Origin of the sequence: Citrobacter sp. RHB35-C21 (assembly GCF_013816515.1) — a bacterium.
Classification (GTDB): Bacteria; Pseudomonadota; Gammaproteobacteria; order Enterobacterales; family Enterobacteriaceae; genus Citrobacter; species Citrobacter braakii.
Genome location: NZ_CP057148.1, coordinates 57,672 through 168,627, shown reverse-complemented (window position 1 = coordinate 168,627; position 110,956 = coordinate 57,672). Strand labels below are relative to the sequence as shown.

General features: G+C 50.6%; 118 protein-coding genes and 12 pseudogenes (1 of these 130 running past the window's edge). 86 read left to right on the top strand and 44 right to left on the bottom strand.

Annotated features, from left to right (window positions below):
• Window positions 1-157 carry the start of an IS5-like element ISKpn26 family transposase gene (locus HVZ39_RS25830; RefSeq protein WP_000019450.1) on the bottom strand. The gene continues 824 nt to the left of window position 1, outside the view, so 157 of the gene's 981 nt are visible here — the first part of the coding sequence; the start codon lies at window positions 155-157; its stop codon lies beyond the left edge, outside the window.
• Between the two features lie 232 nt (window positions 158-389).
• Between HVZ39_RS25830 and HVZ39_RS25825 the strand changes: the two genes are divergently transcribed.
• From HVZ39_RS25825 to HVZ39_RS25775, 11 genes are all read left to right on the top strand, one after another.
• Entirely contained in the window at window positions 390-959 is a 570-nt protein-coding gene (locus HVZ39_RS25825) for a recombinase family protein (protein ID WP_001749988.1), read from the top strand.
• Window positions 960-1,616: 657 nt separating this feature from the next.
• The gene (locus HVZ39_RS25820) at window positions 1,617-1,982 is read left to right on the top strand and encodes a hypothetical protein (RefSeq protein WP_029602878.1); all 366 of its coding nucleotides are present in this window, start codon (window positions 1,617-1,619) and stop codon (window positions 1,980-1,982) included.
• Window positions 1,983-2,026: 44 nt separating this feature from the next.
• Entirely contained in the window at window positions 2,027-2,764 is a 738-nt protein-coding gene (locus tag HVZ39_RS25815) for a HupE/UreJ family protein (RefSeq protein WP_009654087.1), read from the top strand.
• Between the two features lie 13 nt (window positions 2,765-2,777).
• On the top strand, window positions 2,778-3,467 hold the full coding sequence (locus HVZ39_RS25810) for a hypothetical protein (RefSeq protein ID WP_029602877.1): 690 nt from the start codon (window positions 2,778-2,780) through the stop codon (window positions 3,465-3,467).
• A gap of 149 nt (window positions 3,468-3,616) precedes the next feature.
• On the top strand, window positions 3,617-3,979 hold the full coding sequence (locus HVZ39_RS25805) for a hypothetical protein (protein ID WP_223610883.1): 363 nt from the start codon (window positions 3,617-3,619) through the stop codon (window positions 3,977-3,979).
• 63 nt (window positions 3,980-4,042) lie between these two features.
• Window positions 4,043-4,963: a hypothetical protein gene (locus HVZ39_RS25800; RefSeq protein ID WP_029602875.1), complete on the top strand. Its 921-nt coding sequence runs from the start codon at window positions 4,043-4,045 to the stop codon at window positions 4,961-4,963.
• 53 nt (window positions 4,964-5,016) lie between these two features.
• Complete coding sequence (locus HVZ39_RS25795) at window positions 5,017-5,775, top strand: hypothetical protein (protein WP_029602874.1); 759 nt, start codon at window positions 5,017-5,019, stop codon at window positions 5,773-5,775.
• Window positions 5,776-6,010: 235 nt separating this feature from the next.
• Entirely contained in the window at window positions 6,011-7,309 is a 1,299-nt protein-coding gene (nirA, locus tag HVZ39_RS25790; RefSeq protein ID WP_029602873.1) for an MFS transporter, read from the top strand.
• A gap of 103 nt (window positions 7,310-7,412) precedes the next feature.
• Complete coding sequence (locus HVZ39_RS25785; RefSeq protein ID WP_009653703.1) at window positions 7,413-7,682, top strand: metal-sensing transcriptional repressor; 270 nt, start codon at window positions 7,413-7,415, stop codon at window positions 7,680-7,682.
• A 12-nt stretch (window positions 7,683-7,694) separates the two neighbouring features.
• Window positions 7,695-8,837 (top strand): nickel/cobalt efflux protein RcnA, encoded by a 1,143-nt coding sequence (locus tag HVZ39_RS25780; protein ID WP_029602872.1) that lies wholly within the window; start codon window positions 7,695-7,697, stop codon window positions 8,835-8,837.
• A gap of 160 nt (window positions 8,838-8,997) precedes the next feature.
• Window positions 8,998-9,438, top strand: coding sequence for a NirD/YgiW/YdeI family stress tolerance protein (locus HVZ39_RS25775; RefSeq protein WP_135695985.1), 441 nt, complete (start codon window positions 8,998-9,000; stop codon window positions 9,436-9,438).
• 994 nt (window positions 9,439-10,432) lie between these two features.
• Here the strand turns inward: HVZ39_RS25775 and HVZ39_RS25770 are convergent.
• Window positions 10,433-10,963, bottom strand: a complete 531-nt coding sequence (locus HVZ39_RS25770) for a replication initiation protein (RefSeq protein WP_020326994.1) — start codon at window positions 10,961-10,963, stop codon at window positions 10,433-10,435.
• Between the two features lie 287 nt (window positions 10,964-11,250).
• Between HVZ39_RS25770 and HVZ39_RS25765 the strand changes: the two are divergent.
• Window positions 11,251-12,231 (top strand): annotated as a pseudogene (locus tag HVZ39_RS25765) (IS5-like element IS5 family transposase).
• A 316-nt stretch (window positions 12,232-12,547) separates the two neighbouring features.
• Here the strand turns inward: HVZ39_RS25765 and HVZ39_RS25760 are convergent.
• From HVZ39_RS25760 to merT, 8 genes are all read right to left on the bottom strand, one after another.
• The gene (locus HVZ39_RS25760; RefSeq protein ID WP_001752509.1) at window positions 12,548-13,048 is read right to left on the bottom strand and encodes a non-heme ferritin-like protein; all 501 of its coding nucleotides are present in this window, start codon (window positions 13,046-13,048) and stop codon (window positions 12,548-12,550) included.
• Window positions 13,049-13,374: 326 nt separating this feature from the next.
• Window positions 13,375-14,079: an IS6-like element IS26 family transposase gene (locus HVZ39_RS25755; protein ID WP_001067855.1), complete on the bottom strand. Its 705-nt coding sequence runs from the start codon at window positions 14,077-14,079 to the stop codon at window positions 13,375-13,377.
• 36 nt (window positions 14,080-14,115) lie between these two features.
• On the bottom strand, window positions 14,116-14,931 hold the full coding sequence (locus HVZ39_RS25750) for a cyclic diguanylate phosphodiesterase (protein ID WP_162648835.1): 816 nt from the start codon (window positions 14,929-14,931) through the stop codon (window positions 14,116-14,118).
• Window positions 14,928-15,164: a broad-spectrum mercury transporter MerE gene (gene merE, locus HVZ39_RS25745; RefSeq protein WP_003132004.1), complete on the bottom strand. Its 237-nt coding sequence runs from the start codon at window positions 15,162-15,164 to the stop codon at window positions 14,928-14,930. The genes HVZ39_RS25750 and merE overlap by 4 nt, the downstream gene beginning before the upstream one ends.
• Window positions 15,161-15,526, bottom strand: a complete 366-nt coding sequence (gene merD / locus HVZ39_RS25740; protein WP_000995360.1) for a mercury resistance co-regulator MerD — start codon at window positions 15,524-15,526, stop codon at window positions 15,161-15,163. Before merD ends, merE begins: the two co-directional genes overlap by 4 nt.
• A gap of 17 nt (window positions 15,527-15,543) precedes the next feature.
• On the bottom strand, window positions 15,544-17,229 hold the full coding sequence (gene merA, locus HVZ39_RS25735; RefSeq protein WP_181633725.1) for a mercury(II) reductase: 1,686 nt from the start codon (window positions 17,227-17,229) through the stop codon (window positions 15,544-15,546).
• Between the two features lie 71 nt (window positions 17,230-17,300).
• Entirely contained in the window at window positions 17,301-17,576 is a 276-nt protein-coding gene (gene merP / locus HVZ39_RS25730) for a mercury resistance system periplasmic binding protein MerP (RefSeq protein ID WP_003131987.1), read from the bottom strand.
• A gap of 12 nt (window positions 17,577-17,588) precedes the next feature.
• Window positions 17,589-17,939 carry a mercuric ion transporter MerT gene (gene merT, locus HVZ39_RS25725; RefSeq protein ID WP_003131974.1) on the bottom strand — a complete coding sequence of 117 codons (351 nt, stop codon included), beginning with the start codon at window positions 17,937-17,939 and terminating at the stop codon, window positions 17,589-17,591.
• A 71-nt stretch (window positions 17,940-18,010) separates the two neighbouring features.
• On the opposite strand from merT, the gene HVZ39_RS25720 reads away from it, so the two are divergent.
• Both HVZ39_RS25720 and HVZ39_RS25715 read left to right on the top strand, forming a co-directional pair.
• Window positions 18,011-18,445: a mercury resistance transcriptional regulator MerR gene (locus tag HVZ39_RS25720; protein WP_003131969.1), complete on the top strand. Its 435-nt coding sequence runs from the start codon at window positions 18,011-18,013 to the stop codon at window positions 18,443-18,445.
• A 32-nt stretch (window positions 18,446-18,477) separates the two neighbouring features.
• Window positions 18,478-19,257: pseudogene (locus HVZ39_RS25715) on the top strand (Rpn family recombination-promoting nuclease/putative transposase); the annotation flags it as partial.
• 11 nt (window positions 19,258-19,268) lie between these two features.
• Here the strand turns inward: HVZ39_RS25715 and HVZ39_RS25710 are convergent.
• From HVZ39_RS25710 to HVZ39_RS25685, 6 genes are all read right to left on the bottom strand, one after another.
• Window positions 19,269-19,865, bottom strand: coding sequence for a DUF2913 family protein (locus HVZ39_RS25710; RefSeq protein WP_048227261.1), 597 nt, complete (start codon window positions 19,863-19,865; stop codon window positions 19,269-19,271).
• 50 nt (window positions 19,866-19,915) lie between these two features.
• Window positions 19,916-20,149, bottom strand: coding sequence for a hypothetical protein (locus tag HVZ39_RS25705; RefSeq protein ID WP_048227260.1), 234 nt, complete (start codon window positions 20,147-20,149; stop codon window positions 19,916-19,918).
• The gene (locus HVZ39_RS25700) at window positions 20,146-20,922 is read right to left on the bottom strand and encodes a site-specific integrase (RefSeq protein WP_048227271.1); all 777 of its coding nucleotides are present in this window, start codon (window positions 20,920-20,922) and stop codon (window positions 20,146-20,148) included. The genes HVZ39_RS25705 and HVZ39_RS25700 overlap by 4 nt, the downstream gene beginning before the upstream one ends.
• 4 nt (window positions 20,923-20,926) lie before the next feature.
• The gene (locus tag HVZ39_RS25695; protein ID WP_048227259.1) at window positions 20,927-21,871 is read right to left on the bottom strand and encodes a hypothetical protein; all 945 of its coding nucleotides are present in this window, start codon (window positions 21,869-21,871) and stop codon (window positions 20,927-20,929) included.
• Window positions 21,872-22,430: 559 nt separating this feature from the next.
• The gene (locus tag HVZ39_RS25690; RefSeq protein WP_106671844.1) at window positions 22,431-25,550 is read right to left on the bottom strand and encodes a hypothetical protein; all 3,120 of its coding nucleotides are present in this window, start codon (window positions 25,548-25,550) and stop codon (window positions 22,431-22,433) included.
• Window positions 25,551-25,864: 314 nt separating this feature from the next.
• The gene (locus HVZ39_RS25685) at window positions 25,865-26,839 is read right to left on the bottom strand and encodes a sensor domain-containing diguanylate cyclase (protein ID WP_004213565.1); all 975 of its coding nucleotides are present in this window, start codon (window positions 26,837-26,839) and stop codon (window positions 25,865-25,867) included.
• Between the two features lie 636 nt (window positions 26,840-27,475).
• Here HVZ39_RS25685 and HVZ39_RS25680 point away from each other — a divergent pair.
• Entirely contained in the window at window positions 27,476-28,384 is a 909-nt protein-coding gene (locus HVZ39_RS25680; protein ID WP_106671866.1) for an HNH endonuclease, read from the top strand.
• Window positions 28,385-28,771: 387 nt separating this feature from the next.
• Here HVZ39_RS25680 and HVZ39_RS25675 read toward each other — a convergent pair.
• The 4 genes and pseudogenes from HVZ39_RS25675 to silR all read right to left on the bottom strand — a co-directional run bounded on the left by HVZ39_RS25675 (window position 28,772) and on the right by silR (window position 32,083).
• Window positions 28,772-29,109, bottom strand: a pseudogene (locus tag HVZ39_RS25675) (DUF305 domain-containing protein).
• Between the two features lie 143 nt (window positions 29,110-29,252).
• Window positions 29,253-29,684: a silver-binding protein SilE gene (silE, locus tag HVZ39_RS25670; RefSeq protein WP_000790483.1), complete on the bottom strand. Its 432-nt coding sequence runs from the start codon at window positions 29,682-29,684 to the stop codon at window positions 29,253-29,255.
• Between the two features lie 250 nt (window positions 29,685-29,934).
• On the bottom strand, window positions 29,935-31,410 hold the full coding sequence (silS, locus tag HVZ39_RS25665; RefSeq protein ID WP_106671846.1) for a copper/silver sensor histidine kinase SilS: 1,476 nt from the start codon (window positions 31,408-31,410) through the stop codon (window positions 29,935-29,937).
• The gene (gene silR / locus HVZ39_RS25660) at window positions 31,403-32,083 is read right to left on the bottom strand and encodes a copper/silver response regulator transcription factor SilR (RefSeq protein WP_001572351.1); all 681 of its coding nucleotides are present in this window, start codon (window positions 32,081-32,083) and stop codon (window positions 31,403-31,405) included. Before silR ends, silS begins: the two co-directional genes overlap by 8 nt.
• A 189-nt stretch (window positions 32,084-32,272) precedes the next feature.
• Here silR and silC point away from each other — a divergent pair, with 189 nt between their 5' ends.
• The 7 genes from silC to HVZ39_RS25625 all read left to right on the top strand — a co-directional run bounded on the left by silC (window position 32,273) and on the right by HVZ39_RS25625 (window position 41,933).
• On the top strand, window positions 32,273-33,658 hold the full coding sequence (gene silC, locus HVZ39_RS25655) for a Cu(+)/Ag(+) efflux RND transporter outer membrane channel SilC (RefSeq protein WP_106671850.1): 1,386 nt from the start codon (window positions 32,273-32,275) through the stop codon (window positions 33,656-33,658).
• Between the two features lie 28 nt (window positions 33,659-33,686).
• A complete protein-coding gene (cusF, locus tag HVZ39_RS25650) occupies window positions 33,687-34,040 on the top strand; it encodes a cation efflux system protein CusF (RefSeq protein ID WP_001246153.1) in 354 nt (117 codons plus the stop codon).
• A 113-nt stretch (window positions 34,041-34,153) separates the two neighbouring features.
• Window positions 34,154-35,446: a Cu(+)/Ag(+) efflux RND transporter periplasmic adaptor subunit SilB gene (silB, locus tag HVZ39_RS25645; RefSeq protein WP_001485328.1), complete on the top strand. Its 1,293-nt coding sequence runs from the start codon at window positions 34,154-34,156 to the stop codon at window positions 35,444-35,446.
• A gap of 10 nt (window positions 35,447-35,456) precedes the next feature.
• The gene (gene silA, locus HVZ39_RS25640) at window positions 35,457-38,603 is read left to right on the top strand and encodes a Cu(+)/Ag(+) efflux RND transporter permease subunit SilA (RefSeq protein ID WP_110246277.1); all 3,147 of its coding nucleotides are present in this window, start codon (window positions 35,457-35,459) and stop codon (window positions 38,601-38,603) included.
• An 85-nt stretch (window positions 38,604-38,688) separates the two neighbouring features.
• Window positions 38,689-39,129, top strand: coding sequence for a DUF411 domain-containing protein (locus tag HVZ39_RS25635; RefSeq protein WP_106671853.1), 441 nt, complete (start codon window positions 38,689-38,691; stop codon window positions 39,127-39,129).
• A 97-nt stretch (window positions 39,130-39,226) separates the two neighbouring features.
• Window positions 39,227-41,695 (top strand): Ag(+)-translocating P-type ATPase SilP, encoded by a 2,469-nt coding sequence (silP, locus tag HVZ39_RS25630; RefSeq protein ID WP_143194471.1) that lies wholly within the window; start codon window positions 39,227-39,229, stop codon window positions 41,693-41,695.
• Window positions 41,696-41,735: 40 nt separating this feature from the next.
• Window positions 41,736-41,933, top strand: coding sequence for a DUF2933 domain-containing protein (locus tag HVZ39_RS25625; RefSeq protein WP_000843494.1), 198 nt, complete (start codon window positions 41,736-41,738; stop codon window positions 41,931-41,933).
• 33 nt (window positions 41,934-41,966) lie between these two features.
• On the opposite strand, the gene HVZ39_RS25620 is transcribed toward HVZ39_RS25625, so the two are convergent.
• Complete coding sequence (locus HVZ39_RS25620; RefSeq protein ID WP_106671857.1) at window positions 41,967-42,704, bottom strand: peptidoglycan DD-metalloendopeptidase family protein; 738 nt, start codon at window positions 42,702-42,704, stop codon at window positions 41,967-41,969.
• Between the two features lie 268 nt (window positions 42,705-42,972).
• Window positions 42,973-43,422 (bottom strand): hypothetical protein, encoded by a 450-nt coding sequence (locus tag HVZ39_RS25615; protein WP_008786776.1) that lies wholly within the window; start codon window positions 43,420-43,422, stop codon window positions 42,973-42,975.
• Window positions 43,423-43,649: 227 nt separating this feature from the next.
• On the opposite strand from HVZ39_RS25615, the gene pcoA reads away from it, so the two are divergent.
• The 11 genes and pseudogenes from pcoA to HVZ39_RS25560 all read left to right on the top strand — a co-directional run.
• A complete protein-coding gene (gene pcoA / locus HVZ39_RS25610; RefSeq protein WP_008786777.1) occupies window positions 43,650-45,467 on the top strand; it encodes a multicopper oxidase PcoA in 1,818 nt (605 codons plus the stop codon).
• A gap of 5 nt (window positions 45,468-45,472) precedes the next feature.
• Window positions 45,473-46,363: a copper resistance outer membrane transporter PcoB gene (gene pcoB / locus HVZ39_RS25605; RefSeq protein WP_181633735.1), complete on the top strand. Its 891-nt coding sequence runs from the start codon at window positions 45,473-45,475 to the stop codon at window positions 46,361-46,363.
• Between the two features lie 39 nt (window positions 46,364-46,402).
• Window positions 46,403-46,783 carry a copper resistance system metallochaperone PcoC gene (gene pcoC, locus HVZ39_RS25600; RefSeq protein ID WP_000025662.1) on the top strand — a complete coding sequence of 127 codons (381 nt, stop codon included), beginning with the start codon at window positions 46,403-46,405 and terminating at the stop codon, window positions 46,781-46,783.
• Between the two features lie 55 nt (window positions 46,784-46,838).
• A complete protein-coding gene (pcoD, locus tag HVZ39_RS25595; RefSeq protein ID WP_234608836.1) occupies window positions 46,839-47,717 on the top strand; it encodes a copper resistance inner membrane protein PcoD in 879 nt (292 codons plus the stop codon).
• Between the two features lie 40 nt (window positions 47,718-47,757).
• Complete coding sequence (pcoR, locus tag HVZ39_RS25590) at window positions 47,758-48,438, top strand: copper response regulator transcription factor PcoR (protein ID WP_008786781.1); 681 nt, start codon at window positions 47,758-47,760, stop codon at window positions 48,436-48,438.
• Window positions 48,435-49,835 (top strand): copper resistance membrane spanning protein PcoS, encoded by a 1,401-nt coding sequence (gene pcoS / locus HVZ39_RS25585; RefSeq protein WP_008786782.1) that lies wholly within the window; start codon window positions 48,435-48,437, stop codon window positions 49,833-49,835. Before pcoR ends, pcoS begins: the two co-directional genes overlap by 4 nt.
• A 206-nt stretch (window positions 49,836-50,041) precedes the next feature.
• Window positions 50,042-50,476, top strand: a complete 435-nt coding sequence (locus HVZ39_RS25580; RefSeq protein WP_008786783.1) for a hypothetical protein — start codon at window positions 50,042-50,044, stop codon at window positions 50,474-50,476.
• 254 nt (window positions 50,477-50,730) lie between these two features.
• The gene (arsR, locus tag HVZ39_RS25575) at window positions 50,731-51,084 is read left to right on the top strand and encodes an As(III)-sensing metalloregulatory transcriptional repressor ArsR (protein WP_008786784.1); all 354 of its coding nucleotides are present in this window, start codon (window positions 50,731-50,733) and stop codon (window positions 51,082-51,084) included.
• A gap of 47 nt (window positions 51,085-51,131) precedes the next feature.
• The gene (gene arsD, locus HVZ39_RS25570; RefSeq protein WP_008786785.1) at window positions 51,132-51,494 is read left to right on the top strand and encodes an arsenite efflux transporter metallochaperone ArsD; all 363 of its coding nucleotides are present in this window, start codon (window positions 51,132-51,134) and stop codon (window positions 51,492-51,494) included.
• 17 nt (window positions 51,495-51,511) lie between these two features.
• Window positions 51,512-53,263, top strand: coding sequence for an arsenite efflux transporter ATPase subunit ArsA (gene arsA / locus HVZ39_RS25565; RefSeq protein WP_057066686.1), 1,752 nt, complete (start codon window positions 51,512-51,514; stop codon window positions 53,261-53,263).
• Between the two features lie 47 nt (window positions 53,264-53,310).
• Window positions 53,311-53,508, top strand: a pseudogene (locus HVZ39_RS25560) (ArsB/NhaD family transporter); the annotation flags it as partial.
• Between the two features lie 81 nt (window positions 53,509-53,589).
• Here the strand turns inward: HVZ39_RS25560 and HVZ39_RS25555 are convergent.
• The 5 genes and pseudogenes from HVZ39_RS25555 to HVZ39_RS25535 all read right to left on the bottom strand — a co-directional run bounded on the left by HVZ39_RS25555 (window position 53,590) and on the right by HVZ39_RS25535 (window position 57,245).
• Window positions 53,590-54,294: an IS6-like element IS26 family transposase gene (locus HVZ39_RS25555; protein WP_001067855.1), complete on the bottom strand. Its 705-nt coding sequence runs from the start codon at window positions 54,292-54,294 to the stop codon at window positions 53,590-53,592.
• A 75-nt stretch (window positions 54,295-54,369) separates the two neighbouring features.
• On the bottom strand, window positions 54,370-54,723 hold the full coding sequence (locus tag HVZ39_RS25550; protein ID WP_086801900.1) for a glycerol dehydratase reactivase beta/small subunit family protein: 354 nt from the start codon (window positions 54,721-54,723) through the stop codon (window positions 54,370-54,372).
• Window positions 54,724-54,743: 20 nt separating this feature from the next.
• Window positions 54,744-55,907, bottom strand: a complete 1,164-nt coding sequence (dhaT, locus tag HVZ39_RS25545; protein ID WP_023336801.1) for a 1,3-propanediol dehydrogenase — start codon at window positions 55,905-55,907, stop codon at window positions 54,744-54,746.
• 16 nt (window positions 55,908-55,923) lie between these two features.
• Window positions 55,924-56,127 (bottom strand): annotated as a pseudogene (locus HVZ39_RS25540) (IS3 family transposase); the annotation flags it as partial.
• A 137-nt stretch (window positions 56,128-56,264) separates the two neighbouring features.
• Window positions 56,265-57,245, bottom strand: coding sequence for an IS5-like element ISKpn26 family transposase (locus tag HVZ39_RS25535; RefSeq protein ID WP_181633734.1), 981 nt, complete (start codon window positions 57,243-57,245; stop codon window positions 56,265-56,267).
• 31 nt (window positions 57,246-57,276) lie between these two features.
• Here HVZ39_RS25535 and HVZ39_RS26505 point away from each other — a divergent pair, with 31 nt between their 5' ends.
• A complete protein-coding gene (locus HVZ39_RS26505; RefSeq protein ID WP_166488550.1) occupies window positions 57,277-57,450 on the top strand; it encodes a hypothetical protein in 174 nt (57 codons plus the stop codon).
• Here HVZ39_RS26505 and HVZ39_RS25530 read toward each other — a convergent pair.
• Both HVZ39_RS25530 and HVZ39_RS25525 read right to left on the bottom strand, forming a co-directional pair.
• Window positions 57,418-57,708, bottom strand: coding sequence for an antibiotic biosynthesis monooxygenase family protein (locus tag HVZ39_RS25530; RefSeq protein WP_016241603.1), 291 nt, complete (start codon window positions 57,706-57,708; stop codon window positions 57,418-57,420). The genes HVZ39_RS26505 and HVZ39_RS25530 overlap by 33 nt on opposite strands.
• A gap of 119 nt (window positions 57,709-57,827) precedes the next feature.
• Window positions 57,828-58,040, bottom strand: a pseudogene (locus HVZ39_RS25525) (helix-turn-helix domain-containing protein); the annotation flags it as partial.
• Between the two features lie 67 nt (window positions 58,041-58,107).
• On the opposite strand from HVZ39_RS25525, the pseudogene HVZ39_RS25520 reads away from it, so the two are divergent.
• The 4 genes and pseudogenes from HVZ39_RS25520 to HVZ39_RS25505 form a co-directional block, all read left to right on the top strand.
• Window positions 58,108-58,230 (top strand): annotated as a pseudogene (locus tag HVZ39_RS25520) (IS5/IS1182 family transposase); the annotation flags it as partial.
• A gap of 64 nt (window positions 58,231-58,294) precedes the next feature.
• Window positions 58,295-58,999: an IS6-like element IS26 family transposase gene (locus HVZ39_RS25515; RefSeq protein WP_001067855.1), complete on the top strand. Its 705-nt coding sequence runs from the start codon at window positions 58,295-58,297 to the stop codon at window positions 58,997-58,999.
• Between the two features lie 53 nt (window positions 59,000-59,052).
• Window positions 59,053-61,917 (top strand): annotated as a pseudogene (locus tag HVZ39_RS25510) (Tn3 family transposase); the annotation flags it as partial.
• Window positions 61,914-62,935, top strand: a pseudogene (locus HVZ39_RS25505) (IS110 family transposase). The pseudogenes HVZ39_RS25510 and HVZ39_RS25505, both read left to right, overlap by 4 nt.
• Window positions 62,936-63,291: 356 nt before the next feature.
• Here the strand turns inward: HVZ39_RS25505 and HVZ39_RS25500 are convergent.
• A complete protein-coding gene (locus HVZ39_RS25500) occupies window positions 63,292-63,795 on the bottom strand; it encodes a hypothetical protein (protein ID WP_007372141.1) in 504 nt (167 codons plus the stop codon).
• 253 nt (window positions 63,796-64,048) lie between these two features.
• On the opposite strand from HVZ39_RS25500, the gene umuD reads away from it, so the two are divergent.
• From umuD to HVZ39_RS25470, 6 genes are all read left to right on the top strand, one after another.
• On the top strand, window positions 64,049-64,465 hold the full coding sequence (gene umuD, locus HVZ39_RS25495) for a translesion error-prone DNA polymerase V autoproteolytic subunit (RefSeq protein ID WP_008786793.1): 417 nt from the start codon (window positions 64,049-64,051) through the stop codon (window positions 64,463-64,465).
• A complete protein-coding gene (umuC, locus tag HVZ39_RS25490; RefSeq protein ID WP_009652912.1) occupies window positions 64,465-65,730 on the top strand; it encodes a translesion error-prone DNA polymerase V subunit UmuC in 1,266 nt (421 codons plus the stop codon). The genes umuD and umuC overlap by 1 nt, the downstream gene beginning before the upstream one ends.
• 149 nt (window positions 65,731-65,879) lie before the next feature.
• Entirely contained in the window at window positions 65,880-66,770 is an 891-nt protein-coding gene (locus HVZ39_RS25485; protein ID WP_007372144.1) for a DNA replication terminus site-binding protein, read from the top strand.
• Window positions 66,771-67,082: 312 nt separating this feature from the next.
• Window positions 67,083-67,463, top strand: a complete 381-nt coding sequence (locus HVZ39_RS25480) for a type I-E CRISPR-associated protein Cas6/Cse3/CasE (protein ID WP_181633737.1) — start codon at window positions 67,083-67,085, stop codon at window positions 67,461-67,463.
• A gap of 288 nt (window positions 67,464-67,751) precedes the next feature.
• A complete protein-coding gene (locus tag HVZ39_RS25475; protein ID WP_001333498.1) occupies window positions 67,752-68,009 on the top strand; it encodes a helix-turn-helix transcriptional regulator in 258 nt (85 codons plus the stop codon).
• Window positions 68,010-68,179: 170 nt separating this feature from the next.
• The gene (locus HVZ39_RS25470) at window positions 68,180-68,671 is read left to right on the top strand and encodes a GNAT family protein (protein ID WP_000217395.1); all 492 of its coding nucleotides are present in this window, start codon (window positions 68,180-68,182) and stop codon (window positions 68,669-68,671) included.
• Window positions 68,672-68,756: 85 nt separating this feature from the next.
• Here HVZ39_RS25470 and HVZ39_RS26770 read toward each other — a convergent pair whose 3' ends face one another.
• Window positions 68,757-69,440, bottom strand: coding sequence for a hypothetical protein (locus tag HVZ39_RS26770; protein ID WP_008786796.1), 684 nt, complete (start codon window positions 69,438-69,440; stop codon window positions 68,757-68,759).
• Window positions 69,441-69,796: 356 nt separating this feature from the next.
• On the opposite strand from HVZ39_RS26770, the gene HVZ39_RS25460 reads away from it, so the two are divergent.
• The 5 genes from HVZ39_RS25460 (at window position 69,797) to HVZ39_RS25440 (ending at window position 72,300) form a co-directional block, all read left to right on the top strand.
• Window positions 69,797-70,198 (top strand): hypothetical protein, encoded by a 402-nt coding sequence (locus HVZ39_RS25460; RefSeq protein ID WP_008786797.1) that lies wholly within the window; start codon window positions 69,797-69,799, stop codon window positions 70,196-70,198.
• A 185-nt stretch (window positions 70,199-70,383) separates the two neighbouring features.
• Window positions 70,384-70,674 (top strand): hypothetical protein, encoded by a 291-nt coding sequence (locus HVZ39_RS25455; RefSeq protein WP_007372147.1) that lies wholly within the window; start codon window positions 70,384-70,386, stop codon window positions 70,672-70,674.
• Window positions 70,675-70,751: 77 nt separating this feature from the next.
• Entirely contained in the window at window positions 70,752-70,988 is a 237-nt protein-coding gene (locus tag HVZ39_RS25450) for a hypothetical protein (protein ID WP_007372148.1), read from the top strand.
• 29 nt (window positions 70,989-71,017) lie between these two features.
• A complete protein-coding gene (locus tag HVZ39_RS25445; protein WP_007372149.1) occupies window positions 71,018-71,569 on the top strand; it encodes a hypothetical protein in 552 nt (183 codons plus the stop codon).
• Between the two features lie 326 nt (window positions 71,570-71,895).
• Window positions 71,896-72,300: a hypothetical protein gene (locus tag HVZ39_RS25440; RefSeq protein WP_008786799.1), complete on the top strand. Its 405-nt coding sequence runs from the start codon at window positions 71,896-71,898 to the stop codon at window positions 72,298-72,300.
• A 26-nt stretch (window positions 72,301-72,326) separates the two neighbouring features.
• On the opposite strand, the gene HVZ39_RS25435 is transcribed toward HVZ39_RS25440, so the two are convergent.
• On the bottom strand, window positions 72,327-73,316 hold the full coding sequence (locus HVZ39_RS25435; RefSeq protein ID WP_007372150.1) for a hypothetical protein: 990 nt from the start codon (window positions 73,314-73,316) through the stop codon (window positions 72,327-72,329).
• Window positions 73,317-73,438: 122 nt separating this feature from the next.
• Between HVZ39_RS25435 and HVZ39_RS25430 the strand changes: the two genes are divergently transcribed.
• The 15 genes from HVZ39_RS25430 (at window position 73,439) to HVZ39_RS25360 (ending at window position 82,602) form a co-directional block, all read left to right on the top strand.
• The gene (locus tag HVZ39_RS25430; protein WP_020996132.1) at window positions 73,439-73,762 is read left to right on the top strand and encodes a hypothetical protein; all 324 of its coding nucleotides are present in this window, start codon (window positions 73,439-73,441) and stop codon (window positions 73,760-73,762) included.
• Window positions 73,755-74,825, top strand: a complete 1,071-nt coding sequence (locus HVZ39_RS25425; RefSeq protein WP_007372151.1) for a phosphoadenosine phosphosulfate reductase family protein — start codon at window positions 73,755-73,757, stop codon at window positions 74,823-74,825. The genes HVZ39_RS25430 and HVZ39_RS25425 overlap by 8 nt, the downstream gene beginning before the upstream one ends.
• 109 nt (window positions 74,826-74,934) lie before the next feature.
• On the top strand, window positions 74,935-75,252 hold the full coding sequence (locus tag HVZ39_RS25420) for a hypothetical protein (RefSeq protein ID WP_020996134.1): 318 nt from the start codon (window positions 74,935-74,937) through the stop codon (window positions 75,250-75,252).
• 8 nt (window positions 75,253-75,260) lie between these two features.
• Window positions 75,261-75,596: a PerC family transcriptional regulator gene (locus HVZ39_RS25415; protein WP_008786801.1), complete on the top strand. Its 336-nt coding sequence runs from the start codon at window positions 75,261-75,263 to the stop codon at window positions 75,594-75,596.
• A gap of 383 nt (window positions 75,597-75,979) precedes the next feature.
• The gene (locus HVZ39_RS25410) at window positions 75,980-76,441 is read left to right on the top strand and encodes a hypothetical protein (protein WP_009653863.1); all 462 of its coding nucleotides are present in this window, start codon (window positions 75,980-75,982) and stop codon (window positions 76,439-76,441) included.
• Between the two features lie 90 nt (window positions 76,442-76,531).
• Window positions 76,532-76,933 (top strand): hypothetical protein, encoded by a 402-nt coding sequence (locus HVZ39_RS25405; protein WP_181633733.1) that lies wholly within the window; start codon window positions 76,532-76,534, stop codon window positions 76,931-76,933.
• Window positions 76,934-77,132: 199 nt separating this feature from the next.
• Window positions 77,133-78,017, top strand: coding sequence for a hypothetical protein (locus tag HVZ39_RS25400; protein WP_007372154.1), 885 nt, complete (start codon window positions 77,133-77,135; stop codon window positions 78,015-78,017).
• Between the two features lie 79 nt (window positions 78,018-78,096).
• Complete coding sequence (locus tag HVZ39_RS25395; protein WP_007372155.1) at window positions 78,097-78,624, top strand: hypothetical protein; 528 nt, start codon at window positions 78,097-78,099, stop codon at window positions 78,622-78,624.
• Window positions 78,625-78,629: 5 nt separating this feature from the next.
• The gene (locus HVZ39_RS25390) at window positions 78,630-78,935 is read left to right on the top strand and encodes a hypothetical protein (RefSeq protein ID WP_032941601.1); all 306 of its coding nucleotides are present in this window, start codon (window positions 78,630-78,632) and stop codon (window positions 78,933-78,935) included.
• A 12-nt stretch (window positions 78,936-78,947) separates the two neighbouring features.
• The gene (locus HVZ39_RS25385; protein ID WP_007372157.1) at window positions 78,948-79,400 is read left to right on the top strand and encodes a hypothetical protein; all 453 of its coding nucleotides are present in this window, start codon (window positions 78,948-78,950) and stop codon (window positions 79,398-79,400) included.
• A gap of 82 nt (window positions 79,401-79,482) precedes the next feature.
• On the top strand, window positions 79,483-80,013 hold the full coding sequence (locus HVZ39_RS25380; RefSeq protein ID WP_007372158.1) for a hypothetical protein: 531 nt from the start codon (window positions 79,483-79,485) through the stop codon (window positions 80,011-80,013).
• A 322-nt stretch (window positions 80,014-80,335) separates the two neighbouring features.
• Window positions 80,336-80,893: a single-stranded DNA-binding protein gene (gene ssb / locus HVZ39_RS25375; RefSeq protein ID WP_008786804.1), complete on the top strand. Its 558-nt coding sequence runs from the start codon at window positions 80,336-80,338 to the stop codon at window positions 80,891-80,893.
• 55 nt (window positions 80,894-80,948) lie between these two features.
• Entirely contained in the window at window positions 80,949-81,302 is a 354-nt protein-coding gene (locus HVZ39_RS25370; protein ID WP_154050669.1) for a hypothetical protein, read from the top strand.
• A gap of 277 nt (window positions 81,303-81,579) precedes the next feature.
• A complete protein-coding gene (locus HVZ39_RS25365) occupies window positions 81,580-82,260 on the top strand; it encodes a hypothetical protein (protein ID WP_007372161.1) in 681 nt (226 codons plus the stop codon).
• A 27-nt stretch (window positions 82,261-82,287) separates the two neighbouring features.
• Entirely contained in the window at window positions 82,288-82,602 is a 315-nt protein-coding gene (locus HVZ39_RS25360; protein ID WP_127649449.1) for a hypothetical protein, read from the top strand.
• A 17-nt stretch (window positions 82,603-82,619) separates the two neighbouring features.
• Here HVZ39_RS25360 and HVZ39_RS25355 read toward each other — a convergent pair whose 3' ends face one another.
• On the bottom strand, window positions 82,620-82,967 hold the full coding sequence (locus HVZ39_RS25355) for a hypothetical protein (protein ID WP_127649446.1): 348 nt from the start codon (window positions 82,965-82,967) through the stop codon (window positions 82,620-82,622).
• 133 nt (window positions 82,968-83,100) lie between these two features.
• On the opposite strand from HVZ39_RS25355, the gene HVZ39_RS25350 reads away from it, so the two are divergent.
• The 18 genes from HVZ39_RS25350 (at window position 83,101) to HVZ39_RS25265 (ending at window position 95,900) form a co-directional block, all read left to right on the top strand.
• On the top strand, window positions 83,101-83,514 hold the full coding sequence (locus HVZ39_RS25350) for a hypothetical protein (protein WP_007372162.1): 414 nt from the start codon (window positions 83,101-83,103) through the stop codon (window positions 83,512-83,514).
• Window positions 83,515-83,576: 62 nt separating this feature from the next.
• The gene (locus HVZ39_RS26765; RefSeq protein WP_223227020.1) at window positions 83,577-83,903 is read left to right on the top strand and encodes a hypothetical protein; all 327 of its coding nucleotides are present in this window, start codon (window positions 83,577-83,579) and stop codon (window positions 83,901-83,903) included.
• Window positions 83,893-84,237, top strand: a complete 345-nt coding sequence (locus HVZ39_RS25340; protein ID WP_181633732.1) for a hypothetical protein — start codon at window positions 83,893-83,895, stop codon at window positions 84,235-84,237. Before HVZ39_RS26765 ends, HVZ39_RS25340 begins: the two co-directional genes overlap by 11 nt.
• A 13-nt stretch (window positions 84,238-84,250) precedes the next feature.
• Window positions 84,251-84,550, top strand: a complete 300-nt coding sequence (locus HVZ39_RS25335) for a hypothetical protein (protein ID WP_009653866.1) — start codon at window positions 84,251-84,253, stop codon at window positions 84,548-84,550.
• 72 nt (window positions 84,551-84,622) lie between these two features.
• The gene (gene dnaN, locus HVZ39_RS25330) at window positions 84,623-85,906 is read left to right on the top strand and encodes a DNA polymerase III subunit beta (protein ID WP_223226826.1); all 1,284 of its coding nucleotides are present in this window, start codon (window positions 84,623-84,625) and stop codon (window positions 85,904-85,906) included.
• A gap of 150 nt (window positions 85,907-86,056) precedes the next feature.
• Entirely contained in the window at window positions 86,057-86,878 is an 822-nt protein-coding gene (locus tag HVZ39_RS25325) for a Dam family site-specific DNA-(adenine-N6)-methyltransferase (RefSeq protein WP_007372165.1), read from the top strand.
• Window positions 86,875-87,105 carry a hypothetical protein gene (locus tag HVZ39_RS25320; protein WP_007372166.1) on the top strand — a complete coding sequence of 77 codons (231 nt, stop codon included), beginning with the start codon at window positions 86,875-86,877 and terminating at the stop codon, window positions 87,103-87,105. The genes HVZ39_RS25325 and HVZ39_RS25320 overlap by 4 nt, the downstream gene beginning before the upstream one ends.
• Window positions 87,092-88,075, top strand: a complete 984-nt coding sequence (gene rdgC, locus HVZ39_RS25315) for a recombination-associated protein RdgC (RefSeq protein WP_007372167.1) — start codon at window positions 87,092-87,094, stop codon at window positions 88,073-88,075. Before HVZ39_RS25320 ends, rdgC begins: the two co-directional genes overlap by 14 nt.
• Window positions 88,076-88,086: 11 nt before the next feature.
• Entirely contained in the window at window positions 88,087-88,965 is an 879-nt protein-coding gene (locus tag HVZ39_RS25310; RefSeq protein ID WP_009654998.1) for a hypothetical protein, read from the top strand.
• Window positions 88,962-89,564 carry a hypothetical protein gene (locus HVZ39_RS25305; protein WP_223226832.1) on the top strand — a complete coding sequence of 201 codons (603 nt, stop codon included), beginning with the start codon at window positions 88,962-88,964 and terminating at the stop codon, window positions 89,562-89,564. Before HVZ39_RS25310 ends, HVZ39_RS25305 begins: the two co-directional genes overlap by 4 nt.
• An 18-nt stretch (window positions 89,565-89,582) precedes the next feature.
• Window positions 89,583-90,011 carry an HNH endonuclease signature motif containing protein gene (locus tag HVZ39_RS25300; RefSeq protein WP_032951321.1) on the top strand — a complete coding sequence of 143 codons (429 nt, stop codon included), beginning with the start codon at window positions 89,583-89,585 and terminating at the stop codon, window positions 90,009-90,011.
• 97 nt (window positions 90,012-90,108) lie between these two features.
• On the top strand, window positions 90,109-90,591 hold the full coding sequence (locus HVZ39_RS25295; protein WP_032951323.1) for a hypothetical protein: 483 nt from the start codon (window positions 90,109-90,111) through the stop codon (window positions 90,589-90,591).
• The gene (locus HVZ39_RS25290; protein ID WP_223226831.1) at window positions 90,581-91,021 is read left to right on the top strand and encodes a hypothetical protein; all 441 of its coding nucleotides are present in this window, start codon (window positions 90,581-90,583) and stop codon (window positions 91,019-91,021) included. Before HVZ39_RS25295 ends, HVZ39_RS25290 begins: the two co-directional genes overlap by 11 nt.
• A 51-nt stretch (window positions 91,022-91,072) precedes the next feature.
• Window positions 91,073-91,657 (top strand): hypothetical protein, encoded by a 585-nt coding sequence (locus HVZ39_RS25285; RefSeq protein WP_032951326.1) that lies wholly within the window; start codon window positions 91,073-91,075, stop codon window positions 91,655-91,657.
• A gap of 191 nt (window positions 91,658-91,848) precedes the next feature.
• Window positions 91,849-93,558 (top strand): DUF4942 domain-containing protein, encoded by a 1,710-nt coding sequence (locus HVZ39_RS25280; RefSeq protein WP_007372173.1) that lies wholly within the window; start codon window positions 91,849-91,851, stop codon window positions 93,556-93,558.
• Between the two features lie 153 nt (window positions 93,559-93,711).
• A complete protein-coding gene (locus tag HVZ39_RS25275; RefSeq protein WP_009654999.1) occupies window positions 93,712-94,467 on the top strand; it encodes a hypothetical protein in 756 nt (251 codons plus the stop codon).
• A gap of 14 nt (window positions 94,468-94,481) precedes the next feature.
• Window positions 94,482-94,874 carry a hypothetical protein gene (locus HVZ39_RS25270; protein WP_032951328.1) on the top strand — a complete coding sequence of 131 codons (393 nt, stop codon included), beginning with the start codon at window positions 94,482-94,484 and terminating at the stop codon, window positions 94,872-94,874.
• Between the two features lie 45 nt (window positions 94,875-94,919).
• Window positions 94,920-95,900, top strand: coding sequence for an IS5-like element ISKpn26 family transposase (locus HVZ39_RS25265; RefSeq protein ID WP_000019450.1), 981 nt, complete (start codon window positions 94,920-94,922; stop codon window positions 95,898-95,900).
• 148 nt (window positions 95,901-96,048) lie between these two features.
• Here the strand turns inward: HVZ39_RS25265 and HVZ39_RS25260 are convergent.
• Window positions 96,049-96,459, bottom strand: a pseudogene (locus HVZ39_RS25260) (site-specific DNA-methyltransferase); the annotation flags it as partial.
• A pseudogene (locus HVZ39_RS26760) lies at window positions 96,445-96,662 on the bottom strand (PadR family transcriptional regulator); the annotation flags it as partial. The pseudogenes HVZ39_RS25260 and HVZ39_RS26760, both read right to left, overlap by 15 nt.
• Before the next feature lie 239 nt (window positions 96,663-96,901).
• Between HVZ39_RS26760 and HVZ39_RS25250 the strand changes: the two are divergent.
• On the top strand, window positions 96,902-97,672 hold the full coding sequence (locus HVZ39_RS25250; RefSeq protein WP_007372176.1) for a siderophore-interacting protein: 771 nt from the start codon (window positions 96,902-96,904) through the stop codon (window positions 97,670-97,672).
• A gap of 103 nt (window positions 97,673-97,775) precedes the next feature.
• Here HVZ39_RS25250 and HVZ39_RS25245 read toward each other — a convergent pair whose 3' ends face one another.
• From HVZ39_RS25245 to dhaK, 4 genes are all read right to left on the bottom strand, one after another.
• Window positions 97,776-99,425 carry a glycerone kinase gene (locus HVZ39_RS25245; RefSeq protein WP_007372177.1) on the bottom strand — a complete coding sequence of 550 codons (1,650 nt, stop codon included), beginning with the start codon at window positions 99,423-99,425 and terminating at the stop codon, window positions 97,776-97,778.
• Window positions 99,426-99,499: 74 nt separating this feature from the next.
• A complete protein-coding gene (gene dhaM / locus HVZ39_RS25240; protein WP_007372178.1) occupies window positions 99,500-100,918 on the bottom strand; it encodes a dihydroxyacetone kinase phosphoryl donor subunit DhaM in 1,419 nt (472 codons plus the stop codon).
• Between the two features lie 10 nt (window positions 100,919-100,928).
• On the bottom strand, window positions 100,929-101,561 hold the full coding sequence (gene dhaL / locus HVZ39_RS25235; RefSeq protein WP_007372179.1) for a dihydroxyacetone kinase subunit DhaL: 633 nt from the start codon (window positions 101,559-101,561) through the stop codon (window positions 100,929-100,931).
• Between the two features lie 10 nt (window positions 101,562-101,571).
• Complete coding sequence (gene dhaK, locus HVZ39_RS25230) at window positions 101,572-102,642, bottom strand: dihydroxyacetone kinase subunit DhaK (protein WP_007372180.1); 1,071 nt, start codon at window positions 102,640-102,642, stop codon at window positions 101,572-101,574.
• A 556-nt stretch (window positions 102,643-103,198) separates the two neighbouring features.
• Here dhaK and HVZ39_RS25225 point away from each other — a divergent pair.
• Window positions 103,199-104,296 carry a glycerol dehydrogenase gene (locus HVZ39_RS25225; protein WP_007372182.1) on the top strand — a complete coding sequence of 366 codons (1,098 nt, stop codon included), beginning with the start codon at window positions 103,199-103,201 and terminating at the stop codon, window positions 104,294-104,296.
• Window positions 104,297-104,557: 261 nt separating this feature from the next.
• Here HVZ39_RS25225 and HVZ39_RS25220 read toward each other — a convergent pair.
• A pseudogene (locus tag HVZ39_RS25220) lies at window positions 104,558-104,764 on the bottom strand (dihydroxyacetone kinase subunit DhaK); the annotation flags it as partial.
• A 560-nt stretch (window positions 104,765-105,324) separates the two neighbouring features.
• Here HVZ39_RS25220 and HVZ39_RS25215 point away from each other — a divergent pair.
• Together HVZ39_RS25215 and dhaR are read left to right on the top strand one after the other, a co-directional pair.
• A complete protein-coding gene (locus tag HVZ39_RS25215) occupies window positions 105,325-106,422 on the top strand; it encodes a glycerol dehydrogenase (protein ID WP_007372185.1) in 1,098 nt (365 codons plus the stop codon).
• A gap of 89 nt (window positions 106,423-106,511) precedes the next feature.
• Window positions 106,512-108,437: a dihydroxyacetone kinase operon transcriptional regulator DhaR gene (gene dhaR / locus HVZ39_RS25210; RefSeq protein ID WP_009653098.1), complete on the top strand. Its 1,926-nt coding sequence runs from the start codon at window positions 106,512-106,514 to the stop codon at window positions 108,435-108,437.
• Here the strand turns inward: dhaR and HVZ39_RS25205 are convergent.
• From HVZ39_RS25205 to HVZ39_RS25190, 4 genes are read right to left on the bottom strand one after another with little or no spacing between them, the layout of a single operon-like run.
• Window positions 108,415-108,945, bottom strand: coding sequence for a cob(I)yrinic acid a,c-diamide adenosyltransferase (locus tag HVZ39_RS25205; protein WP_007372187.1), 531 nt, complete (start codon window positions 108,943-108,945; stop codon window positions 108,415-108,417). The genes dhaR and HVZ39_RS25205 overlap by 23 nt on opposite strands.
• Complete coding sequence (locus HVZ39_RS25200; protein ID WP_007372188.1) at window positions 108,946-109,299, bottom strand: glycerol dehydratase reactivase beta/small subunit family protein; 354 nt, start codon at window positions 109,297-109,299, stop codon at window positions 108,946-108,948. It lies immediately after the preceding gene.
• Between the two features lie 16 nt (window positions 109,300-109,315).
• On the bottom strand, window positions 109,316-110,479 hold the full coding sequence (gene dhaT / locus HVZ39_RS25195; protein ID WP_007372189.1) for a 1,3-propanediol dehydrogenase: 1,164 nt from the start codon (window positions 110,477-110,479) through the stop codon (window positions 109,316-109,318).
• Window positions 110,480-110,501: 22 nt separating this feature from the next.
• Window positions 110,502-110,930 (bottom strand): heme-binding protein, encoded by a 429-nt coding sequence (locus HVZ39_RS25190; RefSeq protein ID WP_007372190.1) that lies wholly within the window; start codon window positions 110,928-110,930, stop codon window positions 110,502-110,504.
• Window positions 110,931-110,956 lie beyond the last annotated feature (26 nt).

Here is a 110,956-nt window from a genome sequence, read left to right as displayed (position 1 = left end):
GTCGGCCATTGCCCGCCTTGGGATAAAACGGCTCGATGACAGCGGTCATATTCTGCCATGGCAGAATCTGCTCCATGCGGGAGAGGAAAATCTCTTTTCGGGTCTGACGGCGCTTAGTGCTGAATTCACTATCGGCGAAGGTGAGTTGATGGCTCATGATGTCCCTCTGGGATGCGCTCCGGATGAATATGATGATCTCATATCAGGAACTTGTTCGCACCTTCCCTAATGTATCAACAATGTTGACACAATTAATGTATCAAAAACGATGGTTTTTGTGACAGTCTTGAAAAGTCCTGACTTCTCCCGAAAAATGACTCCCCTCATGTAACAAAACTCGTTACTGTATCAACATAACAATAACCCCATAACTAATTAGCGAGAAAAGAATGAAAATCGGCTATGCACGTAAATCTACGCATCTTCAGGATGTGGCGCACCAGGTTGACGAACTAACAAAAGCTGGATGTGAGCAAATCTATCAGGATCAGACCTCACGTAGCGGCCCCAAGCGCGACAAAAAAGGTGCGCCGGAACTGGAGAACTGCCTGAAAGCATTGCGCGAGGGAGATACCCTAGTAGTTTGGGCACTAGATCGGCTCGGCGGTTCATTGGGTCAAGTCATTACTTTACTCGACGACCTGAAGAAACGCGGAATAACTTTCATAGCCATCAAGGACAGAATAGACACAAATGCGCCAGTTATAGGGGAAATCTATACTCATCTGATGGCGATATTCTCTAGCTTTGAACGCAACCGCAATATTGAAAGAACGCGCTCAGGCCTTGCAGCTGCACGCGCAAGGGGCCGTGTGGGAGGGAGAAAACCGTCACTTTCTGAAGAAGATGTTAAACAAATTAGAATCTTACTTGCTGATCCTGAAATGACAGTTGGTGCAGTTGCTAAGCGCTTCAACGTTTCTCGCATGACTATTTATCGCTACACCACAAAATCATGAATGACCGCAGCATGGCGGTTTTATTTTCTTATGCCCGTCAGGGCATGGAAGGCGACCACGCCGGACTTAAACGGGCACCGGCCGCAAATCGCCGGAAACCGCAACGCTGACCGTATCGCCCGGCCCAGCCCCTCCCTGCAAAGCCATAACCCAGCCCGCCGCCACGCAGCTGCCGCACGTCCCCCACGGTGGTGCGCAGTGGGCGCCGCGCGCCTGCGCGCGGGAACGGCGGCCCGCCTTCGGGTCGCGGCGCCGTACTGCGCGTTAGCGGCCGCACGCGGCCGGTTACGGGGGACACTACGCCATACGACCAGCGACCCGCTGAGCTGCACAATCCACGGATAACACAAGCTACATACATGTCGATATGGGAATCGGCCCACCTTGCCGGGCTGCGTAATTGCATCGGACTTGACTACCCATTTGCATTTTACTTGGTGACCGTTTGCAGATTACTTGACCATCACCAACTAAATCTGTCCCATTAGATTTAGTTGGCGTAAGGCCTTACATCTTAACGGCTGCTGTGTGCCAAAAGCGGACGCTACGATTCCGCAGTGATTAAACCCCCAACCCCAAAAGACCTGTTGAAATGGGGTCAGCAAAACAGATACATTACGCACGTTGTTACCTTGTATCATCAGGATGCCGTTGACTGTGTTTTTTAGCCGTGAAGTCATTTCCAGAATCGTGCTTATCATCATGGCTGTTGCCGTGCTGAGCAGTTCGCTTATGGCAAAACCACAGGCTGTCTACAACGTCCAGGATACAACGACCATCAGTGACCATCAGCACGATAGCGATGAACCGCTGAATGAGCACGATCCGCTGCTGTTCCACTCGCACGGTAATGTGCACCACCTCAATGCCGATCATTCCCACGATCTGAACAAACTCTTCACCCTGACTGCTTTGCAGGCCTGGAACGCGGGCATACGGGCGACCTTTGCGCTGAGTTCAGAACAAATTCTGCGAATGCCACAGGCCACCCCCGAACGCCCTCCGAGATCCCTGTTTGCGTAATAACTGCTGTTAATTCGTTATTATTCAAACTGTAAGGATTTTGTATGAACACCTGCCTTAATTTACAAGGCCGGTTGAGCGGTGGCCTGTTTTCGACTCAGGCGCGTTCGGCTTGTCTGTTTTTCATATTGTTATTGCTTTTCTACAGCCAGGGTGCGGCCGCACATGGCGTAGCCGAAGGCGACAAAGGGTACATCCAGGAAATCACCGGGATTAACATCATCCCGTTTATCTACCTTGGCGCGAAGCATATGGTGACCGGCTACGATCACCTGCTGTTTCTGTTCGGCGTGATTTTCTTTCTCTACAAAATGCGCGATATCGGGCTGTACGTCAGCCTGTTTGCTATCGGACACTCCACAACGCTGCTCATTGGGACGTTCTTTGACATCAGCGTAAGCGCTTATCTCATTGATGCCATTATCGGACTGTCTGTGGTCTACAAAGCCCTTGATAACCTTGGCGCGTTCCAGCGCTGGTTTGGCTTTCAGCCTAATACGAAGATGGCGACGCTTATCTTTGGTTTCTTCCACGGCTTTGGCCTGGCGACCAAAATCAAGGAGTTCGAAATTTCCCCCGATGGCCTGTTCGTCAACCTGATTGCCTTCAATGTCGGGGTCGAGATAGGTCAGCTTCTGGCGCTGAGCGCCATCCTTATCATCATGAGTTACTGGCGGCAGACGGCGAGCTTTTTCCGCCATGCCTACACCGCCAATGTGGTGATGATGAGCGCCGGTTTCCTGTTAATGAGTTACCAGATTTGTGGCTACGTTTTAGCCTGAGGGAGAAAAGAGAATGTATAACACCGATTTACCGACCCGCGCAGAGCTGCCATCTGCGATGAAGCTGATGCAGTCCACTATCCTGGCGGCTATTGTTGCTTTAACGCTGCTGATAACCATCGTGATGCCTTCAGAATATGGTATCGATCCAACGGGCGTTGGCCGCCTGCTGGGCCTTAAACAGATGGGCGAAATCAAAACGCAGCTGGCGGAGGAAGCCGCCACGGACAAACAGGCGAGTACGAGCCAGTGGGGGCAGTCAACCACTCCGACGAATGAGCGCCCGGTGGCGGATAACCCGCCGACAATCACGCAAAACAACTACCCGGAGCTGAGCGTTCCGGCGACAACTCGTGCGCCAGAAGCCCCAACTGCCGGTTCTCAGCGCAATCAGCTGTTAATTACTCTGAAACCGAATGAAGCGGCTGAAGTTAAGATGGAAATGCGTAAGGATGCCCGGGTGACTTACCAGTGGACAAGCTCTGGACCTGTCAACGTGGATGCACACGGCGATCCGGTTAACGCACCGAAAGGGTTTTACCACGGCTATGGTAAGGGCCGCCAGATAACCTCAAAGGATGGTGTGTTGCAGGCGGCCTTTGACGGTAAGCATGGCTGGTTCTGGCGAAATCGTGGTTCAAAGACGATTACTATCCAGCTTGATACCAATGGCGAATACCAGAGCATTAAGCGCGTAATCTGATTAATCGGGCCCGTATAATGCGGGCCCATCTTATTCATTCCGGCAATACAAGACTTTACACTTTCGCCTCTTACATCCTCCCCGGGGGGATGCTAATCTTTTCTCTATGTTATGAAGACTGCCTGAGAGAAACGCCAGCGATGTATCTGATGTTTAAACGTTCACCCCGTTATATTCTGATGATTGTCATCATGGCCGTTGGCATGATGATGTCGTCGATGGGCACGTTTGCGTCACACGGTACCAACGGCCTGACTGGTTACGAGATGAATCTGCATGATGCAGAAGTCACCATGACAGTGCAGGATCACTCCCACGACTCGGATATCCCTCAGTCTGGTCACGCAGGCCATCATCAGACAGACCATTTCCATGAAACCCCTCAGCAGCCGCCCTCTGTGGAGATCTCCCTCTCTCCTGTAGCAGACAGATGGTTGCCGCTTGCCGATCTTCGCAGCCCGGTTAAGGCCACGGACATCATTTACCGCCCTCCAAGCACCCGCCAGATCTGATGGCTGTTGCCGGTAGCAGTTTGCTTCCTGGCGTTTACCAACTTCAGATTTAGCGGAGAGGCTATGTACACAGACTCCATACAGGCGCGTCGCGAGATTGCGCGTAATTTTACTGAACTTAATTATCGAATTACCCCTCTGCACTGGCAGACACTGTGCATGGGCGTTAATCGCGATCTCCAGGCCAAAAAACTGCGTCCGAACGTCCCTGTTCCTTCACGACGTAAGGTCATTCCGTTCCTGAAAATGATGCACAAAGAAACGGGCTCGATGTTGAAAGCCATTCTTGCCTTTGGTTTCGATGGCCCCTGGACCTCCAGCGGTGGTTCGTTTCGTCTGGCGCGAGAAATTGGGTTCGATATTGCCCACCATGCAAAAAACATTCATCACAAAAACGGTACCGTCACCTTCCTTGAAATTGGTGCTGCCTGGGCAGGTTTTCGTGCTGAAGAAGCGACCAGCCATCAGGCGGCAATTTCCGGACTTGCCCAGAGCTTCAGGGAGCAGCTCGGGGAGAGCGCATTCCTGCATTTCACCAATCTCACGCCATGGCACGAATCGCTGCCAAAGGGGGTGACTGAGCATCCCTACGTGACGGCTGCCGGGCTGTGCGTACTGGAGAAGCAGGGAGTTCGGGCCGGTGAGGTCGATATTATCTACTCTCAGGCCGCAGCCTATTTCGAACAGGATTACACGGCATTCCTTCGCAGCGCAGCCCGTCTGCTGAAAGGGGATGGCGTCTTAATCTTCAATCATGATCCTGTTCTGGCGAGCGCGATGGATGAAGTCGCGTGGGAGCAAGGACTCCGGCTGGTTCGACGTAAGCAAATGGGCGGAATGAATGGCGCGATTGCCCGTTATCACCGGCTTCGTTCATCCCCGGTGAGTCAAATGGTTTTCCCTGGGGTAAACCGTGAACAGGACGATGAAGTGGTCTGTGAATCACTGGTTATGTCGGCACTTCGTCGCAGCGTGGAGGTGTAACGCCCGATATGTTGACGCGCAGACATTTTCTCACCACCACAGGAGCGTTGCTGATGACAACATTACTGCCGGGGGAAACCCTGGCAGCCTCTCTGGCCGAAAAAGTCAGTGATACATGGCAAAGAATTATCGCTCGCCGCACTGCTAAGGAGACGATAACGCCGGGCTGGATTTTACAGTCGCTCGGGCTTCAACCGGGCTCAACGGAACTGCGGAGAGCCATTTTTGAACTGGTCAGGCGAATGCCCTATCAGCTTGGGTCATGGAATAACCAAAGCATGAGCCTGTTTGAGCAGGGTTTTGGCGACTGTCGTCATAAAGCCGCCGCGGCCGAACGATTGCTGGTTGCCGGTGGGATTACAGCAAGGCGAAAACTGGTGCAGTTTGACTGGGCTGACTTGCCCGTTCCTCCGGAAATACTGGCTATTTTGCCGCAAACCCAGGGATTTCATGACACCGTGACTTTTGAGTTAAACGGGAAAACATGCCTGTTTGATGCCACCTGGGATATAGCCCTGCGCGGCGCGGGCTTCCCGGTGATGCCTTCCTGGGATGGCAACTCTGATACCTGGTCGGTGACTTCCCGGATGTCGACGCAGCAAACCGTACAGATGCCACAGCCCGGGCAGGATATTTACAGCGCTAACCAGATGAGCTGGCCTCAGCGCGAGAAAACCATGGCCTTCAATCAGGCGCTGAATAGCTGGCTGGACGACGTTCGGGCTAACCGTGATGACTGGTGCACCATCGTCCATAGCGATGTTGAAGCCACACGGCTGAGTCTGAAAACCTGCCTGGGACTTCTGAGTTAACACCTTTCTCGTCAGAAGGGGCTTCGCAAGGAAGCGGTGATAACACCTTCGACACTTTTTATGCTGCTTCAGGTATAACGCTGGGATACCTGAAGCTTTTTTTATTCAACATATCAGATGGTTGGTAAATCACTCATCCTCCCCACCAGGATAATGCTTGTCATTTTTTCCAGGTCCCTCTATGCTTTCATCATCCCCCCGGGGGGGATGTAAATTTAAGCCAAGAGAATTCCTGATGCTCAATATTCTTTCTAATCGTACCTATCGCCACCTGTTTATGGCACAGGTTATCGCCCTTATCGGCACCGGTCTGGCGACCGTCGCGCTGGGGTTGCTAGCTTATGATCTGGCCGGAGACAGGGCTGGTGCTGTGCTGGGTACCGCGCTGGCTATCAAGATGAGCGCCTACATTCTGGTTGCGCCGGTAGCGGCGGCCTTTGCCGATAAATTCCCGCGTCGCACCATGCTGGTGACGCTGGACTTAGTCCGCGCTCTGGTGGCGATCGCGCTGCCTTTTGTCACTCAGATCTGGGAAATCTACATCTTGATCTTCTTCCTGCAGTCTGCTTCGGCAGCGTTTACACCGACTTTCCAGGCGACGATCCCGGACATTCTCCCTGACGAACGTGAATATACCCGGGCGCTGTCTCTGTCACGCCTGGCCTACGATCTTGAAAGCGTTATCAGCCCGATGCTGGCGGCGGCGCTGCTGACAGTCATGAGTTTCCATAATTTGTTTGCCGGTACGGCAGTCGGATTCCTCGCCTCTGCGGCTCTGGTTGTTTCCGTGTCGTTGCCAAAAATGAAAGCGTTAACCGTCAAACGCAGCGTCTATGACAAAACGACGCGAGGCATGCGCATCTTCCTGAAAACACCAAGGCTGCGTGGTCTGCTGGCACTCAATATGGCCGTGGCAGCGGCAAGCGCGATGGTTATCGTCAATACCGTTGTTCTGGTACAGGCTGACTTTGGTTTATCACAGCGCTCGACTGCCATTGCGCTGGCCTTCTTCGGTGTCGGGTCGATGGTGTCTGCACTGGTTCTCCCGAGACTCCTCGACAAAATGCGCGACCGCATGCCGATGCTTGTGGGGGCCGCGCTTTTGGTGATTGGCCTGGGGCTGGGTATTTTCCTGATGGATTACTTCACTCTGGTTGTGCTTTGGGCATTGCTGGGCGTCGGATATTCACTTTCTCAAACCCCCAGTGGCCGCCTGCTGCGCCGCTCATCAACGGCGGAAGACAGACCCGCGCTATTTGCCGCTCAATTTGCATTGTCGCATTCATGCTGGCTGGTGACTTATCCGCTGGCCGGATGGGTCGGCGCGACATGGGGCACACAGGCTTCGTTCATCGCGTTGACCATCGTAGCGGCGCTGTCGTTGCTCACCGCCGTGCTTATCTGGCGTCCTGAGCATGAAGAATATGTTCAGCTGCACAGCCATACCGACGCCGAAACGAATAATGCATCCACTCATGAACATGATTTCGTCATCGACGATGAACATCCGTCATGGCCGAAGAAAGAGAAGTAATTTCCCTGAAAGACAACCAGGCAGGAGAGGATAAGCCGATAAAAAATGTGACCATAGCGATGATACACATTATCTTATCCCCTCCACCTGGAGAGGATAAGATATGACTGTTCACGCATCACACCCTGACATTATTAAAAGACTTAAGCGTGCCGCCGGGCACCTGAAAAGTACCATCCAGATGCTCGAAGATGAAAAAGCGTGTCTGGATATCGCCCAACAGCTGCATGCGGTTGAAAAAGCGATAACGAATGCAAAGCGTACCTTAATTCATGACCATCTTGATCACTGCCTGGAGGATGCGCTTCATGCCGATCATGCCGGAACTGAAACAACGCTAAGCGAATTTAAAGAGATCACCAAATATCTTTAAGGCAAGCGAAACATGACTGATTTTTCTGCTCTTCTGCAGCAAGGCGTAGCCAATGCCTGGCTGTTTATTCCCAGCGCTATCCTGCTGGGTGCGCTGCACGGACTGGAGCCAGGACACTCCAAAACGATGATGGCGGCGTTTATTGTGGCTATTCGTGGAACGGTGAAACAAGCGGTTCTGCTGGGACTGGCGGCGACCATTTCGCACACCTCTGTGGTCTGGCTCATTGCCATGGGTGGGATGTATGTCAGTCAGAAATTCACCGCTGAATCTGCGGAGCCCTGGTTCCAGTTAATTTCGGCCATCATCATTCTTGCCACGGCAGCATGGATGTTCTGGCGTACCTGGCGCGGTGAGAAGCTATGGAAAATGGAGCAGGAAGAGGAGCATTCCCACGGTCATCACGAACATGATGAAACCCGGATTATAGATACCGGCCACGGCAGCGTTGAACTCTCTATTTTCGAGGAAGGACAGCCACCTCACTGGCGTTTACGTACGCTCAGCGGCAGAAAGTGGGAAGCCAGCAACATTTCTGTAGCCACAAGGCGGGGCAATGGAACCTATTCTCAGGTTTTCGACTTCGTTGAAAAAGACGGGTTTATGGAATCAGCCCTGGCGATCCCTGAGCCACACAGTTTTGATGTGCGCCTGTCTTTAGGCCATCGTGGGCATGTACACGATTATGATGTGGAGTTTCGCGAGCATGAGCACGGTCACGACCATGACCACGATCACTCCGCACTGGAGGGGCTGGATGTTAATTCCCGCGAATACCAGGACGCTCACGAAAAAGCCCATGCGAACGACATCAAGAAACGTTTTGCCAATCGCAGCGTAACCACCGGGCAGATTATCCTGTTTGGGCTGACCGGCGGACTTATTCCTTGCCCGGCGGCCATCACCGTTCTGCTGCTCTGCATCCAGGTGAAGGAATTTACGCTCGGTGCCGCGCTGGTACTGTGTTTCAGCATCGGCTTAGCAATTACGCTGGTTTCTGTGGGTGCAGCTGCGGCGTTTAGCGTTCGCCAGGCAACCAAACGCTGGAGTGGCCTGGATACTCTGGCACGCCGTGCCCCATACTTCTCAAGCGTACTGATAGCCCTGGTCGGCATTTACATGGGCTACCATGGCTGGATCGGCGTTACCCGCTGATTTTCTCTTGTAAAAGCCACATGCCTGAACCCACCAATTGGTGGGTTTTTTATCTCTGAAGCCTGTCACATTTTCATCCCCCACAGGGGATTGCAATTGAGCTTTTATAGCCGCTCATTTATTATAAAGGCATCCCCCCTGGGAGGATGTGAAATCATAAATGGAACCTGCTATGCAAAAACAATACTTCAGTCAGATTCGTCGCCAGCTCGTCAACGTCACCGGCGTGTTGCTCGCTTCATTCATCGTCATTCCAGCCCTGGCAGCGCAAGGCGGTTTCTCCGCAGAGAAAGAGCCAGTCGCCACTGAACGCATGTATGCCGGTCATAAGGTTCAGCAGGAAAACAGTCAAAGCCGCATTCAGGCCGTGCCGTCGATGCACGAAGGGGCGTGGATCACACTGGAAGGCAATGTCATCAGCCAGCAGCAGGAAGAGTGGTATACGTTCCGCGATCCAACCGGAACCATCAAAGTTCGTATTCCACAGAAAGTCTGGAACGGGCAGCACTTCGATGCGCAGGATTTGGTGCGTGTGAGCGGGCAGATAAGCCGTGAGAATGGCACTACGAGCCTGAACGTTGAGGTGATCAAAAAGCCTTAAATTTGAAGGATCATGAGTATGACGAACTACATTGTCCAGTTCATATGTAGTTCGTCATTTGAATGTCCGTTGATCGCTCATAGCTGCCGGTCAACTCGGAAGGAAACTGTCTCTATTTTCTGTTGGAGATGACCAAGAGAAGTGCAAACAGGCAGTCAAGTAAAATGCAAATGGGGAGTCAAGTGAATGCAAATACCCACCGGGCGCCGCTGCCGCGTGGGAATCGGCCCACCTTGCCAGGCGCTGCTGCCGTGTGGAAATCCGCCCATCTTGCCGGGCGCCGCTGCCGTGTGGAAATCCGCCCATCTTGCCGGGCGCCGCTGCCGCGTGGAAATCCGCCCATCTTGCCGGGCGCCGCTGCCGCGTGGGAATCGGCCCACCTTGCCAGGCGCCGCTGCCACGTGGGAATCGGCCCATCTTGCCGGGCGCTGCTGCCGCGTGGGAATCGGCCCACCTTGCCGGGCGCCGCTGCCGTGTGGAAATCGGCCCACCTTGCCAGGCGCCGCTGCCACGTGGGAATCGGCCCATCTTGCCGGGCGCTGCTGCCGCGTGGGAATCGGCCCACCTTGCCGGGCGCCGCTGCCGTGTGGAAATCCGCCTATCTTGCCGGGCGCCGCTGCCACGTGGGAATCGGCCCACCTTGCCGGGCGCCGCTGCCGTGTGGAAATCCGCCCATCTTGCCGGGCGCCGCTGCCGCGTGGGAATCGGCCCACCTTGCCGGGCGCCGCTGCCGTGTGGAAATCCGCCCACCTTGCCAGGCGCCGCTGCCACGTGGGAATCGGCCCACCTTGCCGGGCGCCGCTGCCGTGTGGAAATCCGCCCATCTTGCCGGGCGCCGCTGCCGCGTGGGAATCGGCCCACCTTGCCAGGCGCCGCTGCCACGTGGGAATCGGCCCACCTTGCCGGGCGCCGCTGCCGTGTGGGAATGCACCCACCTTCCTGACGGAAATTAAAAAAACCTGTCAAATGACAGGCTCAAAGGTGCTGGTTTATGTCAGACGGGATTTTGCTTATCGAGTATTGAGAACAAAAACTTCCCTGAATCATCAATACGGTACTTAGCAAACAAGGGGGTTTTCTCGTTTATCTGCTTTAATGCAGGATCAAGAAAAGATCGTTTCAATTCTGCCAGATTCTTCTGTTGGGATTCCGGCAAAAGGAAACGGTCATTTAACCAAGCATGAGTAGTAACCCATAAGCCTGAAGATTTGAATTGAGCAAGACTTTCATAAAGGCGGATCGTCCGGGGATTTCGAAGACTGCCACAATCGCGGAGCGAGTAGGTGGTGAACTGGTTCGTCAGGCCGTAAATGTACGGCAGGAGTTTATGGTTAAATTCGATTTCCCAGATACCACGAGCTGATCGGCTGCCAGCCTCTGTTAGCCAGGGGCGCGCGACGCAGTCAAAACGCCCTTCTTTCGGGTAAAAGATTACCGCAGAACGGCTTAACTCAAACACGCCTTCTTTAACATCCTTGATAGCCTGGTTACGGCTTACCTGAAAAATTTGCTGATAGTCAGCCACCTTTACTTTGAAAGTGGGGTCTGACGCTCAGTGGAACGAAAACTCACGTTAAGCGATTGTGGCTGAGAAAAACCAAAGGATCCGGCGAGGATCCTTTGGTGTGCTGACATGACCAGTTTCTTTTGGGATATTTTTTCCCTGCATGAAGTCCTTTATGTCCTGATCATAATGCCATTAAAAATTCTATGCTATGGCTTCGCTATTTTAGACATTCCCTAAGGAAGGTGCGAACAAGTCCCTGATATGAGATCATGTTTGTCATCTGGAGCCATGGAACAGGGTTCATTATGAGTCATCAACTTACCTTCGCCGACAGTGAATTCAGCAGTAAGCGCCGTCAGACCAGAAAAGAGATTTTCTTGTCCCGCATGGAGCAGATTCTGCCATGGCAAAACATGGTGGAAGTCATCGAGCCGTTTTAACCCAAGGCGGGCAATGGCCGACGGCCCTATCCGCTGGAAACCATGCTACGCATTCACTGCATGCAGCATTGGTACAACCTGAGCGATGGCGCGATGGAAGATGCTCTGTACGAAATCGCCTCCATGCGCCTGTTTGCCCGGTTATCCCTGGATAGCGCCTTGCCGGACCGCACCACCATCATGAATTTCCGCCACCTGCTGGAGCAGCATCAACTGGCCCGCCAATTGTTCAAGACCATCAATCGCTGGCTGGCCGAAGCAGGCGTCATGATGACTCGAGGCACCTTGGTCGATGCCACCATCATTGAGGCACCCAGCTCGACCAAGAACAAAGAGCAGCAACGCGATCCGGAGATGCATCAGACCAAGAAAGGCAATCAGTGGCACTTTGGCATGAAGGCCCACATTGGTGTCGATGCCAAGAGTGGCCTGACCCACAGCCTGGTCACCACCGCGGCCAACGAGCATGACCTCAATCAGCCGGGTAATCTGCTTCATGGAGAGGAGCAATTTGTCTCAGCCGATGCCGGCTACCAAGGAGCGCCACAGCGCGAGGAGCTGGCCGAGGTGGATGTGGACTGGCTGATCGCCGAGCGTCCCGGCAGGGTAAAAACCTTGAAGCAGCATCCGCGCAAGAACAAAACGGCCATCAACATCGAATACATGAAAGCCAGCATCCGTGCCAGGGTGGAGCACCCGTTTCGCATCATCAAGCGGCAGTTCGGCTTCGTGAAAGCCAGATACAAGGGGCTGCTGAAAAACGATAACCAACTGGCGATGTTATTCACCCTGGCCAACCTGTTTCGGGTGGACCAAATGATACGTCAGTGGGAGAGATCTCAGTAAAAACCGGAAATAACGCCAGAAATGGTGGAAAAAATAGCCTAAATAGGCTGATTCGATGTGTTTGCGGGAAAAAAATCGGCCCAGATCCGCGAAATTTTAATCAGCGAGTCAGCTTGGGAAGAAATGACCTGCTTATTCGCACCTTCCTTAATATAAAGACACAAGCAGAGACATTTTTGGCACGATATAAAAACGCTAAGTTAAAAAATCACTATGACGTGTTGGGTATCAAATGTTCACTGGCATAAACCTCTGTTTCTGATGTAAAACAGATTTTCTGAGGAGGCGTAAAACCTCCTCGTACTGCGAAATTGATTTAGTGATAGCGATCGATCACGCCAACCAGATAGTGGTCGGTTTGCTGCATGTTGATGCCCGCTTTTTTAGCGCTGCGGACTTCATCCAGAATGATTTGCAACAGCGTCCCGTCCACGATTTCCTCTTTTCTGTATCGCTTCAGGAAGTTAATCGCTGACTTATCGTTTGCTGCCTGGGCGTCTTCCGTCAAAGAGGTCAGCGCATTAATGCGCTTCTGGTAATCGCTTACCGTCTGCTCAAACAGATCTTCCAGCGTGGAAAATTCACCGCACCGGGCGTGTTGCTCCTGTAACACCGGCGTGGCGCCGCTCTGTTTGATGTATTCGTACATGCGCATCATTTGCGTCACCGTATTTTGCGCCTGATGACGCAAAAATAGTGCGGTGCCATTAAGGCTATTCTCGCTGCACCTCTGGCTGAGCTGAAGATACAAATTTGAGGTATAAAACTCCTGATTCATTTGCGCATTCAGTTTTTGAACTATTCCGCTAGCGATCATAGGACTTCCTTATTTCTTGTCATCTCAGAAAACGGTCACTCTTCGAAAAAACAACCAGAATAAAAGCGATTCTTTCGCTTTTTTTATTGCGCCTGGTTACGCAGTCATATTCATTTTAAGTCGGGATGCTCCTTATTTAAATATCCAACCCTACTATCGCATTTCTATCTGGCATTATTCTGTGATGGTGTTTCGATATTCACACTCCCTGTGCCAATCCTTTCTTATCGACAGTAGGAAACTTCCTCCGGCTATTCTGCTGAACACGATTAGGGGCACTGTTGCAAAGTTAGCGATGAGGCAGCGTTTTGTCTTATTCAAAGGCCTTACATTTCAAAAACTCTGCTTACCAGGCGCATTTCGCCCAGGGGATCACCATAATAAAATGCTGAGGCCTGGCCTTTGCGTAGTGCACGCATCACCTCAATACCTTTGATGGTGGCGTAAGCCGTCTTCATGGATTTAAATCCCAGCGTGGCGCCGATTATCCGTTTCAGTTTGCCATGATCGCATTCAATCACGTTGTTCCGGTACTTAATCTGTCGGTGTTCAACGTCAGACGGGCACCGGCCTTCGCGTTTGAGCAGAGCAAGCGCGCGACCATAGGCGGGCGCTTTATCCGTGTTGATGAATCGCGGGATCTGCCACTTCTTCACGTTGTTGAGGATTTTACCCAGAAACCGGTATGCAGCTTTGCTGTTACGACGGGAGGAGAGATAAAAATCGACAGTGCGGCCCCGGCTGTCGACGGCCCGGTACAGATACGCCCAGCGGCCATTGACCTTCACGTAGGTTTCATCCATGTGCCACGGGCAAAGATCGGAAGGGTTACGCCAGTACCAGCGCAGCCGTTTTTCCATTTCAGGCGCATAACGCTGAACCCAGCGGTAAATCGTGGAGTGATCGACATTCACTCCGCGTTCAGCCAGCATCTCCTGCAGCTCACGGTAACTGATGCCGTATTTGCAGTACCAGCGTACGGCCCACAGAATGATGTCACGCTGAAAATGCCGGCCTTTGAATGGGTTCATGTGCAGCTCCATCAGCAAAAGGGGATGATAAGTTTATCACCACCGACTATTTGCAACAGTGCCCATGGTGGCACCCCTCCATTGACTGACGAAGACGGCGAATGCCGCCGCCGGCATTGGCTTCGCGAACAGGAAGCCTTGTCCTGTGTCGCAGTCCGCTTGTCGCAATAGATCAAGACTCGCCGATGTTTCCACGCCTTCAGCCACCACATCCATGCCCAGCCCGTGCGCAAGCTGAATCACGGTGTGCACGATGGTTTGGTCGCGGCGGTCGTTGGCGAGCCCGGCGACAAACGATTGGTCGATCTTGAGCGTGCTGATTGGGCAGCACTTCAGATGTTGCAGACAGGAATACCCCGTCCCGAAGTCATCGGCGGCGAAGCGCACACCGATCTGCCGCAAGGCGTCCAGGGCGGGGAAGATCGCCGGATCACCAAACGCGACCGATTCGGTCAGCTCGATTTCGAGATACTCGGCGGGCAACTCGGCATCAGCCAGCACGCCCTTTACCCACCCGTCGAAGTCCGGTCCCACTTGGCTCGCCGAAACATTGACGGCCAGCCGGAACGGTCGCCATGCCAGCATTCGCCAGTCACGCATCTGGCGGCAGGCTTCGCCCAGCACCCAAGCGCCGATTTCAGGCATCAGGCCGGACGATTCGACCACGGGCAGGAACTGGCCCGGTGGCAATAGTCCAAGCGTCGGATGACGCCAGCGCAACAGGGCTTCCGCGCCGACAATCCCACCACTGCGCAGATCGACGACGGGCTGGTAGTGCAGTTCAAGCTGCCCGCGCTCGACCGCTTGGGCCAGTTCCGGCGTCGTCCATCCATCCGGCCGGAAAGCGCTCATTCTCTTTCCCTGAATGCCCGCAACGCCCGCGACAGGGACAGAAGGAACAGGCCGGTCAAACCGAGCGCCGCGATGACCCAATGCTCGCCGAGGAAAGCACCGGCGGTTGTGCCGGCCAGCACGACAGCGAGGATGGGCAGGTGGCAGGGGCAAGTCAGCACAGCCAGTCCGCCCCACAGGTAGCCGGTGATCGGTTTGTGCGTCTCGGACGGCAAGCGCTCGGGGTTGTTCATGGCAGACTCTCCGCGTGCTGTGCCGGCTCGGTCGGCAGGGTGGCCAACTGCACTTCCAGATCGGCCAACGCTTCGCGCCGACGCTCGACGAACTGACGCAGCAGGGCAAGCTGCGCGGCCGCTTCGTCGCCGTCCGCCGCATCCAGCGCCCGGCACAGCCGCGCCAGCGCGTCGAGGCCGATGCCCGCCTCGAAGGCCGCCCGCACGAAGCACAGCCGTTGCAAGGCGGCGTCATCGAACAAGCCGTAGCCGCCTGGTGTGCACGCCACCGGGCGCAGCAATCCGCGCAGCAGGTAGTCGCGCACGATATGCACGCTCACCCCGGCATCAAGAGCCAGCCGGGACACCGTGTAGGCGTTCATTGAACACCTCCTTTTTCTCACCCGGCGCAGCAGGAAAGCTGCTTCACATCCTTGTTGAAGGTCTGCGCCGCGAGCTTCAACCCCTCGACCATCGTCAGGTAGGGGAACAACTGGTCGGCCAGTTCCTGCACCGTCATGCGGTTGCGAATGGTCAGAGCCGCCGTCTGGATCAGTTCACCCGCTTCCGGCGCGACCGCCTGTACGCCGATCAGCCGATGGCTGCCTTCCTCGATAACCAACTTGATGAAGCCGCGTGTGTCGAAGTTGGCGAGCGCACGCGGCACGTTGTCCAAGGTCAAGGTGCGGCTGTCGGTCTCGATCCCGTCGTGGTGGGCTTCCGCCTCGCTGTAGCCCACGGTCGCCACTTGCGGATCGGTGAACACCACGGCCGGCATTGCGGTCAGGTCGAGCGCCGCATCGCCGCCGGTCATGTTGATCGCGGCACGGGTGCCGGCCGCTGCCGCCACATAGACGAACTGCGGCTGGTCGGTGCAGTCGCCGGCCGCGTAGATGTTCGGGTTGCTCGTGCGCATGCCTTGGTCGATGACGATGGCACCTTGCGCATTGACAGTGACCCCCGCTGCGTCCAGCGCGAGGCTGCGCGTGTTCGGTGTCCGACCGGTGGCAACCAGCAGTTTGTCGGCGCGCAATTCACCGTGCGTGGTGGTCAGCACGAATTCACCGTCCATATGGGCGACCTGGCTGGCTTGCGTGTGCTCCAGCACCTCGATGCCCTCGGCACGGAAAGCGGCTGTCACCGCCTCGCCGATGGCCGGGTCTTCACGGAAGAACAAGGTATTGCGCGCCAGGACCGTGACCTTGCTGCCCAGCCGGGCAAAGGCTTGCGCCAGCTCCAGCGCCACCACCGACGAGCCGATTACGGCAAGGCGTTCGGGAATGGTGTCGCTCGCCAGGGCCTCGGTGGAAGTCCAGTAGGGTGACTCTTTCAAGCCCGGAATCGGCGGGACCGCCGGGCTGGCACCCGTGGCGACCAGGCAGCGGTCGAACATCACGACGCGCTCGCCACCCTCGTTCAAACGGACGGTAAGGCTCTGGTCGTCCTTGAAGCGCGCCTCACCGTGCACAACGGTGATGGCCGGATTACCGCCCAGGATGCCTTCGTACTTGGCGTGCCGCAGTTCGTCGACGCGGGCCTGCTGCTGGGCCAGCAGCTTACTGCGGTCAATCGTAGGCACAGTTGCCGCAATACCGCCATCGAACGGGCTTTCCCGGCGCAGATGGGCGATGTGGGCGGCGCGGATCATGATCTTGGACGGCACACAGCCGACATTGACGCAGGTGCCGCCGATGGTGCCGCGCTCGATCAGCGTGACCTGCGCGCCTTGCTCGACGGCCTTCAGCGCCGCCGCCATCGCGGCTCCACCGCTGCCAATGACCGCTACCTGCACCGGGGGCTCGTTGCCACTGTGCTTTTCGGCGGCGGCCATCCATCCCCGCACCTTGTCGAGCAGTCCGACGCGGTTGTCCGCCAGTGGCGCATCGGCTAGCGTTGCCTTGTAGCCCAGTCCGGCCACGGCGGCAGTCAGCGCGTCCGGCGATGTGCCCGGCACGATGGCGAGTTGCGCTGTGCCCTTCGGATAGGACACCAGCGCCGACTGCACGCCTGGCACTTTTTCCAGCGCTTCCTTGACGTGCGCCGCGCACGAGTCGCAAGTCATGCCGGTGATTTTTAGATGGGTCATGCAACAGATCCTTTATCGTTTGTGGCGCCAGACAATGACGTCCGTTGTGCTGCGGTGCCGTTTTCAGTGACTCACTGCTTGACGCTGGACGGATAGCCCGCGTCTGCGGTTGCCTTGGTCAGCTTCTGCACGCTGGTCTTGGCATCGTCGAAGGTGACGACCGCTTGGCGTGTCTCGAAAGTCACGTCAACTTTGCTGACGCCTTCGACCTTGGAAATCGCCTTCTTGACAGTGATCGGGCAGGCGGAGCAGGTCATGCCCGGTACGGACAGCGTGACGGTCTGGGTGGCGGCCCAGACGGGGGCAACAACGGCGGCGAGGGCGAGGGAGGCAAACAGTTTCTTCATGGTGAACTCCGATCAGTAGAAAAATGGCATGACGTAGGGAAATCCGAGCGCGACCAGAACCAGCGCGGCCACGATCCAGAAAATGAGCTTGTAAGTAGCTCGCACTTGGGGAATCGCGCAGACCTCACCCGGTTTGCAGGCCGCTGCCTGCCGGTAGATGCGCCGCCAGGCGAAGAACAACGCCACCAGCGCCACGCCGATAAAGATGGGGCGATAGGGTTCCAACACCGCCAAGTTGCCGATCCAAGCGCCGCTGAACCCCAAGGCGATCAGAACCAACGGCCCGAGGCAGCAAGCCGAGGCGAGGATGGCGGCAAGCCCTCCAGTGAAGAGCGCGCCGCGCCCGGTTTTTGGTTCAGACATGCGCTTGTCCTTTCGAATTGAAATTGGATAGCGTAACCTTACTTCCGTACTCATGTACGGAGTCAAGCGATATGGAAAACAATTTGGAGAACCTGACCATTGGCGTTTTCGCCAAGGCGGCCGGGGTCAATGTGGAGACCATCCGTTTCTATCAGCGCAAGGGCTTGTTGCTGGAGCCTGACAAGCCCTATGGCAGCATCCGCCGCTATGGCGAGGCGGATGTAACGCGGGTGCGCTTCGTGAAATCAGCCCAGCGGCTGGGCTTCAGCCTGGATGAGATCGCCGAGCTGCTGCGGCTGGAGGATGGCACCCATTGCGAGGAAGCCAGCAGTCTGGCCGAGCACAAGCTCAAGGACGTGCGCGAGAAAATGGCTGACCTGGCGCGCATGGAGGCCGTGCTGTCTGAGTTGGTGTGCGCCTGCCATGCGCGAAGGGGGAACGTTTCCTGCCCGCTGATCGCGTCACTACAGGGTGGAGCAAGCTTGGCAGGTTCGGCTATGCCTTAGCGTGCTTTATTTTCCGTTTTCTGAGGCGACCCCAAGATGATCTCCGGCAGTATTTCAGCGACGTCCTCTACAGCCTGAAAACCACTGCCGGCGACGGATATATTCATGTCCTGGTCGAGCACCAGTCAACGCCGGACAAACATATGGCTTTCCGCCTGATACGCTATGCGGTGGCCGCCATGCAGAGACACCTGGAGGCAGGGCATAAAAAGTTACCACTGGTGATACCGGTGCTGTTCTATACGGGTAAGCGCAGCCCTTATCCGTACTCCACCCACTGGCTGGATGAATTTGACGATCCGGCGCTGGCTGGCAAACTCTACAGCAGCGCTTTCCCGCTGGTTGACGTTACCGTCATTCCTGATGAGGAAATCGCTGGCCACCGCAGCATGGCCGCTCTGACCCTGCTGCAGAAACACATTCATCAGCGGGACCTGGCAGAACTGGTTGACCGGCTGGTGCCCATTTTGCTGGCCGGATATCTGTCTTCATCGCTGGTAATATCGCTGGTACACTATATAGTGCAGGCAGGCGAAACATCCGACGCCGAAGCCTTTGTACGCGAACTGGCACAGCGTGTGCCGCAACACGGAGACGCACTTATGACCATCGCACAGCAGCTTGAACAGAAGGGCATCGAGAAGGGCATTCAGCTCGGTGAACAGCGCGGTATTGAAAAAGGCCGTTCAGAAGGGGAACGCCAGGCTACATTGAAAATAGCACGTACCATGCTGCAGAACGGCATCGACCGCAATACCGTCATAAAAATGACCGGTCTGACTGAACACGACCTAGCGCAAATCCGCCACTAATCATCCTTTTCTTATCCTCCCTGTCTGGCCATCAGCGTAAACTGGTGGGGCAGGGAGGCGTCATGCGCTGACACCGCCTGCCAGCCACATCGGTTAAGCAGCTTGATCACGCCTGCAACATTCCCCGTCAGCTGGGCCATCAGTGGGTTAACCTGATGACCATCATCATCAAAAGCGACATCAAGATTAGACCGGGAGAGATAAACGCTGTTTACTCCAGCGTTCAGTGCAACGGCATACCGGCCGGACCATTCCCGATCGCTTAGCAGGTGGTAGTTCCAGCGCATGTCTTTTACGGTTTCCAGGGCATATGTCAGCCGGAATAGATCGTTCTGCCCAGACAGCTCGCCGATGCAGGAGCACCAGAGGTAATTCAGTTTGCTGGACAGCTTCGCACCGACACCCAACTGGCGCCCCTGTTTCAGAAGCCACTCGATGTCGGGAGCGACATCACGCGAAAAACGACGTTGCTTCAGCGCAGTCGCCAGCCAGCGGGTGAGAAAGAGGTTTTCCTGTGCCGGTGACAGCACATTGCCGTTTTGTCTGGCCAGCGCAAGCGCCACCAGGGCACACCATGCCAGATGGCCCGATTTTTCTGTCAGCGTCACTCAGCTCCCTTATCCTTATATTCAGCCTGCAAAATGCTGGCGTTTTCCTGTTAACGTTCATGCTGAGTGTAGTTTAAGCGAAACAGTGGCGGAGTTGCATCCGGAAACACCTGCACCTGCATCCGCACAACAGATGGCCCGGCAATGATACATTTCTGCATAATGGTAAAACCAACCCAAGCACAGCCATCACCGAAAACCCCTCGTCGGTTCAGAACTGGCTTCTGAACCGACGAGGGGTTGGACAAGCCCGTCGGGCGCGGCAGGCCGTTATCAGGACTCATAGAGCGCCTTTCAGCATAGCCACCGCCTCGGTCTCCGGCATCTGAAATTGCACCCGGTGGCGCGCCGCGACATCAAGCGCAAACACCTTCGTATACACCTCTGTCGAGCTGACCGACTTGTGTCCCATTAAACTCTGCAGCACCTTCAGCGGGATACCAGCGTACAGCATATGCATGGCGTAGGAATGGCGGAACGTATGCGGGGTCACCGGCACCGAGAACGTTACTCCGTCGGCAGCAGCAGCATCAACGGCTTCGCCGATCCAGGTTCGCACGGTCCGGTCGGTGATGTCCCAGATGCGGGCCTTCTCGGTTCTGCCGGTGCGTTTATTGCGTCGCTCAAGCGGTATCTTCAGCGTAGCCACCATCATCTGCAGCTGGCTGATGTACTGGCTGTCTGAAAGCGGAACCAGGCGATGCGCCTGGATGCCGGCTGGCGCGCGGCCTGCCGTTCTGGCCGCTTTCTCGGCCCGTTGTTTGAGGGTAGCCAGCTGCACAAACGGCCAGGGCGGCGCCAGGGAAAAATCGCTTCGGGTCAGAGCCAGCGCCTCATTAATACGCGCGCCGGTATTCCAGAGCGTCGCCAGCAGCATCTTACGGTGCAGATCCGGGACATAATGGAGCAGGGCGCTGATCTCCGGTGCCAGCAGGTATTTCGGGAGCTCATCCTGGACAATCGCCATCTGGCGCAGGGCCAGCGCCGCCGGGTAATCGATGGCCACCGGTAGCTGCGCCGTGGACAATACAGAGACGCCGGGCAGGGCCGGAAGCATGGGATTACTCATTATGTTCAGCCGCACGCGCATCAGCAACATCCTGAGTCCGGGCTTCCGCCACGTCCTTCAGTACCAGTGACCAGCCGCCTTTAAACCATCCCCCCGGATCTTCGCCACTGAGTACCTGCTGCAGCCAGCAGGAAGGGGAACGACGCTTTGCTTCACGGAACCAGACCGGATGGTGCTGTCCCATCACGGACCAGAAATCAAAATCCGGCTCCGGGGGGGAGAACACATACGTATTCATGACTAGATTTCCGCAGTGTTGTCTGAGGAACAACAAAAATTCTTTCAGGTTTCCGTACCCCCCCGACCCCATACCGGCACCGAGGAAAAACGCCTCTGTGACCACTCCGGCAGTGATACGACCGTTCTGCTCATGCTGGCGCAGGACCATCAGGGTGCCATCATGGCGCCCACCATCGATGCGGATGAATTCAAAGACATACCGTTCATCATCGTCCGGGAAGAAAAATCCCTCCCAGCTGACACCGGAATACGTCCCCAGTATCACCAGCGGGAACATCATCCCGTCACCGGTGGTCAGCCAGTCTGCACTGGTGCCGAACCGGCTTTCAATCCGTTCAGCCAGAGCAAGGGTTAACTCGCCGGCGCCATCGATACAGTCCAGGAGCAGTCCCGGGGATACATTTAACCAGTGTGCTATCCGTACCTGGTCGGCGATGCGTGTCGGCCCGACATGCCCTGAACCGGGGAAAAAACCGTCAGCGGACAGGCGATCAAACAGGGCTCGCAGACGCCCGCCACATTCCTTCTGCCACTGTTGCCGGCTGGAGAGGATTGCGGGTGAGATGGTCCCGACAGGATACTGTCTGGCCAGCGCCAGGCGGATCTCCCCTTCGAGGGAACGTTCATTTTTCATTGCTGACTGCTCAATGCGTGCAAACAGCGCATCATCCACATTTCTGGCCTGGATCTTCGCCATGACTTCCTCCTTATACAAAATGTATTCAGTGGCGGTAAAAATATGCAGGAGCGAACATGAGGCTTTATTTACCATTAATGAATAATATGTATACATTATGATTCTTTTTGCATACAAGTAAAGAAAAGTGCATTTGATAAGCAATAAAACAGTCACGTCGTTAAATTACCGGACGGCGGTTATCGGATGATCCGATTTTCCTGAATATAAGAGGTTTCCGGAAGTGTACCACGGTCACTGAATAAGCGAAGCGGTCTTTTCTGTCACTATATGCCGGGTCACGGGAAAGAGTTAAACACTATATATAGAAGAAAAGGCAGCTGCTGACGTGGCACATGTTGTGTTTCTCTGCCGCCACGCCCCGGTAGTGTTCTGAAAGATCCGGAACAACCAGAAATCGGATCTGCGGAGAAGATAAGAAAGATTATTGCCGGACAGTCACAAAAAACGACAGATTGTTGTAATTAGTAGATTATTGCTTGTCGTGGCATAAAAATTGGTATTTTTTGATTTACTGGCAATTAAACAGCGACCCGTTACAGGGTCGCCAGATTTCGGTTCAGATATGTTCAAAACGAGCCACAAGAGGACCTGTAACCTGCATGTCCATTTCCCACAGCGTTTTCATCACTCCCTCTAGAGGATCATCGCTGCTGCGGTAGAATGTATTGAAAAGAGTGCCATCAGGATACCTGAACAGTTTGAGCTCACCAAATGATTCACTACTGATGAGGAGTGAATAATCCAGCCTGCGGTTATGCACCTGGTAAATCTGACAATTATTGATCCTGAACGGCAGGGAATTGACGCCTCTGGCAGACACATCAACATGTATGTCTAAGGCGGCATGTCTTTCTCGCTGATATATTAACTCCCTAAGCTCCTCACTGAAGCGGGTTCCATATATCACAAGAATATAATTATTCTGATCTGCTGAGGCTTTAGCAACTTTTTTAATTATGTCTTCAAGGCTGTTAATCTTCATGACTAATCTGGCTTGTGATCTCCCCAGCAAATAATGCAGCCCGTGAAGAATATTTCTCTTCACTTCTGATACAGATGGGAAGTTACCATAAATATTATGATTAAGGCCTTTAGCTACGTAATCTTTTGTAACTCCGACAGGAATATACCTCATTTTCCAGTTATGATGATACTTTGAATCTTCTGTAAATCTGAAATGTGTTAATAGAATATCCTCATGCAAAGCACCTGGGAACTCCTCCGTAAGACGGATATCTGTATTCCTGAGACGCTCTGTGTCAACTTCAGCGGCAATAATATCTGCTGCAATACTGCGATTGAATACTTCAATGTATTTATCCACTATATCATTAAATAAAATAACATTCGCGGCATAATCCTCCTCTGGAATAATATAACCTGAATATGGAACAAGGGGGTCTCGCTTCATTCCTTTCAGAATGGTGACTGCTCTGGATTTGCTGAAATAAGAAAACAACCCTCCAGCCAGGGCCTCATTAACCCGCTGCGTAACCTGTTCTCCAGGTCTGGCAAGTTTTATAGCCAGTAAAGAAAACGCCCCGTAGAGGCTCCCTAAATCGTCTCTTACTCCAGTGTAAGTCCGCCCGGGAATGAGACGCTTGTCATTGAATGAGTTCATCGCCTCAATTGTTTCTGATAAACCGCTGTACCAGCTCGCATCTGTATGATGATTGCAATGTTCAATTCTTAATATCATATCAATGATATCGACAGCGTTTCTGAACTCCGGAGTTAATGTGTCATAAGTATCTCTCTCTTCGAATAATTTCGAGGTAATAAGGTGATTTACAAGGTCGGCTATATCTATGTTTTGTTGTGGTTCAAAATGCGCGATAAGATAACCTGAGATCAGCAAGCGCATATCAGACAACGCATTTGCAAACATGATGGACAGTGCAGCCTTCTCTTTATACAAATTGCCCCTGAGTAAGGTTTTCCATTGTGAGTTTGTCTCCTCCAGAGACAGATAATCCGGGGTCAGAAAGAAACTGTGCCAGCGATACTCCTCCTCCCAGTGCCGTGTAAATCGGCTCTGACTGTGCCAGAGACAGAGAACATCATGAGCATATTTCGTGGACGACGTATTATCAGCAACCAATGGCGGGATAAGCAGACAAACGGTGTTATGCAGGTGGTACATCAGGCGGCCGGCAAAATCTTTACTTTCGGATTTGCCAATGATTAATCCCATACTCCAGCCTTCCCACAGACCTATAAAGCTGCGAATAAGTTCCTGGTGCGTCTGCTCCTGACTGGCCGAAAGGGAGACTCCGAGGCCGGCTTTCCATTCGTTAAGTACATGCCATACTCTAAAGAGCGACAATGTAAATTGTTTGAAGTCTGTAAAACTGGTGCTGTCAGATTTTTTGTAAACCTGCAATGGAATATACATGGCTTCATGAAAATATTCGCCTGACGTTTCGGTTGATTTTACCGTTTCACGAATAAATTTTCTCAAGTCATAGTGGAATGAATCACTGAATGAAGGACCGAATCCAGATTCTTTTACTTCATCAAGAAGGTTTCCTCCATCCTCATGGGCAAAGCTTCGTTTAATAGAGGTGTAGGTATCTGTTAACCGGTTAACTCCAGTTCTGAAAACACCAATATTTTTGTCGTTGAGTGCATCGTATGCTTCACCAAAAAAATCAAAGGTTATATCATCCAGGCTCCTGCTTTTCTCTGGCTGGCCTGTCACAATACAACGCTTGTATAAACTGCACCAGAGAGTTGAAAGGGGCTTGATACCTGTCGAGGATAATATCGTCAATTCACCAGGTTGGTCACCAAACGATGGTAAAATGATTATCTTTGCATCCTTCCCGCCAACAGTTTTTAGCCTTTTAAGAAGAAACAAAAGTGGTCTGATATGTATATCTAAAACAACATCATTCTTGTTTACATCGCATTGAATGTGCTCCATTTCTTCCTTACCTGATACAGAGTAAGGAAGTATTTTGATTTCACCAAGATAGTTCTCACCGATATGATAACCAGGATAGCGTATCCAGGCCTGAGCATATGCTTTGTAAATGTAGCCATTCACTATCTGTGCCAGAAAATATTTATTCATCAGACGATCGCGCTTATCTTCATCCAACACGTTCAGACTGGTGATGAAGAACCAGATAGATAAAACGATATTGAACAACATCCATAGAAACGCAGTGGCGGCGAAAGCGGTATTGAGATATTTATCTCCTAAGGAGGAAGTCATACCACTGAGCAGAATAAAAGCCGCAAGCGATAAACCACTCAGCCCGGAAAACATATACCCTGAATACAGTTGATAAGCAGACTGAATATGGATCCTGGCAGACTTTTTCTGAAACAGAACGCTGATCAAGCCAACAACCAACGGAAATACAATCCCTATAATAGTCAGCTGGCTGCCCAGTAAATTTGACATCCATCCAGGAAGTTCGGTTATTTTTTCAAAATGCTGGAGCGCAAACGGATGTAAAACAGGACGTAAACATATAACCACTCCGAGAGCGACAGCAGCAATAGCCCAGAGAAAAAGCATAGCCCGAATGTAATGGGTGGACGAGGCAACAAGTATCCGTTCCACCAGGTTCCAACTGAGGTTTTTGCGGTCCCGATTGGATTTCAGACGCCGGTGTAGCTCGGTCCGGACCTGCCATGAGACACTTTTGAGAAATTTACCAAGCATAGATGCCCTGAATTATCCGTAAAAATTCTATGAATAATAAGTGGTAAGCAACTTTTTTTCTCTGGAAAAATGTTGCTCGATTCCCACTTATCCCAGATACGTCCTCCAGTCCTCCGGGTTTACCTTTTTTCGGATCTCAGAAGTGGAGAAGAGGAATTATTGCAGCATGGACACAAAAAACGAGTAATTGTTGCGATGAGTGGACTATTGCACCATGAGCAAATATAAATGACTTTATGCGTCCTGCGGTTAAATATATTGTTCATGCCGTCCGGCTGAACCCCGGGTCAGGGGATCAGCCGGGAAGGAGAACGTCACGGTTCTGTTTTCCGCGACAGGGTCTTTCTTTTTTTCTTCAGGTACATCACTTCGTCACATTTACCGATCATCTCCGCCAGTGTCGTATAATGGTCTGCGTTATTGATCAGTTCGCCAAAGGAATAATTGATGTTGTAGGGCTTGCCCGAGGTGTCATTGTAATGATCGAGACTGGCACTCAGCGCGTGCAGATAAGACTGAGTGTTACCGTTTCGCCGGATCAGGGCGGCAAACTCATCCCCGCCGAGGCGGCCTGCTATTTCACCCGGTTCAAGGTGCTGATGTAAAAAGCCGGCAAAGATCTTCAGCACCTCGTCACCTTCCGCGTGTCCCCAGAGATCGTTAACCGGTTTGAACCTGTCCAGATCGAAATAGATGAGGCTGAACGACGCATCCTGCCGGTTCATTGCGCGGAAGAGTTTTTCGCCGGCGCGGTAAAACCCGCGCCGGTTGGGAATGCCCGTCAGGCTGTCCGTCATGGCCATGCTGATGGCCTCGAATTCGTCCTCCACGATACAGGCCAGGTCCCGGAGGGACGCAATGTCCTCATCCGTGAAGGCGCGGGGAACGGTGTGGATCAGGCACAGCGTGCCGGCCACCGTGCCGTCCGGCAGGCTCACCGGCTGGCCGGCGTAGAACCGGATGTGTGGCTCACCGGTAACCAGGGGATTATCGTGAAATCGCGCATCGGCAGCCGCATCGTGAATGATAAAAGGCCCTTCCTGCAGAATGGCGTGCCCGCAGAACGAAATATCACGTGGAGTTTCGCGCACGCCGACGCCCTGGCAGGCGAGGAGCCACTGGCGCTCGCGATCCAGCAGGCTTATCAGGGCCACCGGGACCTGAAAGGCTTTGCGGGCCAGCCGCGTCAGGCGTTCAAAACGCTCATCGTCACGGGTATCAAGAAGGCCGGTAATATACAGGGACTTCAGCCTCTGTTCTTCATTCTCCGGTATACCGGGTGCCTGCATGTAATCTCCTGGTATGTACAAAGTATATATGCAGATGAAAAGGTGTTTGGATCTGACTGAGTGTAATTATAGTTCACGACTTATCTGCCAGCGGCTGAACTTCAGGTACAGGAATTCACGTTTATCACTCGTACTAGACTCTCCGGAGGACCAGGGGAATGACCGGGTCTGTTACGGTGAGGGAATCTGTAAACCTCAGGATTTTTGCCGGGAAAGTACGTACAACTGCTATCTTGATTAGTAAATGTTAAAATTTGTAGGTATCCACCCGTTAAACAAAATGATTAATATTTAAAAATACTCGTTGAACACCCGTGCCGTAATAATGAAGTACATTAAAAACGTTATCCGGTCATGTGAAGCTGAGACCGTCTCTTCGTCATGTAAAATGCCGTACTTTCTTTGTCGTGAAGAATGACCGGGTTAAGTCCATAAGGTTGAGAGGAAGTCTGCTGATGTGATACGCTCAAGGCGAGATTTATCTCAGTGAGAACTCACGGCAACAAAAAGTTTTTGGACAACAAAACACAAAGTTGTTTTGGACTGTAGGAGTCCAAGAGACAATGACATTACATACAACGCCGTGTAACGGATTTTACATTATTACAAAGCCTGTGTTACAAGAGAGTTATGGACATGATTGAAAAAATATGTGAAGTAATTGATGGTGAATACGTCTGTGATATAGATATTAGCATTGAAGAATGGAAGATTTTATTAAGGGATAAAAAAGTTTTTGATGACAAAAGTATTGCAGCGTTAAAAAAATGGTTCATTGAGCCAGACCATTCCTGTACATGTTTCGATATCGGCAAGAAGTACGACCTGCACAGTATGAGTGCTAATGGTGTAATCAATGGGTTGGGTGGAAGAGTTCAGAAGCAGCTTGGCCGATTCGAGGTTAAAGGAGTCGGAAAGATTGCTTCCGGGACAAAATTCATTACAGTCATGAAAAGTAGAGAAATTAAAGGAAACCCAAAGCGAAATTTATGGACTATCCGTGAAGAACTTGTTCAGGCAATAAAAGAACTAGATTTTTTTAGTACGAACGAAAGCTCAAGCATTGATTTTTACTCAGATAATGATTTGATCACTGCTCTAGAAGAAAGTAATCACTTTGACGTTACTCAGACATTTGAGTATAGCGAAAAAGCGAAACCTAAGAAAGCTGCAATAGAAGTCAAAAATGGACTCTCATACCCAAGAAGTAAATCTGTTTCAAAAAATGCGCTTAACAAAGCTGATTATAAATGTGAAATTAATTGCGACCATCCAACGTTCAGAAGGCGAAACTCTCCTCTAAATTACACAGAACCTCATCACATTGTCCCGATGTCAAAGCAAGACTATTTTGAGAATTCACTGGATGTGGAAGAGAATATCATATCACTATGTTGCAACTGCCATAAACAAATTCATCTTGGCAAGGGGTTTGAAGATATGTTGAGGAAAATATATGCCGAGCGGAAAGATGTATTAAAAAAAGCGGGAATCGAGATATTATTAGAGGATTTGATTCTTTTTTACAAGATGGAAGGTAATTGATCTTCGAGAAGATGCATGCTTATTTTTATTTTTTTAGCAATGAATGTGAAATACTGCCTGGCTATCAATCCTGTCATGTGGTTCAGATTTATGGGGGAGGATTTTAATATTTTACCAGCATGGCATGTCGATCAATCGGTTAAGTATAGCGCCAGGTAACCAGACGGATTTTCCCTCTCAGGCGGGAGTCGTTATCCATCGTCCAGTACCTGATTAAAAGTAGGAGTAATTACAAGAAAATTAAATTGTATGACTATTATTTCCGTTCAGAAAAGAAAGTTACATTAAAAACCCGAAATTATTAGGGTTATTAATTAGTTAAGTGCTATATATTTTCGTGTCCGGGGGTACCCTAAGAGGGGGCGCAAGACAACACTCCAGTGTTCATTATTTATGACTGTCAAGCCATTTATTCATCTGCTCAATTTCACCTTTTTGAGCTTTAATGATGTCCTGCGCAAGCTTTCTCATTTCGGGATCTTTTCCGTATTTGAGCTCGGTCTCAGCCATTGCGATTGCCCCTTCATGGTGTGCGATCATACCTTTTGCAAAGGCCTTATCGGGATTGGATTCATTAACGGCGGCCATCATTTTTTCATGCCAGCCATATATTCCTGTGATGATGCCGATGAGTGCATATCTGACATTTTCATTTCCGAATGTTCAGCAGAAATGGCTGGCAGGGATAACATTAATATTACAAAAAGGGTGTTTTTGATTTTCATATAATAATTCCTTTCAGACAGGTACCGGTTAAGTGTAGCTGAGTCAGACAAAAAAGCCCCCTGACGGGGGGCAAAAATGTAGCAACGTTGTTTCAGGAAAATCTATCAGGGAAAAGGTAACAGCACGGATACTACCGTCGCATTCAGCCTGCATTGATCATGCGGCGGTGCGCTTCGGCCATGGCCTGATGTGGGCCGGATTGCCCGTTATTCATGAATTCATGGGCAACCGCTGCTCTTTCATGCTCATTCATCGCCGCGTAAGACGTTGACGGGACGGTCGTGGATACCGTGTTATTTCCCATCATCTTCTGATGACTTTCCACCATTTTCTGGTGCGCATCCGCCGAGCCGTTCGTCATGGTTTCATGAGCAATAATGGCCTGTTCATGCTGGTCCATACCGGTCATACGAGGAGCAGTCCCCTGGATCCCGACAGGAGCCGCAGCAGACTGCATCTGGTGAGCAGGAGCCTGTGCATTGTTGACGCGATCATGGATATTCACGGTTTCAGTGGCCCAGGCCGATGAAATTAAACCAAAGCCCAGCAAAGATGCTAATACGATATTTTTCATGATAACTCTCCATTTCTGAATTAGTGATGTCCGGGGAAGTACAACCGGTGTTTTCAGTTCCATAACTGAAACAAGTTCGGCAGCGTTTATTTCTCCGGAAGAGGGCTGGATATTCATTTCCTGGCGTACTCTGACGCCGGGTATTGATGAAGCAATCCAGCCTTCCTGATAAGTTGCACTAATTATATCGAATGGCTTCTGTTTGCTGCATGACAGGCTAATGACATCTTTGTCATTTACATCTTTATTTTCAGCATTGGGTTTCCGGGATCATTTTCTCCAGTCTGGGCACGGATAAGATAAAACGCGTGGAGCGTACGTCTGATTCCACCTGCACTCTTCCGTGATGTGCTTCCACGATTGACTTCACAATCGCAAGGCCGATGCCGCTGCCTTCTCCTTTTCGTTGTCTGGATGGATCCACCCGATAAAAACGGTCAAACAGCCTTGATAAATGTTCTTCAGGGATCGGTTTCCCCGGATTTTCAATCACAAGGTCAAAAAAGCTCTCCTGCTCTCTTATTGAGACGGTGATTGCCTGTCCCTCCGGGGTATAACGCAGGGCATTGGATAACAGATTATTGATCGCCCTTCTGAACATTTGTGGATCTCCCTCAACCAGGCAGGGCATCCCGTCAAATTTGAGCATAATATTGCGTTCTTCGGCCCAGGCTTCGAAAAACTCGAAGACTTTCATGACTTCCGCTCTGAGGTCAAACATGACCCTGTCAGGTATCAGCTGATTATTGTCTGCCTGCGCCAGGAACAGCATGTCGCTGACCATTTTGGTCATCCGGTTATACTCTTCCAGGCTGGAGTAGAGGACATCCTCAAGTTCCTTCTGGGTTCGATCCTGACTCAGCGCGATTTCAGTCTGTGTCACCAGATTGGTGATGGGCGTTCTGATCTCGTGCGCGATATCGGCAGAGAAATTGGCCTGGCGGGTAAAAACATCCTCAATCTTTCCAATCATATGATTGAACGAGATAACCAGCTGCTCCAGCTCAATGGGAACGCGTGTCGGTTCCAGCCGCGCATCAAGATTCTCGGAGGTGATGTTTTTAATGGCATTGCTGACATTACGAAGGGGCAGGTGCCCCTGACGGACAGCAATGCGAATGATCAGAACAATCAGCAGGCTTATCACGACGGCAATCGCAATCAGATTTTTTTTCAGCGCATCGAGGTAATGGAGATGGAAATTAATGGAGAGGCCAGTCAGCATGACATAGTTCTGCTGTTTGCCCTGAAATGTCGCCTGGCCAGAGGAGGCGATAATCCGGTACGTTTCCATCTTCATTCCGGACCCGGTATCCATCGGTCCCGCAGGATCCTCCACCGTCCAGAGAAAGACATCCCGTGCGCGGCTGTGCTCGCTAAAATCGGCTGAATTCACGGCCGGGCGTAGTGCTGCCCCCTGCGCAGAGCTGTACAGCACCTCACCCCGGGGATTGAGGAGCAAAAGGGCAACGTTGCGGTAGCTGGCGATCGATTCCTTTATTTTGCTTACTTTTTTTTCATCCGGATCTGCCGGGGACTGGAGTATACGGCTCAGTGTGGTGCTGATTTGTTGCAGATCGCTGACATCCTGCTCGGCAAAATGCTTTTCAACAGAATGCAGCATAAACCAGGTGAAGGCGATAAACGCCAGTATTGTGGACAGGCTGATAAAAAAGGTCAGCCGCAGAGCGAGTGAGAAAGGTCGTCTGGACGGTTTGCTATGCATCCGGGATCTCCAGCATGTAGCCCACGCCCCGCACTGTCTGGATCAGTTTTGTCCCGTAATCGTTGTCTATTTTAGCGCGGAGTCGCTTTACTGCGACATCAATCGCGTTAGTGTCGCTGTCAAAATTCATGTCCCAGACCTGAGAGGCAATCAGGGAGCGGGGAAGAACTTCTCCCTGATGGCGAATGAAGAATTCCAGCAAGCTGAACTCTTTACTGGTGAGCACAATGCGGTTCCCGGCGCGGCTGACTTTTCTGGATACGAGATCAACCGAGAGGTCAGCCACTTTAAGCTGGCTTTCCGTGATCATCGTGTTTCCCCGCCTGAGGAGGGTTCTTACCCGGGCGAGCAGTTCAGCAAACGCAAAGGGCTTCACCAGATAATCGTCCGCACCCAGCTCAAGTCCTTTGACCCTGTGTTCAATCGTGCCAAGGGCCGTCAGCAGTAATACCGGCATCCCCTTTCCGGCACTGCGCAGCATACGGATGATATCCCAGCCGTTTACATCAGGCAGCATGATATCCAGGATGACTAAATCATACTCGGCTGTCATGGCAAGATGATATCCGGTCAGACCATTATCAGCGTGATCCACGACGAACCCCGCCTCTGTCAGCCCCTTGCTGAGATATTCACCTGTTTTAATTTCGTCTTCAACGATTAATATTTTCATCATGCTCCCCGGCTGGCTGCTAATGTCATTTTATTGCGCCCACGATCGTTATCAACGGATTACAGCAAAAATGACAACATTGTCATTATCCTGTCACCCGGCAAACAGAGAGCGTTCGGTAAAGTATCCCTATCAATACTCTGGACTTCGTTTGAACCATTTACCAGGTCTGCCTGTACGAGAAGCGTTATGTTCAAATTAAAATTACTCAGCATCAGTACCATATTCATCCTGGCTGGTTGTGTTTCTCTGGCACCTGAATATCAGCGTCCGCCAGCTCCGGTTCCCCAGCAGTTTTCATTGTCTAAAAACAGTCTGACGCCTGCGGTAAACAGCTATCAGGATACGGGCTGGCGAAACTTTTTTGTCGATCCCCAGGTCAGCAGGCTGATCAGTGAAGCCCTGAATAATAACCGTGATTTGAGAATGGCTGCCCTGAAGGTTGAAGAGGCCCGGGCCCAGTTCAACGTCACGGATGCAGATCGTTATCCCCAACTGAATGCCTCATCCGGGATCACATACAACGGTGGTCTGAAAGGTGACAAGCCGACCACACAGGAGTACGACGCGGGTCTGGAGCTCAGCTATGAGCTCGATTTTTTTGGCAAACTTAAGAACATGAGTGAGGCTGATCGCCAGAACTACTTTGCCAGCGAAGAAGCCCGTCGTGCCGTACACATCCTGCTGGTCTCCAACGTTTCACAGAGCTATTTCAGCCAGCAACTGGCGTACGAACAACTCCGTATTGCGCGGGAAACGCTGAAAAATTATGAACAGTCCTATGCTTTCGTTGAGCAACAGCTCGTGACCGGGAGTACGAACGTTCTGGCACTTGAACAGGCGAGAGGACAAATCGAAAGTACCCGCGCCGAAATAGCCAAACGAGAAGGCGATCTGGCTCAGGCAAACAATGCCCTGCAACTGGTGCTGGGAACGTACCGCGCACTTCCGTCAGAAAAAGGGATGAAAGGCGGGGAGATCGCACCAGTAAAATTGCCACCAAATCTGTCTTCACAAATTTTGCTGCAGCGACCGGATATTATGGAAGCGGAATATCAGCTGAAAGCGGCTGATGCCAATATTGGCGCAGCGCGAGCGGCCTTTTTCCCCTCCATTACCCTGACCAGTGGTCTTTCCGCAAGCAGTACGGAGCTGTCAAGCCTGTTTACGTCAGGAAGTGGAATGTGGAATTTTATCCCTAAAATTGAAATTCCTATTTTTAATGCTGGCAGGAATAAAGCCAATCTGAAGCTGGCTGAAATTCGCCAGCAACAATCGGTGGTTAATTACGAACAAAAAATTCAGTCAGCCTTTAAGGATGTTTCCGACACGCTTGCGCTGCGCGACAGCCTTAGCCAGCAACTTGAGTCACAGCAGCGTTATCTTGATTCACTTCAGATAACTCTCCAGCGTGCCAGAGGATTATATGCAAGTGGTGCTGTCAGTTACATCGAAGTGCTGGATGCAGAACGTTCCCTCTTCGCTACGCAGCAAACCATTCTCGATCTTACCTATTCCCGACAGGTTAACGAAATTAATCTGTTTACCGCGCTGGGTGGCGGTTGGGTAGAGTAAATTTATTTAATTAATCAGGAAATTAAAAATGCGTAATTCACTTAAAGCCGTTTTATTTGGTGCCTTCTCTGTCATGTTTTCTGCCGGTCTTCATGCTGAAACACATCAGCATGGCGATATGAATGCTGCCAGTGATGCTTCGGTACAGCAGGTTATCAAGGGCACCGGTGTCGTTAAAGACATTGATATGAATAGTAAAAAGATTACCATTTCGCACGAAGCAATCCCTGCTGTGGGCTGGCCTGCAATGACCATGCGCTTCACTTTTGTTAATGCAGACGACGCTATCAATGCCCTGAAAACCGGCAACCATGTCGATTTCTCGTTTATTCAGCAGGGCAATATCTCCTTACTCAAAAGCATTAACGTTACGCAATCCTGATTATCAGTCCGGAGCGAATACATCCAGTGCGCCTGAACATTCATTAAGGGATTACTGTGAATGAATGATCGGGCGCATATGCCAGGTGTTTTGATTTTTCAGCGAGAAATTGTATGGCTTCTTTAAAGATAAAATATGCTGCAATAATTATCAGCAGCCTCATAGCAGGGGGGCTGATATCGGTTACTGCCTGGCAGTATGTAAACTCATCACAAAAAACAGTACAAACCGAACAAAAGGCACCGGAGCGAAAGGTACTTTTCTGGTATGACCCGATGAAACCGGATACCAAATTTGATAAACCCGGAAAATCTCCCTTTATGGATATGGACCTGGTGCCGAAATATGCTGATGAAAGTGGCGATAAAAGCAGTGGCGGGATCCGTATCGATCCAACCCAGGTTCAGAATCTGGGATTAAAAACGCAAAAAGTTACGCGAGGAATGCTGAATTATTCCCAGACAATCCCGGCTAATGTCAGTTACAACGAGTATCAGTTTGTCATTGTGCAGGCGCGTTCTGACGGTTTCGTCGAAAAAGTGTATCCCCTGACGATTGGCGATCATGTGAAGAAAGGCACTCCGCTTATCGATATCACCATTCCTGAATGGGTTGAGGCACAAAGTGAGTTCCTGCTGTTATCCGGTACAGGCGGTACGTCAACCCAGATAAAAGGGGTTCTGGAGCGACTTCGTCTGGCTGGTATGCCGGAAGAGGATATTCAAAGGCTGCGTTCAACCCGCACAATCCAGACCCGTTTTACCATTAAAGCACCTATTGATGGTGTCATTACTGCATTTGACCTGCGCACCGGCATGAATATTTCGAAAGATAAAGTAGTGGCTCAGATTCAGGGGATGGACCCGGTCTGGATCAGCGCTGCAGTGCCAGAATCTATCGCCTATCTGCTGAAAGATACGTCGCAGTTTGAAATTTCGGTACCGGCTTATCCGGATAAAACATTCCATGTCGAAAAATGGAACATTCTTCCCAGCGTGGATCAGACAACCCGTACGCTTCAGGTCCGTCTCCAGGTTTCTAATAAGGATGAGTTTCTCAAGCCGGGCATGAATGCCTATCTGAAACTGAATACCAAGAGCCAGGAGATGCTGCTGATACCAAGCCAGGCCGTTATCGATACCGGCAAAGAACAGCGCGTGATTACTGTTGATGATGAAGGCAAGTTTGTGCCGAAACAGATCCACGTTCTGCATGAATCACAGCAACAGTCCGGCATTGGCTCCGGCCTGAATGAAGGCGATACCGTGGTGGTCAGTGGCCTGTTCCTCATTGACTCCGAAGCCAATATTACGGGCGCGCTGGAACGTATGCGCCACCCTGAAAAAACAGAAAACAGTATGCCAGCAATGTCTGAGCAGCCTGTAAATATGCATTCAGGGCACTGAGGAGACGACGATGATTGAATGGATTATCCGGCGCTCTGTCGCCAACCGTTTCCTGGTCATGATGGGCGCACTGTTTCTCAGCATCTGGGGCACATGGACGATAATTAACACGCCGGTCGATGCGCTGCCTGACCTGTCAGATGTGCAGGTCATTATTAAAACCAGCTATCCCGGACAGGCCCCGCAGATTGTAGAAAACCAGGTCACCTATCCGCTTACCACCACCATGCTGTCCGTACCTGGCGCAAAAACCGTGCGTGGCTTTTCACAGTTCGGTGATTCGTATGTGTATGTCATTTTTGAAGACGGCACCGATCTGTACTGGGCCCGTTCGCGCGTGCTGGAATACCTGAATCAGGTTCAGGGCAAACTGCCTGCGGGTGTGAGCTCTGAAATCGGCCCGGACGCCACGGGAGTGGGCTGGATATTTGAATATGCCCTTGTCGATCGCAACGGAAAACACGACCTTTCAGAACTGCGCTCTCTGCAGGACTGGTTCCTGAAATTTGAGCTGAAAACCATCCCGAACGTGGCTGAGGTCGCTTCGGTTGGCGGCGTGGTGAAACAGTACCAGATTCAGGTCAATCCGGTAAAACTGTCCCAGTACGGTATCAGCCTGCCCGAAGTGAAACAGGCACTTGAATCGTCTAACCAGGAGGCCGGTGGCTCATCCGTTGAAATGGCCGAAGCGGAGTATATGGTCCGTGCCAGCGGTTATCTTCAGAGCATTGATGATTTTAATAACATCGTCCTGAAAACAGGTGAGAACGGCGTGCCGGTTTATCTGCGGGATGTTGCCCGCGTGCAGACCGGGCCCGAAATGAGGCGTGGTATTGCCGAGCTGAACGGCCAGGGAGAAGTCGCTGGCGGCGTGGTGATCCTGCGGTCGGGTAAAAATGCGCGCGACGTTATCACGGCAGTGAGGGATAAACTGGAGACGCTGAAGGCCAGCCTGCCGGAAGGCGTTGAAATCGTGACCACCTACGATCGCAGCCAGTTAATCGACCGGGCGATTGATAACCTCAGTTACAAGCTTCTTGAAGAGTTTATCGTGGTGGCCATCGTCTGTGCTCTGTTCCTGTGGCACGTACGTTCTGCCCTGGTGGCGATTATCTCTCTGCCGCTTGGCCTGTGTATCGCCTTTATCGTCATGCACTTCCAGGGACTGAACGCCAATATCATGTCGCTGGGAGGGATAGCGATTGCCGTCGGTGCGATGGTGGATGCCGCCATTGTGATGATTGAAAATGCGCACAAACGGCTTGAGGAGTGGGATCATCAGCATCCGGGTGAGCAGATTGACAACGCCACCCGCTGGAAGGTGATTACCGACGCCTCCGTGGAAGTGGGACCCGCGTTGTTCATTAGCCTGCTGATCATCACCCTGTCCTTTATTCCTATCTTTACCCTGGAAGGGCAGGAAGGTCGTCTGTTTGGCCCGCTGGCATTCACGAAAACGTACTCCATGGCGGGAGCGGCCGCACTGGCCATCATCGTCATTCCTATTCTGATGGGATTCTGGATCCGGGGGAAAATTCCTGCCGAGACAAGTAACCCCCTGAACCGGGTGCTGATCAAAGCGTATCATCCTTTGCTGCTGCGGGTCCTCCACTGGCCAAAAACAACCCTGCTGGTTGCGGCCTTGTCCATTTTCACGGTTATCTGGCCACTGAGTCAGGTGGGCGGTGAATTTCTGCCGAAGATTAACGAGGGCGATCTGCTGTATATGCCGTCGACCTTGCCTGGCGTCTCTCCGGCAGAAGCTGCAGCGCTCCTGCAGACAACAGACAAGTTAATCAAAAGCGTTCCTGAAGTGGCTTCTGTATTTGGCAAGACCGGTAAAGCAGAGACCGCAACGGATTCCGCGCCGCTCGAAATGGTGGAAACCACGATCCAGCTCAAACCTGAGGATCAGTGGCGTCCCGGCATGACAATTGACAAGATTATTGATGAACTCGACAGGACAGTCCGTTTACCGGGTCTGGCAAACCTCTGGGTGCCGCCTATCCGTAACCGTATTGATATGCTCTCAACCGGGATCAAAAGCCCGATAGGTATCAAAGTGTCCGGGACTGTTCTGTCCGATATCGACGCGACGGCGCAGAGTATCGAGGCGGTAGCCAAAACCGTGCCTGGCGTGGTGTCTGTCCTGGCTGAGCGACTTGAGGGCGGGCGCTACATCGATATCGATATCAACCGGGAGAAAGCTTCCCGCTACGGGATGACTGTGGGCGACGTCCAGCTGTTCGTCTCTTCAGCAATCGGTGGGGCTATGGTGGGTGAGACGGTTGAAGGCGTGGCCCGGTACCCTATTAACATTCGCTATCCGCAGGATTACCGTAACAGTCCGCAGGCGTTGAGAGAGATGCCAATCCTGACCCCAATGAAGCAGCAAATTACGCTGGGCGATGTTGCCGATATTAAGGTCGTTTCCGGACCAACCATGCTGAAAACCGAAAATGCCCGGCCAGCCAGCTGGATTTATGTTGATGCCCGCGGCAGGGACATGGTGTCGGTGGTGAACGATATTAAGACGGCCATCAGTGAGAAAGTGAAACTGAGACCGGGGACCAGTGTGGCATTCTCAGGACAGTTTGAATTACTCGAGCACGCCAATAAGAAATTAAAACTGATGGTACCGATGACGGTGATGATCATCTTCATCCTGTTATATCTGGCATTCCGCCGGGCTGATGAGGCCTTACTTATTCTGATGAGCCTGCCGTTTGCCCTGGTTGGCGGGATATGGTTCCTGTACTGGCAGGGCTTCCATATGTCAGTGGCGACCGGAACCGGGTTTATCGCCCTGGCCGGGGTGGCAGCAGAGTTTGGCGTGGTCATGCTGATGTATCTGCGTCATGCCATTGAAGCGCACCCGGAATTGTCCCGTAAAGAGACGTTCACACCGGAAGGCCTTGATGAAGCCCTCTATCATGGTGCCGTACTGCGTGTCCGGCCGAAAGCCATGACCGTGGCGGTGATCATCGCGGGTCTGCTGCCGATACTCTGGGGAACCGGCGCAGGTTCAGAAGTCATGAGCCGTATTGCGGCCCCCATGATTGGCGGGATGATCACAGCTCCGCTGCTGTCCCTGTTCATTATTCCTGCCGCCTATAAACTCATCTGGCTGCGCAGACATAAAAAGAGCGTGTCATAACCCTGAAAGGACACCCCTGCGGGTGTCCTTTTGCATAAATTCACCCTGACGTCAGGGTTTACATCGATAACATACAGAGGTGAGTATGAAAAAAATAATTTTAATGGCCCTGGCTTTTGGCCTTTCACTTCCGGCAATGGCAGGTGAAAAAGTAATAGACATGTACAAGTCTGAAAACTGTGGTTGCTGTTCCCTGTGGGGCAAGGCGATGGAAAAGGACGGGTTTGAGGTACGGACCCACGTCATGAATGATCAGGCTCTGTCAGCCCTGAAAGAAAAATATGCTGTTCCTGCAGGACTACGAAGTTGTCATACCGCGGTTGCCGGTAATTTGATCATTGAAGGCCATGTGCCTGCGACAACGATACATAAAGCAATGCAGTCTGGTTCGGGTATACACGGTCTCGCCACCCCCGGTATGCCTGCAGGAAGTCCGGGAATGGAGATGGGAGCCCGGAAAGAGGCTTACGATGTTATCGCATTCTCACCGGATGGAAGTAAAATAGTCTTCCAGCGAATCGAATAGTCAGCGGAACGGCTGATAACGGGACGCCGGCAGCAAGCACTCCTGTGCCGGCGACATTCGTGGTAATCGCATCCATGACATACCCTGAAGACAGAAGATGCTTCAGGTATGCATAAGGAGAGTTACTGTGAAAAATGACAATGCAGTGCAACACAACAACCAGAGTGCTTCTGAACAGACATTATCCCCGGACGAGAGTCACGTATTGCATAAGGTGAGAGATCCCGTGTGCGGGATGGAAATCCTGCCCGATAAGGCGCACAGCAGCATTCGATACCAGGACTATCAGCTTTATTTCTGCTCCGCCAGCTGTGAGAGCAAATTTAAAGCCCATCCCGATCGTTATCTTACCGAAGATGCCAGTGAACGTTCCCATCACCATCACCACGAAGTCAACCCTGATCAGATAAAACAGCCTCACCACCAGGCGGAGAAAGATACTTCTGGAGGTGTGTGGACATGTCCGATGCACCCGGAGATACGCCGTAGTGGTCCCGGAAGCTGTCCTGTCTGTGGAATGGCACTGGAACCGCTCGTAGCCACGGCATCCACGGGGCCGAGTGATGAACTTCGCGACATGACAAGACGCTTCTGGCTGGGGTTGTTGCTGGCGTTTCCGGTTCTGATACTCGAAATGGGATCTCATCTGTTTCCCGCTTTGAGGAATACAGTACCGCCACAGTACAACACGTGGCTGCAGTTACTTCTGGCCTCTCCTGTCGTGTTGTGGTGTGGCTGGCCATTCTTCGCCCGGGCCGGAATGTCGTTGCGTAACCGCTCCCTGAATATGTTTACTCTCGTTGCAATGGGGACCGGTGTAGCCTGGGTGTACAGCGTCATTGCAACCGTCTTCCCTTCCTGGTTTCCTGCATCGTTCAGAAACATGGATGGCCTGGTGGCCGTTTATTTTGAAGCCGCCGCTGTTATCACGGTGCTTGTTCTGCTGGGACAGGTCCTTGAATTACGCGCAAGGGAACAAACGTCGGGCGCCATTACCGCACTTCTGAACCTTGCTCCCAAAACCGCCAGACGACTGGATGATGATGGTCATGAAACGGACATTAATGCTGAAGATGTCCTGCCTGGCGATAAGCTCCGCATCAGGCCTGGAGAGAGTGTTCCGGTCGACGGTATCGTGATCAAAGGCAAAACGGCCATTGATGAATCGATGGTAACCGGGGAGTCAATGCCGGTTACCAAAACGGAGGGTGACCCTGTCATCGGCGGGACCATTAATCAGACAGGTAGTCTTATCATCCGTGCAGAGAAAGTCGGTGATGAAACGATGCTCTCACGAATTGTTCAGATGGTCGCTGATGCACAGCGTTCGCGTGCCCCCATCCAGAGAATGGCTGACAGCGTCTCAGGCTGGTTTGTTCCTCTGGTGATACTTATCGCGGTTGTTGCTTTCGTGATCTGGTCTGTCTGGGGGCCCGAGCCCAGGATGGCGCACGGTCTCATTGCGGCTGTGTCGGTCCTGATTATTGCCTGTCCCTGCGCGCTGGGGCTGGCCACGCCGATGTCGATAATGGTGGGGGTGGGCAAAGGAGCCCAGGCCGGGGTGTTAATCAGGAATGCCGAAGCCCTTGAGCGCCTTGAAAAAGTGGACACGCTGGTTGTCGATAAAACAGGCACGCTCACGGAAGGTGCGCCGACGGTGACAGGGATTATCAGTCTCAGTCCGGGTGGTGAAACATCTCTTTTACGTGTAACGGCCGCAGTGGAAAAAGGCTCGCAGCATCCGCTGGGTATGGCAGTAGTTAAAGCAGCACAGGAAAAGGGGATCGCGATACCCGCAGTCACTCATTTCAATGCCCCGTCGGGTAAAGGTGTCTCAGGCGATGTTGAAGGTCAACGGGTTGTTATCGGTAATGAGCTGGTTATGCAGGAAAACAGGATCGTTATTGATAATCAAAAGGCCGTTGCAGATACGTTGCGGATGGAAGGCGCTACCGTTATCTATGTGGCCACAGACGGGGACCTTGCAGGCCTGATAGCTATCTCGGATCCCGTGAAAACAACCACGCCGGATGCGCTTAAAGCTTTGCGTCAGGCGGGGATCCGCATTGTTATGCTCACCGGGGATAACCAGCTTACTGCTGAAGCAGTCGCACGGAAACTGGGAATAGATGAGGTTGAAGCCGGAATTCTGCCGGATGGCAAAAAAGCAGTGATAACCCGACTGAAAGAGTCTGGCCATGTGGTTGCGATGGCCGGAGACGGTGTGAATGATGCCCCGGCGCTGGCAGCGGCTGACGTGGGTATAGCCATGGGAACGGGTACAGATGTGGCAATTGAAAGTGCCGGAGTCACCCTTCTCAAAGGCGACTTGATGATACTGAACAGGGCCCGTCATCTGTCAGAGATCACCATGAAAAATATCCGTCAGAATCTGTTTTTTGCATTTATCTACAACGCACTTGGCGTGCCTGTGGCTGCAGGTCTGCTTTATCCTGTGTATGGAATACTGCTGTCGCCAGTTATTGCGGCGGCGGCCATGGCTCTTTCCTCCGTCAGCGTCATTGTGAATGCGTTGCGTCTGAAAAGTGTCAGGCTCGGGAAATAACACTGAGTGAAGGGTCAGTTACGAACAGAAGGAGTCCAGTATGAAAAGTACCACCTATGCGCTTATTGCTGTCGCCGCGATCGCGGCATTTGCCCTCCTGCGCGAACACTGGTCACATGTGGCAGGTTACTGGCCATATCTGTTATTGCTGGTCTGCCCGCTAATGCATCTTTTCCACGGCCACGGAGGGCATGGAGATCATCAACATCACGGAAGTGAAAACGATAAAAAAAATTAATCCGGCAGACGGGGCCGCGTCGCGGTCCCGTTATCAGTCCAGGTATCGTTCGTAGTCTCTGGCATGCGCAAAGGCATGCTGTTCGAGTTTGTTATCAGCGGGTACCGCTGCCCGGAACGCCAGCGAGTTAACAGGATTGTTATTGATGACCAGCTCGTAATGCAGATGAGGACCGGATGAACGTCCGCTGTTACCGGATAACGCAATAGCGCCTCCCCGGGTAACCCTGGCCCCTTTAGTAACGAGTATTTTATTGAGGTGGAGATAGCGAGTTTTAACACCGGCTTTTCCCGTTACTTCAACAAAATATCCCATAGTACTGTTGTATTCGGCCCGGGTGATTTTTCCGTCGATGACGCTAACTATTTTCGTGTTCATGGGCATGGAATAATCAATGCCATTATGGGGACTCACTTTTCCCGATACCGGGTTAAGTCTTGCAGGATTGAAAGGCGAACTGAGTCTTGCTGTGGCCGGTAACGGATAATCGAGACTGCCTTTCCCGGAAGTATCGGAAAGGTTATAGAACTTTTTATCTGATATACGATACGCCGTGTAATTAAATGAACCGGACGTAAATTTATAGGCCACGACACGTGATTTTCCCGCTTTCTTTTGCAGTACGAGTTTTAATGATTCATTTTTTTTCAAATGCCGCAGATTAAACCGGGAAGGCAAGGAGCGCTGAAGAGTAGCGATCTCGTTCGATTCCAGCCCCGAGCGGGTGGCTGAAAGGTAGGCATTTTCTTTTACGACATCGGTAGAATACATTTACTGGAATTCGCCGTTAGCATGAACACTGCGGCGTATGCTAGGGGTTTTCTGGAGGCGTGTCATCTGTCAGTTAATCGGGAGCACCGTTGATGGTCATCATTTTTGTAACATATCTTGTTTCCCGTTTGCTCCTGAAGCTCTGGGAACTGTATGACAGGCCCGATAGTGATGAGTAGCGTTAATTATGCAGGTCACTATGCCGTAACCCCGCATAGTGACCTGCCAGTAAAATCGTCACCTCATCCCAGGGGGGAGCAGAAGTCGCTTACTGCTTGCCGCTTTCATACAATTCTCGAAGTTTTTTTGCCTGTATTTGATGAGCTTCGGCACCTGCATTATTGACACTCTCATGTATAAGTGCAGCTTTCTCACCGGCATTCAGTTCGCTAAAGGATAAGTTTTTTGTGTTTGCTTCACTTTCGTTCAGCATTTTTTTATGTTCCTCAATCATTTTTTGATGTGGATAAGAAGCGCTATTATTCATAAATGAATGAGCAATAATAGCTCTTTCATGTTCATTCATTTCAGAAAACGGAGTCGCTATATCTTTATTTTTTTCATCAGTATTCTGTTCATGCGTAGCCGCGTTCACATGGGAAATTGCAGAGGCATTATTGACGAAACGATGTGCGTCGTGCGCAATGTTACTGGACTGGGCAAAAACCGCCCCGGATAATAAAGAGGTTAACGCAGTGACAGCAATTAATGTTTTCATAATAAAATACCTTTCCTGACAAATAAAAAGAGGCTCACATAATCATATATAAAAATAACAGACACGTGGGAAAGATGACATAAATGTAATATAGCCAGTTACATTACACAATTGTAATGAATTTGTTTTGTAAGGTGTGCTAGCTTCATTTCATTGCAGGAGAATGAATCTAATTCAAATCGGTTCTCTATCTCTGCCATTAACCATATTTTAATTAAGGGATCGCCATGCAACTCAAAACGTCTCGACGAACTTTCCTGAAGGGGTTGACCCTCTCTGGTGTAGCCGGAAGTCTTGGCGTATGGAGCTTCAATGCACGTTCCAGTCTGAGCCTGCCACCTGCAGCATCCCTGGAGGGTACTCAGTTTGACCTGACCATTGGTGAAACGACCGTCAATATCACCGGCAGTCAGCGCCAGGCCAAAACCATCAATGGCGGCCTGCCGGGGCCCGTCCTTCGCTGGAAAGAAGGTGAAACTATTACCCTGAAGGTCAAAAACCGGCTCAATGAGCAGACATCCATTCACTGGCACGGCATTATTCTTCCGGCCAATATGGATGGTGTACCGGGACTGAGTTTTATGGGCATCGAGCCTGATGACACCTACGTCTACACCTTCAAGGTTAAGCAGAACGGGACTTACTGGTACCACAGCCATTCCGGTCTTCAGGAACAGGAAGGGGTATACGGTGCCATTATTATCGATGCCCAGGAGCCTGAACCTTTTGCTTACGATCGTGAGCATGTGATCATGTTGTCTGACTGGACCGATGAAAATCCTCAGCATCTGCTGAAAAAATTAAAAAAACAGTCGGATTACTACAATTTCAATAAACCAACCGTTGGCTCTTTTTTCCGTGATGTGAATACCAGGGGGCTGTCAGCCACCATTGCCGATCGGAAAATGTGGGCTGAAATGAAAATGAATCCAACTGACCTCGCGGATGTCAGCGGTTACACCTACACCTATCTCATGAACGGACAGGCCCCGCTGAAAAACTGGACCGGACTGTTCCGTCCGGGTGAAAAAATACGCTTACGGTTTATCAACGGCTCGGCAATGACCTATTTCGATATCCGCATTCCCGGGCTCAAAATGTCGGTTGTGGCTGCAGATGGTCAGTATGTCAATCCGGTCACCGTTGACGAATTCAGGATTGCAGTTGCCGAAACCTATGATGTCATCGTGGAGCCGCAGGGTGAGGCCTATACCATCTTCGCACAATCCATGGACAGAACCGGTTACGCTCGCGGGACTCTGGCCACAAGAGAGGGGTTAAGTGCTGCCGTTCCCGCTCTCGATCCTCGTCCTCTTCTGACCATGGAAGATATGGGTATGGGAGGAATGGGACATGATATGGCAGGAATGGATCACAGCCAGATGGGAGGCATGGATAACAGCGGACAGATGATGTCTATGGATGGCGCTGACCTGCCGGAAAGCGGGACATCCTCCGCGCCAGTGGACCACAGCAACATGGCCGGTATGGATCATTCCCAGATGGCCGGAATGCCGGGAATGCAAAGTCATCCTGCGTCAGAAACGGATAACCCGCTGGTTGATATGCAGGCGATGAGCGTCTCTCCGAAATTAAACGATCCGGGTATTGGTCTTCGAAATAACGGAAGAAAGGTTCTCACGTACGCGGATTTGAAAAGCCGCTTTGAGGATCCTGACGGACGTGAACCCGGACGAACGATAGAACTGCATTTAACCGGGCACATGGAAAAGTTTGCCTGGTCATTTAATGGCATTAAGTTTTCCGATGCCGCACCTGTGCTGCTGAAATACGGTGAGCGACTCAGAATCACGCTGGTCAACGATACCATGATGACTCACCCCATTCACCTGCATGGTATGTGGAGCGATCTGGAAGATGAAAACGGTAATTTCATGGTGCGTAAACATACAATAGATGTTCCTCCTGGTACCAAACGCAGTTACAGAGTGACAGCAGATGCGCTTGGCCGCTGGGCATATCACTGCCATTTGCTCTATCACATGGAAATGGGAATGTTTCGTGAAGTTCGGGTGGAGGAATGATGCGAATGAAGAGAAATTTTAAGGCCATACCGGTTTTGTTCGCCGGTTTGTTTACCTCACAGGTTTCGATCGCAGCGGGCTCAGTGTCTGCAGACCCCCACGCCGGGCACGACATGTCAGCTATGCAGATGTCAGCGGATGAGAACTTCACTGAGATGACGTCCATGGAGCCCGTTGTGACAGAGAGCAGAACGCCAATTCCGCCAGTTACCAATGCCGACCGAAAGGCTGCATTCGGCAATTTACAGGGGCATGCAATTCACGACAGTGCAATTAATTATCTGGTTCTGCTGGATCAGCTTGAATGGCAACGGTCGGATAACAGCAACAATTTCAGCTGGAGTGTTAACAGCTGGATTGGAGGCGACACTGACCGGCTCTGGCTAAAGAGTGAAGGCGAACGAAGCGGGGGGAAAACGGAGACGGCAGAAGCCCAGCTACTCTGGGGGCATGCGGTTGGCCCATGGTGGGATTTGGTTGCGGGTGTCAGGCAGGATTTCAGACCTGCTTCTGCCCGGACCTGGGCTGCTGTCGGTTTTCAGGGGCTGGCACTCTATAATTTTGAGTCTGAAATTACGGGTTTTGTCAGTAATGGCGGAAAAGCAGCCCTTCGTCTGGGAGGAGAATACGACGTTTTACTGACTAACCGGCTCATACTCCAGCCATCCTATGAGGTGAATTTCTACAGTCAGGATGATGAATCGCGGGGTCGCGGCAGGGGACTGACTGACACAGAGCTGGGGCTCCGGCTGCGCTATGAAATACGCCGTGAGTTTGCACCCTATATAGGCGTTTCCTGGAATCAACTTTACGGGAAAACATCCGATATGGCGAAAAGAGAAGGTGAGAAAGACCATCAGGTAGTATTCCTGGCGGGAGCCAGAATCTGGTTTTAACGCACTGATATAAAACACTCAACTAAACAGGTAAATAAAATGTCGATTTTAAATAAAGCCATTCTTACAGGTGGCCTCGTTATGGGCGTTGCTTTCTCTGCTATGGCCCATCCGGAATTAAAAAGCTCTGTGCCACAGGCTGATTCAGCCGTAGCGGCCCCGGAAAAGATTCAGCTTAATTTCTCGGAAAATCTGACCGTGAAATTCTCAGGTGCAAAATTAACGATGACGGGTATGAAAGGCATGTCATCACATTCTCCGATGCCGGTCGCGGCAAAAGTGGCGCCAGGCGCTGACCCTAAATCGATGGTCATTATTCCGCGAGAGCCTTTACCCGCTGGCACTTATCGTGTTGACTGGCGCGCGGTTTCTTCAGATACGCACCCTATTACCGGTAATTACACCTTTACAGTGAAGTAATATTATGAACGACCTGATTATGATTGTTATTCGTTTTCTTCTTTATCTGGATTTGATGGTAATATTTGGATTGCCATTTTTTCAGATATATGGAATAAGTGGTGTCAGACATGAAACCTATAACCTGACTAATTTCAGGTCGTTTATAACCTTTGCTGTTGTTACAGGCATCATTCTTACTGGCATTAATATGCTCCTGGTATCTAATGCCATGAGTGGAGTAACTGACCTCAGAGAATTATCCATCCATGTTATCGAGATGGTGATAGAAGAAACTGATGTGGGTATTAGCTGGATTGTCAGGCTCTGTGCCCTGTTTACCACACTCGGTGCTTTGTTCCTTTACACTAATAAGAGAGTATTGTCCTGCCTGCTGATGACGATGAGTGGGGGCGTGGCGCTGGCTACACTTGCCTGGGGAGGACACGCCGTTATGCATGACGGTCTGCATTACTATCTCCATTTACTGAGCGATCTGACCCATCTCGGCGCTGCAGGTGCCTGGACAGGTGCTCTGGTTGCATTTGCTATCCTGCTGATGCGCAGAAACGAGCATAATGCACAGAGCGTCATTGTGATATCTGACTCCCTGGCAAAATTTGCAACCGCAGGAACGGTGATTGTTGTGGCTCTGATCCTGAGTGCGCTGGTCAACTATCTGTATATTGCTGAAGGTAACTTAACCCCCTTGTTCAACAGTGCCTGGGGGGGCATATTGCTTGCTAAAACGGCTCTGTTTGTTCTGATGCTTCTGCTGGCTGCAGCAAACCGGTTTCACCTTGGCCCCCGCCTTGAAGTTATGGTCAGGGAAGGGAATTATGTTCGCAGCGTTGCCATGATGCGAAACAGCATCCTGACAGAATTCTTCGTTGCGGTCGCCATTCTGGGGGCTGTATCTTGGCTAGGAACGCTTGCTCCGTCTCAGGCAAGCTAGTGATCCGTAATATTTTTACCATCATATCATCGAGTTAACCATGCAGCGTATTTTAATCGTTGAAGACGAACATAAAACAGGTAGTTACCTGCAGCAGGGACTGGTTGAGGAGGGCTATCAGGCCGATCTCTTTGATAATGGCCGCGATGGTCTCGGGGCCGCGTCGAAAGGACAGTATGATTTGATAATACTGGACGTGATGCTGCCTTTCCTCGACGGGTGGCAAATCATCAGCGCACTGAGGGAGTCCGGGCACGAAGAACCGGTCCTGTTTTTAACCGCAAAGGACAACGTACGGGACAAAGTGAAAGGGCTGGAGCTTGGCGCAGATGACTATCTTATCAAGCCCTTCGATTTTACAGAGCTGGTTGCACGGGTAAGAACCTTATTGCGCCGGGCCCGTTCACAGACTGCCACGGTTTGCACCATAGCTGACATGACCGTCGATATGGTGCGGCGGACAGTGACACGCTCAGGTAAAAAGATCCATCTCACCGGCAAAGAATACGTTCTGCTTGAACTGCTGCTGCAACGCACCGGAGAAGTGTTACCCAGAAGTCTTATCTCGTCACTGGTCTGGAATATAAATTTTGACAGTGATACGAATGTGATAGATGTTGCCGTGAGACGGCTCAGAAGCAAAATTGACGATGACTATGAGCCAAAACTGATCCATACCGTGCGCGGTGCCGGATATATTCTGGAGATCAGAGAAGAGTGAGATTCAAAATTTCCCTGACCACGCGCCTGAGTCTGATTTTTTCTGCAGTTATGCTGACTGTATGGTGGTTATCAAGTTTTTTACTGATTAGCACCCTTAATGGCTATTTCGATAATCAGGATCGGGATTTTCTGACAGGTAAACTTCAGCTTACTGAAGAGTTTCTGAAAGCAGAAACGTTCCAAAATAAAACTGATATTAAATCATTATCAGAAAAAATAAATGATGCGATGATAGGGCACAGTGGATTATTCATATCTATAAAAAACATGGAAAATGAAAAAATCGTGGAGCTGTATGCTAAAAATTCTGCGGTCCCTGAGATCCTGTTAAATAAGTCAGGTGATATTCTCGACTATATGATCCAGACTGAAGAAAATAATACTGTTTACCGCAGCATCTCACGTCGGGTTGCAGTGACTCCGGAACAGGGTAAAAGCAAACATTTCATCATTACGGTTGCCACGGATACAGGGTATCACACCCTGTTTATGGACAAACTCAGCACCTGGCTGTTCTGGTTCAATATAGGTCTGGTCTTTATTTCAATTTTTCTGGGCTGGCTGACCACACGTATTGGTCTGAAACCGTTACGGGAAATGACCAGCCTGGCTTCCTCCATGACGGTGCATAGCCTGGATCAGCGTCTTAATCCCGATCTGGCTCCGCCGGAAATCTCTGAGACCATGCAGGAGTTCAATAACATGTTCGATCGCCTGGAGGGGTCATTCCGGAAACTGTCAGATTTCTCGTCTGACATCGCGCATGAATTGCGCACACCGGTCAGTAATCTGATGATGCAGACGCAGTTTGCACTGGCTAAGGAAAGGGAGGTTTCGCATTACCGCGAAATTTTATTCGCTAACCTGGAAGAACTGAAAAGGTTGTCACGAATGACCAGTGACATGCTTTTTCTGGCACGTTCAGAGCATGGTCTGCTGCAGCTGGAGAAACATGATGTGGATCTGGCCGCCGAACTGAATGAATTACGTGAGTTATTCGAGCCCCTGGCAGACGAAACAGGAAAGACAATCACGGTTGAAGGAGAGGGCGTTGTTGCCGGAGACAGCGATATGCTGCGACGTGCTTTCAGTAACCTGCTCTCCAATGCTATCAAGTATTCTCCCGATAACACCTGTACAGCGATACGCCTTGAGCGTGACAGTGACTGTGTGAACGTGATGATTACCAATACGATGTCTGGCCCGGTTCCCGCTAATCTTGAACGTTTGTTTGACCGGTTCTATCGCGCAGACTCATCAAGGGTCCACAACACGGAAGGCGCGGGGCTGGGATTATCAATTACAAGGTCGATCATTCATGCTCACGGCGGCGAGCTGTCAGCAGAACAGCAGGGGCGGGAAATTGTGTTCAAAGTGCGCCTGTTAATGGATTAATCCCGTTATTCAGGAGAAACCTGAAAGGTGACAAAATTGTCATCATTCAGTCACGCGATAAACAGAGGCGGTTTTTTATAATCAGTCATAAATCAGGACCAGCGTGATAACCCAATCGCCCGGTTCCTGGAGTGATGATTAACCAGCCCTGTAATCAAATGCTTTAGCATTGATTGTTCGGGTATGAAAACACCGGAGACCCAACCATGAAAAAGATTCTTGTATCCTTTATTGCCATGATGGCTGTCGCTTCATCTGCCATGGCTTCAGAGACAATGAACATGCATGACCAGGTAAATAATGCCCAGGCACCGGCCCATCAGATGCAGTCTTCAACTGTTAAAAGCACAGTTGAGGGAGAGAGCATGAAAATGATGGATATGAATGACCACGATAAGGCAGCAATGTCCCATGAAATGATGCAAAACAGTAATTCTGCCGCTCACCAGGACATGGCTGAAATGCATAAAAAAATGATGAATGCTAAACCAGGGGCTACCAACGAAACAGCAAAGTCATTTTCTGAAATGAGCGAGCATGAGAAGGCCGCAGTAGTGCATGAGAAGGCGAATAATGGTCAGTCTTCCGTTGTTCACCAGCAGCAGGCTGAAAAGCATCGCAGTCAGATCACCCAGAATTAACCCGCAGCTCCACTTGTAAGACCCTCATTTGACGCCAAATTCACTGGCTTACGCTCCTGCCCGGGAGCGTTTTTTTTATGCTTCACTACAATGTAGCCGTGAAGCCAACAACGACTATTTGTCCCCCACTCCACAGAGCATGTTTTCTATCCTTACATGAAATAGCCCTCCCATATAGATACGAAAAAACATATGTGTTTTTTGACTTTTAGCCTCAGAAGCGCGAAACTCGCCATTCAAAGCAGGAGAGTATAATGACACAAATTTCATCCCTACAACTTTTCAAAATCCTATCTGATGAGACCCGTCTGGGTATCGTACTGCTGCTCAGAGAGATGGGAGAGCTATGCGTGTGCGATCTCTGCACGGCACTGGAACAGTCACAACCCAAGATCTCCCGCCATCTGGCGATGCTTCGGGAATGTGGACTGTTGCTGGATCGCAAACAGGGCAAGTGGGTTCACTACCGCTTATCCCCACATATTCCTTCCTGGGCCGCTCAGGTGATTGAGCAGGCCTGGTTAAGCCAACAGGACGACGTGCAGACCATCGCCCGTAAGCTGGCATCAGCCAACTGCTCTGGAAGCGGTAAGGCTGTTTGTATCTAAAAAATTTGCCTGAACATATATGATTTTACGAATGTGAGGTATCAAAGATGAAAACGTTAACCGTGTTTGATCCGGCGATGTGCTGCAGTACCGGCGTTTGTGGTTCAGATGTTGATCAGGTTCTGGTCGATTTTTCTGCTGATGTGCAATGGCTGAAAGGGCGTGGGGTTCAGATCGAACGTTACAACCTGGCGCAACAGCCGATGAGCTTCGTTGAGAACGCTAAAGCGAAAGCATTCCTTGAAGCTTCTGGAGCCGAAGGGCTTCCGCTGCTGTTGCTGGATGGCGAAACGGTGATGGCAGGGCGTTATCCCAAACGTGCTGAACTGGCTCGCTGGTTAGGTATTCCGCTGGAGAAAGTGGGCGTGGCTCCGACAAGCTGCTGTGGTGGTAACACTTCCTGTTGTTGAGTATGTCAGGAGAACATATGCATTTTTTACAGAATATCCCGCCTTACCTGTTTTTCACTGGCAAAGGAGGAGTAGGTAAAACCTCAATTTCCTGCGCTACAGCTATACGCCTGGCAGAACAGGGCAAGCGCGTCCTGCTTGTCAGTACCGATCCGGCTTCTAACGTTGGTCAGGTATTCGATCAGACTATCGGGAAAACTATCCAGCCCGTGACTGCTGTGTCTGGTCTTTCGGCTCTGGAGATTGACCCGCAGGATGCCGCCCAGCAATACCGCGCCAGAATCGTTGACCCTATTAAAGGTCTTTTGCCTGATGACGTTGTTAACAGCATCAGTGAACAGCTTTCAGGAGCTTGTACGACAGAGATTGCTGCGTTCGACGAGTTTACTGGCTTACTGACCGACGCTTCTCTGCTGACCCGCTTCGATCACATCATTTTTGATACTGCCCCAACGGGCCACACTATTCGCCTTCTTCAGCTTCCCGGAGCCTGGAGCAGCTTCATCGAAAGTAACCCAGATGGTGCTTCCTGTCTTGGGCCGATGGCGGGGCTGGAAAAGCAGCGTGAGCAATATGCTCATGCGGTTGAGGCATTATCCGATCCTGAACGAACTCGCCTTGTGCTGGTCGCGCGATTGCAAAAATCAACACTGCAGGAAGTCGCTCGTACTCATGGCGAATTATCAGCTATTGGCCTTAAAAATCAGTATTTAGTCATTAACGGTGTCCTGCCTGCGAGCGAAACAGAACGTGATGCACTGGCCGCTGCAATATGGCAACGGGAGCAAGAGGCGCTGGCAAATCTTCCTGCCAGATTATCTGATTTGCCGACAGACAACTTATACCTTCAGCCGCTGAACATGGTTGGTGTGTCCGCATTGAAAGGCCTGCTCAACGAACACGCTGAGATAACATCGCTTCCTGAACAAAGCACACAGAACAAGCCAGAGAATATGTCGTTGTCTGTCCTGGTTGATGATATCGCCCGCAGTGAACACGGTTTGATTATGCTGATGGGCAAAGGTGGTGTGGGTAAAACCACAATGGCTGCGGCTATCGCCGTCAGTCTGGCGGATAAGGGTTTTGATGTGCATCTCACCACCTCAGATCCTGCTGCACATCTCAGTACAACGCTCAATGGCAGCCTTAAAAATCTGCAGGTCGGCCGAATCAACCCTCACGATGAAACTGAACGCTATCGTCAGCATGTTCTTGAGACGAAAGGCAGGGATCTGGATGAGGCCGGGAAGCGGCTGCTCGAAGAGGATTTACGTTCTCCTTGCACAGAAGAGATTGCGGTGTTCCAGGCGTTCTCACGCGTCATCCGTGAAGCAGGCAAACGGTTTGTGGTCATGGATACGGCACCGACCGGGCATACGCTATTACTGCTTGATGCGACCGGGGCTTATCACCGTGAGATTGCCAGGAAGATGGAGGATAAAGGTCATTTTACCACTCCGATGATGCAGCTTCAGGACCCGGAACGTACCAAAGTCTTGCTGGTCACTCTGCCTGAAACCACACCTGTACTGGAAGCGGCAAACCTGCAGTCCGATCTTGAACGTGCGGGGATTCATCCCTGGGGCTGGATTATCAATAACAGCCTTTCGATTGCACAGACGCAATCGCCGCTGCTTTGCCAGCGCGCCCGACAAGAGCTTCCTCAAATCGAGGTTGTGAAAAACCAGCATGCAAGCTGCATAGCGTTAGTACCGGTAATGGCTGCAGAGCCCACTGGCATCGAGAAACTCAGAGAGCTGGCCGTTTAATTTTTTTGTATATACAGGGCGGCAAAGCCGTCCTGTCTGGAGGATTTATGTTACTGGCAGGCGCTATTTTTGTCCTGACCATCGTTTTGGTTATCTGGCAACCGAAGGGATTAGGGATCGGCTGGAGTGCGACGCTGGGCGCGGTACTGGCGCTGATATCTGATGTAGTCCATTTTGGTGATATCCCTGTAGTGTGGAATATCATCTGGAATGCGACGGCGACCTTTATTGCCGTGATTATTATGGGTAAGCGGATTAAATGGTTGATCTTACCGGCACTGTTGCAAAGTTAGCGATGAGGCAGCCTTTTGTCTTATTCAAAGGCCTTACATTTCAAAAACTCTGCTTACCAGGCGCATTTCGCCCAGGGGATCACCATAATAAAATGCTGAGGCCTGGCCTTTGCGTAGTGCACGCATCACCTCAATACCTTTGATGGTGGCGTAAGCCGTCTTCATGGATTTAAATCCCAGCGTGGCGCCGATTATCCGTTTCAGTTTGCCATGATCGCATTCAATCACGTTGTTCCGGTACTTAATCTGTCGGTGTTCAACGTCAGACGGGCACCGGCCTTCGCGTTTGAGCAGAGCAAGCGCGCGACCATAGGCGGGCGCTTTATCCGTGTTGATGAATCGCGGGATCTGCCACTTCTTCACGTTGTTGAGGATTTTACCCAGAAAGCGGTATGCAGCTTTGCTGTTACGACGGGAGGAGAGATAAAAATCGACAGTGCGGCCCCGGCTGTCGACGGCCCGGTACAGATACGCCCAGCGGCCATTGACCTTCACGTAGGTTTCATCCATGTGCCACGGGCAAAGATCGGAAGGGTTACGCCAGTACCAGCGCAGCCGTTTTTCCATTTCAGGCGCATAACGCTGAACCCAGCGGTAAATCGTGGAGTGATCGACATTCACTCCGCGTTCAGCCAGCATCTCCTGCAGCTCACGGTAACTGATGCCGTATTTGCAGTACCAGCGTACGGCCCACAGAATGATGTCACGCTGAAAATGCCGGCCTTTGAATGGGTTCATGTGCAGCTCCATCAGCAAAAGGGGATGATAAGTTTATCACCACCGACTATTTGCAACAGTGCCGATACGATACATTCAGTTTCTCTCACTTAACGGCAGGACTTTAACCAGCTGCCCGGCGTTGGCGCCGAGCGTACGCAGATGATCGTCGCTATCGGTGACGTGTCCGGTAGCCAGCGGCGCGTCCGCCGGCAGCTGGGCATGAGTGAGGGCTATCTCGCCGGACGCGCTGAGCCCGATACCCACCCGCAGGGGCGAGCTTCTGGCCGCCAGGGAGCCCAGCGCAGCGGCGTCACCGCCTCCGTCATAGGTTATGGTCTGGCAGGGGACCCCCTGCTCCTCCAGCCCCCAGCACAGCTCATTGATGGCGCCGGCATGGTGCCCGCGCGGATCGTAAAACAGGCGTACGCCTGGCGGTGAAAGCGACATGACGGTCCCCTCGTTAACACTCAGAATGCCTGGCGGAAAATCGCGGCAATCTCCTGCTCGTTGCCTTTACGCGGGTTCGAGAACGCATTGCCGTCTTTCAGAGCCATCTCAGCCATGTAGGGGAAGTCGGCCTCTTTTACTCCCAGATCGCGCAGATGCTGCGGAATACCGATATCCATCGACAGACGCGTGATAGCGGCGATGGCTTTTTCCGCCGCGTCGAGAGTGGACAGTCCGGTGATATTTTCGCCCATCAGTTCAGCAATCTCGGCGAATTTCTCCGGGTTGGCGATCAGGTTGTAGCGGGCCACATGCGGCAGCAGGACAGCGTTGGCCACGCCGTGCGGCATGTCGTACAGGCCGCCCAGCTGGTGCGCCATGGCGTGCACGTAGCCGAGGTTGGCGTTATTGAAAGCCATCCCGGCCAGCAGAGAGGCATAGGCCATGTTTTCCCGCGCCTGCAGATTGCTGCCGAGGGCCACGGCCTGGCGCAGGTTGCGGGCGATGAGGCGGATCGCCTGCATGGCGGCGGCGTCCGTCACCGGGTTAGCGTCTTTGGAGATATAGGCCTCTACGGCGTGGGTCAGGGCATCCATCCCGGTCGCCGCGGTCAGGGCGGCCGGTTTACCGATCATCAGCAGCGGATCGTTGATAGAGACCGACGGCAGGTTGCGCCAGCTGACGATCACAAACTTCACTTTGGTTTCGGTGTTGGTCAGGACGCAGTGGCGGGTGACCTCGCTGGCGGTGCCGGCGGTGGTATTGACCGCGACGATAGGCGGCAGCGGGTTGGTCAGGGTCTCGATTCCGGCATACTGGTACAGATCGCCCTCATGGGTGGCGGCGATGCCGATGCCTTTGCCGCAATCGTGCGGGCTGCCGCCGCCCACGGTGACGATGATGTCGCACTGTTCGCGGCGAAACACGGCGAGGCCGTCGCGCACGTTGGTGTCTTTCGGGTTCGGCTCGACGCCGTCAAAGATCGCCACCTCGATCCCGGCCTCCCGCAGATAATGCAGGGTTTTGTCCACCGCGCCATCTTTAATTGCCCGCAGGCCTTTGTCGGTGACCAGCAGGGCTTTTTTCCCCCCCAGCAGCTGGCAGCGTTCGCCGACTACGGAAATGGCGTTGGGGCCAAAAAAGTTAACGTTTGGCACCAGATAATCAAACATACGATAGCTCATAATATACCTTCTCGCTTCAGGTTGTATGGGTCCACCACATATTGCAATTTTTACTCTCACGTAAAATATAGTCCACTGGCGTCATCAGTTCGAGTGATTTATGTGGCCTTTTGCTGTTATACAGCACCAGATATTCAGCCATTCTTTGATTAAACAAATTCAGGTCCTCAAAAAGCAACAATTCATTGAATTCAATAAATTGTTCTCTAAGGAAGGTGCGAATAAGCAGGTCATTTCTTCCCAAGCTGACTCGCTGATTAAAATTTCGCGGATCTGGGCCGATTTTTTTCCCGCAAACACATCGAATCAGCCTATTTAGGCTATTTTTTCCACCATTTCTGGCGTTATTTCCGGTTTTTACTGAGATCTCTCCCACTGACGTATCATTTGGTCCACCCGAAACAGGTTGGCCAGGGTGAATAACATCGCCAGTTGGTTATCGTTTTTCAGCAGCCCCTTGTATCTGGCTTTCACGAAGCCGAACTGCCGCTTGATGATGCGAAACGGGTGCTCCACCCTGGCACGGATGCTGGCTTTCATGTATTCGATGTTGATGGCCGTTTTGTTCTTGCGCGGATGCTGCTTCAAGGTTTTTACCCTGCCGGGACGCCCGGCGATCAGCCAGTCCACATCCACCTCGGCCAGCTCCTCGCGCTGTGGCGCTCCTTGGTAGCCGGCATCGGCTGAGACAAATTGCTCCTCTCCATGAAGCAGATTACCCAGCTGATTGAGGTCATGCTCGTTGGCCGCGGTGGTGACCAGGCTGTGGGTCAGGCCACTCTTGGCATCGACACCAATGTGGGCCTTCATGCCAAAGTGCCACTGATTGCCTTTCTTGGTCTGATGCATCTCCGGATCGCGTTGCTGCTCTTTGTTCTTGGTAGAGCTGGGTGCCTCAATGATGATGGCATCCACCAAAGTGCCTTGGGTCATCATGACGCCTGCTTCGGCCAGCCAGCGATTGATGGTCTTGAACAATTGACGGGCCAGTTGATGCTGCTCGAGCAGGTGGCGGAAATTCATGATGGTGGTGCGATCCGGCAGGGCGCTATCCAGGGATAATCGGGCAAACAGGCGCATGGAGGCGATTTCGTACAGGGCATCTTCCATGGCACCGTCGCTCAGGTTGTACCAATGCTGCATGCAGTGAATACGCAGCATGGTCTCCAGCGGATAGGGCCGTCGGCCATTGCCCGCCTTGGGATAAAACGGCTCGATGACAGCGGTCATATTCTGCCATGGCAGAATCTGCTCCATGCGGGAGAGGAAAATCTCTTTTCGGGTCTGACGGCGCTTAGTGCTGAATTCACTATCGGCGAAGGTGAGTTGATGGCTCATGATGTCCCTCTGGGATGCGCTCCGGATGAATATGATGATCTCATATCAGGAACTTGTTCGCACCTTCCCTGAGCTTTCGTTTATCGACCGTCGCACCTTTGTGCTCTCAGCCATCGGCAATTGCCACGGGCAGGTCGTCGACTCGCCGGATAACCAGCGAGCCGGTCGTTCGTCAGACGGAGGTGGTCAAGGTTGTGACCTGTAGATCCGCAATACCTTCAATTGCGCGAACCAGCGCGCCGAAAGGGGCAGCCTGAGCGTGTTGCTCCAGCATCTTCGCGGACTGCCAGCGCTCAATCATCACGAACTGGTGATCGTTCTCGCGGTTCAGATGCAGTTGATACAGCTCGCAGCCCGGTTCGCCCTGGACGTCACGCTCTACCGTCTTCAGCGCCTGAAGGACTTTCTCACGCGAGCCTGAATGCGCGGTAATGGTGGCCACAATAGTCACAGCGTCATGCATTTTCATATTCCTTTTGATGAGTTAAGCGATGGCATAAGCATACACCCGTGGCGGCGGTTGAAAATCCTTTTTTTGTGCTAATACCTTCACTTTTCGGGTGAAAATGCGGGTATCAGGGTTTATCGCCCACTGCGTAACGACTGCGGCGGAATGCCGTAACCACGGATAAACACTTCCCGCATATGGCGTCCGTCACGAAAGCCTGATTCACGGGCGATAGAATCCAGAGACAGGTGGCTTTGTTCAATCATCAGCCTGGCAGCCTCCAGCCGAAGCCCTTCAATGGCTTTAGCCGGTGACTTTCCCGTTTCCTGGCGAAACAGACGGCTAAGGAAGGTGCGAACAAGTTCCTGATATGAGATCATCATATTCATCCGGAGCGCATCCCAGAGGGACATCATGAGCCATCAACTCACCTTCGCCGATAGTGAATTCAGCACTAAGCGCCGTCAGACCCGAAAAGAGATTTTCCTCTCCCGCATGGAGCAGATTCTGCCATGGCAGAATATGACCGCTGTCATCGGGCACTGTTGCAAATAGTCGGTGGTGATAAACTTATCATCCCCTTTTGCTGATGGAGCTGCACATGAACCCATTCAAAGGCCGGCATTTTCAGCGTGACATCATTCTGTGGGCCGTACGCTGGTACTGCAAATACGGCATCAGTTACCGTGAGCTGCAGGAGATGCTGGCTGAACGCGGAGTGAATGTCGATCACTCCACGATTTACCGCTGGGTTCAGCGTTATGCGCCTGAAATGGAAAAACGGCTGCGCTGGTACTGGCGTAACCCTTCCGATCTTTGCCCGTGGCACATGGATGAAACCTACGTGAAGGTCAATGGCCGCTGGGCGTATCTGTACCGGGCCGTCGACAGCCGGGGCCGCACTGTCGATTTTTATCTCTCCTCCCGTCGTAACAGCAAAGCTGCATACCGGTTTCTGGGTAAAATCCTCAACAACGTGAAGAAGTGGCAGATCCCGCGATTCATCAACACGGATAAAGCGCCCGCCTATGGTCGCGCGCTTGCTCTGCTCAAACGCGAAGGCCGGTGCCCGTCTGACGTTGAACACCGACAGATTAAGTACCGGAACAACGTGATTGAATGCGATCATGGCAAACTGAAACGGATAATCGGCGCCACGCTGGGATTTAAATCCATGAAGACGGCTTACGCCACCATCAAAGGTATTGAGGTGATGCGTGCACTACGCAAAGGCCAGGCCTCAGCATTTTATTATGGTGATCCCCTGGGCGAAATGCGCCTGGTAAGCAGAGTTTTTGAAATGTAAGGCCTTTGAATAAGACAAAAGGCTGCCTCATCGCTAACTTTGCAACAGTGCCAAAAATCCCACCCTCTGATGCGCTGCTGAAGCATATCGCCAGCAGGCTAAAGCTTACCGGGGATCTCTGGCCCGCTTACCTTTCCGGCAGGGATACGACCCGGCGTGAGCATTTAACCGAACTGTACCGCTATCTTGGCGTAAAGGCGTTCACCGGCAAAATACAGCAAGACTGTATTACACACCTGCTTTCGATGGCGACGCGCACCGATAAAGGTATTCTCCTGGCCGAAGAGTTACTGGTCTGGCTCCGGCAGAACAACGTGATCATCCCCGCGATTGACGTCGTGGAGCGTACCTGTGCGGAGGCCATGGCTGGCGGCGATAAAATCGTATTTCAGACCCTGAATGCCCCGTTAACTCCGGCCCACAGGGATGCCCTGGATCGTTTACTGGAGTCATCAGATAATCAGCCTTCCAGGCTGACATGGCTTCTGCAACCGCCGGGTAAAATCAATGGTAAGAACGTGCTGCAACATCTTGATCGGCTCAGTAGCATTGAATCGCTGGCATTACCTGAAGGTATAGATCGTACCATTCACCAGAACAGGTTGCTGAAACTTGCGCGGGAAGGCCGAAAGATGAGTAGCCGGGATTTGACCCGATTTTCAGCAGCCCGGCGTCATGCGATCCTGGTGTGCGTGCTGGAAGAAGCCAGAGCCACACTGACAGACGAAGTAATTGAGCTGCATGAGCGAATGCTGAACAGCCTTTTCAGCAAAGCCAAAAGAACACAGGCTGAGCGCCTTCAGCAGACCGGAAAGCTGATCCAGTCAAAACTGAGGCAGTATATCGATGTCGGTCAGGCGCTGTCTGATGCCCGTGATTCCGGTGGAGATCCATGGCTCGCAATAGAAAACATACTCCCATGGCATGAATTTGTCGCCAGTCTGGAGGAAACACGCCATCTCGCCAGAAAAAATAATTTTGACCCGCTGCATATTATTACCGAGAAATACAGCACATTACGGAAATATGCCCCGCGCATGTTGTCCGCTTTACAGTTAGTCGCAACCCCGGCCGCGCAACCTCTGGCTGATGCACTGGTTGTGATCAAGGAGATGTACCGGAAGCAGTTACGTAAAGTTCCGGCGGCAGCGCCGCTTGAGTTTGTCCCTGAAAGCTGGCGCAAGGTGGTGATTACACCTGCGGGTATTGACCGGCAGTACTATGAATTTTGTGCGCTCAGCGAGCTTAAGGGGGCGTTGCGCTCCGGGGATATCTGGGTTAAAGGCTCGCGCCGCTACAAAAATTTTGATGATTACCTCATCCCCGAAAAGGACTTTGACAAACTCACGCCGGCCCTGCCACTGCCCGTATCTGCTGATTATCATGAGTACATTACCAGCCGTATGACCCTGCTTCAGTCCAGACTTGAAGAGGTCAATGCCATGGCTGCCCTTGGTGAACTGCCTGATGTGGAAATATCTGACAGGGGCGTAAAAGTCTCTCCGCTGGATAACTGCGTTCCGGCGCAGGTTTCACCGCTGGCAGAGCTGGTTTACAGCATGCTACCGCGACCTAAAATCACGGAAATTCTCGATGAGGTAAACAGCTGGACGACGTTTACCCGACATTTTTCGCATATAAAAAATGACATTACCCGTCCCGATACCCGACTGCTCCTCACCACCATTCTTGCGGATGGCATCAACCTTGGCCTGACCAAAATGGCAGAAGCCTGCCCCGGGAGCACCAAATCATCACTCGAAGATATTCAGGCATGGTACATCCGTGATGAAACTTATTCAGCCGCTCTTGCAGAGCTGGTAAATGCGCAGGGAAAAAGGTCTCTGGCGGCATTCTGGGGAGACGGGACAGCGTCATCATCAGACGGACAAAATTTCAGAACAGGCAGCTCAGGCCGCTACGCAGGGCAGGTTAACCCGAAATATGGGCAGGAGCCTGGACGTCAGTTTTATACCCATATATCGGATCAATACAGCCCGTTTTACACCTGCATAATCAGCCGGGTCAGGGATTCAACCCATGTTCTCGATGGCTTGCTGTACCACGAAAGCGACCTGGAAATCAGGGAGCATTACACCGATACTGCGGGTTTCACCGATCATGTCTTTGCCCTGATGCATCTGCTGGGATTTGCGTTCTGTCCACGAATCAGGGATCTCCACGACAAGAAACTGTTTATCAAAGGGAAAGCAGACCAATACCCGGCGCTTCAGTCACTGATATCAACGACCAGCCTGAATCTGAAAGAGATCGAAATTCACTGGCGTGAAGTGCTGCGTCTGGCAACCTCGATAAAGCAGGGAACCGTGACGGCATCCCTGATGCTGAAAAAGCTTGCCAGCTACCCCAAGCAAAACGGACTTGCCAAAGCATTGAGAGAAATTGGCCGTATTGAACGAACGCTGTTTATGCTCGACTGGTTCCGCGATCCGGCACTGCGTCGGCGTGTACAGGCGGGACTGAATAAAGGAGAAGCCCGTAACGCGCTGGCGCGTGCGGTATTCCTGCACCGGCTGGGTGAAATCAGGGACCGAAAACCGGAAAATCAGAGCTATCGCGCCAGTGGACTGACGCTGCTGACGGCAGCTATCTCGCTGTGGAATACCGTCTATATGGAAAGAGCGGTCGATGCGCTGAAGCGTAAAGGGGTGAAGATCAACGAGCAACTGCTGTCGCATTTGTCGCCCTTAGGCTGGGAGCACATCAATCTGACAGGAGATTATATCTGGAAAAGCAACCGGATACCCGCTTCCGGTAAGTTTCGTCGGCTGAGGCCAGCTAAAGTAGAAAGGTCAAAAAACAACCTTAACGAATGGAAGGGACTTCCCCTGATTATGCGCCTGATTAACTCTTGTGCAATCATGGGGTACACATCGTCCCGGAGGAATTCGTTATGACTATCACGACTGTCGGTATCGATCTTGCTAAAAATGTGTTTGCTGTTCACGGTGTTGATCAAAATGGTAGAACTGTTCTGGTTAAGCCTAAAGTATCGCGTGCTGCACTTCCTGAGTTAATTGCAAGTTTGCCTCCCTGTGTTATCGGGATGGAAGCATGCTCCGGGGCTCACTACTGGGCAAGATTGTTTCGGCAGTATGGTCATGAGCCACGTCTGATGGCTGCTAAGTTTGTATCGCCTTATCGTATGGCCGGAAAATCAGGAAAAAATGATGCAGCTGATGCTCAGGCTATCTGTGAAGCTGTTCGTCGTCCGCATATGCGGTTCGTACCAGTGAAAGACGAAAGCCAGCAGGCCATGCAGTGTTTACATCGTACCCGTCAGGGTTTTATCGAAGAGAAAACAGCAACGTATAATCGTCTGCGAGGATTGATATCTGAATTCGGTGTCATCGCGCCACAAAGTGCTGATGCCCTGCGCCACATGGTTTCTGTGCAGAAGAGCTCTTTACCGCTTCAGGTTCAGCAATGTGTTGATGATTTGATGGAACACGTTGATCGCATTGAAGCTAACATCACTGAATATGACCGAATTTTGTCCCACATAGCCAAAACAGATCATCGCAGTCAGCGGCTGATGGAGCTAAAGGGCGTTGGTCCCACAACGGCCTGTGCACTGGTCGCCAGTATCGGTAATGCACATGATTTTAAAAATGGACGTCAACTGGCAGCTCGGCTGGGGCTGACGCCATCACAATACAGCAGCGGGGAAAGTCGAAACTCGGCAGGATCACAAAAGCCGGTGATTCGTATCTGCGAACGCTTCTGGTTCAGGGGGCTCGTTCAGTGCTTATTGGCGCCGGGAAAAGGACTGACTCATTCAGCCGTTGGGTTTGTATGTTGGTTGAGCGCAGAGGGTACTGGCGGGCTGTTGTGGCCATCGCCGCCAAAAATGCGCGGCTGTGTTGGGCATCACTACATTACGGTGATGATTTCCGGCTGTACTCAGTCAACTAAAGCTCGAAGCTGTATAACCATCTGACCTGCAATTCGTTGATGATAAAGGGTTAGACCCCGTGAGGCCTATCTGGCTATTGTACAGGATATACGTATCCGCTTAACGAACAAGAACCTCACGCGCGTCTTTCATCAGGGCCCGAATCGATGACGATTCATCATGGCCGTTTATAGTACCGCAGTCTCTCCCCTTTATTTTTACTGAAGAGCAGACAGAAACCATAAATACCGGCTTTGACATGCCGGGGAAGTCCTTATAGTACAATAATTTTCGATATCCAAACTGACCCCAAGTAAGGACGGTCGCGCCTGTGGTGGTTTTATCTCCGTGGAGCGCCTGGCCCCGGCCATAATTGTTAGTTCGATACCCCATGAGTCACGCCTCCGGGTATTGCCAGAAAGTCGGGGGCTTCAGCCATACCTTTGCGCGATAACAGCACTAATCTGTCCTGCGGGGTCGAGACAATTTCATCCCCGTTATCCAGTACGCTGCCCACCAGCGCGAGCCCTTTCTCGAAGTGTGTAGCTTTCTGGCCAGCGCTTGAAACAATCCGTGCAGATGAACCATCGGTATAAGTGACTGCATCACCCTCCACTGCGATTTTGACCATTTGACCGTTGCCTAGATCCATAACCCTGGCGCTATCAACAGCGGTTACGACACCACCTCGCGCAGTCAGGCTTCCCTCGACCGCAACACGCCAGATTGCTGTTACCGGGTGTTGGCGATCCCTTTCAGCGTTCTGCTCAATAATTTGTCGAGCATCCACATCCATTGCGGCCAGATCAGCGTCAGAGAAAGGGGATTTGTCAAAGTCGGCCAGCATTTGTTGAGTTGCTTCATTTGTAAACTGCTTCATCGTTATTACTCCTTATAAAATGTACGGATAAATTCCGAATTGTATACGAAGTAAGCACGAGTAAATTCTGAAAATGAACTGAGGAATCATATGGTTGCAATTTGTTATGTGCAGTTACCCACTTCTGGACAAGTGATAAGAAAAACCTGAAGAGTGATAGCGGAAAATAACTTTCGGAAAAGGAGGTGCGAAAATTCCTGGCTCCTGTCTATAATACTGTATGGATATACAGCACCACGAAGAGCAGAGCATTATGAAACTTATCCCAGTGACACAACAATCACCAGGCCAATTCCCGTTGTTCGTTGAGCCTGTCAGCGCAGGTTTCCCTTCAGTCGCTTCCGATTATGTTGATGAATTTATTGATCTAAATACTCACCTCATCAAACATCCATCTGCAACCTACTTCTTACGAGTAACAGGTTCATCGATGGTAGAGGCACGTATTCACGAAGGCGATCTGGTCATCGTGGATAGCTCACTTGAGGCGAAAGAGGGGGATATTGTGATTGCGACCGTTGATGGTGATTTCACCATTAAGCGGTTGCAGCTAAGCCCGGCTCCCGCGCTACTGCCAATGAATAGCCGGATGTCACCGATCTATCTGAAAGAAGGCGAAGAACTGGCCATTTTTGGCGTGGTGACCTTCATCGTGTACAAGGCCTTGTGATGTTCTGCCTGGTGGATTGCAACTCATTTTACGCCTCCTGCGAGAGAGTCTTTCGGCCCGATCTGGTGAACAAGCCAATTGTATGCCTTTCGAACAATGATGGCATGGTCGTGGCACGTTCAGCGGAAGCTAAAAAATTAGGTATCCAGAATGGTGACGTGTACTTCCAGAAGAAAGCATTCTTTGAAGCTAACGGTGTACATGTTTTCAGTTCTAACTATGCCTTGTACGCGGAGATCTCCCGTAGGGTGTGTGAGACATTATTTAAATTCTCCAGTAATACTGAGGTCTACAGTATTGATGAAGTTTTCCTTTCGTTTGAAGGAATGCAGAAAAATTATAATTTTGATGACTATGGAAGAGAAATAAAGAAAACCGTATTAAAGAGCACCCATATACCCGTGGGGGTGGGCATATCGACAACTAAAACTTTGGCAAAACTAGCAAATAAAGCTGCAAAAACATGGACTAAAACAGGCGGAGTGGTTGATCTCAGCAGTCCAGAAAGACAACGTAAATTATTGCCATATATTGACGTAAGCGATGTCTGGGGGGTGGGCCGGAGATATGCCACCAGACTGAACAGCATGGGCATCAGGACTGCTCTCGATCTGGCCAATGCGCCAACATCGCTTATCCGTAACACATTTGGAGTCGTACTGGAGCGAACGCAGCGCGAATTGAATGGCGAGTCCTGCATAGCCCTGGAAGAGGTGAGGAAGGTTAAGCAGCAGATCATCAGCTCGCGTTCATTCGGCCAGAAAATAGAGCACTACGAAGCAATGCACCAGGCGGTGTGTGAGTATGCCGAACGTGCAGGCGAGAAGCTGCGCGAAGAGAAGCAATACTGTCGCTGCATAACGGTTTTTATTGGCACAAGTTACTATTCGAAAACGGCCCCTTACAGTGGCCAGCAGACAGTCAAGCTGGAAAACCCCACCGCCGATACCCGGGAAATCATTGCGGCTGCGGTCGCAGGGCTCCGGCATATCTGGCAGGAGGGATACCGATACCATAAAGCCGGAGTGATGCTATCTGACTTTTATGATAGCGCCACCAGCCAGCTCGATTTGTTTGGTGAGAACCGACTCTTTGCCAATGGTGAAGCGTTGATGGGCGTGATGGATAGAATTAACCGGTCAGGTCGGGGGAAATTATGGTTTGCGGGCCAGGGCATCGACAAAGACTGGACGATGCGGCGGGAGTTATTGTCACCATCCTATCTCACTAACATTAATGAAATCCCTCGCGTCAGGATTGGCTAATCAGCAGTGAAAACTTCATTCGTCATCGATAAAATTCGTCTGTAAACAAAACGAACTTGATATACTCGGTTTCGCTTGTTATGAGTATGTATGTACATACAGTCCTCCGTGCAGCGGAGGGAGTTTAGAGCCCTTTTTCGGGGATAGAAATGAATATCTCAACAACTTTCCAGACGCTGGAGAGCGAGATCACACAACTTCGTGGAGTGCTGGGTTCCCGGCTTCCGCTCAAGGCGAGTGTCTGCGTCCTGCCAGCCGTTGCTGATGGCGAAGAAGATATGGCCATCGAACACATCATGCCTGAGCTGAAACAGGGACACGATGCTGTCCATGCTGCCTGCGCGGCATACGCTGACCTGCATATCAGGGATGGCTATTCGCAGAAGTCCGCTCGGCGCACTACCGGCGTATTATGGTACGACAATACAGATGCGGAATTCTCTCAGCTGGTTACCCGTTTGGTGACATCCATCAACCAGCATAAAGAGAGCATTCAACGCCACATCATCGAAAACTACGGTGGTGATCGCCGACCGGAATACATGCGCTTCAACGCGCTGCATAGCGCCTGCCCTGGTGTCATGACCCTGCATCTCTATCGGCAGCTGCGTATGTTTGATAATGCTAACGTCAATCTGGTCAGTTTCGGCTGGAGGCAAAAGACGCTTTTTAGCAGGGTTAACAAAATCGAGTTGCTCCAGAAGATGGGCAAGGACATCGAGGAAGATGAAGATAAATCAGTCAGACTCAACTCGTTGATTAAGGCTATTGCGCGTGTACCGGAAGAAAAGCTTCGCTTACGCCGTCCGGTTAAAGTGCATCCAGCTGCAAACATCGCGATGGCTGATCCTGAACACCCCGACCAGATACTGCGTCTTTCTGCCGCTTCATCTATGCCGTTCATTATCATTCAGGATGAGCACGTGAAAATTCGGCCATTGCCAGAGTTCGTGGCCAATGAAGTAAAGCCGAGGAGTAACCGCCTCAAGACAGATGTGATCGGTATATTCCACGGCGAAAGTATCGAAATGATTCTCTGACCACACCGGCCAAAGGACTGGCCGTATTCCCCCCTCATAATTTCGTCACTCGCCGTCCATGCCATACCCTGAAACTAATATTGAAAATTCATTATGTTCAGCAAGGAATGTGGCGTGAAATACTTTGAATGTGCGCTCAGGTTCAGAATCGCCCCAGGTGACGTGTATGGGATCCACCAGCAACTGGATAAGGTAGTCCAGGAACGTTCTGGGTCGCGACTCCCATACACCTTCTACTCTCGCAAACAAAGTGCCTCCGACACCCAGGTTGTTCTGAGAACGGCTGTTGCACTCGGGCTCCCTGGCGAAGTCATGAAGGAAATCATGTTTGTGTCTGGCCAGAAAATTCGAATCTGCGGCTCGCTGGCCACTATTCGACGCGAGGAAGCTGGAGGCCGGAAAAGAGAGATTTGTCCACCTGCCCATGAACTCCCGGATTATATCCACTATCACCTGGAACGGGCCGGAGTGATCTGTGGACGGTTACGTATCGTTCGAAGCACCAAGTTCCATATTATTAAGCCCGGGAGCGTTGGCCGTACATCCCACAAGATCATTGTACCGATGAGCCAGTACGATGCTGAATGCGTGATTGAAGATTTCGGCGCACTTGAACAGGCATACGCTTTCGGGATCGGCAGAAAGCGGATATTCGGCTTTGGCTATATGAACAGCATCGAAGTGCTTTCCTGAACAGGCCATTAAGCATAGTTATTATCTGAATTTCAAACCGACTCGCAAACTTACGGCATTAACACTTCTGATACACCCTTTAAATGCTGTAAACTGTTGTAGCCCTTACTAAATCGTAAGAGTGGGGATTTGCAGCCCCGACTAATGACACGCCGTTCATGTACTTGAACGGTTCGCACTCGCTCGCCTGTTTTTTGTCAATGGTGGGTCGGGGCGTGGGAGCCTTACGGCTCGCCAGTCGTCATTAGCTGGTACTGCAAACCATGTTCCGATTCACCACCAAAGGAAATGGAGATGGAAAAACAGGACTGGCATAAGGCAGACATCATAGCTGCGCTACATAAGAAAGGTTTGTCACTTGCCTCACTGAGTAGGGCTAACGGTCTTTCAAGCAGCACTCTGGCAAATGCACTGACACGTGACTGGCCTAGAGGCGAGATCATCATCGCTAATGCAATTGGTGAAGAACCTCAAGAAATATGGCCAACCCGATATTTTGATAAGGCAGGAATGCCGATCAAGAGAATCATAAGAAAACCGGTTTAAATGAAAAAGGCTGGCATTTTTGCTGGCCTTATATACCTCCTGGCTCTGCTACTGAAACCACTAACACCGATCAAATGGTCATCAGCGAAATACCCCGTTCATTTCTATTGACCTCTTTACCTCCATGTAATCAAATTGATGGAATAATAACGGTTACGAGAGACAAACTGATGACGGTGTTATCTGCCCCTGAAATGCGCTTTGGAACCAAACAGGATGTTCCCTTTATCATAGCGGTGATTCGCGACGGTATGCGGGATGGGTATTTTAACTTTGATGATGATGACGGACTGTCTCAGTTCGAAAGTCAGATCTCAGAAGCCATTGCCAGGCGGGAACGGGGAGAGAATTGCGCCGATTTCTTGTTTGTCTTTGATGCTCAACATAATGGCGCAGCGATAGGTTTTGCCCTACTGACGGGCAAAAATGGTGCAAATGGACTTGCTTCACATCTGGAAATCAGGATGTTTGGTGTTACCAGGAGTCAAAGACAAAAAGGATTTGGGCGCTCCATGTTGCAAAGTATTCTGGATGCTACTCCCGGCCATAAAGTGGAGGCATCCTGTCTTCCTGCATCAGTTGTCATGGCCAGGATGCTGACTAATGCGGGTTTTCACGTCAAAGAGATAAGCCCGTTTGGAAAGCGTACTTTCAGACGCTAATGTAAAATTCAGATAAAAAAACCGGCTGACGAATTCAGTCGGTTTAGTAATCCTGCAAAAGGATGCTGGACAGCGACGGACGACTTCAGAGCTGTGGCAATGGCCCCTGGTTATCTTCAGTCGCAGCCTGGTCTTTATCCGGGGTGGCCGTTGCAGTCCGCGAGGCATCAAATGAGACCGTTGGGTCGCTGAGAGTCAGGATGCCAGTGTCTTCAACTTCTCGCGTTGTCAGCGTAAGCTCAGATTTACTGTCATCACACTTATTCGTTTTCTCCGCCAGTGCCTTGCACCAGATATAACGACCTCTCTGGGCATCAGAGACTGAAGGCTCTCCATATTTCTCGATCGCCGACTTCAGTAAGAGATCAGGGTTGCTGAATGAAAAGCGGATTTTGTAAGCCACCGGCTCAATGGGGTCAACTGCCGTATCGGGGATAAAATAGACCACCGTCTCCTGGTGAGCATCTCCCCAGAAAATACTATTCAATGAGTTGTTACTGTAGCGCTTTTGAATTTCTTCACCAGCAGACTGGCCAAGTTTGTCAGTGATAGCAGTGATCGCTTCAGAAGCTGTCATCCGCAGGCTTACCGGCCCTATAGAAAAAGACATAACATCAAAGCTATTCAGGGGGGTAATGGTGCTTTCTGGAGCGGTAGATGAATCGGGTACGTCATCACTGTACAGACTGTCATCCCCCGGAGAAGGCGTTACAGGTGCTGAATTTTGGATGTCAGGTGTGTAGCTGGGATCGGGAGCGTATAGGCCCATTGTATCATTCTGTACAGCAGAATATACCGAAGCGGTCGGCAGGACGGTAAGGAGCGCAAGGGCGCAGTATCCAAGGTATCTGGTCATATTCACCTCGTCAGTAGCAGTTGTCCTACTGTAACAGCGCGAGGTTTGAGAACATCATGGAAATGGGGTCAAAGCGGGGCGAAAAACAAGCCTGATTCACATGGCTTACGTAGCAGCATGGAGATCTCCTGAAGTCGGAGAAAATGAGTCAGATAACGCGAATATCGAAAATGGAACGAAGTACTTAATTACCTAACAGGAGGTACATGTTAACCTGACGAACATTGCTTACTGCCTATTTGTAGATTCAGGCTACAGGGAGAATCCAAGTGCCAAACTGCATACCCCTTAATCCGGTATTACCTAAAAACTTCGACGATACACCTAATGAAAAGCGCTCAAAGTCTCAGCTTGATGCCTGGTGGGATCATCCATATGGCATTACTTGCCCGGACGGGAAAATCACTGTTCGATGCCTGAATGGAGGAGCTTGGGATCGTTCGACAGTGCTGGGAGTAGCGGACAATTACGAAGAAGCCTGCGAGCTCGCAGAGCGCGAGCAATCAGCATGGGTCAAACGCCGTGCGGAGCCAATATTCTACTATAGCGGTGAAGCTCCATTCAGAGCGATAAGGGATGCACAACGTCCTGATCAGGAGCAGACCTTTGTCGCGTCTTTTGACACGCAAGATGAGCTAATCAGCTGGCTTAATAGTCAGAAAACCAGTTAATACCAAGTCTGGAAGTCTGCTTCTCAACAGACTTCCACATTTGATTATCAAGCTCCCCATAATTTGGGTTCAGTATAAACATTCCATTACGTTCTATTCCCCTCATTACATTCATCTATCCGTAAATTTCGTTAGCCAGCACATCGGGGTGATACTGATGTCAGGTAAACAAAACGGATGCAAAAATGCAGACATGTTCGGAAGTCCTGGCGGTTGAAATATTCAATCAAGTTGGACGTGAGGCAGCTATTGCTCAATATAACTTAATTTGTGAAATAGCCCAGCGACGTTACGAAGACAGCCTGGCCAAATATGGTTCCGTGCCAGCTGGTTTCACCGCGCTCAATTTCCTCCATCCGGCAGAACTTCAGGAGCGTTACATCCTGGGGTTGGGAATTCAGCTTTGTATCGATGAGCAGCATGAAGCCAGGGAACGGGTTTTAGCTCGCTGCCTGGCAAGAAAAAGGGCCGCATAAACAGGTGATAAAACAACTCAGCTATAGCTGAACACGCACTAATTGGCTATGTTAACAAAACGAACAAGGTGGCGATTATGTACAGTGAATCTATCGATCGTGCTATCAGTATCCTCAAGGACGCGGGCGAAAAAATCGGTATGGAACTGGGTAGTAATGTGACATCTCAGGAATCAGAACTGCTTGAGGATGCGCTGGTGGGCCTGACTAAAGTTAAAGGGCAACTCTGCGGTAATCACTCCTTAACTGATGTAAAAGCGGACGTCGTGCCTTTTAGTCTCAGTTCGACGAAGAACGTCGATAGCCCGCATTAATTAACAACCACCAACTGGACGGAAGGGATATGACTGAAGACAACGCCGGTAGTGTTTCTGGAAAAGCACAGAACGCCCCAAAAGCAAATGCCCACCTGGACAGGCTCTTTGATTTCATTGTGACAGAAATCAAAGAGCAGGGTGCAGCACCGTCTTACGAGCAGATCTGTTCTTCTCTGGGGTATTCAAAAGGGCTCGTTTCCCGGCGTATCCGGCAGTTGCATGACCAGGGACGAATCATTATCGATGGTGAAAGAAAGTCTATGACGCTGCGCGTAGCGAAAGGACAAGGTCATGATGACATTGCCGAACTCCCGGACATGACCAGTGACAGGAAAGCAATCATCACGTATGTCAAAAAATACATGAACAGAAATGGTGGCCGTGGGCCATCAGTTCACGCAATAGGGAAAGCGCTCGGCTTCTCGAATAACAAGGCGCGTAGACATGTGGACTATCTCGACGAAGTAGAGAGGGTACGTTACAGCCCTCATCTTAATGAAGTAATCGTTATCAATCAGGGTGATTACGTTAAAATTACCCAGGACAACGATGAACCACCGAGCCCGGCAGAAGGTTAGCCATGATTCGCATATGGAGAGAAGTTGTAAACGTAAAGGTTCAGGACGGGAGCCGTAACGGACGAATCTGGTTTCTTGAACTTTCGTGTGGCCATCATGCTGTCAGACGTATACCTCGATTACGTCTGCATAATCTGACGCAATTCGAACGACTTGAGCCACCAGCTAAATGTCACTGTGTATTGTGTGAAATAGATGCTATTGCAGGACAAAAATAGCAATAAACACAACATAAAAGCCCTCAATTTGTCCCCATTGTTTTTAGCCTGACAGCATTGGTACTGATAGCCTAATCATATTTAAACGCATAACCCTATGGTGGACATATGAAAAAAGCTGTTTTTGGCCTTTTAGCACTATTGCCCTTCATAACCAGCGCAGAATCGATCGATCCGAACGATTTCTATGCTCAGCAGCCTTCTCAAAACTACCAACAACCTGCTGCCAGCGAGCAACAGGACGATGCTGACAATTCCAGTGACCAGACAGCTGCGATCGTATTGAACCTGGAAAGTTACAAACCGCTGGGGAATTTTGTAGTCCCCCAGGGAGTAGAACGCCCATTCATTGGTCTTATTAACAGCAAAATTTTCATACTGTCTGAGCAACCAGATAAACGCTTGGCTGGCCTATGGATAGGTCGTAGTCAGGATGGTCGTGAAGCACTTTGTGGTTACCTGAACAACAGTATGCAGGTCAGAAAATGTTATTACATCTTATATCGTGAGTAAAAAATGGGGCCGTAGCCCCATTTATTTTAATGTTTGAATGAGGGTATAAAGGGTATTACTGGATTTGTTCCTAGCGAAGCTAATTCGTTAGGCGCAAGATAACGTCGCAGTTCAGTAATCAATATATCAACTGATTTATCCCAGCCATCTCTCACAATGTTTAGAATGTGCCGAGCTGGATAATGTGTTAGAAAAGGATGGTTGGGGCCAAATTTATTAAGGTGTTCAATAGTACCTATTGCATCGAGATAATCTGTAACAAGATGGTGTTCTGACTCAAAAATAGCGACAAATTTATAACCATCAGCAGCGTTTACCCACTGGCAAGTACAGTCATTAAGCTGAAATTGATTAGAACGTTTTTCCCCCTTGGGTTTAGGATTGACTCCAATACCAAAAGACAAATACAAACCTTTCCTTCCCCAGAAGGCCGGTCTCTTCAAGTCCTGACCATTGTTTCCTTCGACCTCTCCAAGAATGCCAAACAAAGTAGCTGATTCTTGGTTAGGATTCGTTCTCATACGGAAAAGAATGCATAGATCTGCAAACTTTAAGCTATTATAAACTGAATTATAAAAGACATTCTCATGGCCAAGTAGATAAGGATTATGCTCTACCGCAAAATTAGTGCCACTTCTAAAGTCACGGCAGCTAATGAATACACCAAACTGGCTCATATTAGCGAGGATATCGACATTGCGATAATCAGACAAATTAATAAGTATAGTATTTAAGACTTCTCTACCTTCATAACTCATCAGATAGTGGCAGAGCAAATTTTGTAGACCGAAGTTTCTGAACTGATCTTTAATTAAAGAAAAATATCCTTCACCAGCTAATGAAACTAGGTTTCTCATTGTTGGTGTATGTTTCCCCATGAGAGGGGAATTAAAACGTACCTTCATCCGGTTATTATCATAAAGGGTTTCAATAATTGAGCAAAAGTGCATCGCCCAATACGCGTTGTTATCACCAATTAAACCGGGTTTCACTACAGTAGTTTTAGAAAAATCCATTCTGTCTCCAAAGCAGTAATCAGTCACTCATAACACGATATTTGCAGTGAAAGTTATATCTGTAAGCAAATTTCGTCAGCTGTTAGCGTCGTATTAGGCTTAGTAAAAAGCCGGAGGTAGATATGCCTAAAGACGATGTTGCAACAATCATAATCCAGAATGGGTTGACGCATAAAGTAAATGTGATCTGCAAATTCAGCGCACAAATCGACAATCAAATGTTCTCATTCATCATCCATCGCACATTAAGCGTATGTCGATATGCGCTTGTCTGTAAGGCAACAGGCCAAAGAATTGCAGTTCTTGATACCAGTCGAGTAAAGGCACTTGGTATGGAAGCAGCAGGTAAACTAGCGCTATCAGATCTGGCCTCATCATTAGGCGAGACTAGACTTGCTGCGATTCTGACAAATTCACTTCAGAGCAGGAGCGCGGCAAGTGAGTGATTTAATCGACGATAACTTTATTATTCCTGCACTGAGTAGCATAGCAGGCATCACCACGCCACTATCAGGACAAACGTACAGGAACGCTCCAGATATCGACATATCTTGCTATGACGTGATAATCATTTGCCTTAGCGGCGGAAAAGACTCCATAGCCTGCCTTCTCCACTTAATTGACATCGGGGTCGATCTGTCCAGGGTGGAACTCTGGCATCACGATGTTGATGGCCGCGAGGGAAGTACTTTAATGGACTGGCCATTTATGGCCGACTACAACCGCAAAATAGCTTCAACATTTCAGATACCGTTGATGTTCTCCTGGCTTCAGGGAGGAATGGAAGGTGAGATGCTGAAAGAGAATGGCTACAGTCGCCCGCAATGTATCGAAACCCCAGATGGATTAATAATCGCGGAACGTGATATCCAGCGAAGCACTCCCGCCACGCGACTTCGGTTCCCTCAGCAATCACCAAGCCTTAAAACACGTTGGTGCTCATCAGCACTAAAAATTGATGTTGGTCGGCGAGCACTCACAAATCAGAGACGCTTTGACGGAAAAAAGGTGCTTTTTATTACGGGGGAAAGGAGAGCGGAAAGCTCTAATAGATTCAATTACTTACAACTGGAGCCACATACCAGCAGTTGCAAAAAAAGACAAGTTGATGCCTGGAGGCCAGTACTTGAATGGTCTGAAGAACAAGTCTGGGAGATTTTAGCAAAACATCGTGTTACAGCCCCAGTACCGTATCGTCTTGGATGGGGTCGCAGTTCATGCTTAACGTGTATATACAACAGTGCTCGCATATGGGCAACCATCAAACATTATTTCCCCGAGCGTATTCACGCAATGGCCAACTATGAAAACCGCTTTGGGGTCACTATCAGTCGTAAACGAATAAATGTTCTGGATCTAAGCCAGAATATTTCTCCTATTAATATCACGGATGAGGAAGCGCTGCTGCAAGCGGTAAATCCGGTCTATACATTGCCCGTCATTAACATGTCAAAAGAATGGGTGCTACCTGGTGGGGCGTACAACCGGGAGAAATGCGGGTCAGACTAATTAGCCATCAGCGATTTATAGCTGAGATTTCGTCACCTGAATATTACGTGGAAAATAGATATCAAATAGCAACATTGATACAGGCTTAACCGCCTCTGAAGGAAATATTATGACGATGGTAACGGCCAGAAATTGTACTGAAACACGGTTCAACCAGTTATGGGATGCTCTGCATGAAAAAAGCAGTGCGGAAAACGAATCCTTGTTTCAGCAAGAATTGCATCGCTGCCGCAGTAAACGTCAGCGAAGTAAACTGGCCGGGCGATTCGCCGGTGCCTGGCAAACCTTATTCGATGCCTTCTGTGAAGGTCGGGTCTTCTGCTCACTTCTGGACTCGGTTATCCACCAGGAGAGTATCAGCGAATGGCAGGTTGAAGAGTTAATCTCATTCACTTCTGCCCAGATGTCGACTCTATACAAAGGGTAGAGGTAGATATGGGACAAAGAAAATGTGCAGCAGCGTTCCTGCTCGCTGAAGAAATGTACCAGATACCAGCGACCAAATCGGTGATACTTGCCCGGGACCTGGAAGAAAGAGGGTTGTATCTCCGCGCTGCCAGGCAATGGGGAGAGGTCATGTTTGAACATACCCAGTGTACTGAGTACATTGTTGAACAACGGGAACGTTGCATTCGGTTATCCAATTCTCGCCATGAAGACCGTATCAGACAGCATGAGCAGGCAAGTGATCTTCAATATATTCACAAGCATATTAATGATGTATACACACGGATGGGACTAAAAGACGATGGTGTCTTTAATACCGCCTGATTTGTCGACCTTTTCCGTTCATTAAAAAATGAAACTGAGGAGAATGAGCGCACTCTTGACTGATTTTGACGGAGGATTACGTAAGTGGTTAAACAAAGTTTATTTGACCTTATAGGAGCTACCACGGGCCCAGAGCGAGATCTGTTGATCGTAAGCCTTCAGTCTCTACATCGTGAACGAGTAAGCTCATACAATGCATTGTGTACAGCCTGCTCAATCTCTGGAGATAAAGTCCCGCCAATGTCTTTATTCGGCATAGACGAGGTTACTGATGCACTACGCCGGTTAGGTGCATTACCGATCAGATAGTTCTTCAAGTAGTCAGGGTGAACAGGTTTGAATTGATACAAACGGCCTATGCTGAAGAGGAACAGAGATAACTGATGAAAACAAACGAAAACCTGCTGAACAGCATTGGAAAAAGTATTCGAATGTGGCGAGATAACTGCTTCCCTCCATTTCAGCGAGCGTATGGAACATGGTTATTGGTTCTGGTTTCGGTTAATGCCGGGATATGGTTTTACATAACCTCTGACTGGTCTGTACAGTTCGTCGGCAATATAGCAGGGCTCTTGGTTTTCCCAATGCTGGGTCGAAAGGTTTTTACAAAACGCGCCAGATCTTGGCAAGAAGAACTGGATATTAAGCTGGCAAAATACAAACCGCATAACATAGCTGCATGGAGGGAGTTGCAGGCTTATGCCTTGGAATCCAATACGCTATCTTCACAAATTGTTGAACGGTGGTATTTCAAAGAGCGGGAATTTATCAAGACGGCCCAAAAAGGGAAGCCGGGTAGTTCTGAACTCAAATTTCTCAAGAATAATACTGGATCAAAGCCTTAAGGAATCTGAGAGCCGGTGCGTAATGCAGAACCCACAGCCGAAGGGTTTTGGGAGTTAAACTGATACAGCTTTTACCGTGAGGTGGGATTTATGTCGAATGTCTTGCAGAAAGAAAACATCATCATGTCTCTGCCTCATCGTGACTTGAGTTGTGAAGTCATCGAGTGCCGATTAAAAGTGTGCCCCGTACCTGACGAACTCGACAGGGGGAATAACATCTTTTTCATCGTGGAAGACCTTTACCAGCTACGCGAGAACAGTGAATCACTTAACGTGCTTGGACAAATTCTGGCGAAACGTTTCCCACACATACCACCAAAAAGAATGCACCTTGTGCTGCACCGACGTGATGTGCAGAAAGCTCATGGAGTAGCCATCCACCTCTACCGCTTCATGCGTAGCGAGAAAGAAAATAACCGTAGTATTTTCATTGGTCGTAACCCTACTGAAGTTTCCCAGAAGACGGCATACGCCTCGATGTGCATTTTCTGACCACCAGCTGTTGAATCGTCACAATAGCCGACATAGTCGGCTATTTTTTTACGCTAAGAAAAACCATTTATGCCCACAAATTGCGGTTGAAAAAGCTATTTATTTTTGGGTGCAAAACGTCCTCATTCTCACTGTAACAATAAATTTCAACATGTGATTATAGTGAGAGTCGAAGCTGAAACATGAATGGTGGCTACATATGCATGATCTCCAGAATTCGTTAACTAGCAAAAATACCAACATTATCCGTGCTGAATTTGAAAATATGCTTTCTGCGCGTGGAACATCTATCGTGCGTTTTGATACCAACGCAGGGGCGAACAGCGGCGAGTATATAGGAAAAGGAATTCAACGTGAGTGGGTTGGGTATTTGCTAAACCATACGAGTTCTGGCCATACGGTCAAGGCATTTGAACCGGTGTATTCTATTCCTTTAAAAATCAGGCCAGACCTTCAATCCAGAAATATTGCAGACCACCAGACTAAAGTAAAAAAGTTATTTGAAAGTTATGATGAAGCGTATCTTACAGCCGCTATAGACTCAGAAGAGTATTGCAAGCCATTCTGGGTTTATCAGAATGCAGATGACGGTCATTACTCGATCAGTACTCGCGGTTTCAAAAATGCAAATGCACCTGCAAGCATTCCGAGCGATAATCGCATTGATATCGCTCAGATGAAAATGGGATATCCCATGCTCGATTATTGCCATAACATTATACCGTCCTCAGTCGTGCGATTAGGATTTAATGGGCGAGTGTTTACGCAAGGTAAGTATTATTACACCAATGAAGAGGTTTTCAGTTGGTTGTCCCGGAACCCGGATAGCGCAGTTTTCATTACGTTCCCAAAAGTTAACCAGACTGATAGATCTGAATTGATGTCAATTATGAAACGAGAATTCCTGAATTCGTGGGGTTTATTCTCATATTATCGCTGGCTGGGACGCAGCACCGCATTACTGGCATTGAGCCCGGTCAGTTCTAATGCTTCTGTTAAGTTAAGAAGTAGCAATGCACACTTCTTCAAAAATGCAATGCTGGCTGTTAACACGATCATTCCTAAAGGTAACGGAATTTCGTAATCGGAATAGTTACCGTTAGAGTGATTTAAAGATCGATTCATTCTGGAAATTGAACGAAGAAAATTTAATGGGAGTAACTATGACTGCACTACGCCGTATCTCAACAGAACCAAGCTGGACTCCAGTTGGCATCCGGGGCGAAGGGTTACCGACTAAAGCAGGTGTATACCGTTTTATTGTTCCCCGGGAAGCCGATAGCTCAGAACATATTGAGTTTCTGGCGTTAGTGCGCTGGCGTAAACACGGTGTTCATCAACTGTTATTTCCCACCTTTGAATACATCGTATGCGACGAGAATATCGTGCTCCCAGAAGGCACATGCTGGCGTGAACGCGAACCGTGGGATCCAGATACGCTGGGGGAAACCGAGTTCATCATCGTTCCTGAAATGAGCGCGGGTGCTCAACGCTGTCCGTTCTGCAAAGAAGTTCCGCGCATCGTTGGTGATAAATACAACTTTGAGTATAAGGAAAACTACATCACGAAAATGCCTCACCGGTTTAACCGCCTGTGGTTCAGCTGCTGTAAATGGGTTGCTCCTGTGCCCACTTCTGGGATTCAGTCACTGATTACGGCCTGGAACAAAATGCTCGGGTCATCCCGGTAGGAGTAATGATGAAATGTGCGTACCTACGAAAGTTTCTGATCATTGCTTTCATAACCGGCATTAGCGGATGCCAGAGTCTCGGAATAGGGTTAAGCCTGGATGAGCGCTACCAGAAGGCTTATCAGAAAGTACTGGCTGACCCTAATGACGATAACATTAAGACTTTCATGAAACTCAGCCAGGAAAAAGGCGAAAGAGACATGCAAGAGGCAAATTCGAAAGCCGCAGCCGACACTCGTGAAAGCGATAAGGGGTTTACTGAGTATTTTAAATCATATGGCAACGATGGATTTAAGCGGGCCAGACAATAAGAAAGAGGTCATATGTCATTACAGCAATCGCATGAAAATCTGGAGTTCCTGAAGGGGGCGGTCTGGTGCGCCGCAAAACTCGTTCAGGAAATTGGCGATTCAAAAGGTGCAGCTATTCTTATCACAAACTTGCCGGTTGGAATTTTCCCTCAATGTAGCGAAAGGGATTTATTTGTTCTGAGGCAATATGTCAGGAAAGATCTGCCACTTGGTATTGATGCCGAATATAGCGATATCAGGCCGGTCTTAATTGATTATCTGGGAGAGCCAGTAGACCTTCCTGAGTGTGAACTGGATAATTATGAACCGGCTCCTGGTGAAATGCTCCGCTGGGGAGTAACTGGAGATCTCAGTTCCGGGACACGATGTGTGCTGGTGGATAATCTTGCTTATCTCGCTGAAGCAATTGGTATCAGCAACGCACTAAGGCAACAGGCCGCAGAGTCAATCCAGCGCACCCTGTGATTAGTGAGTCGCCCCGAATTTCGTAAGCAGCATAAATGCCCTTAATCTTTATCCTACATATTTCAGGTTGTTGGGGTTTACCATGTACAAAGACCATTTTCCACAAGCGTGTCCTTCATCGATAAAAGAGGGCCAGTCATGCTGGCGGGTATTTATTGATATGGACGTAGACAACCCGTCGAAAATAAAAACCAGCGTCGAATTAATAGAAGTTGGCGTAAAAACAATTCGAATGAAAAAGAATGCGGCAGAAGGCAGTGAAAAAACTGTTTTTCTTGTGGATAAAATCCCTGGAATCACATTTATCAAAATTCGGCCTAGCGACAAAAAGCCAAGCGTCTGGAATACAAGCATCAGCAGTTTCTATAAACATGACGTGGAAATCGGGAAAACATTCCCCGTTGGTATCAGAACGACTAAAAGCGCTGCGTTTCGTACAGCAACAAAAAAAGTTGAACAGAGTATGCAAGAATACACTGATACTATAGCTAAGCTTGAAAACGACTATGTTAAGAATGAGACGGAGATTGCTGAGTACAAAAATGAACTCGCTGCTTACCAAACAATACTCCAAACCCTAAAACGTATGGCAAAAAGGCATCTCAAGCAATAATACATTTCGTCTCTTTTCAGGTAAACAAAATGGAAACACAATGTATTTTCATTGCAGGTTTCAAAAATTGTTTCACTCTGGGCCATACATGTTTAGTATGGGGACATAACAAAGAGAACGCTGGCGAGTACGCTGGCATAAAGATCACCTTTCCCGGCCTGGCCGGGATTTTTTTTGTCTGATGTGCCGTCCTTCTCACCACAAACTTAATATCCTGACTATTTTTATGGATGTGCAGTGCAATTATTTAACGAATTACCATTCGTCACCAGACCGGACAGGCTGATAATAATGTCATCCGATACAGAGCTGGGGAGGGTGTATGACTAATCGTGGCTATAGCAAAGTAATTATCGAAGGTACTGTAGGCCGTGAGCCTGAAATCCGACAACACCCTACCCACGGCATCTACGCAAAGATTTATGTAACAACATCTGAGTCCTCAATGGAGGATAAATCTGGTCTGGAGAAAATTACGGAAGAACACTATCAGATCATTTTGCTTGGTCAATTTGCTGATGTGGCCCGCAATCATCTTCATGTCGGGACAGGAGTGTACCTGGAGGCCCAATTGCGTACCCGCCTAATCAAGGAGGATGGTAAAGAACGCTTCTTTATGGACGTACTTGTCAACCCCGTGAAGGGGCATGTTCTTCGCAAAGTCAATGTAGGCGGTAATAAACTGGTGAGTCGTCACCTCCAGCAGAACCGTGGGCAGGATCACCGGCAGAATACCAGTTATAGCCGCAGGCCACAAAACACGAACGCGAGGCCAGCAACACCACGCAACTCGCCCCCAACAATGGAAAATTATTATTTGGGAAATCAGGATGAAGTTCCAGGAAGCACTGGTGCTTATGGAACTGAGATAGCCTTTTAATGATTAGCAGCATATCTGTTTTAATTTGTATCATAACTAATGGGGAATTATTGCCGTGAATGAATTCAATAACGCACTCCAGACGATACTGGAAAATGGGTCTATGTCATATGGCCAGGCTGCTATTTATGCCGGTGGTGCAATTTGCGTTGCGGCCCTTTTTTCGGCGATACTCAGAAGTGGACTACTGGTAATTTTGGGAATTGTCTCAGGCTTTTATCTGTTCAGTCTCAACACTCCAGACAGTACACTGGCGTATACTGCTGCTGCCTCAGACCGTCTCATCGAGCAGGTTAAAGCTGTCGGTGGATGCGCCACTAGACACATTGAGGATGCGCAAACTCTGGGTATCATCATAAAAAATGGCGATGTTATCGAGATAGCAAAGCAGTGCGGTATTATAAAATAATAACCGTAGCATATTATGATTGATGAATGCCTGAATGGTAATCTGCTCGCGGATTACCATTATTTTTTGAGATGTCTTATAGAACTTATCTAAAATTACATACGACTGTCATGACAGTATAAGGTCTTTATGAAAAACGTCGTCAAAACTTTACTACCCTCAGTGAACACTGGTGATCAAGACGAAAGCGTAAAATCGGATACGCTGACTGGCACTACTAAACCCTGCGACCACGGACTGGTTCATAATCATCTTTTAGGGCAGGAGGCCTGTTACTATGCCAAACACTAACGACTCGCTGACAGGACTCAACGTCGAGCTCGTTGGTGCATCGAAACAAGAGTTTACTCTCCTCACTGAAAACCATCTGATGCGCCGCATCATAGTGGCTTTATCTGAGTTAATGCGTAACGCGGAAGGCGTGATGATTGATTCTCATGTTTACCCATGGGATCAAGTTCTCCCTGCTGCGATGGACATTCCATCATCCAACGCTTCTGATGAAGAGATACAGAACTGGATGATCAGTGCCTGTAAGGAGTGGCAGTGCGAATACAATCGCCGGGTTCAGTCGTTTACCGCATCAGAAGTAAAAAGCAAAAGCGACACCGAGAACGATAACCTATTCCTGCTGAATATCACCAACCTAGCCCATATGCTGATTGACCGGTTACTGCCGTTTGTCAGTATCGAGGAGATTAATCATGAGGATCCAGATTTACTCCCCCAAGTTATTGATATCGTGAATTATATGGTTGGTGTTATAAATGGTACAACCAGCACACAACAAGTCAGACAAGAATTGTTTACTGCCGGTGCTGATGACGCAGTATTTGCACTCAAACTAAAGCACAAAGAGCTAACCAGCCGGGGTGAAGATGCTGGATGGCTTGAAGAGGCAATGAAGATAATCGAAGAAAACAAACGCCAATCCATCGACTTTATGCAGCGCAGCTAATCGTTCCCATAATAAAAGGGTAATGCTATGAGTAAACATCTGTACTGTATTAAGGGTGTTTTAAAACCCAGGAAATTTTCTGTAAGTCTGATAAGAAATAAACTTAGCTCATTTGGTTTAAGGGGAAGTACTCTTCGTAGCGAAACCGCTCGCATTCTTGCCGGGCCAATAGATGGTATTAAGGGTACGTATCCCTTCGGCTGGTCAGAAGAACATTTTGACCGCAGGATGAAACGCATATTCATTCGCGCCGGTAATGCTTCCAGACTTTCTGATAATCGTCCATTTGCATTAAAACGACGCAGCGCTTTAACTATCAGTAAAAAGTATCTTTCTGTGTAACCACCAGCAGACGAGTTTTACTCGTCTGCCTGGCCCCATGCCTCTAATCTTCGCACCCGAAATGAAGTTGCCTGGAGTTCTCCTGATGAAGTTAACTCAAATGAAACTGTAAGATCGTTTTTGTTCCGGTACTTCCATACATAGCCATTTTGCTGCAATGTTTTGAGTGACTTACGTAGGTTGGGCTCAGCTACATCCTGGCTGTCTGGAACAGAGTTAATAAACCCCAGCAACCTGGTGAATGGCACTATCGCAGTGCCTTTTTCTTTGCACAAAAGAAGAAGTACCAACGCATCCTTCTGAATACGGGAAAAGCGCTCCAGGCGATGTTCAGTACCATCTCCCTGCATATTGGCATTGTTCATAATCAACCTAATCATATGGGATATGATTAAGGTTAAAAAACACCCCCCGTTTTGTCACCCTTTTTTTTTCTTACTCACCACTTAAAGCAGTAAGCTCAGTTCGATAAATCTGAATTAAATAAGGCGAGGTTATATGAAAACGAAATTATTGCTGGCGCTAATTGCGGGATCGACTTTCTGCATCAATATTGCTGAAGCCAATATTCCTCTTAGAGCAGATGGAAGTCCGGCAGCGGGGCAGACACCAACTCAGTTCATTCAGCTTAAAAATGAATGTCCTGAATGCGTCATGGTCGCAACTGATGTAGTAAAGATGCGTAGCGATAGCTGTAAACAGCAGGCATCCATCGATTCTACAATCCTACAGGATCCTGTTTACGCATATCTCAACAGTATCCGTCTGGTAGTTGCCGGGAATGGTGGTTATGCAAGTCCAATCTATACATCCGCCCGTCAGGTCGTAGCGTCAAACATCAATTGCAGTGATGCAAACGACTGGGTAGCGAGAAGTAAAACGGTAATGGATAACACCTTCAAAACGCCGTAAACAATCCCTGAATATTTCGTTGCAGTAATGCTATCCCGTAGTATGACGTTAAAGGCGGAGCTTTGAATCGGGAAAAAATAACTACTGCACTTAGAGGTATTTATATGGGTCGTCACTTTACTGGTCTGATTGATAGTTCGCAGCAAAATTTTACAATGCCAATCCGTCCGTATGGACGGAGCCGCATGGCTGCAAAATTAAAAGGAATCTCCCGATTGAAAAAATCTGAAAAGCATGACGATGAATATCCTGATGAACTCTGGAAATTTATGAGTCCTTCAGAGAAAGCTAAATTTCTGGTCGCGGATGTATTTTCACGCAGTAGTAAAGACTCTTCCGCCATTCAACCGGGAGAACATAAGCAAAAGGAGCATGATAATGAGCACTGATAATTTACTAGCAGAACTCACTTCAAAAACAGGCCTGACAGAAACGGAACTTAATCGGCAGGAATTGATTATCGGTTTGATGGCATTGTGCCACCCGGATGCTATTGCCGGTGATTTGGTGAGCGCGGCACTTACGGGGTCATACTCAGATAGTACTGATAAACTACTTACCCGTGGTGATAACGCATCAGACAGTGTGTTGATGTCCATGCGTATCTTACTTCACCGGTTGAGTAAGTATGAAGGGTCTGATGGCAAAGTAGGTCAGATCAATAAAATGATGCACCGACTCGGCTACTTTAAGGCATCCGATGTGTTACGCGAGGCTCAATAAAGAGGCTCAATTTATGTTCACCATGACGAATTTCGCGTCCAATATTCTTGACATGGTTTTTCTATCAGAAATGGAAGGGGAACTCATTTATATAAAAGCGCTTAGCGGCGTTACTGGTTACGTTCCTCAGATCCATCTTTTCCGCCTCCAGCTTATCGCATTTGATATAGGTTGGTACTACGAGTACAGATTGAATTCAGGCAACCTCATTATAAAGGAAATTGTTGAGGCCATCACATCTCTTGGATGTGCTTTAAATGAATACCAATGGCAGTTCGCGTTTGAATTAGGTTATCGCCGTCACCACAAATAAACTTCATTTTTTCATAATTTGCTATTCGTCACTTGATTGACCGGGGGTACGATTAATTTAACACGGATAATTATGGGAGACAGTAAAATGACAGACGCATCTACAATAGACGCAGTTCAACCAAAGGCAAGACGCTTATCATTTAAAGAGCTTCCAGGGTTTGATATTTCTGCTGAAGCACTTCTCAAAATTATCGAAATGCCGTGTATGGTTATTCGCCGGTCTCCTGCAATGAAAGTACTGGAGATGATCACGCTGCGGTTACGTGGGGATTGTCTTTCTGCCCTTGGCATTGACTTAAACTCTGCCCAAATTACCAGTAAAGGGACGGTATCGGGGGGCAATGGTGATATGGACGTATCAGTACCTGCAACACAACTCTTTTCTTTAATCCGCAACATGCGCGGCGAAGATGAAATTAACGTCCGCTTCCATGCGGCAAAAAACCATCTTGTCATTCGCACCGACAAAAACTCCTATAACATCCCGGTTTGCTTAGACCATATACCCGAAATTCAGGCTGAGACGCTGGAACATAATTACAGCGTTTACTTTCCAACGCAGATGCTGAGTCAGATTATCAAGCGTGTCAGCCACGCTGCGGCTCAGAACGATGTCCGCTTTTATATGAATGGGGTCTACCTCGGTATCGATAATGGCCAATTTATTGCTGTAGCCACTGATGGACATCGTATGGCCGTCAGTTCTCATGATATCGACTTCAGCGATGACGTGGGCGATGAGATTCAATCTCCGACAGCTCCTACCTCTATCAGTAACACGAATGCAGGTGTGATTTTACCCAACGGGGTTTTCCCCGTGCTCCATAAAATCCTGAGCGGTAGCCAGGGTCAATTCAAAATTGACTACAGCAACCGTAACCTGACATTTACGCTCGGAAGCCATACAGTCATTTCAAATCTTGTCGATGGCCGTTACCCGGACTGGAAGCGCGTGGCCAGCACGGTAGCCAAAAATACTGAACTGTTTAAGGTTGATCCTTCTGAACTCACCACCGCACTAAAACGCGCAACCCCATTGCTTAAAGAGGGCTCGCCAAACAACACCAGTGTTTGTGTGATGTCATTCAAAGACAACGCCCTACAGCTTAAGTCGCCCGGCTCAAATGCAATCAGTTGCAAAGAGGTGATGGACATTGCGAAAGAGGCAGGCGAGCCCGAAACAATTGTTGATATCGGTATGAATGCCGATTACCTCCTGGAATCACTGGCAAGCCTGGGGGCGTGTTCGGAAGAAGGAGAAGCCGCACAGATTGCTTTGCGTGATACAACGACCGGCATATTGATTTCAGTAAACAAAAACAATTACGACATCATCATGCCTGTCCGTGTCTGACAAAACGCTCTCGTTTTGTCGGCCTTTTCGAAATAGCCAATTTCATGGGCGTGATAACGTTAAAACAAGCTTCCTGACGGGATGGCTATATGCCATCTCGCTCCCATTGGTCGCGATCACTGCGTCCTAATATTCTGGAGCCAGAATGAAATGAAAAGCGTTCTGAAGTGGGTAGGAGCCAAACACAACATTATGGCAAGTCTTAAGCATGTACTACCGAAAGGTGGTCGGCTTATTGAGCCCTTTGGCGGTTCAGGCGCTGTAATGATGAATACGAATTACCCAGAATACATTTTGGCCGATATTAATAGCGACCTGATCGATACATACCAGAGTATTTTTAAGTCGCCTGAAAAGGTACTTTCTGAGCTTAAACGCCTTTACTGTCTCGGGCGTTCTGAGGACGCCTATTATGAGCTGCGAAGCCAGTTCAATAATCATGATAGTGCAAGTGACACTCAAGCTGCTCTGTTTATCTATCTGAATAGGTTTGGCCATCGCGGACTATGCCGATACAACCGGAAAGGCATCTTTAACGTCCCCTGGGGTTATTACGCCAACCCCTATCTCCCAGAGACAGAGTTATACGCAATGGCTGAGAAAATGTCCTCAGCAACTTTACTTTGCGCCAGCTTCCAGACCACGCTATCAATGGCCCGCCCGGGTGATGTGGTGTATTGCGACCCACCATATGTTAATCCCGGCAGATTCACGGCTTACCATGCCAGCGGTTTTACACCCGCTATGCAGATTGAGCTTACCAAACTGCTCCAGTTGCTGCCTGAACGCGGGGTTCATGTCATCGCATCATGCCACGATGCGCCTGATATTCGTGAGCTTTATCAAGCCTTCGCTATTCATGGTGTGACTGCCCGGAGAAGCATATTTAAAGGCAGCGGGGATGGGAAAAAAGCTTCAGAAATCTTCGCGGTCAAATTAGCGGATAACTCGAAAAAGGGAGCTGCGGCATGAAACGCTTCCATTGTTCTGAAAAGCTGCATAACCCAGAGACTGAGAAATTTTGTCAGGATATCGCCGAACAATATCGGACAGCACCTGATATTGCCGTGGCGCAGTTTAAACAAGTGCTGAGCTCTAAGCCTCTAACTTACTGGGAGTGTGTCGTGATCCGCGAGCGTGTCTCTGACCTTATTAAAATTAATCAAGCAACAGCTGAGGGCCACGATGAGCCAATTTAAACCCAAAAGCCTTGTAGTCTACCGCATCCAAAAAGCTCTGGAATTAGACAAGCTGGATGAACAGTTAAGTGAGTTGAAATACACTCCCTGCGGGCCTAATGATATGGCACGGTCAGGATGGATCCCGCCATTGGGTGAAGATGTCGAGCTGTTAAAGCATGAGTCGAATAATCTCATTCTTCTGACTGTTAAGCACGAATCGAAAATACTTCCTCCCGCGACCATCAAAGAAATTGTGCGAACCCGGGTTCAGAAACTGGAGAAAGAGCAAAACCGCAGGCTAAAGAAAATGGAGATCCAGGCCGTCAACGATGCCGTGCTCGCTGAGCTCATACCAAAGGCTTTCAGCAAATACAGCACTACAAACATTTGGGTGGATACTAAATCACGTCTACTGCTTGTTGAGACCACCAGCCATAAAAAAGCAGATGATGTAACAGCTTTGCTACGTAAAACTATTGGCTCACTTCCAATTATCCCATTCACGCTGGAAACGCCGGTAGAACTGACGTTAACAGAGTGGGTCAAAACAGGAAGTCTGCCGCCTGGCCTAGCTTTATGCGACGAAGCCACGCTCAAAGATGTGCTCGAAAACGGGGGGGTCGTTACAACAAAACGCCAGGATTTGATATGTGATGAGATCGCTCATCACATCGAGGCCGGAAAGCTTGTGACAAAGGTTGCACTGGGCTGGATGAACCAGATGTTTTTCATCCTGAATGACAATTTCATCTTTTCACGACTGACCTTTACGGAAGAACTTATTGAACAGAACGATGACATTTCGCCAGAAGATCACGCCCAAAGATTTGATGCCGATTTCGTTTTGTTTACCTCTGTTGTTATGGAGGTTCTGGACACAATGATAAAAGCCCTCGGGGGTGAAAGCCCAGGACTCATCACAACGCCGTCAGACGAACAACAAGGTGTCGCGGCAGAAGCCAAACAACCAGAAAAAACCTTCCATTAAAGGGCTGAGAGATGATTACAGCTACAGAACTCCAAGAGTTATCACGCCAGGTTGAAAATGCTAACATTGCCCGAGCCCTGGCAGTTAAAGAGTTGGTTAAAGAGACAAGAGATCGTCAGTTTTCATTGTGGGCGCTATTTATTGGTCTCTTCAGAGAGACACCGGCGCGAAAAAAGCTGAACGAATGTGAATTGCATCTTAACCTGCTGCTGCCAAAATGCAGGAGCATCTTTCTTCAATACGTAGTTATGTCCTCGTTGGAAGAAATTTCGAAATCACCAGATTGTGAGATTTATCAGCATCTAGTCAACTGCTGGAAAGAAGCTCAGATAAAATATAACGAGTCAGGCAGACGACTCAAACTTGCAGAAAATGCCCGTGAACTATTAAAAACAGCAAAGGATGAATGTAATAGTGCTTCCACAACTGAATTTCTGGATATGGTTACTACCAGTAAAGCAATATCCATACTTTCAGCAATAGACACATCCTCTGCGAGTAGTTCGTTAAAGAGAGCTATGGGTGCGCTTAAGCGATTAGCAGATGAAATGCCTGCCCGGCAATCACCTATTGATTCAAATTTACCAGATGACACGCTTGATCTGTTTGTCGATCTGACTATAAATCCTGTTATCGATATTCTCTCCTGGTTAAATATTGAAAAGCTGGATAATGCCGAAGTGCAGTGCAGCAAAGCCTTAAAGAAACTTCAGACGTTATTAGGACAACTGGGTGCTGAGCATGATTTGAGAACTAAGGATTATCAATCTCAATTAGATACGCTTAAGAGAATTGAACAACCATACATCAAAAAGGTGATGCGGCATATACCCGAAAATATGAAGTTCAAGGAGCCTGAGTATCTCCAGACTATAGGAATGAACCCATGACTCTAAAATATATAATCGCTCTCGCAATATTTCTGACATTTGTGTGCTTTGCAGCTTTCATACTTATCTACGCGAGTCGAACAAAACGAGAACAACAACAAACTCAGCAACCTTTGGACGAGCATGATCAGCAGGCAGATATTAATGCCGATGCCGACGAGAACGCCGCACTTGATGGGTTGAGCGAGTACTTCATCAAAAAAAATTCGATATTGCCAAAAGTCCTGATGGATCTTTATGTGCGCTTGAGTGCGGTGTTCAATGGTCAGTACATTATCGCACCCCAGGTGCTTGCCCGGGACTTAGTAGAGCTGGAGCTCGAAGATGAACCGGTTGCCCCGGTTGACGTACTTCAGGCGCAACAGTACGCAGATGAATTCGTGTTCGATTTTGTTCTCTCCGATGCGCATACCGGGGAACTAGTGCTAGCAATGATCAATGAAGATGCTATCAGCGCTCAGCCTGAAGGAGAGTTCATTATTGCCCTTTTTAAAAGAACTCACATTCCTGTCTTTCGCTATGAAACGTTGTCAGGCTTGGACGATAACGCCCTGGCAGTCAACATCGCTGAATCAATAGACGATGGCCGATTCTCTTAGTTCCACAAGGAATTTATTATGTCTCTGTCAAAAAAACAAAGAATAGTACTGAGGGCTAAATTTGGTGGTCGATGTGCATATTGTGGCGAGGTACTGAAAGAAAAAGGTTGGCACGCTGATCACGTAGAACCTGTGCTAAGGAAATCCGTCCAGGATATGCAAGCTGCGGCCAGAGGGAAATTTAAGCTTAAGGCTACCGGTGAAGTGTTTAATGAAAGTGCCAACTGCTTAGAAAATCTTTTCCCAGCCTGTGCGCCCTGCAATCTGCTCAAAACAACATATTCACTGGAAATGTTCCGCAAACAAATAAGTTTACAGGTTGAAAGGGCACGGAAGAGTAGTATGAATTTCAGAACGGCAGAAAGATTCGGCCAGATAAGCATTGTAGAGAAACCCATTGTTTTCTGGTTTGAACAGTATTCAGAGAAAAATGGTGCTATCAAATAAACGACTAATTTAACATTATCATGGCGCGTATCGCGCACTGCTTCGTCAAATATTCAGCCGTGATAATATTGTTTAGTAGGCCCATTACGGAGCGTATATGACTAATCATACAAACTGGACTGGAGACCTGACCGAAGGCGCAACTATATTTGTAGCCACACCAGATGGCCAGCTCAGCAAATGTAGAGTCGAGTCCGTTCGAGACCGACATTTCTCGGTCGAGGGTATTGAACGTGAATTCGATAAGTTGAATGCCTGCTCAGTTGATGGGTTACTACACTCTTACCCCGACGATTTCGAGTCGAGGGAGTTATTTGGTCTGTGCCAGCAAAAAAACAGGCTCAAGTCTCTGCAAATTGATTCATTATCGTTACAGCAAGTCCAGTACATGCTGGCTGGCCTGGAACTTGCCAGGAAGAGATATGGATACCAGTACCGAGGCAGCAAAGCCGTAGATACCAATCAGAAGGGTAGACTGGCCATGAGCATTGATGATTCGCTTCACCCAATTCAGATCGCTTATATACTGGCAGGTTTAAAATTATCTCTCCTTCAAACAGAGGTGAACCATGACTGCTAACCAACGTAAACGTCCTTCGCGTAACAATCGAGCTGTCCAGTTAACGTCCGAGCAGCTGGTAGAAGCGAAGACGCTTGACCTGAAAGCCCACCATTCGTTTAAAAACCTTATGGGTCTTGCTGCAATCAGTGTCGTGGTGTTTGTCTGTCTTGGCTCCTTGATCCATAAACAACGCTCAGTAATGAACGAATGGGACCTGGGTGAAGTGATCAGAGGCGTTGATTTGAAAGCCGGAACCCTCGCAAAAAACAACTTTTTCATCACCAACAAAGGGCAGTTTGAAGCAAGTGGCGTTACAGTGTCACTTACGGGTACAAAACTGAAATTACAGCAGCATCAGGACGGAAAATATTACGTTTGTAATTCTGCAACAGGTGATTGTGTTCTGGTATCCGATGTACAAGCTGAAAAAATTCGTGACCAGCTGTAGCGAGGGGAAAATATCGGTTACTGTCACCGGTAACCGAAGGAACCTTCGTATATGTCACGACAAGAAGCCGCAACGCAGTTATTTATGTCTGCACCACCAGCAAGTATTGATGTCGTTATTGAGCAGCTGGAAAGGGACGCTCAAGCAGCCGGTATCGATATCCATACAATCTCTGTAATGGCCAGCCTGTTACGTGATCGAATAGAAGCATACAGTGACGTGCTTAAAATCGAGCCTGAGCGGGTGATACACGCACTTGAGGTACTGCGAGGTACGGAAGTGCCGTGGGCTTTTTACACTCCGTCCAGGCTACCTGAGCTTGAAGATGTTCATTGCTGGGAAACTCCTCACGATTTTGACCAAGACCTAGGTGAACACCAGCTGCGGCGCTATATTTGCCCTAAATGCGAGCATGAATCAACCGACCCAATGCGCTGCACGGCTGGCCATGCTCCTGGAGTTAACCAGTATCCTGAAAGCTGTGATGCCACTATCTGGAATTCGCCCGATTCTTGGGATAGTATTAACCCTATAATAAAATTAATTATCAAATCTACGTTCCTGGCTGACCTGACTGTTCATACAATCTTCTATCCGAAAGGGTTGAAGCTTCCTGAAATTCAGGACGTTGAGTAGTCTGCTTCGGGCTCTGTGATCTGATAGTTATATATACCTCATTTAAGACCCCTTACTGGGGTCTCTTTTTTTGGACTTCCGCCGTGCTATGTACTTCACGGTATCCCCAAATATCCCGGCTTATGTAGTTCGTCGATTTGCTTCGTCACCTGCCATACCTGTCTCATAATTTCTCTATTTGGAGAAATCTGATGAACCTACCGACAGCTGTATTAGCGAATAACGATGAAAATGAATCAGACGTCCTCAGCCTTTATGCTAATCCCGTAGACAGTCAAAGTGGCCTCATTGAACATGACGGCTTTCAAAAACTAAATGCCATGCGCGATCTGCTGGTGGAATACAACACAACACTGAAGCACATGCAGGCCATGTATGATGCAGTGATGCGGAACCGGCATGATGAAGCATGGCGCATGTTCTGTGATTCTTGTGACAATTCCATCAAATATACGCTGGCTGTAGAAAATTTGTTCTGTATAGAACGGGCCCGCTGTGCTCTCGATGAAAAGTACTGGCAAAAGCTGCTCGATCTGACCGGCGTAAAACCATTTATGCCCACCGAAAGATACGATGACTGGAACGAAGGATTGAGGGCATGGCGAAAATCATCAGAATCAAATTTTGAGAAGCTTAAGCCTGTACCCTTCAACGAAGAAAGTATCTTTTCTACCGCATTCGCATTGAATGAAGAGAAAAAAGACTACTTCGCCCAGATGGTTCATGGTGTGTTTGAAAAGCTCTCCGCTCTGCATAAGACTAACCGTGCCCAGGGCTTCAGCAACAAACTCATCATAGCCAGCTGCTTACCAAGTAGAGATAACCGCAGATCCTATGACTATCTCAACTATTTTAATGACCTTCGTAAGGTTATTGGACTGATGTATGGACGAAGCGGTGCTGAGGATGTGAATTCGGCTGCGGTCAAAGAGTACATGATGAGTAACCCTGGCGAATGGGTAAGTATTGATAACGATAGTCTTAAAGTGAAGGGGTTTATTAACGGCAATGTGCATATCCTGATTGAGGAGGAAACTTGTGACAATCTCAATCTGGTACTATCCCATTTAATGCCAGGCTGCATTCCTCTCGATCGCCGATACACCACCGGCCATAACTCCGCAAGAACTGTAAAAACCAATGAATATCGGTCGCAGTTGATATCATTCTCTGCTGTTAACTCCTTAATATCATATGCCACTGACCATTTGAACGCGGGCAAACACCTGTCACCGGGGCCGCACACTTTTATCCTGCGGGACAACCAGTCTGTTAGTGAGAAAAAAGAACTGGTGAACATATGGGAGTCATTGGGTGCTGTCAGAAGATATAGAGAAGTATATGACTTTGACTTTAGCCCCGTTGAAGCATTCAAACTTCTGGCATTACATGGTTCTATACCTGACCGCTATACGCACCAGTTCTATGCAACGGTCGGAGAACTCCAGAAACGAGCAATTGATGAATGTATGGTGGCTTCAGGTATGCGTTTGCTGGAACCGAATATCGGTCTTGGTGCGCTACTGAAAGGGTTACCAGAGGGGGTGGATGTTACTGGTTTTGATATACACCCCGCAGCTGTTGCAATTACTGGCCTGCGCTGGAACGTCACCCTTAATGATTTTCTATTGGTCAAGCCTGAAAATACCGGCTTGTTTGAAAGAATTCTGATGAATCCTCCATTTAGTGACTCACGCTGGATTGCACATTTTCAACATGCGATGAGATTCCTGAAACCGGGAGGACGCTTGATAGCAATACTGCCAGGGAGCGCAAAGGAGCATCTTTTAACCCGAGAAGCTGGGCCCGGTTACGACATCAATATTCTGGGTTGCTATGACAACGCCTTTGAAGGAACCGCAGAATCCATAAAACTTTTCTCCGTTGATGCCCATGAATAGTGGGGAAAGGAAGAGCTGGTCGAGTTAATTTCGTCACCCGTAACTGAACAGAAAAAATGAGATAGAGAAAAAGCCGTCAGTTTGTCGATGTTAAATGCTATTCAAATTTTTCAACATGCGACAATTGAGCCAACTACATGAAGAGGAAACACAATGTCAGCATTTCTCATCAATAAATTATCTTTCGAAGATACCAAACAAATAATGTTGTCCTCCATGAAAACAATGGCATCTCTTCATGGTATTTTGGCAATATTCTTGCCGATAATTGCTGGTGGTGGACTCCTGACACTCATCATGAAAAATGTGACAATGGAGGGGCTTGCATTTTTTATCTTACAGCCAGTTGTACTCACCCTCTACCTTACGGCTATCTTATGCCGATATCAAAGCTCAGAGCTAAGATTGAATATCTGGGAAGAACTACGCAACTTTATCGTTGTGTTAGTTTATGCATTATTCCTGACCGTACTAATGATCGTAATATTGTGGTTAGTCAAATTTATGATTGCTTCAGCGGTTGCGGGTGAAACCAACCATGTTGAATATAAACAACCAACATTAACAAGCATTAGTCTGGCTTACTCCAACCTAATAGTGTATTTCAATATGTACGCCCTTGCCACTTTGAGCGTATTTATCGCTACGCCAATGCTCGTTTTATTCATACCAACAGTTACGCGGTGTAAAGGTTCTCTGCTGAAAAGTATACCAGTCATTTGTAAAAGTACTTTTATGAATATTGGGCCGTTGTTCGCATTTTCAGCTATCTCTGGTGTTGTTTTACTTTCGTGGTCATACTTTTCGCTCAGGTATGAATGGTTAATCCCGGCAGCAACTATACCTCTGGCCTACTTATCAATATTGAATTACCAGCTGTCTGAAGCAGCATTGCCTCGTAACCAATAAAAAGGAAACCTGTGATGAGAAAAATAATATTAAATGCGGTTGTTTGTTTATTTGCAATTAATGCATCAAGTTTCGCAATATCAGCGGAAAGCTCTCCATCTCGTGACGAACTGAATGACGTGATGAAAGTTCATGCTTCCGAGATTGCTGCTGTTATCGCATGTAAAGACTACCTCGAAAATGGCGAGGAACGTTTGACTGAAGCGAAATCAAAAGCTGGCCGTGTACTGGGTAAGATGGTAGGCAATCAAGCCAAGGGTAGCGAGTATGCTAGTCGGATTCTGGTAACTGTTAACGAAGCTAAGCCAGATGAGCAACTGAAGGCTGAATTCGACAAGGTCAACCTTGACCACTCAGTCCGCGTTGCAAAATGCGCTCAGCTAGGGAAGGTGCGAACAAGTTCCTGATATGAGATCATCATATTCATCCGGAGCGCATCCCAGAGGGACATCATGAGCCATCAACTCACCTTCGCCGATAGTGAATTCAGCACTAAGCGCCGTCAGACCCGAAAAGAGATTTTCCTCTCCCGCATGGAGCAGATTCTGCCATGGCAGAATATGACCGCTGTCATCGAGCCGTTTTATCCCAAGGCGGGCAATGGCCGACGGCCCTATCCGCTGGAGACCATGCTGCGTATTCACTGCATGCAGCATTGGTACAACCTGAGCGATGGCGCGATGGAAGATGCTCTGTACGAAATCGCCTCCATGCGTCTGTTTGCCCGGTTATCCCTGGATAGCGCCTTGCCGGACCGCACCACCATCATGAATTTCCGCCACCTGCTGGAGCAGCATCAACTGGCCCGCCAATTGTTCAAGACCATCAATCGCTGGCTGGCCGAAGCAGGCGTCATGATGACTCAAGGCACCTTGGTCGATGCCACCATCATTGAGGCACCCAGCTCGACCAAGAACAAAGAGCAGCAACGCGATCCGGAGATGCATCAGACCAAGAAAGGCAATCAGTGGCACTTTGGCATGAAGGCCCACATTGGTGTCGATGCCAAGAGTGGCCTGACCCACAGCCTAGTCACCACCGCGGCCAACGAGCATGACCTCAATCAGCTGGGTAATCTGCTTCATGGAGAGGAGCAATTTGTCTCAGCCGATGCCGGCTACCAAGGAGCGCCACAGCGCGAGGAGCTGGCCGAGGTGGATGTGGACTGGCTGATCGCCGAGCGTCCCGGCAGGGTAAAAACCTTGAAGCAGCATCCGCGCAAGAACAAAACGGCCATCAACATCGAATACATGAAAGCCAGCATCCGTGCCAGGGTGGAGCACCCGTTTCGCATCATCAAGCGGCAGTTCGGCTTCGTGAAAGCCAGATACAAGGGGCTGCTGAAAAACGATAACCAACTGGCGATGTTATTCACCCTGGCCAACCTGTTTCGGGTGGACCAAATGATACGTCAGTGGGAGAGATCTCAGTAAAAACCGGAAATAACGCCAGAAATGGTGGAAAAAATAGCCTAAATAGGCTGATTCGATGTGTTTGCGGGAAAAAAATCGGCCCAGATCCGCGAAATTTTAATCAGCGAGTCAGCTTGGGAAGAAATGACCTGCTTATTCGCACCTTCCCTAGCAGTAGACCGTACGCATCGGTCACTTCCCATCCTTTAGTAGGTATTTTTTCAATACGTTCGCCGCGCGCACCCGCGCGTAGCCATAGCAACGGCGCAATGCGAACAAAGGCCAAGTTGTGGCTAACCGACTTCTCAGCTTCGTAGGTCAGAGTGAAAAACTCGGCATTTTCCTCAAAACCGTCAGACATTGGGAACTCGTCTGTAAACCTATAATTGACCTTAATCGGTTGTTCATTCGGCGTTTTGCCTGTGATAGCAGCTTGTACACGTGGTTTGGTGATATAATCACAGATCCCCCACTTTTCCCAATCAGGATCTCCAGGCCTTAAGCCCTGTTCGCGCAATTTTTTCTGTTCGTCGGCAGCGACTTCGTTGTTAGTGACGGAGATGCACTGGCGACGACCACCACCTCCGCCGCGACCGTGGCGGCGTCCGCACCCTGTTCGTGGTGATGTTCCTGGTGACAGCCTGCGTGGCGATGCTCTTCACTTTTGCAGCAGCCTGCATGGTGCTCACTGTGGCGGCTTTCGTGGTGATGTCCTTCACCCTTGCAGCAGCCTTCGTGTTGGTGCTCTGTATGTTTACAGCAACCTTCATGATGGTTTTGCATCATCGTCTCCTGATGTTATTTAGATATATCTAATTTATATCTAAAGTTTATCGACTTGCAAGTCTATAAAATAATTTTTGTTTAATTTAATGATTATTAATGGTTTTTATGGATTGCTGATAGCTGTTTAATCTCAAGCTGACTATATCAAAAAAGTGCTTGCAATCTTTTTGATTAGCAATCATTATCATTTAAAAATAAATTTAGATATATCGTATTATCTTCACGAAGGCGAAAAAATGACAAAAAACACCTCACGCTACCCACAGCGCGTGCGTAACGAACTACGTTTTCGCGAATTAACCGTGCTGCGCGTTGAGCGTATCGGCCAGGCGTTCCAGCGGATCGTGCTGGGGGGCGAGGCGCTGGATGGCTTTGTTTCACAAGGTTTTGACGACCACACCAAACTGTTTTTCCCGCAGGCGGGCAGCGTATTTACGCCGCCGGAAGTGACCGACGAAGGCATTAACTGGGGCGAGGGCGTGCGCCCGGCGACCCGCGACTACACGCCGCTGTACGATGCCGAACGCCACGAGCTGGCTTACGATTTTTATATCCACGATGGCGGTATTGCCAGCCGCTGGGCGCTGGAAGCCAACATCGGCGATAAGCTGGTGATCGGCGGGCCGCGCGGCTCGCTGGTGGTGCCGGAAGATTACGCCTGGCAGCTTTATGTCTGTGACGAGTCGGGCATGCCGGCGCTGCGCCGTCGCCTGCTGGGATTACGTCAGCTGCCGGTGACGCCGCAGGTGACGGCCATCGTCACCGTCGCGGATGCTTCGTATAAAGATTATCTGGCGGATCTCGACGGCTTTAATATCGAATGGGTGGTAGGCCACAACCCGGCGTTCGTCGCCGAGCGGCTGGCTCAGGTCAAGGTGCCGTCAGAAGATTATTTTATCTGGCTGACCGGAGAAGGCGGCGTGGTGAAATCGCTGCTGGCGCGCTTTGAGGAGCCGAGTATCGATCAGCAACTGGTGCGTTCGCAGGCGTACTGGCATAGCAAATAATCGGCAGTGTGGTAAACCCGGATGGCGGCGCGTTGCGCCTTCTCCGGGCTACCTTTCAATGGTGTTATGTCGCCCCGGTAAGCGCAGCGCCACCGGGTGAGGCTTAGCGTTCCGCCAGCGCCTTAAACACCATCGCCACCGCGTGGGCGCCGGGGTCCATATTGCCGAGCAGGCTCTCGCTATTGAGATAGGAGGCGCGTCCGGCGCCGGCTTTGCTCGACTGGCAGGTGCGATCCGCGCCGGCCTGCGCCGCGGCGAAAGCGGCCTGCAGATTATCCGGTTCGGCCAGCAGCGCCGCCAGCGCCGGCTGTAGAGCGTCAATCATCGTCCGGTCGCCCTCATCGGCGCCGCCGTAAAATTTCATCTGCCCCAGACCGGCGTTCAGCGCTTCCGCCATGCTGGCGCCTTGCTCCAGCTTCTGCCCGGCGGCGGTGAAGAAAATCGACATCAATACGCCGCTGGAGCCGCCCATCACCACCGTCAGGCGTTCGCCAATTAGCGCGAACAGCGTGGGTAAATCATTGAGCGGCAGTTGCTGGCGTTGCAATAGAGCGGCAATCTCACGCGCGCCAGCGGCGAAAGTGGAGCCGGTATCGCCGTCGCCCACTTTGGCGTCAAGCGCGTTGAGATGGGTTTCGAGGCCGGAGAGGGTGCTGGTCACCTGCGCCACGTAATCGCCCACCTGCGGGTTGGCCGATGGCGTAAAGGCGACGCGTGCGCTGGCGAGCGCGGACGGCATGATATTAACAGCCCGCGGCTGCACCGGCTTCTGCCAACTGGCGGTTTCGACATCCGACAGCAGCGCCTTTTCAATGCTCTCTTCCAGCACGATAGTGGTCAGCGAGAAGCCTTTCATATCCAGCGCCGTTACCAGCGAAGCCGGGCCAATCAACCAGTCAACGCGCGCATGGAGTGGGGTGTTGGCCAGCTCGCGGGTCAGAATCGCCATCTCGGCCACCGACACGCCGCCGAGATTATTGAGCATCACCGCCAGGCGGCCGGTTTCAGGTAGGGCGGCGGTCAGCTTCTCTACCATAATCTGCATGATTTCCGCGCTGTTATGGGTCGCGATCGTCGAGGCTCCCGGTTCGCCGTGGATGCCCATCCCCAGCTCGGCGTGGCCGGGCTGATGGCGCGGCGCGCTTTCCGCTTCCTGCGGCAGGTGACAGCTGGCCAGCGCCACCCCGATGCTGGCGGTATGGTTGGCGGCGTATTGCGCTTCACGCAGGACGGTGGCGAGGTTGAAGCCGCGCTCGGCGAAATAACCCGCCACCTTATGCACAAGAATAGTCCCGGCGATACCGCGCGGCTGTTTGTTATCCGGCAGCGAAATATCGTCGCCGACGATCAGCATCTCTACGTTATAGCCAAGACGGCGCGCTTTCTCCGCCGCGAGGCCGAAGTTAAGCCGATCGCCGGTGTAGTTTTTAACGATCAGCAGACAGCCCGCCTCGCCGGTCACCGCCTGAATCGCGGTGAGTACCGCATCGACGCTCGGCGAGGCGAACAGATCGCCGCAGACCGCGGCGGTCAGCATGCCTTTACCAATAAAGCCGACGTGCGCCGGTTCATGGCCGGAGCCGCCGCCGGAAATCACCGCCACGTTGTTTTTATTCAGATCGCGGCGTACCACTACACGGATCGCCGGGTCGCTCTCCAGGCGGGCGAGGTTGTTCCACGGGCTGGCAATAATGGTTCCCTCGATCACGTCGTTAACGAGGCTGGCGCGCTGGTTAAAAAAGAATTGAGACATAGTGGTTCCTGATCAGTAAGCGAAAACTCACCCTCCGGAGGCGGGCCCCCGGAGTGGTAACGGTCAAAGTGGATTTAGCGACGAATAAGACGTTGCAGACGCATATCGAGCGTGATGGCTTCGCCAGGCTGAATATCATTCAGCGCTTCGCCCTGCTGGCATAGCCAGGCGATCCCCGCCGCGCGGGCGATAATCGCGCCGTGGGCCTGTTCGCTGCCGTCGCGCAGGCACAGGCCGGTGACCTTGCTGGCATCCAGTTGGAGTACAGTCGAGGGATAAATATTGTCGGCGATAATAATCGTCGGCTCACTGGCGAATGGCAGCGTCTCCTTAATACCCTGCAGATGGCGCAGCGTGCGCTGCAGAATATCGTCGACATCGATATAACGGGCCTGCAGATAGGCGTCATCCAGCTGACGATACTGCTGGCTGAGCTCCATCAGCACTTGATGCCACGCCCATTCCGCCGAGCACTGTTCGGTGAGCAGGCGATCGTTGGCGGCATCAAACAGATCTTCATCGTCGAGCAAGGTGTGATGACCGGCGAAGATCGCCGCGATATCGGCGTTAAATTTGTGTTCCGCCAGCTCGGTGAGCGCATTGAGATCGGCCAGCGTCTGGTCGATCGCCTGGCGCAGGCGCTGCTGCTCGCGGGCGATGTCGGCGGCGGCGGGGAGCGCCGGTTGGATCGGCGCCTGCGGATAAATCATCGCGGCGCCTTCAACACGCGCAGGTATGGCGGGTTCCGCTGTCGGCTGCGCCTCCGGCGACTCGCCGAAGTTATCGGCGGCCAGCGCCTGAAACGCCGCCAGCGCCGCATCGGCGTCCGGACCGCGGGCCAGCAGGCGCAGCTTATCGTGGCGGCGCACCTGTAGCAGAGCGATTTGATTCAGACTGTCCGGGGTGACGCATTTGCCGTTTTTCTCCAGCACCAGGTCGGCGTTAAAACCCGCCAGCGCGGCGACCAGCTTTGATGCCGGACGCACGTGCAGGCCGTTGTGATTGTTAATAATGACTGAAACCGATTTAGCATCGCCGTCGTCAGCAAGCGTTGGGGCGGCGGCGTCAGGCGTGTGCGAAGGTAAACCCAGCTGAACCCGCTTGGCTTCCAGGGCGTTCATGGCATCGGCGATAACTTTGTCGATCCCGGCGCCGGAGGCGGCGCTGACGGTGGCCGCCAGCGTCCCTTCGACCAGCGGCGCGGCGCACAGCCGCACCTTTGCCGCCATCGCCGGATCGAGCAGATCGAGGGCGGTTTCGGCGCTGAGCAGGGCGCTGCCGATATCCATCATCACCAGAACATGGTCGGTATCGGCGACGGATTCGATCGCCTCCATGACTTTAATCGGATCGGTGCCGATCGGGCTGTCGGGATCGTCGATCCCGGCGGCGATCGCCAGCTTACAGCCATCGTTCATTAACATCTGCCGGGCCAGTTCTCCGACACCTTCGCCCAGCCGGGCGCTATGAGAAACAATAACCAGGTTTACCATCGCGATTTCCTTACTCTTTGGCGGCGGCAGCCAGCATCTGAACCATAAACAGCACCGAGGTCGCGCCGGGATCCTGATGCCCGATGCTGCGCTCGCCGAGATAGCTGGCGCGGCCTTTACGCGCCTGCATGGTGATGGTGGCGTGGGCGGCGCGCTCGGCCACTTCGCAGGCGGCATCCAGCGCGGCAGGGATAGACAGATGTTGCTCGCTGGAATGACGCAGGGATTCCACCACCGGCAGCCAGACGTCGCACATCGTCTTATCGCCCGGCTCCGCTTTACCACGGTTGACGACGCCGTCCGCGCCTTCGCGGATCATCTGATAAAGCTCGTCGAGGGTCAGGCTCTGATGCGCCTGGGTGACCTGGGCGGCGCGGATAAAGAAGGTGCCGAACAGCGGGCCGCTGGCGCCGCCGACGTTGGAAAGCAGCGTCATCCCGGTATTCTTGAGAATAAAACCGATGTCTTTATCGGCGATCGACGGCAGCTTTTCGACCACTTTGCTGAAGCCGCGATGCATATTGAGGCCGTGGTCGGCGTCGCCGATCTCTTTATCAAGGCCGGTGAGAAAATCGCTCTGTTTGGTGAAAATGTCGCCACAGCGGTACAGCCAGTCGACGATTTGCGTTCTGTTCAGTGACATGTCGTGCTCCTTATTTTCCCCAGTTCAGCGCTGGGGTATGGACCGGGGCGTCCCATAACGCCAGTGTGTCATCATCCGCTTTCAGCAGGGTGATGGAGAAACCCGCCATATCCAGCGAGGTGCAGTAGCTGCCGATGAGGTTGCGTTCAATCACAATGCCGGACGCTTCGCAGCGCTGGGCAAGGCGGTTGTAAACGCCGTACAGTTCGGAAAGCGGGGTGGCGCCGAGGTTATTGACCAGCGCGATAACCCGATCGCCGTTTTGCAGCGCGGTTTTGCTCTGTTTCACTTCCTGCCACGCTCCCTTGACGTTATCCCACTGGCGCAGCGTGCGGCTGTATGCGCCGTTTTCCAGCAGGGTATCGACCATCTCATCGACGGTTTGGTCGAGCGAGCTGAAGCGGCGGCGGTCGATACCCGGCTCGCCATGGATGCCGACGCCGAACTCCATCTCATCATCTTTCAGGGTAAAGGAGGGCTGTCCGGCGGCCGGTACGGTGCAGGCGCCCAGCGCGATGCCAATCGAGTGACCAAGGTTATTTAAACGGCGGCCCAGTTCAGCGCAGGCTTCCAGCGAGTCGCCGCGTTCGGCGGCGGCGCCGACCAGTTTTTCAATCAGCACGGTATTGGCGACGCCGCGGCGTCCGGCGGTATAGAGGCTGTCTTTTACCGCCACGTCGTCATCCACCACGACGGTGGTAACCTTAACGCCACTTTCGTGCAGCAGCTCGGTGGCGGTCTCAAAATTCAGGATGTCGCCGGTATAGTTTTTGATAATCAGCAGGACGCCTTCGCCGCCGTCAATCTGCATCGCGCATTCGAACATTTTGTCCGGCGTCGGCGAGGTGAAAATTTCCCCCGGACAGGCGCCGGAGAGCATGCCCTGGCCGATGTAGCCGCAGTGCATCGGTTCGTGTCCGCTGCCGCCGCCGGAGAGCAGCGCCACTTTGCCGGCGACCGGTGCATCAGCGCGGGTGACATAGACCGGGTCCTGGTGCAGCGTCAGTTCAGGATGCGCCTTCGCCAGGCCGATAAGCTGTTCACTCAGTACATCTTCCACACGGTTAATCAGTTTTTTCATTGTTTATGCTCCGTAGGGTAGGGGGAGGTCGCCTGTCTATAAGGGTAGCCCGGCGATGTAGTGATTCTGGCTGAGCGGGCGCAAAATAAAATGCCGTCAAAATTGGTTCCATAACGGAACGTAGAAAAGAATTTTTGTTCCTTTATGGAACATTAATTGCCGATAAACAGGAGAAATGCGAGCCAGCGCTAATAATTTGTCCGTTTTTTTCTGCTATCAGAAATGGGGCAAGGATGATTTTTTTCGCCATTGTGCCGCATTGAGGCGATTTTCTGCGTTAAAGAGGGGAGACGATAGCGGCTTTTTTGCCAAAATGATCCGATCGCGATCGCAATCCCATCGCTTTCTCAGTCACATTGTTTCAATGTGAAACGCATTATTTTTTTATCTGTTTCAGAACAGAACAAAAAAGGGAAAAATTTTTTTCGCCGCGGCTCGCCCTACAGTGGATGCATCGCTCCGGCAGCGTGGCTGTAAGCGCCATTGATATCAGGCGCCGCGGCATGACGGCCTGGGCTCACGTGTCAACATACGCACTTATTTGAGGGTGAAAGGAATGCTAAAAGTTATTCAATCTCCAGCCAAATATCTCCAGGGACCTGATGCCGCCATGCTGTTTGGCGAATACGCTAAAAACCTGGCCGACAGCTTTTTTGTTATCGCCGATGACTTCGTGATGAAGTTGGCGGGCGACAAAGTATTGAACGGCCTGCATAGCCACAATATTAGCTGCCATGCGGAACGGTTTAACGGCGAGTGCAGCCATGCGGAAATCAACCGCCTGATCGCCATTCTTAAGCAGCACGGCTGCCGCGGCGTGGTGGGTATCGGCGGCGGGAAAACCCTCGATACAGCGAAGGCGATCGGCTATTACCAGAAGCTGCCGGTGGTGGTGATCCCGACAATTGCCTCAACCGATGCGCCGACCAGCGCGCTGTCGGTTATCTACACCGAGGCGGGCGAGTTTGAAGAGTATCTGATCTACCCGAAAAACCCGGATATGGTGGTGATGGACACGGCGATTATCGCCAAAGCGCCGGTACGCTTGCTGGTGGCCGGGATGGGCGATGCGCTCTCCACCTGGTTTGAAGCCAAGGCCTGCTTCGATGCGCGAGCCACCAGCATGGCGGGCGGGCAGTCCACGGCGGCGGCCTTGAGCCTGGCGCGCCTGTGCTATGATACGCTGCTGGCGGAAGGCGAAAAAGCACGCCTGGCGGCTCAGGCTGGAGTGGTGACCGATGCGCTGGAGCGTATTGTCGAAGCCAACACCTATCTGAGCGGTATCGGTTTTGAGAGCAGCGGCCTGGCCGGCGCGCACGCGATTCACAACGGTTTCACCATCCTTGAAGAGTGCCACCATCTGTATCACGGCGAAAAAGTCGCTTTCGGCACCCTGGCGCAGCTGGTACTGCAAAATAGCCCGCTGGAAGAGATCGAAACCGTGATGGGCTTCTGTGAAAAAGTCGGCCTGCCGATCACCCTTGCCCAGATGGGCGTGAAAGAGGGTATCGAAAGCAAAATCCACGCGGTGGCGAAAGCCACCTGCGCGGAAGGCGAAACCATCCACAATATGCCGTTCCCGGTCACCGCGGATAGCGTCTACGCCGCCATCCTTACCGCGGACCTGCTTGGGCAGCAGTGGCTGGCGCGTTAAGTCTTTCACAAGGTTCTATGCCGCGGCGCATTGCGGCATCAACTCCTCCCTCCGGCAGCCGCTGCCGGAGGGTTTTGTCGTTTTAACTGTGTTAACTCCAGCGGAAAAGGGATATGACAGCTCAGACTCAGGGTGCGGAAAATGAAGTTTCAGCCGTTATCAGCCAGTCGTGGCATCGCTGCAGCAAATTTATGCAGCGTGAAACCTGGCAGGCGCCGCATCAGGCGCAGGGGCTGACCTTTGAATCGATCTGCCGTCGCAAATAAACCCAACGTGCGCGGGTTCGTGTCCTGAACCGCCGCCGGAGATCACCGCCACGTTATTTTTGTTAAGGTCGCGGCGAACCACGATGCGAATGGCCGGATCGCTCTCCAGACGCGCCAGGTTATTCCACGGGCTGGTGATAATTGTACCGTCGATCACGTCGCTAACGAGATGGGGGCGTTGATTAAAAAAGAATTGAGACATAACGGCTCCTCGAGGTTGAGTGTAAGACAAACCCCCGAATGCATGTTCATGGTGCGGAGGCGATAGAGAGATTCTGGCGAAGTCAGCATGGAAAAAAACAACACGAAAATGAGTTTCATTACGAAACGTGATTGCTGTTTTTTGTTCCGAAATGAAACTTAATTAGGCGAGAAATCATCACAATGCGAACTCGCTCGACTTTTTCCTCCTGCGATCAGAGCAGGCCACACGGCGCAGTCAGTCTTTTTTGCGGGGCTTTACCCAGGATGGCGCGTAATTGGGGAAATTTATCATCGTGTTTGTCGGTAATTTCGCGGTAACGGAACGGATCGAGATCGCAAATCTCATTATTTTTGTGGTTAAGCGTTCCAATATGAAACGCATGTCATTTTTATCTGTTCCATATCAGAACAAAATGACGAAAGATTTTTTTGTACACGCCTCGCCATACAGTTATTACATCGCTCCGGTACGTCCGCTTTCGCCGTCAACATCAGGCTAAACGGGTTAACGCCAGGGCTCACCATGTAAAAACATGTACTTATTTGAGGATGAAAGGAATGCTAAAAGTTATTCAATCTCCAGCCAAATATCTCCAGGGTCCTGACGCTTCTACCTTATTTGGTCAATACGCTAAAAATCTGGCGGACAGCTTTTTCGTGATTGCGGACGACTTCGTCATGAAGCTGGCGGGAGAAAAGGTACTCAATGGCCTGCACAGCCATGACATTAGCTGCCACGCGGAACGCTTCAACGGTGAATGCAGCCATGTTGAAATTAATCGCCTGATTGCCATTCTGAAAAAACACGGTTGCCGCGGCGTGGTTGGGATTGGCGGTGGGAAAACGTTAGATACCGCCAAAGCAATTGGTTATTACCAGAAGCTGCCGGTAGTGGTGATCCCGACCATCGCCTCAACCGATGCGCCAACCAGCGCGCTGTCCGTTATCTATACCGAAGCGGGTGAGTTTGAAGAGTATCTGATCTACCCGAAAAACCCGGATATGGTGGTGATGGATACCGCAATTATTGCCAAAGCGCCGGTACGTCTGCTGGTGGCCGGGATGGGCGATGCGCTCTCGACCTGGTTTGAAGCGAAAGCCTGTTATGACGCTCGGGCGACCAGCATGGCGGGCGGGCAGTCCACCGTGGCGGCGCTGAGCCTGGCGCGCCTGTGCTATGATACCCTGCTGGCGGAAGGCGAAAAGGCACGCTTAGCCGCCCAGGCTGGCGTGGTGACCGATGCGCTGGAACGTATTGTCGAAGCCAACACCTACCTCAGCGGTATCGGCTTTGAAAGCAGCGGCCTTGCGGGGGCACATGCCATCCATAACGGCTTTACGATTCTGGAAGAGTGCCACCATCTGTACCACGGTGAAAAAGTCGCCTTTGGTACGCTGGCGCAGCTGGTGCTGCAGAACAGCCCGATGGAAGAGATCGAAACCGTGCTGAATTTCTGTCAGAAAGTGGGCCTGCCGGTAACGTTAGCGGAAATGGGTGTGAAAGACGACATTGACGGCAAGATTATGGCCGTGGCTAAAGCCACCTGCGCAGAAGGTGAAACTATTCACAATATGCCGTTCCCGGTGACGCCTGAAAGCGTACATGCCGCTATTTTGACGGCAGACCTGCTGGGACAGCAGTGGCTGGCGCGTTAATCGGGCACAGGTAAATTTACCCAGCATCTTCTCCCCCTCTGACAGTCTCTGCCGGAGGGGTTGTCTATGGCAAAACAGCGGAAAGGGATATGACGGCGCACACGCATAGCATCGGGCAGGAAGTCTCTTCGGTTCTCGCCCAGTCCTGGCATCGTTGCAGCAAGTTTATGCAGCGGGAAACCTGGCAGGCGCCGCATCAGGCGCAAGGGCTGACCTTTGAGTCGATTTGTCGTCGCAAGACGGCGCTGCTGACGATTGCGCAGGCCGCGCTGGAAGATGCCTGGGAGTTTATGGACGGTCGTCCGTGCGCACTGCTGATTCTGGATGAATCAGCCTGTATTCTCAGCCGTTGCGGCGATCCGCAGACGATAGAACAGCTGGCGGAGCTTGGATTTCGCGACGGCAGCTATTGCGCGGAAAGCATTATCGGCAGTTGTGCGCTGTCGCTGGCGACGATGCCGGGGCAGCCGACAAAAACCTCTGGCGCTCAGCACTTTAAACAGGCGTTGCATCCGTGGTCGTTCTGCTCGACGCCGGTGTTCGATAACCATGGGCATCTGTTTGGCTCCATCTCATTGTGCTGTCTGGTAGAACATGAGTCCGTTTCTGATTTATCCCTGACGCTGGCGATTGCCAGAGAAGTCGGCAATTCATTGCTGACCGACAGCCTGCTGGCAGAATCCAACCGCCATCTGAACCAGATGTACGGGCTGCTGGAGAGCATGGATGATGGCGTGATGGCCTGGAATGAGCAGGGGGTGTTGCAGTTCCTCAATGCGCGCGCGGCGCTGCTTTTGCATCTCGACGCGCAGGCCAGCCAGGGCAAAAACATTCACGACCTGCTCAATATGCCCATGCTGCTGCGTCGGGCAATTAAACATGCCCGCGGTCTGAATCACGTCGAAGTCACTTTTGAAAGCCAGCACCAGTTTGTTGATGCTGTTATCACCCTGAAGCCGATTGTTGAGGAGCAGGGCAACAGCTTTATCCTGCTGCTGCACCCGGTGGAGCAAATGCGTCAGCTGATGACCAGCCAGCTTGGTAAGGTGAGCCACACCTTTGAGCAGATGTCGACGGACGATCCGGAAACCCGACGCTTGATCCATTTTGGTCGCCAGGCGGCAAGGGGGAGTTTCCCGATCCTGCTGTGTGGGGAAGAGGGCGTAGGGAAAGAGCTGCTGAGCCAGGCCATTCACAATGAAAGCGAACGCGCCAGCGGACCGTATATTGCCGTGAACTGTCAGCTGTATGCCAACAGCGTGCTGGGGCAGGATTTTATGGGCAGTGCGCCTACCGATGATGAAAATGGTCGGTTGAGCCGCCTTGAGCTGGCGAACGGCGGCACGCTGTTTCTGGAGAAAATTGAATATCTGGCACCGGAGCTGCAATCCGCGCTGTTACAGGTGATTAAGCAGGGAGTATTAACCCGTCTTGATGCCCGTCGGCTGATTCCGGTGGATGTGAAAGTGATCGCCACCACTACGGTTGATCTCGCTAATCTGGTGGAGCAAAACCGCTTTAGCCGCCAACTGTATTACGCGCTGCACTCTTTTGAGATTGTTATCCCGCCGCTACGGGCGCGGCGTAACAGTATTCCCTCGCTGATTTATACGCGACTGAATAGCCTGAAAAAACGCTTCTCATCCAGCCTGAAGATCGACGACGACGCGCTGGCACAACTGGTGGCTTATTCGTGGCCGGGCAATGATTTCGAGCTGAACAGCATTATCGAAAACATCGCTATCAGTAGCGATAACGGGCATATCCGGCTGAGTAATTTACCTGATTATCTGTTTGCCGAGCGTCCCGGTCTGGAGACCGCGTCTTCCCTGCTGCCAGCCAGCCTGACGTTTACCGCTATCGAAAAAGAGGCGATTATCCATGCCGCCCGTGTCACCAGTGGGCGAGTACAGGAGATGTCGCAACTGCTGAATATTGGTCGCACCACCTTGTGGCGTAAGATGAAGCAGTACGACATCGACGCCAGCCAGTTTAAGCGCAAACATCTGGAGTAGTTTCTTCGATTCTGGCCATGGAGAACAGCGCATCCGACAGCCGGTTGATATAACGCCTGGGTTCATCGCGTAACGTCAGCTTTTTGTCCATCGCGATGAGGATCCGCTCCAGCCGCCGTGCCAGGGTGCGCGCCACGTGTAGTTGTGCCGATGCCAGATTTTTCCCCGGAATGACAAATTCTTTCAGGGGGCCGCTCTGCGCCATATTGCGATCAATAAGTTGCTCCAGCGCCTGAATATCCTCGGCGTTAATCGTCTGCGTTAAGCGGGCGAGACCTTTCTCATCGCTGGCGAGTTCCGCCCCCAGCACAAACAGCATCTTCTGGATGGCATGCAGATCCTGGCGTAATTCTGCCTGGCGCGAGCTGGCATAGCAGACGCCAAGCTGGGAAATCAGTTCATCCACCGTACCATAGGCGTTAACGCGGATGTCGTCTTTGTCGATACGGCTGCCGCCAAATAGCGCGGTCGTGCCTTTATCACCGGTTCGGGTATAGATGCGATACATTTATTTTATCTCGCTGAAGGGAAGCACTTTGACCAGTTGGCCCGCATTGGCGCCGAGCGTGCGGATGCTGGCTATCCCAGCGGCGATATGCCCGCAGACCAGCGCCCGATCCTCGGGTAGCTGGGCGTGGGTTAGGGCAATATCACCACTGGCGCTGAGGCCGAGACCCACGCGTAGCGTTGAGCTTTTAGCCGCCAGCTTGCTGAGGGCCAGCGCGCAGTCATGCTCGTCGCAACAGATTGTCCGGCAAGGGACGCCTTGCTCTTCCAGCCCCCAGCATAGTTCATCAAGCACGCGCGTATCCTGCCAGCGTGAGTGATAAAACAGATGTACGCCCGGTGATGAAAGTGACATTGCGCCCCCTTATTGATCAGAATGCCTGACGGAAGATCCCGGCAATTTCTTTCTCGTTACCTTTACGCGGGTTGGAGAAGGCATTGCCGTCTTTCAGCGCCATTTCCGCCATATACGGGAAATCGGCTTCTTTGACGCCCAGCTCGCGCAGATGCTGCGGAATACCGATATCGGCTGACAGGCGAGCGATGGCGCGAATCGCCAGCTCGGCAGCATCCATGGTGGACAGACCGTCAGTGTTCTCACCCATAAACTCCGCGATGTCGGCAAATTTCTCCGGATTAGCGATCAGGTTATAGCGCGCCACGTGCGGCAGCAGGACGGCATTTGCTACGCCGTGCGGCATGTCGTACAGACCGCCAAGCTGATGCGCCATCGCGTGAACGTAGCCAAGGTTGGCGTTGTTGAAGGCCATACCCGCCAGCAAAGAGGCATAGGCCATATTCTCGCGAGCTTTCAGGTTGCTGCCCAGTGCTACGGCCTGGCGTAAGTTGCGGGCGATCAGACGAATTGCCTGGATAGCGGCGGCGTCGGTAACCGGGTTGGCATCTTTTGAAATATAGGCCTCAACGGCGTGGGTCAGGGCGTCCATTCCTGTTGCCGCAGTCAGTGGCGCAGGTTTGCCGAGCATCAGCAGTGGGTCATTAATGGAAACCGACGGCAGGTTGCGCCAACTGACAATCACAAACTTCACTTTGGTTTTGGTATTGGTCAGCACGCAGTGACGGGTGACTTCGCTGGCGGTACCGGCGGTGGTATTCACCGCGACGATCGGCGGCAGCGGATTGGTCAGGGTTTCAATCCCGGCATAGCTATAGAGATCGCCTTCGTGCGTCGCCGCGATACCGATGCCTTTACCGCAGTCATGCGGGCTACCACCGCCGACGGTAACGATGATATCGCATTGCTCTTTACGAAAAACGTCCAGGCCGTCGCGCACGTTGGTGTCTTTAGGGTTTGGCTCGACGCCGTCAAACACCACCACGTCAATACCGGCTTCACGCAGATGTTCGAGGGTTTTATCAACCGCGCCGTCCTTAATGGCTCGCAGACCTTTATCAGTCACCAGCAGCGCTTTTTTACCGCCCAACAGTTTGCAGCGTTCGCCCACGACGGAAATAGCATTCGGGCCAAAAAAGTTCACATTTGGCACCAGGTAATCAAACATACGATAGCTCATAATTTACCTTCTTAGATTTAAATTATAATTCAGAGAAACAATTCAGTGCGGTTTGCGCTAATAACATGTCTTGTTCGACAGTACCGCCACTTACGCCGACAGCACCGATTAATTTATCGTTTAACATGACAGGTAAGCCGCCACCAAAAATAACGATCCGCTGTTGATTCGTTAGCTGTAAACCATATAGTGACGCACCCGGTTGTACCGCGTCGGTAATTTCATGGGTCCCCTGCCGCAGACAGCAGGCGGTATACGCTTTATTAAGAGAAATATCACAGCTGGTGACGAACGCGTCGTCCATGCGTTGCATCAGCAGCGTGTTGCCGCCGCGATCCACCACGGAAAAGACCACCGGCACGTTGATCTCAAGCGCTTTAGCCTCGACGGCCTGCGCCATTTTTTTCGCCGCCGCCAGCGTAATGGTGGCGATTGGTTGGCTCTTATTCACAGTCTCTCCTGAAAATGTTGTAGGGC

What these genes read in the sequence shown, in the direction of transcription:
- HVZ39_RS25295 (WP_032951323.1), top strand. Translation starts at nt 90,109, where the DNA reads ATGACTAATCATACAAACTGGACTGGAGACCTGACCGAAGGCGCAACT.
- HVZ39_RS25555 (WP_001067855.1), bottom strand. Translation starts at nt 54,294, where the DNA reads ATGAACCCATTCAAAGGCCGGCATTTTCAGCGTGACATCATTCTGTGG.
- HVZ39_RS25445 (WP_007372149.1), top strand. Translation starts at nt 71,018, where the DNA reads ATGACTGAAGACAACGCCGGTAGTGTTTCTGGAAAAGCACAGAACGCC.
- dhaK (WP_007372180.1), bottom strand. Translation starts at nt 102,642, where the DNA reads ATGAAAAAACTGATTAACCGTGTGGAAGATGTACTGAGTGAACAGCTT.
- HVZ39_RS25450 (WP_007372148.1), top strand. Translation starts at nt 70,752, where the DNA reads ATGTACAGTGAATCTATCGATCGTGCTATCAGTATCCTCAAGGACGCG.
- HVZ39_RS25275 (WP_009654999.1), top strand. Translation starts at nt 93,712, where the DNA reads ATGTCAGCATTTCTCATCAATAAATTATCTTTCGAAGATACCAAACAA.
- silE (WP_000790483.1), bottom strand. Translation starts at nt 29,684, where the DNA reads ATGAAAAATATCGTATTAGCATCTTTGCTGGGCTTTGGTTTAATTTCA.
- HVZ39_RS25265 (WP_000019450.1), top strand. Translation starts at nt 94,920, where the DNA reads ATGAGCCATCAACTCACCTTCGCCGATAGTGAATTCAGCACTAAGCGC.
- HVZ39_RS25245 (WP_007372177.1), bottom strand. Translation starts at nt 99,425, where the DNA reads ATGTCTCAATTCTTTTTTAACCAGCGCGCCAGCCTCGTTAACGACGTG.
- HVZ39_RS25285 (WP_032951326.1), top strand. Translation starts at nt 91,073, where the DNA reads ATGTCACGACAAGAAGCCGCAACGCAGTTATTTATGTCTGCACCACCA.
- HVZ39_RS25695 (WP_048227259.1), bottom strand. Translation starts at nt 21,871, where the DNA reads ATGGCGAAGATCCAGGCCAGAAATGTGGATGATGCGCTGTTTGCACGC.
- HVZ39_RS25290 (WP_223226831.1), top strand. Translation starts at nt 90,581, where the DNA reads ATGACTGCTAACCAACGTAAACGTCCTTCGCGTAACAATCGAGCTGTC.
- merD (WP_000995360.1), bottom strand. Translation starts at nt 15,526, where the DNA reads ATGAACGCCTACACGGTGTCCCGGCTGGCTCTTGATGCCGGGGTGAGC.
- merT (WP_003131974.1), bottom strand. Translation starts at nt 17,939, where the DNA reads ATGTCTGAACCAAAAACCGGGCGCGGCGCGCTCTTCACTGGAGGGCTT.
- HVZ39_RS25635 (WP_106671853.1), top strand. Translation starts at nt 38,689, where the DNA reads ATGAAAAAAATAATTTTAATGGCCCTGGCTTTTGGCCTTTCACTTCCG.
- merA (WP_181633725.1), bottom strand. Translation starts at nt 17,229, where the DNA reads ATGACCCATCTAAAAATCACCGGCATGACTTGCGACTCGTGCGCGGCG.
- HVZ39_RS25410 (WP_009653863.1), top strand. Translation starts at nt 75,980, where the DNA reads ATGAAAACAAACGAAAACCTGCTGAACAGCATTGGAAAAAGTATTCGA.
- HVZ39_RS25305 (WP_223226832.1), top strand. Translation starts at nt 88,962, where the DNA reads ATGACTCTAAAATATATAATCGCTCTCGCAATATTTCTGACATTTGTG.
- HVZ39_RS25775 (WP_135695985.1), top strand. Translation starts at nt 8,998, where the DNA reads ATGGAACCTGCTATGCAAAAACAATACTTCAGTCAGATTCGTCGCCAG.
- silS (WP_106671846.1), bottom strand. Translation starts at nt 31,410, where the DNA reads ATGCATAGCAAACCGTCCAGACGACCTTTCTCACTCGCTCTGCGGCTG.
- HVZ39_RS25415 (WP_008786801.1), top strand. Translation starts at nt 75,261, where the DNA reads ATGGGACAAAGAAAATGTGCAGCAGCGTTCCTGCTCGCTGAAGAAATG.
- dhaM (WP_007372178.1), bottom strand. Translation starts at nt 100,918, where the DNA reads ATGGTAAACCTGGTTATTGTTTCTCATAGCGCCCGGCTGGGCGAAGGT.
- silR (WP_001572351.1), bottom strand. Translation starts at nt 32,083, where the DNA reads ATGAAAATATTAATCGTTGAAGACGAAATTAAAACAGGTGAATATCTC.
- ssb (WP_008786804.1), top strand. Translation starts at nt 80,336, where the DNA reads ATGACTAATCGTGGCTATAGCAAAGTAATTATCGAAGGTACTGTAGGC.
- HVZ39_RS25785 (WP_009653703.1), top strand. Translation starts at nt 7,413, where the DNA reads ATGACTGTTCACGCATCACACCCTGACATTATTAAAAGACTTAAGCGT.
- HVZ39_RS26505 (WP_166488550.1), top strand. Translation starts at nt 57,277, where the DNA reads ATGATGATCTCATATCAGGAACTTGTTCGCACCTTCCCTGAGCTTTCG.
- HVZ39_RS25530 (WP_016241603.1), bottom strand. Translation starts at nt 57,708, where the DNA reads ATGCATGACGCTGTGACTATTGTGGCCACCATTACCGCGCATTCAGGC.
- dhaT (WP_023336801.1), bottom strand. Translation starts at nt 55,907, where the DNA reads ATGAGCTATCGTATGTTTGATTATCTGGTGCCAAACGTTAACTTTTTT.
- HVZ39_RS26770 (WP_008786796.1), bottom strand. Translation starts at nt 69,440, where the DNA reads ATGGGCCTATACGCTCCCGATCCCAGCTACACACCTGACATCCAAAAT.
- HVZ39_RS25680 (WP_106671866.1), top strand. Translation starts at nt 27,476, where the DNA reads ATGATTGAAAAAATATGTGAAGTAATTGATGGTGAATACGTCTGTGAT.
- umuC (WP_009652912.1), top strand. Translation starts at nt 64,465, where the DNA reads ATGTTCTGCCTGGTGGATTGCAACTCATTTTACGCCTCCTGCGAGAGA.
- HVZ39_RS25825 (WP_001749988.1), top strand. Translation starts at nt 390, where the DNA reads ATGAAAATCGGCTATGCACGTAAATCTACGCATCTTCAGGATGTGGCG.
- HVZ39_RS25535 (WP_181633734.1), bottom strand. Translation starts at nt 57,245, where the DNA reads ATGAGCCATCAACTCACCTTCGCCGATAGTGAATTCAGCACTAAGCGC.
- HVZ39_RS25385 (WP_007372157.1), top strand. Translation starts at nt 78,948, where the DNA reads ATGTCATTACAGCAATCGCATGAAAATCTGGAGTTCCTGAAGGGGGCG.
- HVZ39_RS25805 (WP_223610883.1), top strand. Translation starts at nt 3,617, where the DNA reads ATGTTTAAACGTTCACCCCGTTATATTCTGATGATTGTCATCATGGCC.
- HVZ39_RS25390 (WP_032941601.1), top strand. Translation starts at nt 78,630, where the DNA reads ATGATGAAATGTGCGTACCTACGAAAGTTTCTGATCATTGCTTTCATA.
- HVZ39_RS25780 (WP_029602872.1), top strand. Translation starts at nt 7,695, where the DNA reads ATGACTGATTTTTCTGCTCTTCTGCAGCAAGGCGTAGCCAATGCCTGG.
- HVZ39_RS25420 (WP_020996134.1), top strand. Translation starts at nt 74,935, where the DNA reads ATGACGATGGTAACGGCCAGAAATTGTACTGAAACACGGTTCAACCAG.
- HVZ39_RS25270 (WP_032951328.1), top strand. Translation starts at nt 94,482, where the DNA reads ATGAGAAAAATAATATTAAATGCGGTTGTTTGTTTATTTGCAATTAAT.
- pcoC (WP_000025662.1), top strand. Translation starts at nt 46,403, where the DNA reads ATGTCGATTTTAAATAAAGCCATTCTTACAGGTGGCCTCGTTATGGGC.
- HVZ39_RS25700 (WP_048227271.1), bottom strand. Translation starts at nt 20,922, where the DNA reads ATGCTTCCGGCCCTGCCCGGCGTCTCTGTATTGTCCACGGCGCAGCTA.
- silB (WP_001485328.1), top strand. Translation starts at nt 34,154, where the DNA reads ATGGCTTCTTTAAAGATAAAATATGCTGCAATAATTATCAGCAGCCTC.
- HVZ39_RS25620 (WP_106671857.1), bottom strand. Translation starts at nt 42,704, where the DNA reads ATGTATTCTACCGATGTCGTAAAAGAAAATGCCTACCTTTCAGCCACC.
- HVZ39_RS25350 (WP_007372162.1), top strand. Translation starts at nt 83,101, where the DNA reads ATGAAAACGAAATTATTGCTGGCGCTAATTGCGGGATCGACTTTCTGC.
- HVZ39_RS25395 (WP_007372155.1), top strand. Translation starts at nt 78,097, where the DNA reads ATGACTGCACTACGCCGTATCTCAACAGAACCAAGCTGGACTCCAGTT.
- HVZ39_RS25755 (WP_001067855.1), bottom strand. Translation starts at nt 14,079, where the DNA reads ATGAACCCATTCAAAGGCCGGCATTTTCAGCGTGACATCATTCTGTGG.
- arsR (WP_008786784.1), top strand. Translation starts at nt 50,731, where the DNA reads ATGACACAAATTTCATCCCTACAACTTTTCAAAATCCTATCTGATGAG.
- HVZ39_RS25515 (WP_001067855.1), top strand. Translation starts at nt 58,295, where the DNA reads ATGAACCCATTCAAAGGCCGGCATTTTCAGCGTGACATCATTCTGTGG.
- silC (WP_106671850.1), top strand. Translation starts at nt 32,273, where the DNA reads ATGTTCAAATTAAAATTACTCAGCATCAGTACCATATTCATCCTGGCT.
- HVZ39_RS25250 (WP_007372176.1), top strand. Translation starts at nt 96,902, where the DNA reads ATGACAAAAAACACCTCACGCTACCCACAGCGCGTGCGTAACGAACTA.
- HVZ39_RS25225 (WP_007372182.1), top strand. Translation starts at nt 103,199, where the DNA reads ATGCTAAAAGTTATTCAATCTCCAGCCAAATATCTCCAGGGACCTGAT.
- HVZ39_RS25335 (WP_009653866.1), top strand. Translation starts at nt 84,251, where the DNA reads ATGTTCACCATGACGAATTTCGCGTCCAATATTCTTGACATGGTTTTT.
- HVZ39_RS25720 (WP_003131969.1), top strand. Translation starts at nt 18,011, where the DNA reads ATGGAAAACAATTTGGAGAACCTGACCATTGGCGTTTTCGCCAAGGCG.
- silP (WP_143194471.1), top strand. Translation starts at nt 39,227, where the DNA reads ATGCTTCAGGTATGCATAAGGAGAGTTACTGTGAAAAATGACAATGCA.
- HVZ39_RS25205 (WP_007372187.1), bottom strand. Translation starts at nt 108,945, where the DNA reads ATGTATCGCATCTATACCCGAACCGGTGATAAAGGCACGACCGCGCTA.
- HVZ39_RS25625 (WP_000843494.1), top strand. Translation starts at nt 41,736, where the DNA reads ATGAAAAGTACCACCTATGCGCTTATTGCTGTCGCCGCGATCGCGGCA.
- pcoB (WP_181633735.1), top strand. Translation starts at nt 45,473, where the DNA reads ATGAAGAGAAATTTTAAGGCCATACCGGTTTTGTTCGCCGGTTTGTTT.
- pcoD (WP_234608836.1), top strand. Translation starts at nt 46,839, where the DNA reads ATGGTAATATTTGGATTGCCATTTTTTCAGATATATGGAATAAGTGGT.
- HVZ39_RS25760 (WP_001752509.1), bottom strand. Translation starts at nt 13,048, where the DNA reads ATGATCGCTAGCGGAATAGTTCAAAAACTGAATGCGCAAATGAATCAG.
- HVZ39_RS25685 (WP_004213565.1), bottom strand. Translation starts at nt 26,839, where the DNA reads ATGCAGGCACCCGGTATACCGGAGAATGAAGAACAGAGGCTGAAGTCC.
- HVZ39_RS25325 (WP_007372165.1), top strand. Translation starts at nt 86,057, where the DNA reads ATGAAAAGCGTTCTGAAGTGGGTAGGAGCCAAACACAACATTATGGCA.
- dhaT (WP_007372189.1), bottom strand. Translation starts at nt 110,479, where the DNA reads ATGAGCTATCGTATGTTTGATTACCTGGTGCCAAATGTGAACTTTTTT.
- HVZ39_RS25405 (WP_181633733.1), top strand. Translation starts at nt 76,532, where the DNA reads ATGTCGAATGTCTTGCAGAAAGAAAACATCATCATGTCTCTGCCTCAT.
- HVZ39_RS25815 (WP_009654087.1), top strand. Translation starts at nt 2,027, where the DNA reads ATGAACACCTGCCTTAATTTACAAGGCCGGTTGAGCGGTGGCCTGTTT.
- HVZ39_RS25455 (WP_007372147.1), top strand. Translation starts at nt 70,384, where the DNA reads ATGCAGACATGTTCGGAAGTCCTGGCGGTTGAAATATTCAATCAAGTT.
- HVZ39_RS25750 (WP_162648835.1), bottom strand. Translation starts at nt 14,931, where the DNA reads ATGAGCGCTTTCCGGCCGGATGGATGGACGACGCCGGAACTGGCCCAA.
- HVZ39_RS25795 (WP_029602874.1), top strand. Translation starts at nt 5,017, where the DNA reads ATGACAACATTACTGCCGGGGGAAACCCTGGCAGCCTCTCTGGCCGAA.
- HVZ39_RS25690 (WP_106671844.1), bottom strand. Translation starts at nt 25,550, where the DNA reads ATGCTTGGTAAATTTCTCAAAAGTGTCTCATGGCAGGTCCGGACCGAG.
- HVZ39_RS25310 (WP_009654998.1), top strand. Translation starts at nt 88,087, where the DNA reads ATGATTACAGCTACAGAACTCCAAGAGTTATCACGCCAGGTTGAAAAT.
- HVZ39_RS25380 (WP_007372158.1), top strand. Translation starts at nt 79,483, where the DNA reads ATGTACAAAGACCATTTTCCACAAGCGTGTCCTTCATCGATAAAAGAG.
- HVZ39_RS25485 (WP_007372144.1), top strand. Translation starts at nt 65,880, where the DNA reads ATGAATATCTCAACAACTTTCCAGACGCTGGAGAGCGAGATCACACAA.
- HVZ39_RS25480 (WP_181633737.1), top strand. Translation starts at nt 67,083, where the DNA reads ATGAAGGAAATCATGTTTGTGTCTGGCCAGAAAATTCGAATCTGCGGC.
- HVZ39_RS25810 (WP_029602877.1), top strand. Translation starts at nt 2,778, where the DNA reads ATGTATAACACCGATTTACCGACCCGCGCAGAGCTGCCATCTGCGATG.
- HVZ39_RS25365 (WP_007372161.1), top strand. Translation starts at nt 81,580, where the DNA reads ATGCCAAACACTAACGACTCGCTGACAGGACTCAACGTCGAGCTCGTT.
- HVZ39_RS25355 (WP_127649446.1), bottom strand. Translation starts at nt 82,967, where the DNA reads ATGAACAATGCCAATATGCAGGGAGATGGTACTGAACATCGCCTGGAG.
- HVZ39_RS25300 (WP_032951321.1), top strand. Translation starts at nt 89,583, where the DNA reads ATGTCTCTGTCAAAAAAACAAAGAATAGTACTGAGGGCTAAATTTGGT.
- HVZ39_RS25500 (WP_007372141.1), bottom strand. Translation starts at nt 63,795, where the DNA reads ATGAAGCAGTTTACAAATGAAGCAACTCAACAAATGCTGGCCGACTTT.
- HVZ39_RS25440 (WP_008786799.1), top strand. Translation starts at nt 71,896, where the DNA reads ATGAAAAAAGCTGTTTTTGGCCTTTTAGCACTATTGCCCTTCATAACC.
- HVZ39_RS25475 (WP_001333498.1), top strand. Translation starts at nt 67,752, where the DNA reads ATGGAGATGGAAAAACAGGACTGGCATAAGGCAGACATCATAGCTGCG.
- HVZ39_RS25215 (WP_007372185.1), top strand. Translation starts at nt 105,325, where the DNA reads ATGCTAAAAGTTATTCAATCTCCAGCCAAATATCTCCAGGGTCCTGAC.
- cusF (WP_001246153.1), top strand. Translation starts at nt 33,687, where the DNA reads ATGCGTAATTCACTTAAAGCCGTTTTATTTGGTGCCTTCTCTGTCATG.
- merE (WP_003132004.1), bottom strand. Translation starts at nt 15,164, where the DNA reads ATGAACAACCCCGAGCGCTTGCCGTCCGAGACGCACAAACCGATCACC.
- umuD (WP_008786793.1), top strand. Translation starts at nt 64,049, where the DNA reads ATGAAACTTATCCCAGTGACACAACAATCACCAGGCCAATTCCCGTTG.
- HVZ39_RS25320 (WP_007372166.1), top strand. Translation starts at nt 86,875, where the DNA reads ATGAAACGCTTCCATTGTTCTGAAAAGCTGCATAACCCAGAGACTGAG.
- HVZ39_RS25360 (WP_127649449.1), top strand. Translation starts at nt 82,288, where the DNA reads ATGAGTAAACATCTGTACTGTATTAAGGGTGTTTTAAAACCCAGGAAA.
- dnaN (WP_223226826.1), top strand. Translation starts at nt 84,623, where the DNA reads ATGGGAGACAGTAAAATGACAGACGCATCTACAATAGACGCAGTTCAA.
- silA (WP_110246277.1), top strand. Translation starts at nt 35,457, where the DNA reads ATGATTGAATGGATTATCCGGCGCTCTGTCGCCAACCGTTTCCTGGTC.
- HVZ39_RS25400 (WP_007372154.1), top strand. Translation starts at nt 77,133, where the DNA reads ATGCATGATCTCCAGAATTCGTTAACTAGCAAAAATACCAACATTATC.
- HVZ39_RS25430 (WP_020996132.1), top strand. Translation starts at nt 73,439, where the DNA reads ATGCCTAAAGACGATGTTGCAACAATCATAATCCAGAATGGGTTGACG.
- HVZ39_RS25550 (WP_086801900.1), bottom strand. Translation starts at nt 54,723, where the DNA reads ATGTCGCTTTCACCGCCAGGCGTACGCCTGTTTTACGATCCGCGCGGG.
- pcoA (WP_008786777.1), top strand. Translation starts at nt 43,650, where the DNA reads ATGCAACTCAAAACGTCTCGACGAACTTTCCTGAAGGGGTTGACCCTC.
- HVZ39_RS25615 (WP_008786776.1), bottom strand. Translation starts at nt 43,422, where the DNA reads ATGAAAACATTAATTGCTGTCACTGCGTTAACCTCTTTATTATCCGGG.
- nirA (WP_029602873.1), top strand. Translation starts at nt 6,011, where the DNA reads ATGCTCAATATTCTTTCTAATCGTACCTATCGCCACCTGTTTATGGCA.
- HVZ39_RS25470 (WP_000217395.1), top strand. Translation starts at nt 68,180, where the DNA reads ATGACGGTGTTATCTGCCCCTGAAATGCGCTTTGGAACCAAACAGGAT.
- dhaR (WP_009653098.1), top strand. Translation starts at nt 106,512, where the DNA reads ATGACGGCGCACACGCATAGCATCGGGCAGGAAGTCTCTTCGGTTCTC.
- HVZ39_RS25200 (WP_007372188.1), bottom strand. Translation starts at nt 109,299, where the DNA reads ATGTCACTTTCATCACCGGGCGTACATCTGTTTTATCACTCACGCTGG.
- HVZ39_RS25280 (WP_007372173.1), top strand. Translation starts at nt 91,849, where the DNA reads ATGAACCTACCGACAGCTGTATTAGCGAATAACGATGAAAATGAATCA.
- HVZ39_RS25340 (WP_181633732.1), top strand. Translation starts at nt 83,893, where the DNA reads ATGAGCACTGATAATTTACTAGCAGAACTCACTTCAAAAACAGGCCTG.
- pcoR (WP_008786781.1), top strand. Translation starts at nt 47,758, where the DNA reads ATGCAGCGTATTTTAATCGTTGAAGACGAACATAAAACAGGTAGTTAC.
- HVZ39_RS25800 (WP_029602875.1), top strand. Translation starts at nt 4,043, where the DNA reads ATGTACACAGACTCCATACAGGCGCGTCGCGAGATTGCGCGTAATTTT.
- dhaL (WP_007372179.1), bottom strand. Translation starts at nt 101,561, where the DNA reads ATGTCACTGAACAGAACGCAAATCGTCGACTGGCTGTACCGCTGTGGC.
- HVZ39_RS25705 (WP_048227260.1), bottom strand. Translation starts at nt 20,149, where the DNA reads ATGAGTCCTGATAACGGCCTGCCGCGCCCGACGGGCTTGTCCAACCCC.
- merP (WP_003131987.1), bottom strand. Translation starts at nt 17,576, where the DNA reads ATGAAGAAACTGTTTGCCTCCCTCGCCCTCGCCGCCGTTGTTGCCCCC.
- HVZ39_RS25435 (WP_007372150.1), bottom strand. Translation starts at nt 73,316, where the DNA reads ATGGATTTTTCTAAAACTACTGTAGTGAAACCCGGTTTAATTGGTGAT.
- arsD (WP_008786785.1), top strand. Translation starts at nt 51,132, where the DNA reads ATGAAAACGTTAACCGTGTTTGATCCGGCGATGTGCTGCAGTACCGGC.
- HVZ39_RS25580 (WP_008786783.1), top strand. Translation starts at nt 50,042, where the DNA reads ATGAAAAAGATTCTTGTATCCTTTATTGCCATGATGGCTGTCGCTTCA.
- arsA (WP_057066686.1), top strand. Translation starts at nt 51,512, where the DNA reads ATGCATTTTTTACAGAATATCCCGCCTTACCTGTTTTTCACTGGCAAA.
- rdgC (WP_007372167.1), top strand. Translation starts at nt 87,092, where the DNA reads ATGAGCCAATTTAAACCCAAAAGCCTTGTAGTCTACCGCATCCAAAAA.